Origin of the sequence: Prochlorococcus marinus XMU1404, assembly GCF_017696175.1 — a bacterium.
Taxonomy (GTDB): Bacteria; Cyanobacteriota; Cyanobacteriia; order PCC-6307; family Cyanobiaceae; genus Prochlorococcus_A; species Prochlorococcus_A marinus_X.
The window spans coordinates 341,816-455,011 of record NZ_JAAORE010000001.1; the positions used below are offsets into that span (position 1 = coordinate 341,816).

Sequence of the window (113,196 nt, forward strand, 5' to 3'; positions counted from 1 at the left end):
TAGAAATTTCCTTTAGATTTATAGGGCTACTTAATCAATGTATATTGAATGAATCAAAATTCTGTCAAAACAATTGGGATTAAAGATGAATCAAGAAAAGATTCATACATAGTATATGTAAATCAGGCTGATGGATTAAAAGACATCCTTAATAGGGATTTTGATGAATGGTCTAATTTTGATAGTTGGGAAAGTATTTCAGTTCAGCAATGGATTTTTTCTAGGGCTTTGGAGGTTTCCAGAGGTAAGAAAATTGATATTAAATGTGATTGTTGTGAACATAATGATTTTATCCCAAATGATTTTGAGAGCATTAAAAAAGAAAAATGCTTTGGTAAAAAAAGTGCATATATTATTGAAAAAGTTGTAGATGAAATTGTATTAGCTAAGGCAAGAAGAGAAAGTGATGGAACATATTCTGCATAAGATTCATAAATATCTATGGAGTTAAAAATCTTTTACTTACCAGTGAAAATTATCAGAAGAACCAATCGTTAAATTTCTAGTGGACATCTTATGGAACTTAAAGTGTACCGAATCACTGAAATCCTTTTCATCTGTGTAATTCACAAGATCTACTGGATCGATATTTTCATCGAACCATGCATCATATTCAATATGGTTTGGTTCGGCAAAAAAACTCATATCCAATTAATAGCTACCAAAAAACATATAAACGGTACATGCTATACCAAATAAAGATCCTTTTTTTGCGAATTCATATTGAAAAGGCTTAAAAATCTAAATTTAAAGATAATTTAAATGCTTTTTAAAATATGGTTTTTAAATTGAAATTACATTCATGATATTTATCTATGGCTTACTATCACGTTCATGGACTTATTCCAGACGGAATTTCTCAGTCCGAAGGTTACAAAATGTTTGAGCAGTATATTGCTTCCGGTGCACCAATGGATAATTTTGATGGATTTGAATTGATAAGTAGATTCCATGCGCCTGAAACAGGGGAGGTTTTTGTAACTTTCAAGGCTGATAATCACTTAGCAATATCTCAACATTTTGGAGTGTGGAGAGCGAAATTTGGACTTGATTGGAATATCACTGCCGTTTTAAATGATGATGAGGTTATTCAAAGAAACAAACAAGTTGCTGATGCTGTTGCCGCAATGGGATAATTGAAATGATTGATAGTCGATCTAGAATAAGGAGCAATTAGCTCCTTTTTTTATGTCTCTTGAAACTACTGTTTTTACATTCAAAATAAGCGTCCCTTATGAAGAATGGGCTGCAGTTTATGACAGCCAAGAAAATATACAAATGAATAAAGAACGTGGAATTGTTTGCTTATATAAAGGTGTTAAGAAAGATGATACAACCAGTGTAATTCTCATTGAACAGGGTGAAGAAGGTACATCAATAGCTATGTTTGAAGATCCAGCAGTGAAACCATTAATTGAGAGTGCAGGTCATATTTATGATTCAACTGTCATATCAAGTTACTTTTAAATTTCACTCATAAAATAAGTTTAGATTACTATTTATTTATGTTGTTTCTAATTTCTAATAAATTTACTGATGCAAATGCCCAAGAGAAGGGATCCAAAATGTTAAAAGAATGGTACGACAAAGGAGGGCCACAAAATAGACCAGAGGGTTATGACGTTAAATCTTGGATTTTCTTACCTCAACATGGCAATGGGTACTCTGTTATAGATGCTGATTCTTTAGAAACTATTTGGAAACAGTGGAGTCCTTGGAGAGAGATATTGGAATTCACTATTGAACCTTGTGCAGATTTACATCAAACAGTAGCTCTATATTGTTAATGAAAGGCTTACTACTTATACCTTTTAATTAATGACTAAATCTTATTGGTTGATTAACTCAAAAAGAACAGAAGTAAAAAGATTTATCAAAAATGATAAGAGTGTAGAGGGTGTTTTTGAGTACATGTTTGTAGATACTGGAAAAATAGTTGGTGTGTTTGGAAAAGAACCACCTGTAATGACAACAACAATTTCTGTAGATATAGATTTGGCTAGAGAAATTTATGAAAGGTTAATCTCTCATGGATGGAGTAAAACTGAGGAAGTTTGGAATAAAAATGGGAGATAAGCATGTTTGAGCAATTTAGCAAAGATAAAAAATGAAACGTTTACTATTGACTCCTATATTCAAAAGTTTTAAAAGAAGTGCTTTTTTCTCATCACTTAATAAGAATTCTTGTCCTGTTTATGATTCTGAAGAAATAAAAAAACAAGAACAACAAGAAGCTATTAAAAAATTGTATCCATAAAAAAAAGGGCGTTAGCTTCGCCCCAGTCAAAAAGCAGGATAATCCCCATCACCCGGCCTTTTATAAAATCCTAGCACTACATATGGTGTTTGTAAGTAATAAAAATTTACTATTGGTGGAGTTGTTTGTTTCTAATTAATTTGTCATGATGGAAATCCCCATCACCCAGGCTCGCAAGAGTCTTTTTTTTATGTCTAGTTTTGGATCAGACACTCCATTTATGCTTCTTGCAAAACTTAAAGTTAAGGAAGATAAGGTTGCAGAATACTTAGAAATTGCAGATAAGACAGATAAAGCTGTTAAAACTGAGGAACCAGGAATGCTCCATCATACTTTTGATCAAGATCCTGATGATCCTCTTCGTTTTGTATGGTCAGAAGTCTATAAAAATGATGATGCTTTACTGGCTCATTTAGCTAATCCAGCATTAGGTGTTTATCTTGAGGCTCATGTTGAACTGGGAACTGATCTTTCGGTTGAATTTTACGGAACTGTGGGAGATAAAGTTATTGAAGCCATGAATGCAACAGGAGTTCCATATAAGATCTTTAAAACAAAATTTGGTTATAGCAGAGTTTAAGGAATAAGAGTATTTACTAATTAGTTCGACTAAATTATTAATAAGAATCTGAGTGCTAGAGGTAACCATAGACATAGAAGAATCATTAGTAAAATAGTAATAGCATGGATATTTGGAATGTAATACTCTTTTAAAATTTGTGTTTTCATAATTTATCTCGCCTTCTTAAGTTTGATTTCTCTTCTGATAAGCAACGCTATTACCACTACACACATGTTCATTAGAAATACGTCTAATCGCATTTTTTGAAAAGTCTCTACTTAATTAATAGCAAGATTATTGATCTACGAATCAAGAGATGATTACAAATTTTTGTTGGCTTAATAAAAGGAATTTAAAAATTAAATTTATGCTTAAATATCTCAGTTCTTTTAACTATTAAATGGCTTATTCAGAAACAAGAATAGTAATAGGCGGTCTAGCCCATGTACCTGTTCTTATTTTTATAGCAAATTTCATTAAAGGTAAGTTTGTAATTAAAACTGAAAAGGCAAATGATACTGTAGTTCATCAAGAGCCAGTTAAAATTATTGAGGTAAAAGATACAGTATTTAAAGAAGGAAAAGCAGAAGCTATCAGGGAACTTTCAAACAAGCTTGACAGTATTGAACAGAAGGCTGATGAGGTTTATGAAAAGGTAAAGAAGAAAAAAAAAGATAAGAAGAAGAAAAAAAAGAATAACTAAATTGAGACCCTATCAAGCATCAATACATCTTGAACTTGGATTGTATCTCTCTTATCTTCATCTTCGGGATCTTTATAAGATTCAATTTCAGCTTGAATTTTTCTCTTGTAAACTCCTTTGATATAGTCAATTTCTCTACTCTCTTTATTCAAGATTGAGAATGGTGATCTTTGTAAGTTCATAACTTTCTCCTAATAAATAAGTTTCGATCAGCTCCAGTTTTTATCAGATTCAACAAAGCTATCTAATGTTTGCTGATTCCTGATTTCTTCTTCAAGAAGTTCTTCTTCTGATCTTTCTTCAATCTCAGATTTATGATCTTCTTTTAGGGTGGATTTGGTAGACATTTGCTCATGACGACTACAACTATGTTCTAACTAGTAAGACAAGCCATTCGACTAATAAATATGTACGGTTTGAGGTACTAACTTATACGGATAAAGGATCAACAATTGAATTTGAATATGGTTAAAATGTTAAGAATTTAGTTCAATTTTTCCCTTTAAGAATCATCAGCATTGGCAGACCAATAAGCATCAGACTCCCATCGATTAATAAGAAGATATTTAGATTCATTTTTCCATTTCTTCGTCGATATTCCAATTAAGAGTTATCCCTTTTTTAAGGGGGTCTTTTTCATATCATCCATCTCTTTTCTGATTTTGTTGTAGTATGCCTGCTCTTCTGGATCATCAGAACCAAGACCATAATTCATGGTTGCCGCAAGATATATTCTGTGCATCTTGTATGACGATAATGCCATTTCTTAAGACAATGTTTTAAATTCTAAAATATATAAATGTTATTTAAGACTAATTAGTTTTATTGGGCTATAACCTCGCCTAGACATGAACTTAGGGCCTCTCCCTTACCAAGGGAGTGCTCTACCGCTGAGCTACAAGGGCAATTTTAAAGTGGGCCGGGTTGGACCAATCAAGACTACCTGCAGCACAATGATTCTGAAGTGTGCAGAATAAATTTAGAAGGCCTTTCTGTGGCTGTCAAATTATTTCTAGGGAGTGCTGTAACTTATCTTCAGTCCACTTTTTTGCCTTTGCACTTACTGTAATGGGATAATTTTATTGATTGACAGTCGATCTAACATAGAGGGATAAAACCCTCTTTTTTTATTTTTTTTTTTGATGGGAGCAGAAGCTTATCAGATAAAAGATTACTTTCATGATGAGGCAGTAGCTTTTGCTGGAGCGATGAATCCCAAAGGTAGCCTGGCTCACAATTCAGATGAGATGTATTCATCTGACCGATATAAGTTAGAGAGTTGGAATCCTGAAGATACAATTCCAGTGGCAACTTTTTTTTATGAAAAGTACTCCCCAAAAAAAACATATTTTTATGTCGCATCTTTTACAGAAACACAATGGAAAGAATCTCATATGGAAGTTTATTCACTCTTTTCTATCTGGTGGAATAAAGAATGGAGTCACTGGGAAAAAATACCTGAGTACTGTTGTTCCGTAATATCTGAAAAACCTCAACCACCTTTACATAAAGAAGCAGCAAATTGGATGTTGAAAAGAATGTCTACCAAAGGCTCTGGTTTCGCAGAGGTAGACTATTTTATAGAAGGCAAATTAGAACTAATAATTTGAATATTTTTCATAGACTTCAACTTTTCTTTTAAGTATTTTTTTTATTTGATATCAGAACTAAAATAAGAGTCATGAAACATTCTTATTTAAGTTTAATTTTTGATTAATGGGAGAAGAAACTTATCGAATAGAAGAATATTGGCATGACGAGGTAACCGCTTTTGGTACGGCGTTCGGCATTTTAGGTGAGAGAGAAACACCAAAAGAAGATTTCTGTGAATCAACTGACTTTAATAATCTAGAGAGTTCCTTGCCTCCGGATACCATTAAAGTTGCAACTTTTGTGTACAAAGAATACTCCACAAAAAAAATAAATTTTTATGTTTGCTCATTCCCGGAACCACATCCACATTATTCATATTCTCTCTTCTCAATAATGTGGAGTAGAGATAATCTCTGGGAATTAAATCCTTGGTACTGTTGTTCTGTAAAATCTGAACAACCTCAACCATGTTTACATAAAGAAGCAGCAAATTGGATGTTTAAAGAAATGACTACTAAAGGTTGTGCTATTGCTCCATTAGATGTCTTCAACAATGGAAAACTTGAGATACTAATTTGAATTAAAAGTCATGATAGATCTGAAAAGGAATAGTAAAAAGGAACCTGTAAGAGCAACTGGATTAAGAACGAGAGCATCTTCCTCTTACTCTCCTAATCAGAAAGAGGATTTCAAAATAAGTAGAGGAAGGTTTTCCAATTTTTTAACCTGTAAAAGATGTTTTTACTTGGATAGAGTAAAAGGTTTAGACCCACCTGGAACACCTGGATGGACTTTAAATGAAACTACTGATTTACTGTTAAAAAAAGAATTTGATTATTGCCGAGAAAGACAAATTCCACATAGATTATTTATCGATAATGATTTAAGTCATCTAGTTCCTTTTGATCATCCTGAGATAGATGATTGGCGTAATTCACTCCACAAAGGATTGATGCTTCGTCATAAGGAAACAAACATAATCTTGACTGGAGGAGTTGATGATATTTGGCAGCATAAGATTACAAAGGAATTAATAGTTGTTGATTACAAATCTCAGGCAAAACTTGGGAGAGTAGATAAACAAGATTATCTTGATGATCCATATCATGAAGGATATAAAATCCAAATGGATTTCTATGCATATCTTCTAAAAGGAATGGGATTTGATGTCCATAAAACATCCTATTTTTTAGTTTGTAATGCAAAAAGAGATGATGAAGAATTTAATAAAAGAATGAATTTTGACGAATATTTAGTTCCTTATGATTGGAATATTGATTGGATTGAAGAAGAAATAGATTCAATGGTTTCTTTGATGAATAATGACCAGATTCCTGAACCAAATTTATCCTGTAAAAACTGCGCTTATTCCGAGCAATATGCCAAGTTGGTATGTAATTCTGTGAAAGATGATAGTGAAGAAATTCAAGGAAATCTTTTTTAAGACAAAGTAGTTCTTTAATTAATTTTTATTTTCATCAATCCTTATTTTTATTGCCCAAATATTCTCTTTGTAGTTGGTTTAGTTGCCGGATAGTTTTAGTCTTAAATGCTTTTTGCAATGCTTCTTCGCCATTGCCACCATGCTCCCATACTTTATTTCTTAACCTTGCTGCCTGTTGGCTTTGAATTACAAAATCCCCTTGCTTCCATTTTCTGCCATTGAAATATGATGAGTCATCTATTGGCGGCATTATCTCTGCATCTTTTCTCATATAAACTTCTAAACCGCACCTCTTTTTACTACACACATATTTAGGCTCTGGGCAATGATAAATATTGCCATCTTTATACTCAACAACTTCTACAAAAGGAGGTAGACAACATCCTCTACAGTCATACCTCCCAGTATCATCCCAGACCTTTTGAGTTGGCATGCCATAAACAACAATTAAAAAATTCCTATTACCGCACTCAGGGCAAACAGCAGGTTTACCGCTCCTAATGATTCTTTTTGGCTTGCCTCTTTTCACCATCACATGAAATCGTTCAACATACGATTCCAGTCAACTACTCCACCATCTTTTTTTGTCTCTTGATCTAGCTTGCGTAATTCTTTTCTTACTTCTTGCATCTCTTTGGAGTATTTATGATCATTTTTTGCGTAAGGATCACTCGTGTAATTACCAATAGTTTCTCTTGTAAATAGTTCCATAGTTTTGCTGGTCAATATTGTCTATTTTGAATGCTTTGTTTAGTTCTAAATAACTTTTCTCATAATACAAATATACTTCTTGCGAACAATTATTTCATTTGGCAATATAAGAAACCGACTCCAAAATTGGCACATCAACATAAGATGTTTCCATTAATGGCCAGATAGAACTGAAGGAATAAAAGTCAGGGATTTTTATAATATTTTTCTTTCGGTTCAGCTGTTAAAAAGCTCCTACACACATACTGATAAACAATGAAAATTATTAATAGACTCAGGTCGCTGCCAGGCGATTCTCTGGGCGTTATACGCCGCACTCCGCCACTTGTTTTCGCAATGGCTGTCTTATCTCTTGGAGGATTTATAGGCGCCTCCACGGTCCTTGTGAGAGGGTTCAGAACGGTTGAGAATACTATCACTGTTACCGGTGCAAGTACTGAAAGTTTTGAGAGTGATATTGCAAAATGGTCTGTACAGGTAAAGACCTCAGGGAAAACACAAATTGACTCATTTACCAAGCATAAGCAGTCCATTAATAAGACAATGGAATTCCTTAAAGCCAATGGAATTGAGGACAGTGTAAAGCAGGATGTTTATCTTGGACCTGCGAGTATCAGTGAATATAAAACCAGAAATCCCAAAACTAATGAAATCATTAGAACTGAATGGATTACTTATCAGAATATTGAGATTGAAAGTAGGGATGTTTATAACATCCAGAAGACTCATAGTCAGATAACAGAATTGCTTGGAAAAGGGGTTAGGGTTAAACCAAGCCGTCCTGAATTCACCTATTCAAAGCTGGCTGATAAACGCGTTGACATGCTTGCTAAGGCAGCAAAGGATGCAAGAGTTAGGGCTGAAGCTATCGCTCTACAGGCAGGATCCGAAGTGGGTGGTCTGAAGAAAGTGAATACCGGTGTTTTCCAGATCACAGTTCCAAATTCCACTAGGGTCAGCAGCTGGGGCTCTTATGATACAACTACTATCAAGAAAGACATAACTGCCGTTATGGGGGTGACTTTCGCAGTTAAGTAGATACTCAGGGAGTCTGTTTTTTGCCTTTTAGAATCATCAGCAAAGGTAGACCAATAAGCATTAGGCTCCCATCAATTAATAAAAAAGTATTCAGATTCATTAATCCATTCCATCGGGAATATCCCAAGTAAGAGGTATTCCTTTTTTAACGGCATCTTTCTCTATCTCATCCATTTCTTTTCTTAGCTTGTTGTAATAGGCCAACTCTTCTGGATCATCAGAGCCAAGACCATAATTCATGATCGCTGCAAGATAAATTTTATGCATGCGGTGTGACGATAGTGGCATGAATAAAGACAACCTCTATTTAATATATCTGAATTCAAGGCAAAATGCTGACCTTTGAAATCCATGTTATAGCAATGGATTACGAAACCCCACCATAATACACGGGAAGAAGGGGTAAAAGATAATAAATGAATATTAAATTCTAGAAAACTTTATAGATAATGGAAAAATCAAGGAATGAACTTTGCAATTATTTTTAAACAAGATATATCAAGTTAACTATTATATAAATTTCATGAAATGATTATTTGCTATTAGTATTAATAAAGAAATTAAAAAATATTGTCCTGCACTAATTCCAAAATGAACATAATTTTTTTTAGCTTTCACTCTCCAATCTTTTAAGCCATTCCAACCAATATTTGCTCGCTTCGCTTGGTGTAAATATTGCATCAGCATCAGGGATCTCTCCATCAACAGCAGCTTTTGCAATATCTTTTTTTGATCTAATCCTCTCCATTTTATTTTGACACCAACTCCAATTATCACCATTTGGCAAATCTATATTAGTAAGAGGTAGATAAACACTTATTGATTCATATTCTGTCCCATCTCTATCTAATCTTCCTATAGACTGTTCAAACTCTGTAGAGGTCCAAGGTAACTGGAAAAATACAGCTTTATTACATACAGATTGAAGACCATCAACACCTGTACCAGCACATTGCACAGATGCTACCAACACTTCTACATCTCCTCTTATAAATTCATCAAGAGAGTCATTAAAGCCGTCATCAGTAGCATCTTTATCATTTCCTGTATAAACACAGTAAGTAAAATTATTTTTAATAAGCCAATTTGTTATCGGAATTAATGTTCCTTTTATAAGAGTTATAAAAATAATTGTTTTTTCACCTCTTTTAATACAATCTCTTAGCACACTTAATTTAGGTTTTACTAAAAGTCTCTCCACTTCGTGGTACAAACCTCTTCTTGTAAATGCAATTATTTCAGGAAGCAATGAAGAAGCATCAACATTTTTAGGTATGATTTCAGTCCTAGACAAGTTTCCAGGATTCATTCTTATTCCATTAATGATGAAGTGTTGATAAAGATTCATACACGAATTAAGTTCATCATTAGCTTTTACATCAAAAAGTGTTTCCTGAGTTACAAGTTCAACTAAAGATCTGCCCTCATAAATATTATTAATCACAGGAGTTGCTGATAGACCTAAAACTCTAATCTCTGGATTTAAATTGAGGGATATACGAATGAATTGATTTATAAGACTTCTTCTCTGACTTGATTCTGTTTCTTTTCTTTTTTTTGATTGATGTATCTCGTCAATTACGATCATATCTGGAGAAAAGTTTGAACAGAATTGCAAAAGATTATCGGAGAATCTATTTTGAAATCTTTCATGATTAACTATGACTACATTAATTTTGTTTTGTAGTGGTTCAATAATCCAATTTTCAGGTTTTATATGTAAAACAGCTTCTGGATAACCTGTTTTAAATGTTCTTATCCAACTATCTATAACCCCATTTGGACACGAAATAAAAATCCTTTGACATTTGCATATTTGAGAGGCAAATATTGCTGACAGTGTTTTACCCGTGCCAGTTCCACTTAAATTAAGAATTCGCTTATCTTTTAATAATCTATAAGAAACAAGTCTTTGCATTAATTTAGGTTCTCTATTTCTACCTTTCAAATCTTTAAATTGATATGAATGAGGTATAGATAATTTTTTGGCGCCATAATATTCACTGAGAAATTTTGTTCTAACTTCGTCGCTATAAGTATCTTTTTCAGAAATGTTTGCTTCTAATTTTTTTATAAGAAGCTCTTCATTAGCGAAACAACTATCCCATAATTTAGATGAAGCTTTCGCCTTAAGGAATTCAATTTTTGAAGCATCAGTTCCAGAACTTTCAATCACCCCTGCAGCTTTATCAAGTGCTTTAAGAGTTTTACCGGGATCCAGATTAGGAAGATCATCAACAGTAATTTCATTTAATTTTATAGGTTTGGAGTCTTGATATTCTCTTTTTAAAATATTAGCTTTTCTTTTAAGAAGTCTTAATTCTTTTTCTTCTTTAGAGTACTTATGTTTTACCTCACCTCCAAGATTTAATAATTCTTTAATAGATGGGACCTCAAGATTATTCGACCAATCCTCGAGATCTTTCTTATTAACAACGCCAGTTTGAACAGCATCAATTAAAACATCAAAAGTCCTGCTAAATTTCTCTTGTTCTTTCCTATTTATTCCTTGAGCCTGAAAAAGTACATATAATTCTGAAGGACTTAAAACTGCTAGATGTTCTCCAAGATCTCGAACGAAAGCTTTAATAAACTGAACAGTAACTTTCTGCGATATACCGGAGAAATGATGCTTATTAAATCTCTGGGCGACCTCTAGCCAAGCTAAATTCCCCATTTTTGTTAATGCTGCCACAGCTGAATTTGGTTTCTTATTTTTGTATTCTTCTATCTCAGTATTCCTAAAAAAATCAATTATTTGTGAATAACTAGGCATTATTTCGATTTTTTGACTTGAAAAAATATTTACGTCATCAAGTAATTTTAATAACCGCTTATCTGTCCAATAAATTCTGCTCCCATCTGTATTTACAAGTTGTCCTTGATACTTAAGACCTATCTTATTCGCCACTACACTTTGGCCACCAAACCTTTGAACGACTCCTTTTATCCTATAAGGAGTAGTGGTTTGTTTAGGCATTAGTTTAGGTTCTCCCAAGAATTCTGCATGCCTGTAGAGATATTCCTTTAGATTTTTGATTTCTTTCCAATAACCATTTCCCACATCAGCCAGCTCATTCTTCTTATTTAATAAGAGATAATGATAATCATATTCTTTTTTGGGGATATCAATTTTAAATTTTTTATAAGTCTCTATTCTCTCAAAAAAATTATATTGAATTATTGAATCCCATAACTTTTTATAATTAAAATTTGTGGGAATTTGATCTTCTTTAATTGGTAATTTGCCGAATTCACTTATTAAACTTTTTATTATTTTTTCTTCCTCTCTTAAATTTATACTCTCAATTTCTATTAAATAGTCTTCATAAAATTTTCTTGCCAAATCAACCTCCATTGATTTAAACATTTTAGATTCGATTTGCCTAACTCTTTCTCTACATAAATTAAAATTATTTGATATTTCTTGTAATGTTTTGCCTTTTAATCTTTCCAATATGACAAATACTGATTTTCCATTATCTCTAATTATAGTTTTAAATATTTTTCTTATTAATTTTTGACCCTCCTCTTCTTCGAATTCAGATATGAATAATTTGAAGATTTCTAATTTTAGATATTTATATTCATTTTTATATTCGACTCCAAACTCATCTAAGGAATCGCTTATTTTGTAAAATAAAGATTTTAAAGTTCTAGAAGTTTCATTTGTAGAAAGTAGAAAAAATTCTTCTAAGTTCTTATCGATATTTTCAATATTTAACTTTTTTTTAGAATATTGATTTTTAATATTATTCCAATTTTCCAGTTCTTTATTAAGTAATTTTGTTCCAAATTTAAATTGGTGAGGCTCTTTATTGTTTAAAAAAACATCTCGATTCGACTTTATTATCGACAATTCATTATAAAAATCTTCACCCTTAACTTTTAAGGATTCGAGGAAAGATTTTTCCTTATTTTGAAGAAAATTATAGCTAATACCAAGCTCATTTGCTATTGCTGACTTGTCCTCATTGAAAAGAATTTTTGCAATGATGATAATGTTAATACCCATTTGTCTAGTTAAATTTCGGTAGAATTTTGATAGCCATATAGACGCATCTTCGTAATTAAAATGGGATATTAAGAATTTAAATATTGTTAATTTGAGATATTTTATTTCTATGCCACTATTTTTATTTTTCTCATATATGTAAAACTCAATTTTTTTAAGAAGATTAAAAAATTGTTTTTGTAAAATTATTTCATAGTCTCTGATATTAATATTAAAAAAATCATTTAATTTTGAATCTAAATTTTCTATATTGATATTGGAATTAGCGAATTTATTAGTAACTTCCTGCCAAAATTCCTTTTTTAAATCTTTACCTGAAATGTTGGAAATATTATTTATTTTTCCAAAGGAATCTTTATTTAATTCCAAAATAAAATCTAGATCCACTTTAATCTTTTGAAGACCAAGTTTTAAGTCTGCATAAGATGAAGAACCAAAATTCTTACCTAAAAGTAATTTTGATTTTTTAATTCCAATTAAATCTGACAATTTCTCATAATGATTTCTTCGCAAAGAATTAATAGTTTTTAAAGAGACATTTTCTAATTCATGTATAGGTTTACTGTATATGGGATTTGTATTTATATCCTCTAATTTATCTTTTGTATCTAGATCAATATTTGTATAAATATTACTACTATTAATAGTATTTTTTGAATGAGATTTTTTTAACTCATCATTATTTAAGTTATCTGCATCAGAATAAGTTGATTTGGATATTCCTTCATTTGATTTCTTCTTATTATTACCATTTAAAACCTCTAAAAAGGCACTTTCGTCAAATTCGGTAAATGACTTTTCTAATTTAAATTCATTGGTTTGAAAATAGAAATTATCAGGTCTACTTGATTCTGCATTAGATACATTTAAATTTTTAAGATTTTCGTTTTTTTTCTCAATTTCTATTTTTGGTTTATCTTTAATTATTTGTGGTTTTATAGCAATATTTTCTTTTTTTATCAAAAAAGAAAGAAAGGAAAATGCTTGTATGGTTTCAAAATCGTCTTGACCGTTAACTTCGCCTGAAGAGACTATTTTTTCAAGATTATTTATTAAAGAAGGTTTATTAGAGCATTTTATAAGCCATTCTGAGATTTCAGATTTAAAAGTATCATCTAAAGATCCAATGGCTTTTTTAAAATCTTCCCCACTTAAATAACAATCAGTTTTATGACCTTCCTCTTCCCAAGCCCAACAAAATAATTTAAAGGCCCTATCTATTGGTATTTCTATAGATTTTGGGATTTCTTTCTGAGAATTATCGTCTATTAACTTTCTTTCAGTTTCCTGAATATTTCCATAATTATTTGACTCAAAATTTATATCTTCATCATTATTATTAGACTGATCAATAAACCATTTACCAATCTTCTTTAGCCAATCCTTTTTGCTCACCATAATCAAAGATTTTCTTAAAAAGTTTTTATTTAAAGAACTTTATTAATTATTCTTAATTTACATTATTTATTTATTTTGTGATTAAATTATCATAAAAATAATACTAATTTGATTTAGTAAATTGTAACCATGGGAAATAATATTAATGAATTAGAGCAATGTGCTTTATATCTTATTCAAGATACAATTAGTGGAGATTTTAAGATCGGTATTAGTAATAATCCTGCTGAAAGAAAAAAAGAAATTAGAAATCAATATAACGTTGGTGATTTAAGAGGAATATCAATAACATGGTTCTTAACAAGAAATGAAGCTTTGTTTTGGGAAAGAAAATTTCATCAAAAATTTAGATTTTGGCATTCGCCCGAAAGAGGAGGGAAAGAATGGTTTAGCCTATCATCTAAACAAGTTAATGATTTCATAAAGTGGATGAGAGCCAGTACAAAAAAGAGAAATGAAAATATTGATACTCTCAGAGAACTTCTAGATTCTTAATTGGCCCTTTAAATGTTTATTTTTATTTATTAGATTGCTTTATGTAAAATCTAATAAAAAGTTATGACACCAGCTGAAGTACTTCAATTATCTAAAAAGTTTCCTAAGAATAAGTCTTTATCAAAATTGATTTCTAGAGCTTTGAAAGAAATCATAGTTGAGGATAGAAAACATTTTGAGGAGATTTTTGAAGGTCTTTATATAGATCCTGTTTCTGATGATTTTGACTTGCCAAAAAAATATTTTTGAGAATACAAATAAATCCATCAATCCAATGAATAAAATCAGTAATCAGAGATCAAGAAATATGTCTGCAATAAAATCAAAGAATACAAAGCCTGAAATCGCTGTAAGAAAACTTTTATATTCAATGGGATATAGATTCAGATTACATAGAAAAGATTTACCAGGTTCTCCTGATATTGTCCTCCCAAAATATAAAACAGTTATCTTTGTGCATGGATGTTTCTGGCATAGGCATGAGAATTGTAAATATACTTCTACTCCAAAAACAAGACAGGAATTCTGGGAAAATAAATTTAACTCTAATAAAAAAAGAGATCAAAAAATACAAAAAGAAATTATAGATTTAGGATGGAAATTTATTATTATCTGGGAGTGCGAAACTCACAATATCCAACCTTTGGAGGAAAAAATTAAAAGGTTACTTAATTAGTTTTTGATCTATTCAATAAAATTTTGCTTAATTCGAAAATATTTTCAATTATTTTTTCAGGTTCACTTCTTAAAACTAAGCCGACATCATGAACTAGGGACGCTGTGAAAAGTTTTGCTAATTCATTACTAAAATCAGTTGGACTTAGAGAACATTTCTCATGCATTTTCGAAATTATCAACCTGTAGAAGGCCTCTAAAAAACAGGTTCTATATACAACGTCACATCCCCATCTCCTTTCTTGAACGTCAAACCATAATTGCTGAGAACCCAGCATTATTTTTGTAAATTTATATTTGTCATTTGATTGAAGAAATAATAATTTTGTATCTTTTTCCCAAGGTGAAACAGTTAAAAATGTACCCCACCATAATCTTGAAATAGCATTTCTTCTAAATGCCCGCCTATCATCCTTATCAAAAAAGAAATGTGAATTAATTAAACCTCTATCTTGCTCTTTGTTTTTTAATGGCCAACGCTTGATCGTATATTCTTTAAATTCTCTATGGGTTAAAGTGGCCCATAAACACTTATTAGAAGCAGCTATTGGGGTTAAATTTTTTAATGCTTCATAAATTATAATGCCGCTTTTAGAATCACCTTTTACATCTGAATCTAATTGGCTGGTTATCAAATTTATATCAATATCTAATCTTGTGGGGGTTAAAGACTTTTCCTCAAATAAAAAATTTTCATCTTCATTATATTTGGAAAATAATTCGTTTATTTCAGTTTTTTGAACTTGATAAAAAAGGTCATTGTATTTTGTATTTTTAATTATATTTATTGCGGTCATTAATCTTCTTCCTCTGAATTTTTTCTTGCGTTTGCGTTGTTGGAAAGATATGCAATACCTCTATTGATTGGATCCTTAAGAAGTTTTGAAGCAATTTTAAGTTCTTCTTCATTAGATAAATTTTTAACTTCAATCATTTGCAATAATTTTGAATACCAATCTTCATTAATGAAAGTATCATTTTTCTTATCTTTGATAAATCCAATTGCTTGGGTTAAGACTGGTAGAACAATTGAGCTATGAAGAATAGGTCCGGTTGTCGGATCAAGATTTCCATATTGCTCATAAGTCTCATTAGGCAGTCTAATAATTATTTCATCGTTTTCAAAACTTACTAAAGTTTCTGGCTCATCAAAGTTAGTAACTTGAATGAAACTAGTAGGTTTACTTAAATAAGGATCAAATTTATGGTCAATAAGGTCATTCCATTCAGGGGTCTTAGCTAAGATATCATTCATCGAAATAAAAAAAGGATCATCATAATCTTCAGATACTAATTCTGTTTTAATAAGTTTTTCAACATTACTTTTAAGAAAGAATTGATAAGTAACATCACCATTCAATTTCCCAAATTCAAAAAATATATTAAATTCATTATCTTTAAAATCATCAAAATAAATATTAGAAGTTTGTTGAAAATAGCTTCTTGCACTATTAATTATCAAAGTAAGATGAGCCTCACCATCTCTGAAAAGATTTAATAGAACATCATCATTGATTTCAGGTTTAGGAAAAGAAAAAGTAACACCTAAATTATTTTCATGTAAAGTCCATTTAATTTTAGAAAAAGTAAAAATAGCTTTGTCTTGATAGTCCTCGTTATTTCCTAAAACGGGATTTGTGTAGGATATTTTTTTAACCATTAATAAGCACCTACAGCAAAATTAAATTCTGATGAGAATTTTATTTCAAATTCAAAGGAATCATTTTTATAAAGTTCAATATTTTCAAATGCTAAAAGATTTTTATCTTTGATGATTTTATCTGAATTTATTAACTTAAATTGATTAATAGGAATAAATTGATTTCCTTTTTCATCTAGTGCAAATCCTAATCTAAGCTTTCCTTTTATTTTCTTTAGAGCTTTGATTTTGAATTTTGATACTTCTTTATCATATTTACTTCTTGTTCTGATAATTTGGACAAGTTCAGAAGGTATAAGTGATTGGTTTTCTCCTTCCGGGTTTTCTTGAGCATTTCCTTTTCCTTCTCCTGCTCCATGACCTTTACCATCATTAGCAATCCCATCCCCTCCATGATCTCCTTCGTTCCCTCCAGAATCTCCTTTAGATGAGGGTGTCTTCTGTATGACAATAGAAGGCTTTTTTCTCTTCTTATAAGAAGGAACCGATTCTATAATTTTTGGATCAATTATCAGATCTAAAGTTTCTAGGTCATCTTGATTATTTGATGAATTATTGTCCCCTCCTATTGAGTTACCGTCAAAATTATGAATAGGATCTCCCCAGAGTAACTCTGATAAACCTGGAATATCAGTTGAATCTTTGATTTTAGGAGTTAATTCATCAATTTTTTCATGAATAGCTCTTTTAAGAGTTCTTAGAGCATACGTGCATTTATGTATATCTTTTGGGCTACCTTTGACATGTTTCGCATGGAGATCTGTATGAGTTACATCTTCTAATCTGGATAATAGAATATTTCCTGCATCATCATTTATCTCGCATACAGCTTGATAAGGGAAACCTGATTCTCCTCTAGAAAAACTTTGTATTGTCATAAGAGGTTTTCTCATTATGCAATATTGATTTTTTAGAGATTTATCTTCTTTATCCGCATAGATCGTTAGGTCTACATCTCCAAAATCTTTTGTTTTTAGAGAGATTTGCTTTTTGTTTGATTTATGTTCATCACTGCATTTTAAATATCCTTTAACTAGCGATGCATCGCTTCTCTCCCAATATTCTTGACCAAGTTTTTCAATACAATTTTGCTCAACAATCTCTCGGAACTCATTTAAATTTTCATAGTTGAACTTATAAAGTAATTGATCTTCATCAAATATTTCGAATTCAATTTTTTTTCTTCTAACTGCTTTAAAAAATGCATACATCAATCCCATAGCTAGTCTTATATCCCAAAACTTTAGGTTGTCTAAATCATTAAATCCCCAAACATAAATGTCCGTTCCATATTCATTTCTTTTAATAGGAACAATAGAGTAATCAATTTCATTACCTCTATATGAACTCCAGCCGTCACCATTAGGGTTTGTAACGGCATAATACCCAACTTTCTGAGTTTCCTTAGTGTCGGAAGGATCAAGGTGAGAACATAATTTTGATCTGCCAACATAAAGGTCTTCTTTCCCATTTATTGGCTGAATGTGTTTTGAATAGACAGTTATTGCTCTAAGTGTAGAGAAATTTATAAAAGCGTTTTTACCCTCTCCGTATGTTCCGGCACTCATTTCACTATAAGTACTGAGATTTTGTGACTTGAAAAATTTGAAATAAGGATCAATTTCTGAATCCTCTTCACCATAAAGTCCAGTGGTATTAAAATCACTTATCACTAAAACTCGAATTTTATCTTGTTTTATTGTGTCAATAGCCTTATCAATTTTTCTTAATTCATCCCCTGTCCATTTATCTGATGAAGAATAAAAATTTCGAGCAGCAATAAGTCTTTTTAAATAATTTTCTCTTCCAGGGAATAGATTTGTATCAACTGTCTTTAGTGTATATTTCATCGAGACTGTCTTACATCCATCTCTAAGAGCGCCAATACTATTTTGTGCACTTTCTCTCCCTAAATTATCTGTTGTTTTAAAGTTATCTGTGCTTGAGTCACTAAAACCTTGGAATTCACCTCCATTTAAAGGAGGGAAGAACCAATTCTTTGCATTTTCAGTTTGAGACATTATTTGAGTTTGAATGAAGAATCGCTGTTAGTACCGGAATCAAATTTTCTACAAATCTCGTTAACTTTATCTTTAAGAGCTTTTTTAATTTGTTGCGATTGTTGCTCTGTGTAGGAATAGTTGCTTTTGTTTGCAAGATTTCCAACTAGGTCTAAATATTTGAGAGCTTTTGGAACTCTCTTATTAGCCAATTCAATAAAGTGTTCAGAGTTATTTTTTGTAGCCAATTACTTTTCCTGTTTATAAGAATTTAATTATTGCATTAAAAATTAAATGCAATATATGAGATTTAGGCTTTCAAAACAAAAGTCTTTTTTGCCGTCTCATTCGCAGGGGTAAAAGCTGCAAGTGCTTTATCAAGTTCAGATTGAAGGAATTTTTTGATATTTTTAATATCTTCCTCTGTATAGTCTGACCTTCTTGATGAAAGTTTTGAGAGGATATCCAGAGCATAGGCGACTTTTTCTACGCGGCTGGTGGCCAATCTACAGAAAATATCTCTTCTGGATTCGACCGAATTTAAGTCTTGAGGAATAGATTTAGAAGTCATAATTGAAAAATAGAATGAATAAATGAGAGTAAATCTGGTGCTCACCCAGGAAAAAACAATAAAACCTGCCCTGCTTTACCCCATATCAAGGGTGCTATAGCTCTCAGACTGCGTATAGAAGTCATCAGGACACCAGATAAACTTACTATGTACTATATATATATCGAAAATATTTGTCAAGTTATTCATTTAAACCGTACATATGTAATATGTACGGATTTAATTATTGTCAGGCAGCTTTATTATTGCTTCCCTTAAGAAATCCCTTTAATTTATTTTTGATAATTGCTTCTGTATCTTCTTGCTTCGATAGAGCTAGCAATGAGCAATAGCCTGTTCCTTCCTTATCTGTCTCAAGTAAATGACCTATATGTATATCTCTATTCATATTGCTGAATTTTAAAATTTCATGATCAATATCCATGATCTGAGAAATAATTCTGCTAATAAATATTGATTGTTTTATTTCTGTGGTTAATCCAACTGTAGCTAATGCGCCTCTCACTGAATTCCTGGAAAACAAATCATATTCTTTTCTTGTGATTTCACTCCAGTCAATTTCATCTTTTATAAGTTCTTCAGCAATCAGTTCTAAAGAAGGGATATATTTTTCAAGACTAAAACTTTTAATTTTCATTTTTCTAGCTTTATCTTGCAGAAAAATCTCAGGAGCAGGCCAAAAGTTTTTTAATCTTTGATAGGTATCTTTTTTTCTTTTTTCAAGATCTTTATCTCCAAGGATTGCTGGTTTATTTTTTTCTTTATTATTTTTTTTGAAAGTCTCTGGAAGTAAATTTCCAAGACAAGCGTTCCATGCCCTTATATTGCTTGGAATTATTTTTCTACCTTCCCTTTTTTTTGTCCAGATAAGTTCAACTTCTTTTTTATTTGATTCATACCAGTTAATAAGATTTTCTCTAAGTTTGGGCACTACATCGGGTTGAGTAAATTCTTTCTCATTTTTAATCGATTTCATGAAAGATTTGCCGAGTTCAAAAGCAACAATCGGTGCAACGGCTTCTCCAATTTGGTGGAATCTATTTGATGGTCCTCCATAAAAATTGAAACCATCTGGGAAAGACTGAACTCTTGCCGCTTCTCTTACTGATAGGGTTCTATTCTGGTAAGGGTGAATATACCAATAACCATCTTTTGACATATGCGCAGTTATTGTCAGACAAGGTTCATTAGGTTTGAGAATATTGTATTTATCACCAAAACTCATTTTCTGATTTTGCTTTACTTGCTTACCTTCTCTGAAAGCTTTGCTCGTAACTGAATATCTTCTTTGCTCTTCAGATAATTGGGAATATTTGATCCCAGTTGATCGCATTAATTTAAATGTCTCAAGATCATCTTCCCTTACTTTTCTTATCAGATGATCATGAATCATCTCGTCATCAATATCCAACCAATCCCTCATTAATTTCTGATAATCGTTTTTTGGTCCTTCATAGCTATATTTTTCATCCCACTTTTCATCCCATCCTCCTTTAAGTGGAGGGAGATCTGAAATCGCCTCGTCTAATGTGACTGCCTCTTCGACATAATCATATTTTGGCTTTGGCCATTTCAAAGGGGCGCATTCATTTATTTTTGTTCCGGAAATAAATAATCTTGGCCTTAGTTGAGGTACTCCATATTGCCATGCATAAATTAATTTAGGATTTATGCGATAGCCAGCTTTCTCAGCTCTATTAATTATTGATCTATATATTTCCTGCTCACCTGTCTGCGCAATATCAGTAACATTCTCCATCAGGAAAGCTTTTGGTTTAACCTGCTCCACTATCGAAATAAATGATTCCCATAATTCTCTTCTATCTTCATTCAGTTCCTGATGTTGAGCAGAAACTTCTTCGTTATGTTTTCTCCATTTGATATTTCGGGAGAAAGGCTGACATGGCGGTCCACCTGCAATAAGTGATATTTCTCCACACTTATTAAGTTGTTCTGAAATTTCATTAATAACTTTTCTTTTGCTTAAATCACATGCATATGAACATCCACCAAAGTGATGTCTGTGAGTCATTATTGAATCGTTTCTGATATCGCAGGCCAGTATTACATCGAAATTTGCACGATGCAGTCCAAGGCTTAAACCACCGGCACCTGAAAAAAGGTCAACAGCAAAATAAGGTTCTTTTTTTATTGATCGAACTTTTGCTGCATATTCAGGAAGTTCATCAAAACTGCAGGAATCTATATGTGCCTCAAGTTCTGATGAAGGACCTCTTACCGGACTTAATCTATGTGGATCAGTTTTCCCAACTGCATTTTTATGAATCATGCAACCTCTTCACTCTGAGTATCAATTAACTGCTGGAGTTGCTCTTCACTTAAAAGGTCAAGGCATATTGAACCTCCAAGGGAGTTGAGTTTTCTTATTGCAATTCTTACTTTGCTGTCTGGTAATTCAACTAGCTTTTCAGTGAGTATTCTATTTATCTTTGGGATCAGGCCAAATTCTCGATCACTTAAACCAAGATGAAGTTCCTGACTGGTAAATAATTTTTTGACTAGAGAATAGTCAGAATGATCATTCTCCATCATCCTGTCAGCGGCAAAAAATAGTCTTGAGAAAGTATTCCTGCCATGTCCATTTATTGATGATGTCCCAAGAAATCTAAGTGATGGAACATGTTTCTTCCCTGTTCCAACGGTAAATCCATCTTCAGGATCAACGGGAATATTACCTCTCCATCTAAGCCACGGAATATTTGGATATCTTATTACGCATAGCCAGTGCCACATCCTCATATCAGTAAGAATATGAGAAGGCAGAGATTTGAATGTTGTATGAACACACTCAACTAATCTTGCATCCAGGTTTGCACCAATTATTTTTTCGAGAATAAGTTGATCTATAAGTTTTGAGAGATTCGTAAGGTCAACCGTGCAGTTCACTTCCTCTACACTTACAGAATCCGGATTCCTTAAAGCAGAGATAAGTCCATTACTTATCAGAGGTGATTTCAATCTGAAGAGTTTTTCGCTCATGCAACCTCCTCTTTTTCCAAGTCAGTTGGAATCTCTGATTCAAAACTGCATCCTCTAGCCATTATTTCGGCCAATTCCAGAATCTTTGTTTCCTGCTGGATTATTGAACTCATTTTTAGAATAAACTTCTGAAAAGATTCGGGTGATCTAAGTTCATTAGCAAGAGCAACAACCGCCTCATGTGGAGAAATATTTGTTTCAAGAAGATTCTTGGAAAATAGAGATAGAGTCTGAAGTTGTGATGGCGGCAATTGCTCAACAATTTCTTCACTGCTCAGGTCACTGTTTGTATTCAACATATGCTGGATGGAGTTCATCGAAATCGAAATAAGCATCGTCCAAACAGTGGAACAAATTGCGGTGAAGATGATATCTCTCTGAAGGGAATTGATATCTTTCCTCAAGGCCTTACTCATCAGAAGTTTTTTCAATGATGCAGTCACATCTGCATTCATTTCAATTACTGGAGGTTCACTTGGGATTAATCTCCATAACTGATCTTTAATTTCAGGAGGAAAGGATTGCCACTTTATGTTGAAGATAGAGTCATTATTAGCTTCGGCGGTAGCAAAACGAATTGTATGAATCAGACTTCTTCCAATTATCTGACCCATTTCTGTGGCATAGCCGCTCCTTGATTTTTCTCCAGCAAATTGTTCTGTTCTTACAAGAAGTGCTTCTGCCCTGACTTCTTCTCCATTTAAAAAAGGTATATAAGAAGTCTCGGAAAAAAAGAATCCACCACCACCATCCTCTAAATCAATTATTTCTCTTCTACCTGTTGATCTGCTTATAAGACGGCATATGAATTTAACAGGAGGATTTTCCCTCTCTGTGGGATGAAGAGTTTCTTCCCATTCAAATGGTGCAGTTAGCAATATTTCAAGTTTTGTCTTTTCAAGTTTGCCATTGAACTTGAAAGTAATTCCATTGCTTACTTCCTGAATTACCTCTTCAGAAATGCTGTCTGGAGCTGTTATTCGAAATGCTCCATCAAGATCTATTGTTTTCCAGGGGACAAAATGCATAATTAACCTACCTTCCTAAAGCCTGCAATTTCAGGGTTTACTCCAGATGGAGGTTTGACTATGCACTCAAAAGGAACTGATGAAAATTGGTTTTCAGCAGAGAATACAAATCTCCTTGAATCAGAGTCGTCATATGAAATATATTGTTCACTCCCCATAAGTCGCATATCACTTATTCCCCACATTTCTCCCTGGCCACTGTCTGCAATGCTCTGGAAAGATAAATGTACTTTTGCAGTTCTGTTTGATTCACCTGATCGTACTAATTCGCCGGCTATTCTCCATCCATTGGCTTTTTTAATGAAGGAGCATTGATCTCTATCTATAACAACTTCAAGTGCTGAACTTTTTGTCTTGGATAGACTTTTCTTTTCTTTAATTCCTCTTCCAAGATTAATCATTCTTTTAAGCATTTCTGGTCCTTCATCTGGAGGAGCAATAAATGAAGTCAGTAAGTTCTGAATAAGGATCTGCCTTAGCTCATATCTGATTCCTCTAAGTCTGTTGGCATGACCTCTCCATGTATAACTTTCTCTCAGTCTTCTTGTTGTAGGCAGCCAGTCATCATGAGTCACTGGTTCACCTGCACGGAAATATTCTTCAGCGAATGCGTTATTTTCCTTGCTCAACTTTGTCTTGTCAGATTCGGCAATCTCATTCAATGATGTACCTACAAATGCAGCTGCACAATAGGAACCTCCATCACTTAACTTTGTGCCTTCGGCATAATCTATAACCATTCCAGAACCCCTTATAAGTGCAATGTTTGAACGGCATGGCAGACATTCCTCTTTCGAAGAGACTCTTGTAACTCCAAGTCTGACAGTACTTTTGAGCTCATCATGAAGAAGTTCAGGATTGTCTGAGGGTTCCACTCTTCTAGGTATGGGAAACTCAACATCAATTGAGGAACTGTCGCCAGGGAATAATGATTTTGCACCTTCGAAAGGTTCGACTCTTCCGCACTCAACGAATGGAGACCATATTTCATCAGCACGCGCTTCAGATATATATTCAGCTGATTTCCCCTCTTCCCGAAATACTCTTGCTTTGAAATCAAGTCTTTCCCAGCTGATTGCAGGCCAGAACCATTTTGATGCAGCTTTTGTGAAATCTCTGCAGAGCTCCTCGGGATTTCTTATCCCTGATGAACCGGTGTCATCGCGATCAGGTTCATGAAAAGTTGGGATGAGGATAGTTGTTCCGCACTCAGTTTCATTGTCACGATTGAGAAGAATTTTTTCTGCATCTCTTTCTTTCATCCAGGTGGATTGTGCAATGGGAATTCCATCTTTTTCACTTTCAGATCCCATGTAGGCTCCATCAAGCCATGATTTCCCGTCCATTTCATGAGCGGGAATTTCGCTTCTTCCGAAAATTCTTAATTTCTTTCTGCCTTCAATTCTTGATGAGAAAAGAACAGTGAATATTCTTGAATGCATCCAGCTGACTGCCTTTCCGAGTCCAAAGCTTCCTCCTAATCCAGACTCTTTTCCGGTTGAAAAATTCTGCACACATAGCTTACGGAAATTTCCTTTCTCGTCCCAGTCATCACCTGTCAGACCATCAGTTCCGTAATCACTGATTTTCAGACACACCAGATCAGATGATTTCATGGATTCAAGTCCGGCCTTCAGGGTGAGGGCAGTTCCACTTGAACCTTTCACTGATGAAAGATGAGGGATAAGAGTTTCACTGTTAATTGATTTAAGAAATTTCTCTTTTTTCTCTCCCTTGAGCACTATCAGATCAAAAAATATTTTCACCTTTTTATCCTTTCTCTGATCGAGACTGTTCTGACAGATTTCTCTAACAAGTGTTTCCAGCAGTGATCGTTTTCTCTGTGATCCGCCTGCTTCAAAAATTTCACTTGCGGCATTACCACCACTGGATCTACCCTGTCCAAGTGATGGTGTTCCAATCCATTTCAGTTGTGTCTTTGCTGTTTTCAAATCCCCTTCAGACACTATATAAAGCGTTAATAAATGATAGATGACTTGTTCAGATTGTCATCTCAACGCTAGAGAATTGCAACATTTAAAAGACGAAATCTCACAATTAACTAGAGATTATATGTTTGAGAAATAATTTTGGAATCATTCAAAAAATCCAGAATTATATGTATTTGTGATGAGCAAAATGCTCAACTACAAAAATAAATTTATGGCAAACTCAACTTTAGATTTGATCCCCAATGATATTTCTTGGTTGAAAAACTCAACTAAGTTAATTGAATCTAAATTTATAAAATATCAATCTATACAAATTTATCATCCTAAAAATTCTTCAAATTTTGGTGACTCAGATCAAAGACTTTTAGATTTCAAGGATTTTTACAAGTTTGATAATAAAAAATGTTTTGATGCAGTATTGTTTTATTCCGAATGTCTCAGAAATATTATTCCATCTAATAAGAAAATCTATCTATGTTGCGTTCCCTCTAGCAAAGCTTATACTAAAAATACTTTGGCTTATCTAATTGGAAAATTGTCAGCCGGTACAATAATTGATGGCTCTGAATTACTTGTAACAATAAAGAACAGACCTGAAAAGAAAAAAAATTATAAATTTACTAATGAAGAATTAGCTTCAACCATAAATGTTAAAGGGAAATACATTCCAAAAGATTATCAAATACTTCTTTTAGATGATGTTGTAACGACTGGCCAAAGCTTTGATGTCTGCAAAAAAATGATTGTTGAAGCAGGATTTAATAATCAAATAACATGTCTAGCTCTGGGTTATACCGCTAGGAATTGGCATCCAAAAACTTTGGCAGATGAAGTTCAAGTAACAAATTCTTCTATTGAACCTATTAATAAATCTGATTATCAAAGAACACCCCCTAAAGTAACAAGTGGCAGATTTGATGATCTAAAACCTAATAAATTAGAAATTCATAAAGATGATATGTCTAATAAGTTAAAAGGTAAGGCTTTGCTCGAAAAAATTAGCGGGCATTCAAGCTCGAATATTGATGAAATTGTTATCACATGTGGCTATATAAAAAGGAAAGATAATTATGGAAATGCATATCCAGACTTTAAAAAATTTAATGAAGCTTTAAGGACTGCAAAAGAAAAACGTTATAAATATGAAGAAGAAAGCGAAAAGACTTTCGAAGTGAAAAGTAAAAAATTACCTAAGAAAGTTGATGATTTTAAAAACTATATTAAGAAAAAGCAAATAAAGGAAAATGTTAAGAAGAAAGTCAAGTCATTTTTAAGCAAGATTATTAATTTTTTAATAAATGATTGATTTAACTTCAAATATTTTAACTTTGCTCTCATTAGACGGCTTTGGATTAGTCAATTCTTATAAATTGCTCTCATCATTAGAGAGTGTCAGAACTGACAATATTATTGAGGCCCTTAATAAAAGGGAAAATTTCTCAATCAGTAGTGCTGAATGGTGCGCAAAAAAAAATAAATTTCTTGAAATGCTAAATAAATCACAAGACCAAAATATTTCAGCAATCCCTTTTACTTCAAATGATTTTCCAAAGGCTCTTAAAGAATTAAATGATTTTCCTTTAGTAATTTTTATCAAAGGTAAATCAGAGGCTTTAAATTTTCAAAATACATTAGCGATTGTTGGCACAAGAAATCCAACAAAATATACTTGTGATTATGCTCCTGAAATTTGCAATATTTTCTCTTCTAAATCTCAAAGCATAATAAGTGGTTTGGCAATTGGTTGCGATACAATTGCTCATAAGGCAGCTATCAAGATGAGTGTTCCAACTGTTGCAGTTCTCCCGAATGGTTTAGATCAAATATATCCGAAAGAAAATGCCAACTTAGCTTCTGAGATCATTGATTCTGGAGGGTGTCTTGTATCAGAATATCCCATAGGTATAAACCCTCATAGATATCAATTTGTGGCAAGAGATAGAATCCAGGCTGGGCTCTCGAAAGCTGGCTTGCTATTAGAAAGTTCAGCAAAAGGAGGGTCTATGCATTGTATAAGGAAGTTAGAAAAATTAAGAAGAAAAATTAGTTATTTAAGTCCTCAAAACGAATCAAAATATGATGAATATTGGTCAGGTAACAAATCACTAAAATCTTCAGGAAAGTTTACTGAGATATTTCCGCTTGCATCAGCGGAGGCAGTTATCACACAAATCAATGATTTATTTATCAATACTCCCTTTAAAAATTATGATCAGACCACACTTTTCTAAACAAGATTAGTTAATTAAAAAAATAAAATAAATGCTTTTTTGCGGGTTTATCTAAGTCGCCCAATCACATTGAAAAGAGTATTTCCTATAAATTTTCGCAAATCCATTTTTAACCATAAGTTTTTGGATATTTGTCCCTTCTAGAAATATTTCTGCAATTGTTCTTCCATATCTGTCAGTATCAATTCTTTTAATTGTGACTTTTTTATTTGATAGTAAATTATTTATAAATTCTTTAGAGGCTTTAGCTTTTAATGGGTCTGCATTCTTGCCTTGAAGTTCGGGAGCGTCTATGCAGGCAAGCCTTATTTTCTCGCCACTTTCAGTTGTGCAAGTATCACCGTCATAGCAATTTTTTATTTTTACCATATTCAAAGTAGCTTTTGTGTTTAATAAATAAATTAATGAGACTACTGAAAAAAGTAAAAAAGATACCAGAAGAATGGTACCTTTTGAAAATCTTCTTCGTAAATATTTTCTAAACATATAAATTATAAATATTTATAAGCTTTGTTAATAGCTTTTACGCCATCTTTTTTACCTAATCTGCATTCAGAATTTAAATGTCCTTTTAAGATAGAGACGGCTTTTTCTCCATTTGATGTGTTTAACCAAGCATACATATGTCCATAACCATTTTGATATAGGACATCTTTTGTATATCTATTAACTTCGTAATTATTTATATAACCCTGATCTGCATAACATTTTGCTGCTGCATTAACACCTATTGCATAACTTTTATCAAGAAGGTCTGATTTGGCAAATGCAGGGCCAGAAAGAAGAGTAAAAGATGCTGCTAAAGGAGCTACTACTCTTTTAGATAAAGTTGATAATTTCATTGAATTAATAATTTCTTGTACATTTTCTATTTGTTCTCAGTTTTTAAGATGATTCCAAATTGATAGTCTTTAGAAATATCTTTTTTTACCTGTACTTCCTATTGTGTAGCGGCCCCCTCTTGGCCCCGTATAAACGGGACTTAATCCTCCTGAGTTGTTGTAAATTATTTCTCCAATTGATGGCCTTATTAAGTTTCTAGTTGTTGTTAATGAACTATATGATCCACCATTATTTTGATGACTATATTGCCAATTGCTACTTATATAACTTGTTACCATCCCTGAGGCAATTTTAGCTGCGCGTCTATTTCTTGTGAAGTACCAGGCTAATCCTCCAGCGACAAGGGCTGTTCCTCCAATTATTAAGGCCAACTCACTTTTAGAAACTGTTTTGCTTCTCTCAATAACGCTGTTTTTTTGATTTGTATTTTTTTGAGGTTCGGCTAAATAATTTATTAATAAGAGACTTTCTTTTTTATTAAAAAAACCACCATTACATAATTTTAGATTTGAAATTGCCTCCTTTACAGCTTCTTTACTTTTGCCAGCTATCGATGCAATCTCTTCTTCTGAAAAAAGATAATCTTCTCGCACATATTTGATTGGTTGAGATTTACTTAGTTCTATAGCGTTCGTGGTTTTTTTGTTATTTAAGGTAATATTTTCTTCTTTTAGTTTGTTATTAGGTTGAACTTGCTTTTCAGAGATGAAATTTTTTATTTTAATCATTTCTTTTTCGCTATACAAGCTGTCAATCTTTAGATCTAGTTCAAGAATAACTTCTTCTAAAGCTTTGATATCAGTTTCAGTAATGTAAGAAATCTCTTGAATCGAAAAGAATTCATCATGAGTTTTAAACCCAAATGTATTATTATTTAATTCACTTAAATCAATAGCTTCAGGGATTTTTTTTATGTCGTTATTTTTTTTTGGTTTTAAATTATTTTCCCTGTAAATATTATAGGAATATTCAATTTTCTCTTCAAACCTTCTTGATAAATGAACAAGAGTTTTGTCACTTATATAATCACTTTTAAGTAAGCAATGATCATATCTAAAACAAATTAAAAAAGGACTGTTTGAATCTTTTCTTTCAAGAATTTTAGATTTTATTAAAAGTAATTTATTGTTAAAGTTGCTAATTAACACCTTTACTTCCTCTTCTGATAATTCTTTAGGAAGAGAACATTCATGATAAAAACTGATTATTTCTAGATCGTCAAATGCTTTAATTAGGATTTCTAATTCACCTTTAATAGAACACCAGTCTTTATCTACTAATTTTGCATCTAGGTAGGCTTTATTAAAAATATTTTCTATATTTGACCCGGATAGTTGATGAAGTTTAAAATCCATTTTTTTTTCATTGTGGGATTTTTCCCTTTACATTTCTCTTTTGTTCCTATTCTTTTTTATTGATTCCAAAACCTCCAGATTTATAAATATAGTTATCCAAAAAAAAATCTCCTTTATTAAAAGGAGATGCTTTGTTTGTCGGGGGATGGATCGTCACAATCAGACGCCTTGTCTTCCTCTTTTGAGTATTTTATAACTTTCAACTTAAGAAAGTTTCAGGCTCCCCGACAAAGTTTTAATTAATTTTTATCTTTTTAGAAAGATCTCATCGTAAATTTGATTTGTGAAGAGAAGATGTCTTTCAACCATCCTTGTTAATTTAACCAATGTCTTTCCACTTATTGATTCGTGTTCAAGAATTACATGATTATATTTAATAGCTAAGCATATTTCTCCATCTTCTGTATTTGAAACATAAGCTTTAAGCATAATCATTTTCTCATTAATTTCTTTTGCAAAACGATTAGCATCTTCTTCTGTAAAATCTTTACTAAAGTAAATCCAGTTTTGATACTGGAGGATATTTTGCTCGCTATGTGCAATTAAAAGCATATTCCTTTCGCCATTTATTGCGCAGAATTCAGTGTCCTTTACGGTTTCTGCTTCAATGTATGCATTATTAAAGATGCTTGTTAGGTTTGAACCAGATAATTGATGAAGTTTAAAATCCATTTTTTTTAATGATTGTGGGGTCGTTCCCCGTTACATATTCTTTTAGTTCTGATTAAAAAAAGTGATTCCATTTTTGGATTTTTTATTTTTATTTGATCTTCAATTTTCAAAAAAAATAAATAAAAGGAATCCAAAAATATGGATTCCTCTTAAAACTTCTAGGGTATTAAATTAATTTGAATTTTTTCAGTAGTTTTGTGATGATAAAAGACTATTTATGCTCTCTTTAACATTTCCAGCATTACTGCATTCATTAGCTTTTTTATTTGCATTCTTATATCCAAGATCAGAAGCCTTTATCCAGTCCTGGCAAGCCTGATTATAATTTCCTTCGAGATTGTTATAGATTGCTCTTCCAAAGAATGCAAATCCATCATCCGAATTAATTTCAATGGCGTTTGAAAAATCATTTATTGCCCCATTATTGTCTCCGATCTGACCTTTTGAATATGCTCTTCCTATAAATGAATAATCATCTTCAGGATCAATTTTTATCGCTTTTGAATAATCTGATATAGCTGCATAATAATCTCCTGCTTTTTCTTTTACATAGCCCCTAGCACTATATGCATATGCATCTTCAGGATTAATCTCAATGGCAGAAGTTAAATCTTTAATTGCTCCTTTATGGTCACCAATGTCAGACTTTGCATAGCCTCTATTTATAAATGCTTTCTGATGCTGATCATCAATTTCAATTGCTTTGTTGTAATCAGATATGGCACCGTAGAAATCTTTTAATTTATCTTTAGATAATCCACGATTATAAAAAGCTGAAGCTTTTTCAGGGTTTATTTGAATAGCTCTTGTATAGTCCTGAATCGCACCTTCATGATCATTCAGATAACTTTTTGAAAGAGCTCTTTGAAAAAGTGCATAATAATCATTTGGATTATTTAAAAGAATTTTTGAATAATCAGTGATTGCTCCTCTATAGTCTTTTGAGGAATATTTTTTATCTCCACTTTCTATAAGAGATTCATTATGGTTGTTGTGGCTGATATTTTTAGCGATAACAGTTTCAGTATTTTTGTTAAAAGTCTGATTCTGTTGAGCGAATAAATTACCGACTGGAATTAAAGATAAACTTGCAGCGATAATAAGAAGTTGTTTTTTCATGATTTTGTAAACTTTATTTGAACTGTTTTCTTTTAGTTCTCTTTTCTTTTCTTTGATTCCTTCAACATATTATTAATGAAGATTTGTCCTGCTTCAGCCATATCAAAATTTCCGAAGATATCTCTGATAATTGTTGCTGCTATAGCATTTATGTGAACAGCATTCTTAAGATCAAGTACTTCATTAAATTCCTTAACATGGGCGTATCCCACATGGTCAACCGTGTACCAACAGGAACAACCTTTTACTGATTCAAGATCATCAGGATCGCCGTCAACATAACTGAAATTTGCAGTCTTATCATCATTAATGCTCATTAACATTGTTGGAACTTTATGCTCATCTTTAAATGGTGTGCATTCCCAATAAAGTAAAAATATATTATTAAAAGCCTTAGTCAGATGTTCTGGATTTACGCCCTGGTAAACATTAAATCTTTCGTCTGGTCTGTAAACAGCGCTATTTGAAGTTTTGGTTTTGAAAAATAAGTTTTGCATGATTTGTAAATTAATCTATTAATTCTTTGTTCTGAATTATCTAGACTGATTCCAAAAACTTCATAAAAAAACCACCATAAGTGGGCTTTTTTTATCTGAAAAAAATAAAATTAGATTGAAAAATTTTTATTATTTATATTGGATTCAAATTGCGTTTTTGACTGTATTTCACTAGTTGACCAAGTGGTCGAATTTCTAATTGAACGAACTAAGTATTTAGTTGTAAATGCAGAAGCAAAGGCAACTGTATAATTCTAAATTTGGATAAATTGGCATTAATAAAACCAATACTAAAGTTAAATTTCTTATTTTCTTATTAAATGGCTCCAAATTAAAATTTACTCACATTTAATATTTTCAATAATTTCCTTTCGGGCTTTATCTATTACTTTAGAATCTGGCGCCTTTTCTGATAGAAGTAAAGAAAGAGAGGTATTCCTATTATCCTCTAAATTTTTATCTATAAACTTAATCCAGGATCTTTTTGATTTGCCTAGTTTATTTTCTATATCACTGGTTTTTAAGAAAGTTTTCTTATCATCTATTTTTAGATTAATGATTACATTAGATCCCATTCCAGATGTTGATGGTCTCATTGATATCTGATAATTATTATCTTTACTAATTTCTTTAATAGGCCAATTTATTGGTCCTTCAATTTTATTTTTTGATGATGCTGTCTTACTCCAAACAATATTTCCATTTTCAGAAATTTTTATTTCATTAAGAGGTTTCAATGGATAAATTATAGGTTTATCAATATTGATTAATGATTCAAGTTGATCATTTGCATTTGTTTTAGCAATAGGAGTAAGAAGGCATACTTTATTTTTTTGGCTTGTAAAGCTTCTTGTAAATGAAGTGACTTCATAAGATACAGGAGATAATGTTGCTATCCCTCCAATCAACTTTGGCCTAAATATTTGAGGACCAAATAATGCAACTACAACAGTACCAGTAATAACGGAACTTGAAACTTTTAGTCTGTTTTTGATTGTATTAAAATTAATTAAAGATGATTCTTTTTCTATGAAAGTTCGCTCAATGGAATCAGAATTTAAAAGTCGCACAAATCTAAATAGCCTATCAATCCCACCTTTGAAATCATCTGTTAAAAGAGTTATTTCATTATTATTTATTTTTTTGTTCTTTATTAATTTCATAAATTCGTCACTCTTTAAAACCCCTTTAAAATGAACAATATTTAATTCATCTTCAACTTGTACTGCTAAAAATAATTGTGGACCTTTTTTCTGAATTCTAGAGTTTTTTAATGGAATAGATATTTCCTCAGAAATCATTCCTGTTGATACTATCTGTATATCAAATTTATTAAGAATTATTGATCGCTCAGGATTATCTAAATCTAATGATGGTCCAAGAGGTAAATCTAATTTTTTTTCTTTAAGAACTTTTTGTAGACCTTTTATGATTAGCTCTCTATTAGAAAGTTTAAATTCTTGGTCTAAATATATTGAGTCCTCGGGAATTGGAAAAGCTTGTGGAATATTATTCATATTTGATTGATTCATTTATTTATTTCCTCTTTAATAATTTTCCTTAGAATAGATCCCTCTTCTCTTAGTTCCGTATTTAATAAATGATTCCTTAATCCATCTACAAATCTTTCTATTCCATCAGGATCATTTCTTAGTGATGCAAAATCATTGATTCTTAGAAGTTCAAATGCAGCATCTTGGGCAATTTCTTCTGAAATTTTCTTTTCAGGAATCAACTTACTTACCCATGCCTGTTTATGGTCGCATCTGCTTGCAATATCTCTTTGACTAAAACCATCTCCATATAATTTCCAAGCTTCTTTTCTTGATATATCTTTTTCCCATTTCTTTTTATCATTTTCAATAAGATTCTTAATTGTTTTTGAACAATAAATATTTAATATTTGATCTACTTTTTTTACAATTTCCTTACCTGAAAATTCATCATTATTCTCCTGAAAATTCTCTAATTGTGATTCTTCATTATTCTCAAAATTTCGCGCATTTTCAGTACCAGCAATATATTGTCTTAAGGCCTTATCTATAAGAAGTAAATTCTTAATGTTTTCTTGAGGAGGATCTAGTGAAAGCAGGAAATCTTCGTCTGGATACCATCCTGAGATTTTACCCGTCCGATTTCTGTAATTCTCTTTTTCTTTTTTGTATATCTTTATATAAGATTCATATATCTTTTCAACCTCTTTTAATTTTAATTCACCCTCTCCGCACCTATTCCATGAATTAATAATTCTGGTTTTTGAACTATCTGCAATCAATGCCCAGGGACTAATTAAGAGAAGTCCACAACTTTTTAAATAAGATTTAAGTTCGTAATTTCCTTGTACTTTATTTTTTGTCCATGTAGATAAATTGGATAATTTAGGATTGAATTCTGAGATTATTTCGGCACTGAATGGTTTTATGAATTTTCTTTCTTGCATATTCTTCACTGTATTCCAACAGAAAACTTTTTTTAGAAACCTCCTTGGATTATTTGAGTCTGATGGCAAGCGAAGAAAATTTTCTCCATAGTCATCGAGCAAGATTATCAACATTTCATTTAAATTAATCTTTTCATATCCATTTGAAAACTGTTTATATATCAAATTAATTTTTTCATAAATTGGAAAACTAACCCTACATCTCAGTGCTAGAAGCGGATCTTTTGAATCCGGTTCTTTTTTAGTTATTTTTAAAAGTTCCTTATCAAAAGTATCAGAATATTTTTTTGATAAAAGTTCATGGTCTTTCTCAAAATTTGGATCAAAAAATAATTCCTTTCTCTTCACTTTCGAGGAAAAAGAATCAAGGAAATATATGTTGCAGTAATCCTTTGACAAAACGAGATTAAACTACTTGTAATATCTTAAGCTAAATTGCAAGATTTCTAAATCTTGTATATTGAGGTTCAAATAATAATTTGACTGTACCAACTGGCCCATTACTCTGTTTGGTAACAATGATTTCTGTTATACCTCTATCCTCAGTTTCTGGGTTATAGTATTCGTCCCTATAAATAAAAGCTATCAAATCAGCTTTATTTTCAATTACTTCTGAGTCTCTAATATCACTGAGCATAGGCCTTTTGTTTAGTCTTTTTTCTAATTCTCTGTTTAATTGAGATGTAATTATTACCGGTACTTCAAGATTTATAGATAAAATTTTTAAATCGTTCAGGATTTTTGAAAGCTCATCTTCTCTAGAAATATTTTGACCTAAAGTCTTATCTTCTAATAGTTGAAGAAAATCAATAACTATTACACCAAGATTTTTTTTATGATTATTTTTTACCTCCTCACAAAATTGGTAAATTTCTGAAACTTGTATCGTTGATTTATCAATTAGATATATTGGGCTCTTACTATATGAATTTATTGCCTCTCCTAAAAATGGCCATTCATCCTGAGTTAATCTTCCTGTTCTAAGTCGACCAGATTCTATGCCAGTGTCCATTGAAAGTAATCTATAAGAAAGCATTTTTTTGCTTGTCTCCAGGGAGAAAAAACATACTGGTAAATTATGAAATTGGCCTATATTTTTTGCGATATTTAGTACAAATGAGGTCTTACCCATTGAAGGACGTCCTCCAATAATATAAAGATTTCCTGGAGATATTCCTTGAGTCATCGCATCTAAATCATAAAAATTCATCGCTTTGCCAGCTTCTGAATTGCCAAGTGATCTTGATTCAATTTCTTCAAATACTTTGTTTAATAAACCATCTATTTTTGATTCATCAGTATTGAGTGATTGTTTGTTTTTCATCTTTAAAGTGCAAATTTTAAATTAATTTTTATCCAAGCCATTCTCTAAACGAATAAAGAGTTGCTGGTATCCAAAATAAAAATAAATGTGGAATAAAAAAGCAAGGAATTAATCCAATAATTAAACCAAAAGTAATTGAAAAAAAGTTATTTTTTTTGGAAGAGGTCTTTCTTTTTGAATATTCCTTTAAATACTCGTTAAATTCTTTTTTCATGATTTTTATATATGAATTTTATTTTTAGGCTCCATTATTGGAGCCTTTAAAATATCTAATTAAGAGGTCGCTTGAAATTGTAATAGTGAAAAGTAACACCATTTGAAGAAACATCTTGATTAACTACATGACTTACTAATTCCCATCCTGCAGCACCAAGCTGATTAAGTATTTCGTGAAGAGTTGGAACAATCACGTCATCACCAAAATTATTTCTCCAGGAGCGTATTCTTTCTCCATCAATGTCTAAGAGATTTATTTCTTGAGTTATTCCTCTACCTTTGTAGTCAAGACGAATATGTTTATATTCATAAGTAGTTAAACCTTGAATATTCTTTTGATCATTAGGGATCAAATCTAAAGTTGAGTTTGTCATGATTTAATTTGATTGTTGAGCATTTTGCTCTTTACAAATTAATATAATTCTCAAATTTTTTAATGATTCCAAATTACCAATTAATTGGTCTCCAATCTCCATTTAATTGAAATGCAGCCCATACATTTGGATGTTGCCAAGCTTGAATAGGGTGCTCTCTAAATTCTTTTTGAGTATTTGATAATGCTTTTGATCTGCTCTCTCCTGATTTAAGTTTTAAATAAAAACTTTCCATAAATTCTGCTGTTGCCTTATCATCCACTTCCCAAAGCGAAAGTAGGCTTGATCGTGCACCTGCAACTGCAATTGCTCTTTTTAGTCCGTAAACTCCTTCCCCAGATTGCAGATCACCCTGACCTGATTCACAACCAGAAACGACTACTAATTCTGTGCCATTCCAATTTAATTTACTTACCTCTAGAGCAGTAAGATATCCATCGTCCTTTAAATTTTTATCAGGATAATTTGCTCCTGCTAAAACTATTCCACTTCTTAATAAAGGATTTTCGATTCTTTTATTGTTGGTTATGGAATTTGAAAATATATTTTCTGAAAATAAATTTTCATTTTTATTATCACCTATGTAAAAAGAATGGGTAGCAATATGAAGGATTTTTGGAGACTCTTCCATTTGAATATTTAAAGCAGATGCTTCATCCTCTAGAAATAATTTGGCATTAGTAATTTTTGATATGATATCTGCTTCTTTTTTTGTTCCAGGTAAAGAACCCCATAATCGGTTTCTTTGATCAAATGATCTTTTTTGCTCATTAAAGTTTTTTGGTGATAAGTTTTTTCTGCTATTGCTTGAGTTTTTTCCAGATAAGTTGAAATTTGGATTCGCAAAAACTATTGATTGTTTATTAATTAAATTCTTTTCTTTATTTAAAGTTATTAGTTCTCTTCCAGTAGTTAATAATCTAAGTTGAAAAATATCTCCCAATAAATCTGTTTTATTAAAGCTTCCAACTGCAGCAAAAGGGACCTTATTTAATTCACTATCAGGGGAAATAAATAAGGTTTTTTTATTTTTAATATATTTCTCTAGGGGCTTGATAATTTTTGAACCTAATTCATGCCAGATATCTTGTGCATCAATTAAAGACTGTTCAGAGGAAACTAAGCCAAGGGATATTAACTGATCGATTTCAGCTGCGCTTCCTAAATCTATACTTTCAACATTATTATTTGGGAATAAAATTAGAGCTTGATACTTTGCATCTCCCCAAGTATTTTCGTCCATACTCTGATCAGGATCGATAGAAACAAAAGGTCTATATTTCTGAAATTCAATCAGTACTGCATCGTCAGGTATTTTTTTTGATATATCGCTCAAACTAAATATTTTTGATTTTAATTGTGGAAGTGATTTATATAATTCCAACTCTAATTTTTCTTTCTGAATCTTCAATTGATCAATAGATTTTTTATTACCCTGATTTGTTGAAGAAAGCTGATTTGTTAAATCTTTAATCTTTTCCATTAGGTCTTTTTCAGAACCTTTTAAGCTCGCTAATGTGATTTGCTTCTTTTCGATCTCCTCTAGTAATCCATGTCTATTTAATCTTGCAAATAATGCAAGATTCTTCCCTAGTGGATGAATATCCGTAGCTGTAAAAATTGCTTGATATGAAATTCCTAATGTCTTAATAAACTGTTCCCTTTTTGAGATTGGTAAAAATGGAATTTGATCTTGAATATATTTAAATTGGATAGCTAAACTTCTTCTTAAATAATAGTCAGTTTTTTCATAATCTTTTTCTTTAAAATAAACCATCGCTACATTTAGTAGAGGTTGTATCAAATAGTGGCTTTCTTTCCCAAAGACTTCTTCATATAAATTTAATGCCTGATTATGATAGATTTTTGCTTTATTATTTTCTCCGTCCCACCAATAAGCGTAGCCAAGTAATTCTGATAAAGATAAGTCAGGCTTGTCTTGTTTGCTGTTTTTAATTTGTAAATCATAAAGCCTTTTTAATATCCTTTGGGCCTTATTAAAATTCTTTTCTTTGAATGCTATGTTTGAACGAATTAATTGTCCTTCTAATGATCTGAATTTAAAAAGTTTTTTGGCATCCTCATAATTATTGTCTGAAAAAATATAAATGTCCGCTAGATATTTCTTACAATCGTTTGTTTTAAGAGAATTTTCTAATTTTATTTTTTCAGATTCCTTAAGACATTTTTTAAGGCTTTGTTTAGCTCTATCATTATCCCCAATGGTTCCATAATATATAGCCTCTTTATAAAATAGATCTAAATAATCTTCATTTTTTTCTTTAACATTCTTCGATAAACTTTTTCCCTTATTTATTAGAGGTAGTACTTCTTGATAAATACCATTTGATATATAAGTGTTTGTTAAATAATTAATTGCGAAAAGGATTTCTTCTGGCTCCCCAAAATCTATAATTGCTTCATAATCTGCTATCGCACCTTCTAAATCTCCAAGTTGATATTTACCGAACGCTCTGTCTAAGTAGCTTTTTGTATAAGTTGGGTCAAGCTTTATTGCATTTGTATTATCTATTATTGATCCTTTTATATCATCTATCTGAAGTTTTAAATAGGCTCTCCAATTTAGGAAATAACTATTCGGATTGATATTAATTGCTTCTGTAAAATCTTTAATTGCGGAATCAAAATCCTTTAATTGATTTTTAGATGCACCTCTACCAGAATACGCATCTTCATTATTGGGATTAAGTTCTATAACTTTGGAATAGTCTTCAATAGATCCTTCATAATCTTCCAATATATATCTTAAATATCCTCGGAAGAAATAAGCTTCTTCATATTCGGGATTTATTTTTATTGCAGATGAATAATCTGAAATAGCTCTCTCGTAATTTTCATTTTTTTCATGAAGATAACCTCTCCAGAAAAAAGATTTTTCCCAGGGATTTGGATTTAATTCAATTGCTTTTGAATAATCTGCAATCGCTCCTAAAAAGTCTCCAAGAAATTCTTTACTTATCGCCCTGTAGTGATAACCTCTCCAGTTATCTGGATTTGATTTTATATATTTATTAAAATCATCCAAAGCATCTGAATATTTTTTCTTAGAGATATTTTCTTTGCCGCTTTCAAAAAAAGATTCCTTGGTTTCCGCTTCAAGAGCTTTGAAACTAAAAATATTTGCAGGACTGGAAAAAAATAAAAATAATAATAAAAGATACTTAATCATTTATTTCAGAATTTGAATCTTGTATCAACTTTTGAGGTTTTTAGATTTATGCCCAGAAGACCTGAAGCATCTTTTTTGTATGGTGAGGATTCAAGATCGACTGATTTACCAGATCCCCTTGTTCTTGTGAATGCTTTATAAAGAGGATCATCTATATCTCCCTTAACTAATTTTTCTATGGAAGCGTAGGAACAATCAGCATCAACTCTCCCCATCCCTGATAAAAGTGCATAGGTTCTTTGAGCTCCCGATCCATGAGTTTTATCTCCTATTGAATAAGCAACAGATGACATTTCCAGAATATTTTCTCGGGTGACTCCTAATTCTTTATTTCCTTTCTGAATAAAATAACCTGCAAGACAATCAGCCTGAAGTTCATGATTGGGATCTTTTAATCTTATCTCCAGAGCATTTTGCAAGGCATGGGCGAATTCATGAGCAACTACATATGCAACGCTGGAGTTTCCGAACGCCTTTATAAAAGTTTTAAGTTGAACGGGGTCAAGAACTATTGTGTGATCGGGTGGGCAATAATAAGATCCGGCGACGTCAAACCCCTCATTTGATCCTTTACATCCTCCTCCAAATAATCTCGTTCCACTTGGCACCGTAATTACCTGAGGAGGAAACCATTTCTTCAGATTCTCATCATCATTCCATGTCTTAATTAAATAAACTGTTGTTTTTTCAATTAAATCTGGAATGTTGGAAGCTTTTGCTTCATAAGGAAAAATTAAAATAAATATTGCTAAAAGAACCTTCATCAAGGAGGAAAAGTATTGTTCTATATATTAGTTAATTTATTTATTGAGTTATAAGAAATTAAGAAATCATAATAATATATAAGATCTATTATCTACCTTTAAAACAGAAAAAATGGACCCGAAAACGGACGTCCAATTCTGAATAATTTCTTTGTGCGATAGTGGTAATCTCTTTGATACCAAGCTATCCCGCGAGTGCCCTCGTCGGGACTTGAACCCGAGACCTCTCCCTTACCAAGGGAGTGCTCTACCGCTGAGCTACAAGGGCAATTTTAAAGTGGGCCGGGTTGGATTTGAACCAACGTAGGCAGAGCCAGCGGATTTACAGTCCGCCCCCTTTAACCACTCGGGCACCGACCCCCACTATTTGAACTTATCAGTTAATGGACACTTTGTGTGAAATTGTTTTGGTTTTTTTGCTTCTTTCTAGATAGCATTTGTAAAGAAATGACTTTATTGATGATGAATATTTTATTGATAAATGGACCAAATTTAAATTTATTGGGGACTAGAGAACCTGAAATATATGGTAATAAAACATTGAGCGATATAGAAAAAGATCTAACAAAAGTTGCTAAAGAAAAGAGTATTAATCTTGAATGTTTTCAAAGTAATCACGAAGGAGAAATAGTAGATAAAATACAAGAGTCTGTAAAAAGTATCCAAGCTATTCTTATAAATGCTGGCGCTTTTACTCATACCTCGATTTCCATTAGAGATGCTTTAATTGGATCAAAAATTCCGTTTGTAGAGTTACATATTTCAAATATTTTCAGTAGAGAAGATTTTCGTAAAGAATCTTTTCTTACAGATAAAGCTATAGGAATTATTAGTGGATTCGGAATAACAAGTTATTCCTTAGCTCTTGAAGGAATTATTGGATATTTAAGTAGTAAAGATTAAATGCTAGTCGATTTTAAAAGGCCTTCTTCTCATATTAAATATTTATCCTCATTAACCTCAGATGAGTGGATCAAACTCGCTTTATCTAATCCAATAGATATTCTTATTGACCATGCTCATTGTGAAAGAAAAGCAGCAGGAGTGGCTATTCAATTGATGTTTAGATATCCATCAGAACCAAATCTGGCAGAAGTTCTAAGTCCAATAGCGAGAGAGGAATTAGAGCATTTTGAAAAAATACTTTATTTTTTAAAGGATCTTGGACATTCGCTTGAGTCCTTAAAACCGCCTCCATATGGAGCTGAATTGTCCAAGAATATAAGAAAGGAAGAGCCCTATAGAATGCTTGATAGTTTTTTGATCGCAGGACTTATTGAAGCAAGAAGTCATGAAAGATTAGCCTTGCTTGCGCTGAATTCTGAAAAAGAATCTTTTAAAGCCCTTTATGAGTCTTTGCTTGAGAGTGAAGCAAGACACTTTGGGATTTATTGGAAACTTGCGCAAAAAAAATTCTCTAAAAATCAAACTTTCAAAAGGTTAGAGGAATTGTCTGAAATTGAGTCAGAAATCCTTGCTGAGACTTTTATGATGCCAAGGGTCCACAGCTAGAAATAATTAAATTAAGAATGTTAATAAAACAATTTTTAACAGTATTTAAAGGTTATAAAAGAGATTCAGCATCATTGACCGTCGTTGGGGTTGGGCCTGGAGATCCATCACTTTTAACAATTGCTGCTGTAGATGCAATAAAAAAAGCTAAAGTTATAGTTTTTCCAATATCAGATGATAATAAAAAGAGTTTTGCTGCAGAAATAGTCAAGAAATATACCAAATTTAAAAAAAATGTACCTATCATCTTTCCAATGGCCCGAGAGGGTTTTGATCCTGATGAAATATGGTCAAATGCTGTGGGGAAAATTGTGAAATTCATAAAAAATGGTGAATCAGTTGTTTTACTTTGTCTTGGCGATACTTCGCTATTTGCAAGCTCTTCGAATATTTTGAGGATAATAAAAAAAACTTATCCCGAAATTATCACCAAAACTATACCCGGGATTTCTTCTCTGTCAGCAACAGCAGCATTGAATGATTTTGATTTAGTCAAAAAAGGAGAGACCTTGATAATAAAAGAATGCCCTTCTTTAAATTCAGAATTAACATCCCTTATCACGGAAAGTAGAGGAAGTAAAACTGTTTTGGCAATTATGAAAGTTGGGAAAAGATGGAATTTAGTAAGAGAAATCTTAAAAAAAGAGGACATTATTAATAAATCACTTATAGCTTTAAGTGTTGGTATGCCTAATCAAATTATTCAATATGCATCTCAATATAAAAAGGACTTCATGCCTTATTTCTCTTTAATTTTGATAAGGTTTGATTAATGAATAAAAAGGAAAATTTCGCAGGAAAACAATTTACATGGCCAATATCTAGGAAACTATTATTTCTCGTTCTTGAAGATAAAGTAAGTGATGTTTTTGTTTGTGAATTGGTCTGGGAAAGACTTTTTTACATTAGAGAAAAAAATACGAATGATTGGATTTCTAGTGAATTAACTTCTGCTTATTGGTCAGGAAAATTCGTAAAAGCTCCTCAAATCATTTCAGAGCGAATAGCCTCAGTACATTTGACCCGATCAATTCCAAAGGATTATAAGCAGGGATTGAAAAATTTTCTTAATTTTAAAGGCTATAAAATTAACGAACTTTATCCAAGAAGGACTAGAAGAGCTACTGCAGTAAATTGGTTAATTTGTTGGTCTATTGAAAATAATTGTTTTTCAAATGAGAATAGCGTAATCCCAATTCCGAGTTCGACACCTGTTGATCCAGCTAAAGGACATTTTGGTGATCCAGAAATTAAATAAATTTTTTTGAGTAAGGTAAATGATTCTAATAAAGGTATAGTTGTAATGGATATACTTTTTTTGGAGAGAAAAATTGATTCTCCCTACAATAGCAATCATAGGAAGACCTAACGTAGGGAAATCTACTTTGGTTAATCGTCTTTGCCAAAGTAATGATGCAATTGTTTTTGATAAACCTGGTGTCACAAGAGATAGAACTTATCAGAATGCGTCATGGGGAGGAAAGGAATTTCAAATAGTTGATACTGGGGGATTAGTTTTTGATGATGATAGTGAATTTCTTCCAGAGATAAGAACTCAAGTTTTCTTAGCTCTAGAAGAGGCTTCAATCGCCTTACTTGTGGTAGATGGAAATCAAGGTGTTACTGATGGTGATTTATCAATAGCAAAATGGCTAAGAAACTCAAGCTGTAAAACAATTGTTGCTGTTAATAAATGTGAATCGACTACTCTTGGAATCTCCTTGGCTTCAGAGTTCTGGAAATTAGGATTGGGCGAACCTTATCCCGTTTCAGCTATTCATGGTTCAGGTACTGGGGATCTTTTAGATCTCGTTATTGGCGAACTTCCTGAAAATAACATTCAGGATGAAGAAGAAAAGATAATGATGTCAATTATTGGCAGGCCAAACGTTGGTAAATCTAGTTTGTTAAATTCAATCTCCGGAGAAAAAAGAGCAATAGTTAGTGATATTAGTGGAACGACAACTGATTCAATAGATACTCTTATTAAAAAAGGTGATTATCAATGGAAAATTGTTGATACTGCAGGGATTAGAAGAAAGAAAAATGTCAAATATGGTACTGAATTCTTTGGTATTAATAGGGCTTTTAAATCTATTGATAGAAGTGATGTTTGTGTTTTAGTTATAGATGCTATAGATGGAGTAACTGATCAAGACCAGAAGTTGGCAGGGCGAATAGAGGAGCAAGGGAGAGCTTGCATAATTGTTGTTAATAAATGGGATCTTGTAGACAAAAATAGTTCAACAATTTATCAAGTAGAGAAAGAACTAAGATCTAAACTGTATTTTTTACACTGGTCAAAAATGATTTTTATATCTGCTCTAACTGGCCAAAGAGTTGAAAATATTTTTGAACATGCTCTTAATGCTGTTAATCAACATAGGAGAAGAGTTACAACGTCTGTTGTTAATGAAGTGCTTAAAGAATCAATTAGTTGGAAAAGTCCTCCAACGAAAAGAAGTGGCAAGCAAGGTAGGCTTTATTACGGTACTCAAGTAAAGAACAAACCTCCCACTTTTACTCTTTTTGTAAATGACCCTAAATTATTCGGAATAACTTATCGAAGATATATTGAAAAACAAATTAGATTCAATTTAGGCTTTGAAGGTACACCTCTAATTTTACTTTGGAGAGGAAAACAGCAAAGAGCATTAAATAGAGAAGTCGAAAGGGAAAATATTGAGTTAATTCAAAAAGATTGATGAATATACTTACCAAATTTTCTGTTGGACAATACGTTTATGGCAATAGAAGTTGGCTAAGAATTATAGATAGTAGATTAAAAATAATTATAGTAATGATATTTCTAATTACTCCAATTTGGGCAGGTCCAATATATAGGTTGAGTCTAGTAGGTTGTTTACTTTTAATTACTTTTTTAAGTTTGTTGCCATCTAGAGTATGGTGGCGATCATTATTTTTGCTCACATTCTTATCATTATTAATTGGATTTATATCAATACTCGCTTCTTCTGATATTCAATCTCTTGAAAGCTACTTAAGAAATCCCGATGAGTTGCAAGAAGTAATAGAAAACTATAAAAAATGGAATATATTGGAAATTCCTTCACAGAAGATATGGTTTATAAATTTTGGTCCATATAACTTATCAAGAAAAGCCCTTGAATTAGGAATTAAAACCTCCACTTTGATATTTACTGTTATTCATAGTGTTAATTTGATGCTTTTGACTACATTACAAGAAGATATTGTGTGGGCATTAAGTTGGTTCATGTATCCATTAAGAAAGATTGGATTGCCAATTAGTAAGTGGCTTTTTCAATTATTAATTGCATTACGTTTTATTCCTCTAGTACAGGAAGAATTTCAAAATATAATTAAATCAGTGTCAGTGAGATCAATAAATTTTAGAAATTTAGGGTTTAAGAAATCATTTAATGTCTTATTATTTTTAGTGGAAAGGTTATTTCAAAATATATTTCTGAGAATTGATCAAGGGGCAGAATCATTGCTCTCCAAGAAAGAAATTATTATAAAAACTGATAGATTCAGAACCTCCTATCCTTCGAGATCCTTCAATGTAATTTTAAATACATTATCGATATGTTTTATTTCGATAGCAATTTTTCTTAGAAAACTGTATGGTGCATTATAAAGAACACCATATTTAAGTTTGAGTTCCGAGCGTTATTTAAACCATCCAACATTTGGCATGTTGTACCAAGTCTCTCCTGGAAATGATGGAAGAGATATTTATGCGACTTTGTATGCCCAAAAAATGTTTTTTTTAGTAGAAATTAAACAAAGAGAAGTTTTTTTTGAAGTTATACCTTATTTAGATGCTCGTAATCAAGCTGAATTAAATCTTCAAAAAGCAAGGAGGAAAGGATCTGAAGAGCTGCAAAAATGGGAGAATTTATTTACGCAAACTTTTTTATAAAAGGTGGATCTTTCAAATTATTTTAAAATTAAGAATGAAATCCCTTCAAATGTAAATATACTTGCTGTAAGCAAAGGATTTAAAAGTCAAGAAATCAAGACTATTCAAAATATGGGTCAGAATGATTTTGGTGAGAGTAAGTTCCAAGAGGCATTTGAAAAGCAATTGATCTTAAAAGACTTTAAACAAATTAAATGGCACTTTATCGGGAGAATACAGAGTAATAAAATAAGAAAGATAGTTCAAAATTTTAAATATATTCATTCAGTTGATTCATTTGAGAAGTTGCAAAAGATTTCTATGATTTCATTTGAGGAGAAGAAAAATCCATCAATAATGTTGCAGGTCAAGTTAAGTGATGATCCTACTAAAGGTGGTTTTAATCCTGAACTTTTAGTGACTCAATGGAGAGAAATTAAACAATTGAAAAATATTACATTAAAAGGATTGATGACTATTAATCCTAAAGAACTAAGCTCTAAGGAAAATTTAAACTTGTTTAAAAAATGCCGCGCTCTCTCTGATTCGCTTCAACTTCCAGATTGTTCAATGGGAATGTCAGGGGATTGGGAAGAAGCTATTGAAGCTGGATCAACATGGTTAAGATTAGGTTCGATAATATTTGGCGATAGGGGATAATTTAGTTATTTTTTATAAAAATCTTATCTATTAACTTGCAGTTAAGTGCAAGTAACGTTATTTAAGTATAGGTAGTTTATTCATTTAAGAAATGAATCTATTGCTTGAGGTTTTTATACCTTAGTAATCAATTTCAAGAGGATTTAAAAGGTGTCACTTATTTCTAGATTAAAGGCTGTTGTTGCAGGTGATGAGTATCTCGATGATGATTTTGATGACTTTGATTATGCATCAGAAGATGATTTAAATGATATTAATGATTTAAAGCAAAGTCAGAAAAACTCTAAAGCTCTTGCCAATACAAATCCATTTGAATTTATGAACAACAATAGATCATCAAAAGTTGTTGGAATGCCTGGAATCTCAAATTCATCTTCAGAAGTAAGTTTAATGGAACCAAGAAGTTTCGATGAGATGCCTCAAGCTATTCAAGCATTAAGAGAGAGAAAAACTGTAATTCTTAATCTAACTATGATGGATCCTGATCAAGCCCAAAGAGCGGTAGACTTTATTGCTGGAGGGACATACGCAATCGATGGACATCAAGAGAGAGTTGGTGAAAGTATATTTCTTTTTGCTCCAAGTTGCGTAAACGTAACTAGTTCTTTCACTGAAGAAGCTTCTCCCTCAAATATGACTACAAAAAGCGCACCACAATATAGTTTTCAAAAAAACACAGCTCCAGAACCAGCATGGGGAGATTCTAAATTAAGTGCTTTTTCATGATTAATCTGTGACTGATAAAATTGCGATTATTGGTTTCGGAAATATTGCAAATGCTATAATAACTCCATTATTAGATAAAAAATTAATTCAGCCAGAGAATGTTTATTGTGTTGTAAACACAGAAAAAAGTTTAGAAAATATAAAAGAAACATACAAACATAATATAAACGTCTATAAATCTAGTTCTAAAGATGCAAAGATAATTTGGGATTGTCAGGTTAAACTTCTCTCTATAAAACCTCAACATCTTAAAGATATAAGTGAGGCTAAAAATATACAAACTAAGGATAATTTATTAGTCTCAATTCTTGCTGGAGTTTCAATAGATAGACTTAATCAAAAATTTCCCAACCATAAATGTGTGAGAGTAGTTACAAATATTCCAATCACTGTTGGAAAGGGCTTAACAGGAATTGCTTGGGGTGAGAGAATTACTGAAGATCAGAAACAATTTACAAAAAAATTATTTGAAAATACTAGTAAAATTTACGAATTTACTGAAGATTACCTAGACATATTTTTAGCTTTAACTTCTTCAGCACCTGCCATTATTGCTTTGATAATAGAATCTTTAAGTGATGGCGGTTTGAGTGGTGGATTACCAAAAATACTTTCAGAAGAACTCGTTATGGAGATGATATTAGGTACTGTAAGTCTAATCAAAGAAAAAAAAATAACTACTTCTGAGCTTAAGAATTTAGTGACCTCTCCAGGCGGAACAACTATTTCTGCATTAAGGGTTTTAGAAAAAAAAAGTATAAGGTCTGCTTTAATTGAATCAATAGTTTCGGCTAGTAATAGAAGTAAGGAGTTTCGCTAGTTCTTGAAATTGTCTTTTAAGTTCATATAAACTTTCTCAAGAGAATTTATATTTTTAGTAATTGTATACCTCTCGAGTACTCTTTCTCTAGCTTTTTGGCCAAGATCCTTGGTAAATGAGGGGTGTTCGACAAGAATTGGGATTATAGTTTTTAGTTGTGCAGCCACATTATCAGTTGAAATTATTATTCCTGCCCCGTTATCTAAAACTTCACCATCAGCCCCAGCATCTGTTGCTACACATGCAGTTCCGGTAGACATTGCCTCTAAAAGTGATAATGATAAACCTTCTACTAAGCTTGGTAAGAAAAATACTTCTGCTATTTGCATTATTGCTACTCTAGCTTCTAAATCTAATTCGGCACCCCACCAAATTAATTTCTCTTTACTAAGGTTAGAAAAACTATTTTCAAGTGTTGGCTTCATTGGTCCATCTCCAACTATAACTAATTTGCAATTATTGTTTTTTATTTGGCGCCAAGAACGTAAAAGTGCTTCGATATTTTTCTCATTTGCAATTCTTCCCATATATAAAAAGATTCTTTTATTTCCTAGTTTATTTTTTATCTGATCATATTTTGTATTTTTTTTGTAAAAAGGTTTCCAAATATTTTCATTAACTCCGTTTGGAATAATTATTTGTTTTTCATTAGGTACTCCTAATTTCTTAAGAACATTTTTTTGAGGTTCAGAAAAAACGATTATTTTATCAAACTTTGCTAGTGACGGAGCATAAAGTTGATACGTTAATTGTTGAGTACTTGCCGTTAAATTTCTATTTTTAGCATCAAATGGTGGGTGAAATGTTCCTATAAGTGGAACATTAATTTCATTACAAAGCTCTGGTAGTCTAAAGTCTAAAGGGGATAAAGTTAGACTGGCATGGACGATATCGGGTTTTAATCTTTCTAGTGATAGCCTTAGCTCTTTTTCTGCTCTTGGGGAGGGTATTGTATAAACCTGTGACTTAATTAAGTATGGGAGACTTACTTCAGGATCATTTGCCAGAAATAATGGTTTTGATGAATTTGAACTAGAGGGATTGTCGAAATGAATAAAACTAATTTTATGCCCTCTAGCCTTCAATTCCTCAGTAGTTGAATTACCATAAGTTACATTTCCACAAAAAGGAGATTTTTTACCCAACCAAGCAATATGAACCACATTAATTGAATTAACTACTTATTAAGTTAACAGTAAGAGCCCCAAAGAACATAATTTTGAAATTTGTTAATGGTCCATCAATATGCTAAGAATATAATTCTTTCAACATTTTTAGTGAAGATATATCTTTCTCTAGTTGAGTAGAGATCCAAGTTTCAATAATAAATAATATTTTAAGCCAAACTTTTTTTGGACCCAATAACTCTCCATTTGATTTTATTGGTAATTCGGGGAAGAGCAGTCTCTGTATTAAAGCAACTTCAGATGCATTAATTTTTAGATTACTTTGGGGATCTTCGATGGTTGAAAATCCTTCACTTGGCAAATAATAACAATTCCATTTCCAATTTCCTAAAGGGGGAATAATAGGCGCTCCCGTTTTACAACAATGATGAATTGGTAAATTAATCCCCCCGATTGCTAAAAGATGGATTAAAGATTGCATACTAATTGAAAGGATTTTAAAATCTTCTTCTTTAGAAACTTCATATAAATAAATTCTATCTAAATGAGCAAGAACACAAGTTAAATAGTTTTGCTGTTGGTCATTATTCCCTATTAATAAGAATGTTAATTCAGTTATTGCTTGTGCGGCTGCAAGACATTCAATATTTTTTCCTAAACCAGAATAACTTTTTAATATTTTAATTTGACGTACAGATTTAAGATTTCTTTTGCCAAAAATCTGCAAACTTAAATATGTTAAGGGAGTGGCTGCCGCAAGACTACTTTTTGGACGTCTAGCCCCAGGCACTGCTAATCTAACAATCCCTTGCTCATCTGTAAGGATAGTAATTATTCTATCATTCTCACCTAATGGAGTAGCTTTAATACATAAACCTTCTAATCTAAACTCACCAGAACCAGACATTCAAATACCTTTTATTTCTTGAAAAATCTCACAAAAATTGGAAGTACCTACGCAATTAATTCCTGCATCGAACAAATCAATAACTTGGACAAGTTTTTTTATACCACCTACAATTTTAATCTGATTTTGGTTCCCTATCAATTTTAATATGTCTGCCACATCATTCGATGAAATAGGAGACCCAAAACCGTCTCCGAATTGAAAATTCTTTATTCCTAGTTCTAAAGATATTTCTATCGCATTGTACAAAATTTCTTCTTGTAATTTTAATTTATTTATAATTATTGTAACTGGTAAACCTGATAGCTTAACTTGCTCAATTTCAGCAGCAAAAGTTTCTAAATTCCTTTTGGATAAACTGATGAAGTTTGGGATATATTCAATTCCATTTGCACCTTTATCTTTTGCAAAATAAACAAATTCTTCAATAAATGAAACCGGTAAATCTGCTAAAGGATAAGAAATGAGTGCGTTTATATTTGCGTCGTAATTACCCAAATAGTGCTTGAAATAAGCAAGATAATTAAGTGAAGTAGAAATATTCTTGAGATTATATTTTTTTATTAAGTCGCAATTTGTGCAGAAATCATCCCAGGTTAGGTATGGGTTAATAATAATTGCATGAATTTTTTCGTTTAATTCATATTCAATATTTGGCATTGAAAAGTTATTTAGATTGAATCAGTCCATAACCTCCATGATTCCTCTTATAAATAACTTGAAGTTCATTATTTTTCTTATTTCGGAAAACATAAAAATCATGATCAATTAGTTCTAATTGTTTTCTTGCTTCTTCTGATGAAATTGGATTCATTTCAAAGTATTTATTTTTTATCGATGGCTCAGGCAGACTTGCTTTTATTCCTTCTTTAAGGAAATTTTCATCTAAAAATCTTGATTCCATATTTTCAATTCGGAAAGACTCTTTATTTTTAAATTGATTATTATGGATTGTTTTATTGTTTCTTTCTTTGTATTTACGTAATTTTCTACAAAGTTTATTTGAAACTAAATCAATGCTTGAGTACAGATTTTCAGTTTTTTCTTCAGCTCTAATTACAATACCATTCGCAAAAATTGTAACTTCTGCAGTTTGGAACGAGACTCTTGGATTCTTTTCTATTGAAAGGTGTATATCTGCTTCTTTAACGATATCCTTATAGTGATGTGTTGCTTTTTCTATCTTTGCCTCAGTATATTCTTTTAATGCTCCAGTGAGCTCAAGATTTTTCCCATGGATTAAAATTTTCATAACAAATCTAAAAATATTTACTTACTTTCTAAATCTACTTAAATATGCTTAATAGAACAGCAATAATTAAACAACCTGATAAGATTTCTTCTTTTAATGATGTTTATAAATTACAAAAAGAATATCAGGAGGCATTGATTTTAGATAACTCTAACCCTGATTTTATTTGGATAGGGGAGCATCAACTCTGTTATACGTTGGGTAGAGGATCTAATTATGATAATTTATTATTTTCTCTGAATGATGATAAATATGATGTTTTTAAGATTGATAGAGGTGGTGAGGTTACTTGCCATATGCCAGGACAATTAGTAACGTATTTGGTTGTAGATTTGAAAAATTTTAATAAAGATTTAAATTGGTATTTAAGAAAAATTGAAGAAATTATTATAAAAATTCTTGGAGTTTTTAATATAAATTGTCACTCTAGAAAAGGATTTACTGGTGTTTGGATAGGAAATAAGAAAATTGCTTCAATTGGCATTGGTTGTAAAAGATGGATTACAATAAATGGATTTTCAATCAATATTGACTGCGAATTAGAAAACTTTAATAAAATTGTTCCTTGTGGAATAGAAAATTGTCTTATGGCAAATATGATTGATTACAACAAAAATTTAAATATTCATGAAGTCAAGAGAATTGTTAAAAAAATCATTAAGGAAGAATTTAATTTTGATTTTGTATCAAAATAGAAATTAAAATTTCAAAATCAATTTAGTATGGGTGATTTAGCGTATTGGCCTTCAGCCAAACCTCTCTCTAAAAAAGATAAATTTGCTAAAAATAGAGATTTTATTAAGAACCTTAATCATATAGATCAAATTTGGGAAAAATTAAAATTTAAATGTGGTGATACCTTAGCTGTTTGCGATTTAAGAGGAAAATACAAAGAAAAAATTTCTTATTCTGAGCTGGCTGATTTAATAACAAAAGTCTCTTTTTCTTTTAAAAATTATGGTTTAGCAAAGGGGGATGTAGTTACTGTAATATCTGAAAATTCTCCAAGATGGCTAGTAGTAGATCAAGGCTTAATGCGTTTAGGAGCTATAAATGCAGTGAGAGGTATTAATTCTCCTTCAGTAGAATTAGATTATATTATTGAACACTCTAATTCAGTAGGTCTAATAGTTCAATCTAAGGAGATTTGGCTAAAGTTAAAAAACAAAGAAGAATTAAAAAAAAGACTGAAATTTGTAATTAATTTAGAAGATGAACAATTTGAAAGTTTAATAAGTTGGAATCAATTTATAAGTGCATCAGAAAAAGAAAATTCACAAAGTAATAATCTTGAAAAATTTAATCCAAAAATTGATGATGTCGCTACTATTCTTTACACTTCTGGGACGACAGGAAAACCTAAAGGTGTCCCGTTGACTCATGCAAATTTTTTACATCAAATAATCAATTTAGCCTATATCGCTGATCCAGAACCTGGGACCGCTGTATTAAGCGTATTGCCTATATGGCATTCTTATGAGAGGAGTGCTGAATACTTCTTTTTTTCATGTGGTTGTTCTCAATACTATACAATTCCTAAATTCCTTAAAGATGATATTACACAAATAAAACCTGTTGTCATGGCTACTGTACCAAGACTATGGGAGGCAATACATGATGGTTTTTTTCAGGCGTTGAAAAAAATGCCTTCCAAAAAGCAAAAACTTATTAAGTTGTTGATAAGTAATAGTTCAGTTTTTAAAAGAAGTCTAAGAAAGATAAGAAATTTAGATATCAATCAAATAACCTTTAAATCAAAAATCCCCTTAATGGTTTCTGTTATTAGCCGATATCCTTTACATAAATTGTCTACTATTTTTTTATGGCCGAATATTCTTAGACAACTATGCGGAGAAAAACTGAAATTTCCCATTAACGGCGGAGGTGCATTGCCAGAACATGTGGATCTTTTTTTTGAATCTTTAGGTGTAGATGTTTTGGTGGGATATGGACTCACAGAAACTAGTCCAGTATTAACTTGTAGGAGAAGAGAATTAAATGTTAGAGGATCATCCGGTCAGCCTTTAGCATTTACTGAAATCAAAATAGTGAATGATGAGAAAAAAAAGATTCTGAATTTCAGAGAAGTCGGAAAAATTCTTGTTAAGGGGCCACAAGTAATGAAAGGTTATCTTAATAATGAATTAGCTACAAAAGATGTTTTATCCAAGGATGGTTGGTTTGATACTGGTGATTTAGGTTTTCTAATACCAAATGGTTCCCTTTTTATAACAGGAAGAGCCAAGGATACAATAGTGCTATCAAGTGGTGAAAATATAGAACCGAATCCGCTGGAGACCGAAATCCTTAGTTCTGAATTTATTAATCAAATTCAACTAGTAGGACAAGATAAGAAATGTTTAACAGCCCTTGTAGTGCCTAATGTCGAATTGGTTAAAAACAAGTTTTTGGAAGGAGACCTTTCAAAATTAAACCTAAATAAGAATATTGGAACATTTTTTAAATCACAAATTAATAATTTGCTTAAAAGTCGATTAGGAGCAAGATCAGAAGAACAAATATTAGATTGTTATTTTGTTGATGCCTTTACTTTAGAAAATGGCTTGTTGACGCAAACTCTTAAACAAAAAAGAAAAGAAATAGAAAAAAAGTATTTATTACAAATAGAAAATATGTATGAACAGAAATTTAGTAAGAAAAATTGATTTGTTCTTTCTATATTGAAAAGGTAATTTAACTTTTTATGGAAACAAAAAACTCAATATCTATAAAGCGCTCAATAGCTATTAAAGCTATAGTTACTCCAACTTGGAAGGAAGATGCTGAAAAAGAATTAAGTAAAGCAATTTCAAACATTGACCAGCAATTATCTCAACTTGAGCAAGAGGGGCAGCAAATAGTAAATAACATTAGATCTCAATCGGTTAACCCTCTAGATCCAAGAGTTCAAGAACAGGTTAGTCAGGTGCAACAACAAGTCGCAGCAAAACGAAATGAAATTGAAGAACAAAAAAGAAATCTACTTCAACAACAGAGTCAAGTTCGCGAATTAAAAATGGACGAAATTGTTGATCAAGGGCAAGTGGATAGTTTCTGTGATGTCACTGTGGGCGACAATCTTATTGAAAAAATGCAAGTCTCGATTACCGTTAAAGATGGAGTTATTCAATCTATAGATAATAATTAAAGGAAAGATTTAGTATTTTTTATAAAAATAAGTAAATTTTAATTGCAAAAGTTTTAAATTCTTATCGATCTAAATTATTACTTTCTTAAGTTTTAAGAGTTCCCACTGTGAGCATGATTTCGTATAATTAGATCAAGAGTTAAAAGGGTTCTTAATCATAAAAACTTTTGAAAGTTTGGTAAAAATCCCTTAAAACTTATGCAATAACAATTTTCTTATGTCTCACGAAATATTCATGCCTGCCTTGAGTTCTACTATGACGGAGGGCAAGATTGTGGAATGGTTGAAAAATCCGGGAGATAAGGTTGAAAGAGGCGAATCTGTCCTGGTTGTTGAATCTGACAAGGCAGATATGGATGTTGAATCTTTTCAAGATGGATATCTTGCAGCAGTTTTAATGCCTGCCGGCAGCACTGCACCTGTTGGAGAAACTATTGGACTCATTGTAGAAAATGAGGATGAGATAGCTTCTGTTCAAGAACAAAATAAAGGGAATCAACCCGAAGTCTCTAGTTCTGACCAACTTGAATTGGTAAGCAATAAAACCAAAGAAAAACCAGTAGTCCAGACTGAAAATATTAATAAAGAAGCTGAAGAAGTCGTCTTAAAGAGTGAAAAGCCTTTACCATCTTTTAATACTGATCAAATTAATGCCGCTACAAGTAATGTTTCTTCGAGGATAATTGCATCTCCAAGAGCTAAAAAACTAGCCTCTCAAATGGGTGTTGATTTAGCAAAGGTTCATGGATCTGGCCCTCACGGAAGGATTCAAGCCGATGATATTTTAAAAGCTAATGGCCAACCTGTCTCTATACCATGGATAGGCGAAGGTGATTCTCCTGCAAGTATTCCTGGTGCAAATTTGGGAGTTGAAAGTAAACTAGAAACTTCAGGACATAGTTTTGGTAATCCTGGAGAAACAGTTCAATTTAATACTCTTCAAAAAGCGGTAAATAAAAATATGGAATCTAGTTTAGATGTTCCATGTTTTAGGGTGGGTTACTCTATTAATACAGATAAATTAGATAATTTCTACAAAAAGGTAAAAGAGAACGGAGTGACTATGACTGCTTTACTTGTAAAGGCAGTTGCGAAGACATTAAAGAAACACCCTCAAGTTAACTCAAGCTTTTCAGAAAATGGAATTTCTTATCCAGAAAATATAAATATTGCTGTTGCTGTTGCGATGGAAGATGGGGGACTAATAACTCCAGTATTAAAAGAACCATGCAATACTGATTTATTTGAATTATCTAGGGAATGGAAAGATCTCGTAAAAAGATCGAGATCAAAACAATTAGAACCAGATGAATACTCAACGGGAACATTTACCTTATCTAACCTTGGTATGTTTGGTGTTGATAGATTTGACGCAATACTACCCCCAGGAACCGGTGCGATCTTAGCGATAGCGTCATCGAAACCAACTGTTGCAGCTAATAGTGATGGTTCAATATCTGTTAAAAAAATAATGCAGGTAAATCTTACAGCTGATCACAGAGTTATCTATGGAGCTGATGGTGCTTCATTCTTGAAAGACTTGGCCTACCTGATTGAAAATGAGCCAGAGACACTTGTATCTTAAATTTAATTGATTTCTCAAATTAATAATGAAGGAAGAGATTATAAGCTTGAAGCTTATGATTACTTTCTAGATCCTTCATTAATTGCTAGTAAACCTTCTGCAATAAGGCATGAATCAAGATTGATGATAGTTAGAAATAGTGTTTTAGAAGAGAATTGCTTAACTAATAAATTTACCAAGAATCTTTTAGATGAATTTAGAAAAGGCGATCTTGTGGTTGTAAATAATACTAAAGTAATGAAGGCAAGGTTAAAGGTTGAATTAGAAAATAGGACTTTAGTCGAATTACTAGTCTTAGAAAGATCCCATGAATGTGTTTGGTTATGTTTGGCAAAGCCAGCGAAAAAGTTAAAAATAAATAGAAAAATAATTTTAAAATTTCCTTCTGCACAAGATATTAATTTGATGGTTGATGGGGTTGATGAAGAAACTGGAGGGAGATTTATTAAATTTCCTGAAAATATAATTGATCTCAATTCAATGAATGACCTTCTTGATAAATACGGGGAAATACCTCTACCGCCTTATATAAAAAATTCCGAAGAAGAATCTTTTCATGAGAATAGTTATCAAACTGAGTATGCAACTAATCCAGGGGCCGTTGCCGCGCCAACTGCTGGTTTACACTTAAGCAAAAGTCTTCTTTCCAATTTAAAAAAAAAAGGAGTAATAATTTTACCGATAACTTTGCACGTGGGCTATGGAACATTCAAACCAATTGATCAAGAAGATCTAAGTGACTTAAAACTTCATAAAGAATGGGTAAGTGTTAATAAGGAAGTAGTGGAGGAAATTAAAAGAATAAAAAAAACAGATAGAAGAATTATTGCTATTGGGACAACTAGCGTAAGAGCTCTTGAAAGTTGTTATTCTCACGAAATTAATGACTTTATTCCCATAGCGAAATACGTGGATTTAGTAATTAAGCCTGGTTATGAATTTAAGGTAGTTGATGGGTTATTAACTAATTTTCATCTTCCTAAAAGTTCATTATTACTATTAGTAAGTGCAATGATTGGTAGAGAAAGATTATTAAATTTGTATAAAAAAGCCATAAAAGAAAAATTTAGATTTTTCTCTTATGGCGATGCTATGTATATTTCACCAGATTCATTACTGGAGAAAAATAGATTTAGGCTTTGACTGGTTCTTGAATGATTCCGCTTGGAACTTCAGTAAACATAATTGATGATAAATACCTCTCTGCTAAATCAGGTAGAACAACTACGATAGTTTTACCCGCATATTCATCTTGTTCAGCTAATCTAACAGCAGCAGCAGCAGCAGCTCCGCAAGATATTCCAACTAGTAGACCTTCCTCTTTAGCTAATCTAAGAGCCATCTCGATTGACTCGTCATTTGTTACCTGTTCGACTTTATCAACAATTGATAAGTCAAGGTTCTTAGGAATAAATCCTGCTCCAATACCTTGAATTTTATGTGGCCCAGATTTAACCTCTTCCCCATTCATTGTCTGAGTAATAACAGGACTATGAGAGGGTTCTACAGCTACAGAAGTAATATTTTTACCCTTTTCTTGCTTAATGTATCTTGAAACTCCTGTAATTGTGCCACCAGTTCCAACCCCTGCCACTAAAACATCAATTTCACCATCGCAATCATCCCAGATTTCTGGTCCAGTAGTTTTGAAGTGAATTTCAGGGTTTGCTGGATTATCAAATTGACCTGGCATGAAATATCGAGAAGGATTACTTTCTGCAATTTCTTTAGCCTTAGCTATTGCTCCAGGCATACCTTTAGATGCCTCTGTTAATACAATTTCAGCACCCAATACTGCCATTACCCTTCTTCTTTCAATTGACATGGATTCTGGCATTGTAAGGATTAGTTTATAACCTCTTGCTGAAGCAGTAAAAGCTAGAGCAATTCCTGTATTTCCAGAAGTTGGCTCAACAATAGTTTTGTCTTTTGTAAGCTTCCCACTTTTCTCTGCATCCCAGATCATGTTTGCGCCAATCCTACATTTGACACTATAAGCAGGGTTTCTACCTTCAATTTTTGCAAGTACTGTAGCTTTCGCGTTTTTAGTAACTGATTTTAATTTTACTAATGGAGTGTTTCCAATAGCAAAACTGTTGTCCTCATAAATTTTTGCCATTTATATATTGAGAAAATATATATTAATACTAACTATTATTCAGAAAAAGAGTATATAAGTTTCTATACGGTAAATACTAGGAATTTAGAAATTATTTAGTGCTTCAGAAAAGCTTTTCCATAATTGATCTTGGTCTTCTAATCCAACTGATACTCTAATAAGGTGCGAAGGTATACCAAAACTTTCAGCCCAATCCAACTCGTCATAATGAGCTAGTAAAACATAAGGACAAACTAGAGTAAATTTTGTACCTAAACTAGGTCCTTTAGATACTTGTAGAGAATCATAAAATTTCTTAGCTTTGTTCAATCCTCCATTTAATTCAAACGATAATAAGCAGCCATATCCTCCATCAGAAGTGAGCAAAGAATTAAAATTTGGACAATTTTCAGGATGGAAAATATTTTTAATCTCGCTATGGGTCTCTAATCTTTTTTTTAATTCTAAACATGATTTATTTTGTTCAAAAACTCTTTGATTTACATCTCTACTAACTTTCTCTAGATAAACTGTATCTCCATCGGAAAGTGTTGGAAGATTAATCTCGTTTAATGCATTTCTAAATTGATCAATCCATTTGCTTTTTGGATTTAGTATTAATGATCCGGCAAGAATATCACCACTACCTGAAAAAATTTTTGTAAGTGAAGTAAAAACTATATCTGCATGTTCTAGGGAATTTATATTTAAATTTGAACCAATTGTATCGTCAACAATTAAGGGAATATTTAACTTTTTTGCTATTTTTGAAATTTTTTTAATGTTTACACATTTGAGCATTGGATTACTCGGTAGTTCAATAATTAATGCTGATGGATTTATTCTTTTGATTTCTAATTCAATATCCTCGCAATTTTCTTCTGTAATTAACTTGGCTCCATGAAAGATATTCATTGGTAATTTAAGTACATCTACATATGGAAAACCAATTTGGAGTGTTGGTTTAGCTGGAAATAATTTATATATGATTTCCAATGATGTATGCAATGCAGACATTCCAGATGAAGTTAAGTGAATATCATTAGAGTTAATTTTTGTAGATTTAGAAATTCTATTTTTTATTCTTTGAGAACATTCATTTACGTAAGATTTTGGAGGACAATCTTCAAGACCTAGTTCTATAGCAGCAGCCCTTGAAGATATGCCAAGACCAGTATGTTGCCAAAAAGATTTTGCATAAATACTTCCTTCTTTTTCAGTTATTAAGAGAGCTAAATTATCTCTTTTTTCTATTAATGAGAATTGTTCAGAAGTATTTCTATCAATGTATTTTTTGGCTTTAAAAGCTATGCTTTCATTAGGATATGGCCAGATACTTTTATTGTTGTAGTAATTTTCCTTTTTTACTTTTTCGCATAATCTTTTCACTATGGGGTTTAGCCCGAATCTTGGGTAAATGGACTTCAATAAATTCATACATTCTTGATTTTTTTCCTCGTAATTTATTACATCATTCCAAGTTGGTAATGCTACAGAAACAGCATGAATACTATCAGGAATAGAATATCCCAACTCTAAATTTTTCCATATAGGGTTTTTAAGTAAATCTCTCAATTTTCAGAATTTATTTAAAGCAAATAATATGTCTGAGATTAAATCGTTTGTTTCTTCACATCCAATCGATAATCTGACAAGAGCATCATCTATCCCTAAAAGATTTTTTGTTTCATCATCAACAGAAGCATGAGTCATTGTTGCGGGGTGACAAATTAAACTTTCAACTCCTCCAAGGCTTTCTGCTAGAGAGAAATATTTGAGAGATTTGCAAAATTTAAAAGTATCCTCTTTTTTAAGATTTAATTTTATGGTGATCATCGAACCTCCAGATCTCATTTGCGATTTTGCTAAATTAAATTGCGGATGTTTTTCATTAAAAGGATAAATTACTTTACTAATTATTTTATGATTCTCTAATTCTTCAGAAATTAATTTTGCACTTTGCGTTTGTTGTTCGATTCTTAAAGGAAGAGTTTTTACTCCTCTCGTAATGAGCCAACTATCAAAAGGAGATGGTTGAAGCCCTAGAGCTTTTTGAGAGAAAAGCATCTTACTATTCCATACCTCATTATTTGTCAGTACTGCTCCACCAAGCGCATCACTATGTCCATTAATGAATTTTGTTGTACTTACGAGTGATAGTGTCGCCCCAAGGTCCAATGGTTTTTGAATAAGTGCCGTAGAAAAGGTGTTGTCCACAACTACTGGGATTTGTAGTTTATTCGCTTCATCACAAATCGCCTTAATATCAAGTACCTTCAAAAGTGGATTAGTTGGACTTTCTAGCCATATCAAGGTTGGCTCGAAGTATGAAATCTTTTCGATATTATTTTCGTTTGTAAAATCTGTGTATAAAACTTCTAGTCCAAATTTCTTGAAAACTTTTTCGAACATCCTCACTGTACAACCATAGAGATTTGACTCGCAGAGTATCCTGTCACCTGATTTTAGTGTTGATGAAATTGCAGTTACCGCGCTAATTCCAGATCCAAAAACTGTACAGTATTTAGAATCTTCTATTGATTTAAGGACGCTTTCTAGAATTCTAAAGTTTGGATTGCCTGATCTTGTGTAGTCGAAATTATCTTTATTTCCATGTTTGAAAGTAGATGTAGAAAAAATAGGAGGCATAACGCATCCAGTTTCTTCTGCAAATGTTTCCCCATGGTGAATAGATAAGGTCTTAAAACCTGGCTTTTTTATATTATTTTCCTTATTTCCCATTATTTTAAAAATAAGAATTAAATTAAAACTCTCTTTTAAAAATTGAGAGATTTAATAATCCAAAGAAAAGCAGTATTAAACTTTTCTTGAATAATATTCAACAACTAGTAGTTCGTTTATTTCAAGAGCCACCCACTCTCTATCGCATTTCCCATTGATTTTTCCCGATAATTTAGGTTTGTCTAAATCAAGATGAGGTGGGACATTTGCTAAACCAGGGAATTCTATATTACCTTCTACAAGTTTTTTGCTTGCTTTTTTTTCTTTAATTCCGATTACATCGCCTGATTTGCATTGATAACCGGCAATATCAAGAACCTTTCCATTAACGGTTACATGGCCATGATTTACTAACTGTCTTGAGCCTGGAATGGTACCTCCAAAACCTAATCTAAAACAAATATTATCAAGTCTGTTTTCTAAAAGTCTTAGTAGGTTAGTTCCTGTAGATCCTTCTTGAGCTCTAGCTTTTTTTACATAACGTACTAGTTGTTTTTCAGAAACTCCGTAATTAAACCTAAGTTTCTGCTTTTCTTCTAGACGAATTGCATATTCTGATCGCTTGCGACGGGCTTGGCCGTGCTGACCTGGAGGATTAGACTTCTTTGAAGCTTTCCTGGTGAGACCTGGTAGTTCTCCCAAGCGACGCGTAACCCTTAATCTGGGGCCGCGGTATCTTGACATAATTTTTAATTAAATAGAAATTTGCAATAAATTGGATAATTGATTAAATTCAATTAAACTAAATTATTACTAGAATTATTATTTTACATCATTAAAGTGTTCAAAACTATTAATAAATCAATTACTTCTATACTTCTTTTTATGATTTCATTTTATCAAAAGTGTTTTTCTCCTTTTTTCGGACCAAGATGCAGATTTATTCCAAGTTGCAGCTCTTATGGATATGAGGCAATTACTAGACATGGTCCTTGGAAGGGAGGGTGGTTAACTTTAAGAAGATTAAGCAGATGTCATCCTTTAACCCCCTGCGGATGTGACCCTGTGCCTGACTAAATGAATGAAAATATTTATTTTTGTTAGGCAGGGATGTTGCCTTTGTGATTCATTAAAAAACAAACTGGCAAAAATAAATCTTAATGAGTTATTCCCTAATCTAGAGGAGCTTAAAGAAATTGATATTGATAGGGTCGATTTATATAAAGATAAATATAAAAAATATGATTATGAAGTACCCGTTATTGCTCTTGAAGGAATTAGGTCCGAGGAGTTTATAGAATTGCCTCGTATTTCTCCAAGATTAAAAGATGATCAATTAAAGAATTGGTTTCAAAAAAATATTAGTACCATTCTGGAGAAATAATTTTTTTATATGAGATCTATAAAATTACATAAACTTTTAGATTTGGTAGGAATTATCCCTTCATTAGATTTAATCGATCATGAAATTAATAATATTTCTTTTAACTCTAAAGAAGTACAAAAGGGAACTTTATTTTTAGGTATGCCAGGTTTAAATGTTGATGGAGGGAAATATTGTATTGAGGCAATTGAAAATGGCGCGGAGGCTGCCATTATTGGGCCTGTTGCAAAAGAGAAAATTGGATGTTTTGATCAAGAAAAGATTTTGGTTATAGAGAAAAATTTAGATTATATTTTTGGTCAAATAGTCGCTGAGTTTTGGAATAGGCCTTCAAGAAAAATAAAACTTATTGGTGTTACGGGTACAAATGGAAAAACGACAATTACTTTTTTACTGGAATATCTTTTAAAAAAATTAGGAAAAAAGACTGCATTATTTGGGACCTTGTTCAATAGATGGCCTGGCTTCTCTGAGGTAGCTTCTCATACAACTGATTTCGCGGATAAACTTCAAAAGAAATTAAATGCTGCTGTTGAGGCAGAATCTGAATTCGCGATATTAGAAGTAAGTTCTCATTCTATTGCTCAAAACAGGATATCAGGCTGCGAATTTGAAGCCGCTATTTTTACTAATTTAACTCAAGATCATCTTGATTATCACTTAGATATGGAATCATATTTTCAAACAAAAAGAAAATTATTTTTCCCACCTTATTTAAAAGAAAAAGATGGAATTTGTGTATTAAATCATGATGACCCTTGGATATCTAAATTATCATCTGATCTTGAAAAAGTATCTTCATTAGTCTCGACAAAGATTACTGACAGTGAATTTGAAAATGATGATTTTTTTTTCGTAACAGAGAAAAAATTTACTTCTAGTGGTTCCACCTGTATTTTTCATACACCTAGAGAAAAAATTAAACTTTTTGTTCCACTTGTCGGTGAATTTAATTTAATGAATGCGATTCAAGCAATAACAATTTTGTATAAACTTAATTTTTCTTTAAAAGATCTATCAAAGTTAATACATTCTTTCCCAGGTGCTCCTGGGAGAATGGAGAAAATACAAATTGATAATGATGTTGTTTTAAGATCACTTCCAACAGTAATTGTTGATTATGCCCACACTCCTGATGGATTAAAAAAAGTTTTGCAATCAGTTAAAAAACTTTGTGAAGGAAAACTCATAACTGTTTTTGGCTGTGGCGGAGATCGAGACCGTAGTAAAAGGCCTTTAATGGGATCAATAGCTGAAGAGTTTTCTGATCAACTTTTTATAACTTCAGATAATCCAAGATCAGAAGAACCTCAAAAGATAGTAAATGATATTTTGATGGGTATAAAAAGAAGAGAAAAAATAACAATTGAGATTGATAGATTTAAAGCAATAAATGAATCTATTAAATTTGCCAATAAAGAAGATATTGTTTTAATTGCAGGAAAAGGGCATGAAGACTACCAAATTCTCAATGATAAAGTTATTAATTTTGATGATAGAAAAATAGCTTATAAATTATTAAAAGAAAAAAGTAAATCTCAATAAAATTTCCTAATCAAATTTAAAGATCTTTACGCAAATCACAAGAAAAGTTTCTTAAAATCAATGGAGTTATTTTTAATGAAATGAAAGGCTTAGCCTTAGTTGTAGGCGCAGGTGGAATTGGAACACAAATAGCTAAAGATCTGAATGAAAGTGAAAAAGGCTTAGATGTCGTTTTGTGTGGAAGAAAGAGTGAATTTAATTCTTTTTGGGAATTAGATATAGAGGATTCTCAATCCCTTTTGCAGTTGAAAAATAAAATATCAAATCATCCTTCAAAATTAAGGCTAGTTGTTAATGCTACAGGTAGACTTCATAGTGATTCGCTTCAACCAGAAAAAAGATTACAACATCTTGATAAAAAAAATATGATGGAAAGTTTTTCAATAAATGCCTTTTCTCCTATTTTATTAGCTAAAGCGATTGAAGAATTTATACCAAAAGATTTTGATTTTAATTTTGCAAGTATAAGTGCAAGAGTGGGCAGCATTGGAGATAATCAAACTGGAGGTTGGTATTCATATAGAGCTGCAAAATCTGCGCAAAATCAGTTTTTTAAATCTTTAAGTATTGAATGGGCTAGACGTTTCCCAAAGGCTACTATCACATTGCTTCATCCAGGGACAGTAGATACTGATCTATCTAGACCTTTTCATAAATTTGTTCCAGAACATAAATTATTTAGTAAAGAAAAATCTTCCCAATTCTTGATCAATATTATTAAAAATCAAACTCCAGCATCTAGTGGAAAATTTGTTGCATGGGACAGCTCAGAAATTCCCTGGTAAATCAAATTTTATCTTCATAATAAATAAAGCTTATTGATACAGATTATTGAGTTAAGAAGTTATTAAGAAAAAAATAAATTTATTTCTTAAAGATAACCTTTCTTAAATTATTTAGTTATTTAATTTCTAACTTCTCGGCCTTCCTCAATATTTGATTCTTTAAAAAAAAAAGCGCATCTAATTTTTCTTCTTTTTCTTCAATATTTTTAAATTTCATTTCTGCAATTTCAATAATTGCTTTATTAACATTTTTAAGCTGTTTCTTAATAATTCTTTTTGGGGTTTTAATTGATTCCATTTGAATCGCCATTTTCTTTGTATTCTCTTTATATTCTCTTTATTTTCTTGAAATGCAAGTACCTTTCATCAAAAAATTTCTAATTATTTAATTTATAATTTTTTTAATTTCCTTAGAAAGTAAATCAATCTCAGCTTCTGTAGTCATTTGATGTACGCATGCTCTAAACCATTTTGGATCTTCTAAAACTCTTATCCAAATTTTCTTTTCTCCAAGTTTCTTCACAAATTCATCCTTATCTTCAATATTTTCGAGATTAAAACTAACAATCCCATTTAAATATTTTTTTTCTAAAACTAATTCAACTCCCTTTAATTGATTTAATTCATCCCAAAGTTTTTCACTTAATTTTTTAATATGTTTGTTTTTTTCTTTTTCATTGCAGTCTTTATTCAAAAGATCTAAAGAATTACGCAGCCCTGCAAGTAAAGGAATACAAGAGGTAGCTACTTCAAACTTCCTTGCATCATCATGAAAAAGATTATCTGAAGGCTCATAGATGCCTTGTTCTTCTTTTAATGATTTCCAACCAATTATTGTTGGATCTGTTTCATGAATAAATCTATCTGAGACATAAATAGCTCCAAGTCCTTCTGGACCACATGCCCATTTATGAGAAGTTATTGAGTATAAATCAGAATAAAAAACTTCTTCTTCAATTTTTATGTGCCCAAAGGTTTGAGCACCATCAACAAGTAGATAAGAATTCTCTCGATTATTTTTTAATTCGATGGAAATTTGTTTTAATGGAACTTTATATCCAAAGTTCCATAAGATATGAGAAATAATTAGGATCTTAGTCTTACTATTTAGATTTTTTAAAATCTCTAAAATTACATTTTCGTCGTTTAGATTTTTAATTTTTTGGATTGGCAAAACTTTGAATATTAATTTATTTCTTCTGCAAAATTCTCGACTTGCAGCTACTACGCCAGGATGTTCACAGTCACTTATTAACAACTCTTCTCCCTCTTCTACTTTTATTCCCCAAAAAGGCAAAATCATTCCAGAAGAGATATTCTCGGTTAGAGCTATATTCTTTGAATTCACACCTAATTTTTGCGCAATGATTCTTTTTGTGGTCAATATTTCTTTATAAATAAAAGGCCACATATCATTGGTAAATGGTCCTAAATCTTGGATAATTTCCCAAGTTTTAACAATTGCTTCTAAAGAAGATTTTGGTAATGGTCCTTGTCCACCATAGTTGAAATAATACTTATTTTTTAATGCTGGTATTTGATCTCTTAGATTATTTCTCATGGAAAATTTAAATTATATTTTTTAACTCTTGAATTTTTTTAAATATTGCCTACTAAAGTTACTGTTCTAAATTCAATATCCTCAATTACTTTCCAAGGTTCAGCACTCCTTTCTGCAAATTCTAAATTTTTAAAACCAATTTCTTTAAAATCACTTATAAACTCTGGCTCATACCATGCTCCACTAATACATCCTGTCCATAGATCATGATCATTTTGCAATCTTAAAGGAACTTTTTTGTTAGAGACAATATCGCTAATTGCAATTCTTCCATTATCTTTTAAAACTCTTTTTATATTTCTTAGAAGGTTATTTCTAGATTCTGGACTTACCAAGTTTAAAACGCAATTACTTAAAATAATATCAACTGATTTGTCGGCGATTAATGGATTTAAATCTTTATCTAATTCATCAAGTTTTTCAATTGATCCTTCAAGAAATTCTGTATTGTTGAAACCTATATTTTTTGAAACTTCTTTAGAGGCTGATCTAGATAAAGAAAGCATGTCAGGATTCTGATCAACACCAATAACTTTCCCTTCTTTCTCAACAATTTGGGCACAAATAAAAGCATTTTTGCCGCTACCACTTCCAAGATCTAAGACAATATCATTTTTTTGAACATATTTTGTTGGATCACCACATCCATAGTCTCTTTCTATAACCTCTTGAGGAATTGCTTCAAGTAAAACTGGATTAAACCCAACTGGTGTACAAAGACAACTTTCTTTTTCTAGTGCGGCTGACCCATATCTTTCTTGAATCGCATCTTTATGATCGAATTGATTAGATGCTTTATTCGATGTGTTTGTATTACAGCAACTTTCAGACATATTTTTTAAAGATCTCTTGATAAATATAGCCAAAAAAAAAGCCCCTGAAAAAGGGGTTTTTTAAAAAAATTAAATTATTTAGTGTAATTAACACCTCTGTAATTTAATTCTGCTTTTTCATTACTTGAAGAAGCGTCATCCATTCTGTTGGTGTATACGTTTCTTCTGTAGGTAAGTTCAACAAGTTGCTTTTTAGCAGCTTCTTTGTTTTGAACGTAGTTTTTACCTCTGTAAGTTAAAGTAGTCATGTTTCGATGTGACAACACGGCCATCCCCCGTTCCATGGTATGACTCGAACTGCGCCCTCAAGTGAGGGTGAACGAAAAAGTAGCAATAGCTACCAAATTATTATAAGCGTATTTTCCTAAGGATGTCTAGCTTTTACAAATAGAAACGAAGATTTAATATTTTTTTAATTATTATCTTAGGTAAATTTTTTTATAAATAGTCTCTAAAAAGGATTATGTTTATATTTGGTTTAATCTTCATGTAACTATTTATTTATGACAGGTTTTTTATATTTCTTGGGAAATACTTTAAGGTGGCCAGTTCTAAAGCCAAAAGAATTCTTTTCACTACATGCATATTTTTCAATTATTTATTTGATAACTTTTACTTTGAGTAAATATGATGTAAACCAATCAAATTTAGTTTTTACTCTAGGAATTCTTGCGCCTCTTTTAATCGCTATTGGGCAAGGACTTCCAATTGATTGCCTTGATATGGAATCATCTTTGTTGAAGGAATTAAAAACTAAGTAATATATTTTTCAGTTAAAAATTTTTATAAAACCTGTACAACTTCGCTAATTTCAGGAATCATTTCTTTTAACTTTCTTTCAATACCCATTTTGAGAGTCATAGTACTACTTGGGCAACTACCACATGCCCCTTGAAGTCTGACTTTGACAATTGGACCATCTATTTCTGCAATCTCTACATTACCTCCATCAGATATTAAAAAAGGTCTTAGCTCGTCAAGGACTTTTTCTACATTTTCGTTTGTCAGCGAGAGTGTTTCAGTACTCATAATTTTGTATTAACTTTATAATAAGCCTAGAAAGAAATTTGATTAATTGCAAAAAAGATAATTTTCTGTTGTGACTTCATTTAAAAATCCCACCAATGACAATAGCTACTTTGATGCAGTGTTAGTAGGAGCAGGGATAATGAGCAGTACTTTAGCCCTCCTAATTTCAGAAGTTTTACCAGATACAAAGTTACTTATTATAGAAAAATTAAATGCTCCGGGAAGTGAAAGTACTGGCGCTTTTAATAATGCAGGTACAGGACATGCTGCTAATTGCGAATTAAACTATACCCCTTTAGATGAAAAAGGAAATATAAAAATAGATAAAGCGCTCTCAATAAATCGTTCTTTTGAAAGATCTATGTCTTTATGGGCCTCATTGTATGAAGCAGGGAAAATTGATATTAAAAAGTTTTTGAAATTTATTCCTCACATTAGCTTTGTGTCTGGTCAGGATAATATTTCTTTTTTAAAAAAAAGATTTCAGAAAATGACCGAAAATCCTGAATTTATTGATATGGAATTTTCTACATCTTTTGATGAAATTTCATCATGGGCTCCTCTGATAACAAAAGATAGGAATCCATTTACTAAAATTGCTGCTACCAAAATAGGTAGAGGAACAGATATTAATTTTGAGGCCCTCACAAAAGAGTATTTGTCATTAGTTTCCATAAATAAAAATATTGAAATCAGATATAAAACAGAATTAGTAGATTTAAAGAAAATTGATAAAAAAAAATGGGAACTAGAAATTAGTTCAGAGGGTAGAAAAACTTCAATTAGAACTGGCTATGTTTTTCTTGGTGCTGGTGGAAAAACAATTAATTATTTGCAAAAATCGAAAATTCCAGAAGCAAAGAGTTATGGTGGATTTCCTGTTAGTGGGAAATGGCTTATTTGCGAGAAAAAAGATCTAACAGAAAAACATAACTCAAAAGTTTATGGTAAAGCTGATATTGGATCGCCACCAATGTCTGTGCCTCATTTAGACACCAGATGGATTGATAATAAAAAACTTCTTTTATATGGACCTTTTGCTGGATTTACAACAAAATTTCTAAAGCAAAGTTCATACTTTGACTTATTTAGTTCAATTAAAAAGAATAATATTTTTTCTATGTTAGACGTTGGTTTCAAGAACAACGATTTAATTAATTACCTAATATCACAATCATTAAAGAACCATAACTCAAGAGTTGAGAATTTAAAGAACATGATGCCATCAGCTAATCCTTCTGATTGGTATTTAAAGAATGCTGGTCAAAGAGTCCAAATAATTAAAAAAACTGAAGGTGGTGGTTCTTTGAAATTTGGAACAGAGATAGTAAATTCATCTGATGGATCATTATCTGCTTTGCTAGGAGCTTCTCCAGGAGCAAGTACTGCGGTTTCAATTATGGTTGAGGTTCTACAAAAATCTGTTTTATTTTTAAACGATAAGCATAATCTTCAGAAAAAAATAAATGACTTAATTTATCCAGAAATATCATTCTCTGAAAATTACAGTACCACCATAAAAGACATCAAAAAAAGAAATAATTCCATTTTTGGTTTCCATCCATAATTCTAATTAGCTAGTATTAATCAAGATGTAATAAGAGGAGAATTTTTCTTTCTATATGACTGATATATCGGTTTCAAAAATTAGAAATTTCTGCATAATCGCTCATATTGATCATGGTAAATCTACTCTTGCAGATAGGTTGCTCCAAGATACTGGTACTGTGCAGCAAAGGGATATGCAAGAACAATATTTAGACAGTATGGATCTTGAAAGAGAGAGAGGAATTACTATCAAGTTACAGGCCGCTAGGATGAAATATAAAGCTGACGATTCTGAAGAATATGTTTTGAACTTAATAGATACTCCAGGGCATGTTGATTTCTCTTATGAGGTTAGTAGATCTCTTCAAGCTTGTGAAGGTGCTTTACTAGTTGTTGATGCGAGTCAAGGAGTAGAAGCTCAAACCTTAGCTAATGTTTATCTTGCCTTAGAAAATAATCTTGAAATAATTCCTGTCTTAAATAAAGTTGATTTACCAGGTGCTGATGCAGAAAAAATAAAGCAAGAAATAGAGGAAATTATTGGACTTGATACATCTAATGCAATAAATTGTTCAGCAAAAACTGGAGTTGGTATTAAAGATATTTTGGAAGCAATCGTAAGAAGAGTACCTCCTCCTCAAGACGAAATTAAACTACCTACAAAGGCACTCATTTTTGATTCTTATTATGATCCGTACAGAGGAGTCATTGTTTATTTCAGGGTGATATCTGGGTCTCTTAATAAGAGAGAAAAGATATTATTAATGGCGAGTAATAAAAATTATGAACTTGATGAGATAGGAATAATGGCACCTGATCAGCAGCAAGTTGATGAATTACATGCAGGAGAAGTTGGTTATTTAGCTGCTTCTATAAAATCAGTTGCTGATGCGAGAGTGGGAGATACAATTACTCTTTTAAATTCACCTGCCAATGACCCTTTGCCTGGTTATAAGACAGCAAATCCCATGGTTTTTTGTGGCTTATTCCCGACTGATGCTGATCAATTCCCAGATTTAAGAGTATCACTAGAAAAATTACAATTATCTGATGCTGCATTAAAATATGAGCCCGAAACCAGTAGCGCAATGGGCTTCGGATTTAGGTGCGGATTCCTAGGACTTCTTCATATGGAGATTGTTCAAGAAAGATTAGAAAGAGAATATGACTTGGATCTAATCGTAACGGCACCATCAGTTATCTATAAGGTTAATTTAAATCAGCAGGAATATATCTTTATTGATAATCCTTCTACAATTCCTGATCCACAACTTAGAGAATCAATAGAAGAGCCTTACGTGAAAATGGAAATTTATGCTCCCAATGAATTTAATGGAACACTAATGGGTTTATGTCAGGAAAGAAGGGGAGTATTTATAGATATGAAATACATAACAACAGATCGAGTTACTTTGATTTATGAAATTCCATTAGCAGAAGTAGTTACAGATTTCTTTGATCAAATGAAAAGTAGAACCCAAGGTTATGCATCAATGGAATATCATTTGATTGGCTACAGAAAGAATGACCTTGTTAGATTAGATGTTCTAATAAATTCAGAAAGAGCAGATCCATTAACTTCTATTGTTCATAAAGATAAGGCTTATGGAATTGGCAGAAGTTTAGTTGAGAAATTAAAAGAACTAATTCCAAAACAACAATTTAAAATACCTATTCAAGCATCAATCGGTAGCAGGATTATTGCAAGTGAAAGTATCAGTGCATTGCGAAAAGATGTTTTATCTAAATGTTACGGAGGAGATATTTCTAGGAAAAAGAAACTTTTAAAGAAACAAGCCAAAGGTAAAAAGAGGATGAAGGCAATGGGAAAAGTTGAAGTTCCTCAAGAAGCTTTTATGGCAGTCCTAAAATTAAACCAGTAATTTTTTTTAATTTAAAATTTATAGCTATTTATTTTTAAAAGAATTAGGTATATTTCAGTCATATCTGTAAAAAAAAGATTTTGGATATTTACTCATTTAATCGTGTCGGCGCAAATATCAGAAAAGCTGGATTTCTAATTGTACTTTTTTATCTTCTTGTTGTTTTAATAATGAAATTTTTAGAGGCCAATAATTTTTTTGGTTATTCATTTTCAATGTTAAGCAATGATATCTTTGCCCCTCCTTCGCTTAGTCATTTCTGTGGCACAGATAGATTAGGAAGAGATGTTTGCTTAAGAACTTTGCAAGGATCATCCTTAGCGATAGAAGTTGTATTCTTAGCTATTCTTTTCTCATTAAGTTTGGGTTTACCATTGGGTTTATTAAGTGGATATTTTGGTGGTTTTTTTGATAAATGCTTATCACTTATAATGGATACTATTTTTTCAATACCTGTAATTTTGCTCTCAGTTGTTGTGGCTTTTGTATTGGGTAAGGGTATCTTTAACGCGTCTTTGGCGTTGTGTATTGTTTACTCTCCTCAATATTTTAGATTAATCAGAAATCAGACAATATTGGTTAAATCCGAAACTTATGTGGAAGCAGCTCAAGTTTCAGGAGCTGATGTTAAAACAATTATTTTTAAATATATTCTTCCAAATGTAATAACACCTTTGCCTATTCTGCTTACCCTAAATGCGGCAGATGCTGTTTTGGTATTAGGAAGTTTAGGATTTTTAGGTCTTGGTGTTCCTGCAGATGTCCCAGAGTGGGGAAGTGATTTAAATCTTGCTCTTGCCGCCTTACCTACTGGCATATGGTGGACAGCGTTGTTCCCAGGGTTGGCAATGTTTTTTTTAGTTTTAGGTCTTTCTTTTATAGGAGAGGATCTTGAAGAAATTTTTGATAATCAAAATTCTAAATAAATTTAGTTATCTGGAATAGGATCAAGTTCTCCTTGTTCATTCAACTTTGGATATTCTTTGGCTGATTTTTTATACACCGCAGCTAATTCTGGGTAACACCATTCAAAAAGTGCTTTTTGATATTCATCTATATTTAAACCTTCTCCATTAGTGGGCAATATACCTTTATCTTTTCTTTGGCGAATAGCTTCAAATAATAATATGGAAGCAGCAACTGAAACATTCAGGGATTGAACCATACCTCTCATAGGTATGAAAATTGATTGATCAACCATTGATATAAGTTCATTACTTAGTCCCCATTTTTCTGCTCCTAAAACAAAACATGTATTTTGAGAATAATCAAAATTTCTATAATCTACAGATTCACTATTAAGAGTCGTTCCATATAATTTAAAACCCTTATTCTTTAAATCAGATATTGCCGTGATAGTGTTTTCATGATTATTTAGTTTTACCCATTTTTGACTTCCTTGAGCAGTACTATTAAAAGTCTTAACGGCATTCGTTTTGCTAATAAAATTTGCTTCGAAAACTCCTGCTGCATCACATGTCCTTAATATCGCGGATAGATTATGTGGTTTATTGACATCCTCAACTAAAACAGTCAAGTTTTTCATTCTGCAATCTAAAACACTTTTGATTCGTTCGAATCTTCTTGGCAAAATTGACATTTATAATTTTTTCACACTTTTAAATTATATTCAAAAAATATTGATTACCTATTAAATCTCTTGGTTTATAATATTCTAGTAGTTTGAATTACCTTAATGGCATACATAGAATGGGACTATACAGTAATAACCAGTATGGTAGAAAAACAAGGGTGGGATTTGCCTGATCGTGAATCGGAAGAATGGAATAAATTTAACGATGAATTGGGAGAAAAAATGAGAGGTGTTGGACTTGTCTTTGAAAAATATTGTAAATTTACTCCTGACGTTGGAGAAGGAATGCATCTTTTAGATGACTGATTATAAATAGTTTAAAACCATTGATGTATCCCTTAATCAATGGCTTATTAATTTATAAGATAATATAATTTCACTAAATTAGAACTGGCAATTATTAAGGCTTTATAAAGCTTGTACTAAAAAACAATTTTTTTATCCCACAAAAAAGTTATTTAATTTCTATATTTGAATAAAAAATATGAAAAATAAATTAACCTTTTTATTCGATGGTGCTTGTCCACTTTGTTTGCGAGAAACAAATTTTCTAAAAAAGAGAGATATCTCAAATCAAATTGCATTTATTGATATTAATCGTAAGGATTATGATCAAAGACTTTTTAATGACATCTCATATTCAGAAGCCATGTCAAACCTGCATGGGATTATGGAAAATGGTGAAATTATTAGGGGACTAGATGTACTTGCATATTCTTATGAATTAGTTGGTTTAGGTTGGGTTTATTATCCCTTGAAGATTAAATTCTTATCCCCCATATTAAGAATGGTATACAGATATTGGGCAAAATATAGACTTCAAATTACAGGTAGATCCGATATTGAAAAACTTTGTACCTCCCAATGTGAACAATAATTATGGAAAATGTTGAAATAGACAGAATTATAGAAATGTGTTGGGAAGATAGAACACCCTTTGAAGCTATCGAGTATCAATTTGGTTTAAAAGAGGAGGATGCGATAAAAATTATGCGTCAAAATCTTAAGCCTAAATCATTCAAAGTCTGGAGAAAGAGAGTTTCGGGAAGAAATACAAAACATATGGCGCTTAAAGATTCAACTAGATTTAAATCTAATCACAAAAGAAAATTATAAATTTTGAAAAATCTTTCTACTAAAATTTGTCCTGTTTGCAATAGGCCTTTTGAGTGGCGTAAAAAATGGAAAAAATGTTGGAATGATGTTATCTACTGTTCAAAAAGATGTAGTAATAGGAAGTCGCAAAGATGAAACAAGTATCAATTATTTTCCCGAATCAACTTTTTAGAGAAAGCCCAATCTTAAAAATAAATTGCGAGATTTTGATTTTGGAAGACTCATTATTTTTTGGAAATGATAAATTTCATAAATTAATTAACCATAAAAACAAGTTAGTTTTTCATAGAGCATCTATGCTCGCTTATAAAAAATATTTAGAAATATCTGGCTTTAAAGTTTTATACATCGAAAACAAGAATAATATTTCTACAGTTGACTATTTATCGGAATTTATTAAAGATAAATATCAGCAAATAAATCTAATTGAACCTCATGATTTTTTAATAACGAAGAGGATTAATAATTTTGTTGAAAGTAATAATTTAGCTTTAAATATTTTGCCTTCTCCTATGTTTATTAGCAGTGAAGATTTAAAAGAGTTATTTGCATCAAATTCAAAAAAACCGCTTATGGGGAGATTTTATGAGAATCAAAGAAAAAGCCAAAAGATATTAGTTAATCCTGATCATACTCCTGAAGGTGGTAAATGGAGTTTCGATGAAATGAACAGAAAAAAATTACCAAAAAAAATAAACATACCTGATATACCTAAATTACAAAAAAATAAATTTGTAGTTAATGCAGAAAGTTCATTAGCCAATTTTGATATTGATTTTATTGGAGAAAGTAATAACTTTTTATATCCAACTAATTTTGATGAGGCAGATGAATGGTTAAATGATTTTTTTAAACATAGATTTTTCTTATTTGGAGATTATGAGGATGCTATTTCTAGAGAAAATTCTTTTTTATGGCATAGTTTACTTTCTCCTCTTTTAAATAGCGGCTTATTAACCCCAGATGTAGTAGTAAATAAAGCATTACTTTTTGCAAAAAATAATAATGTTCCTATTAACTCTTTAGAGGGTTTTATTCGTCAAATTATTGGATGGAGAGAATTTATTTGTCTCGTCTATAAAAAGTATGGAACAAAGATGAGAAACAGTAATTTTTGGAATTTTGAAGATAAGCCAATTCCAGAATCTTTTTATCAAGGAAATACAGGAATTGAACCTGTAGATGTTGTTATAAAAAATATTATTAAATATGGTTATTGTCACCATATTGAGAGGTTAATGATTATTGGTAACTTTATGCTTCTATGTAGAATTCACCCCAATCAAGTTTATAAATGGTTTATGGAAATGTTTATTGATTCCTATGATTGGGTTATGGTCCCGAATGTGTACGGAATGAGTCAGTTTAGTGATGGAGGTATTTTTTCAACAAAACCGTATATATCAAGCTCTAATTATGTAAAAAAAATGTCTAATTTTAAAAGTGGTCCATGGTGTGAAATATGGGATGGTTTATTTTGGAAATTTATTAAAGATAATGAAAGCTTTTTTAGGAAGCAATATCGTCTGGCAATGTTAACGAGAAATCTCGATAAAATGTCAGAGGAAAAATTAAATAATCACTTCAAAACGGCCGATAAATTTTTAAGCGATATTCAATAAATTAAGAGTTTTAACCTATATTTGGTTTTGAAAAATTAAAAGAATATAATATTATTACGAAATATTACAAGCCGATGTTAAATTAAAAAATAATTAATCATTAAATGGAACTGGGAATACTTTTTTTGAAAATTAATATTACCGGTATTATCACTCTTTCTGAATTAGATTGGATAACTACCCATCAATCTAATTTTACAAGGCTGGAGGAATCTATAGCCATAAAGTTAGGAAGATTACTTGATGCAGGATCCATAAACATAGGTTGTCGTTTAAATTCCTAATTAAGTTTTTATTTTATTAATGAAGTATCAAAAAGAGAAAAAATTATTTTTTCGAGAAAGAATTCATTCTTTAAATATTTTTCTATTTTTAGGATTTAATCTGACACTAATCTCTATCTTAGGTTTTATTTGGTTCAGTTCTTCAATTGATAAAGTAGTTTAAATTTATAAAATTTTTGTATATTAAAGTTATCTCTAAAAATAAATTATATTTTGAGCATAGGATATTTACAAAGAAAAGCAGCTTGGGAAATTTTATTAAAAGTTAGTTATGGTGATTTTTCTGAACATGCCCTTGAAAAGGTTTTGAGAAATTATCGATTTAATCCTCTTGATATAGCTTTTATTACTGAATTATCTTTTGGATGTATAAGGTATAGAAAATTTCTTGATCTTTGGACGGATCATACTTCAAAAATTACTCATAAAAAACAGCCTCCAAAATTAAGATGGCTTTTACATATAGGTTTATATCAACTTTTGAAAATGGATAAAGTTCCATTTCCTGCCGCTATCTCTACCACTGTAGAAGTAGCTAAAAAAACAGATTTAAATGGTTTATCAGGAACTGTAAATGCGATATTGAGAAATGCGTCAAGAAAATTAGAACAAGAAACTTTTCCGGAAATACCCTCTGATAGAAAAGAAAGAATTTCATACCTTGAATCATTACCATTATGGCTTGTGAATGATCTTTATAAATGGGTAGGTAATAGCGTGGGAGAAAATATCGTTAAGGCATTTAATAAAAAACCTTCAATTGATTTGAGAATTAACCAACTGAAAACTAATTCAGAAGAATTTTTGGAAATACTGCATGAAAATAAATTTGATGCCGAAATTATAGAAAATTTAAATAACGCTATTACTTTAAAATCTAATCCGAGATCTATTCAAAACTTACCAGGCTATATTGATGGACTTTGGACAATTCAAGATAGATCTTCTCAGTGGGTAGCACCTCTTTTAAATCCAAAAGAAGGTGAAAAGATTTTAGATGCATGTGCAGCGCCAGGTAGTAAGTCTACCCACCTAGCAGAATTATCAAATGATAGTGCTGAGATATTGGCTGTAGATAGATCAGAAAAAAGATTGAAAATACTTCAATCAAATTTAAAGAGGTTAAATCTTAAATCTGTAAAAACCCTAAAGGCTGATGCATCGAGTTTGATTGAATTGAATCCTAATTTTGTGTCTTATTTTGATAAGATCCTTTTAGATGCTCCTTGTTCTGGTATTGGAACTCTGTCAAGAAATCCAGATTCTAGATGGTCTTTAAGTAAAGAAAAAATAAAATCATTAACTTTATTGCAGGAAAAACTTTTAGAGAGTATTTTTCCTCTTTTGAAAAAAGATGGAACTTTAGTTTATTCAACTTGTACTATCTGTCCTGATGAAAATAATTTATTAATTGAACGATTTATTGAAAAAAATAAAGCTTTAGAATTGGTTAGCCAAAAGCAAATTTTACCTAGTTTAGACTATTCTGGTGATGGATTTTATTCTGCAATCATTTCTTACAAATCTTAAAAATAAAATTTATTTTTTAATTGGGATTTTATAAATTTCAGCTATAAATATCTTCCATAAATAAGCCGCATTTCCACTAGATAATTCTGATTCTTTGTTATCGTCGTAACCTATCCAGATACCTGTTGTAAGGTTATCAAGTGAACCAATAAACCAAAGATCTTTATTCCCATCGGATGTTCCTGTTTTTCCATAAATTTTCTTCCCTTTTATAGAGGCTGCTTTTGAAGTTCCTTCTTTTACAGATTTTTCAAGAAGTTTATTTATTTTTTTGTTTACTTTTAAATCTAATATTTTCTTGGAAATAAATTTGTTTTTCCAAATAGATTTATTATTAAGTGATTCTATATTTTCTATTATGCTAGGGCTTTGAATCTTCCCACCATTATTTATTGCAGAATATGCATTTGTAATATTTAAAAGATTATCTCCGTAGGAACCAATAGCTAATGATGGGAATTGCTTTAACTCTTGTTTATAACCCAGACCAAATGAATTCGCTAAATTAATAATATTTTTAGAGCCGATTTTTTTTGTTATTGATATTGGTACTATATTGGATGAACTTTTAAATGATTCAATCAAAGATACTGAACCTTTATATTTTTCTGAAAAATTTTTTGGGCAATAATCATCCCAGCATCTTGGTAAGTCTTCAAATTTATCAGTTAATTTTATCCCTTCTATTAATGCTGCAGCATAAGGAATAATTTTAAAAGTAGAACCTAAAGGTCTCACAGATGAAATCACTCTGTTATATTCATTAATTAATGGATCTCTGCTCGTTACCATTGTCCTGATTAGTCCTGTGTTTGATTCGATTGATAACAGAGCAAACTCAAGTTCTTTAGGTCCAACATATCTTGAAATTTTTTGGCCTTTTTCTTGCCAATCCTTATTGATAGAAGATTTAATCCTTAAAAACTTATAATCATTTTTATTTTCAATTCTTTTATCGGTTTCTTCAAGAATAAAATTTATTAGTAATTTATCATCTAAAAATTTATTAGCTGTTTGATGATTTAAGTTTATTTTCTCTTTAATAGCTTTATTTTTATTCGCAAGAGAAATATATCCATCAATATACATTGATTCAAGAACTTTATTTCTATTTTTGATAGCTATTTCTATATTTTGATAAGGTGAATAAATTGATGGAGCTGGAGCTAATCCTGCAATTAATGCGGACTCTGATAATGTCAATTCTTCTAAAAGTTTTCCAAAATAAACTTGAGAAGCCTCGTTAACCCCGTATGCTCCTGATCCCAAATAAATATTATTTAAATATAATTTTAAAATTTGATTTTTGTCATATCTGAATTCAAGTATTAGTGATATGAATATTTCTTTGATTTTTCTTTGAAAACTTAAATCATTATTTAGAAAAATTAATCTGGCAACTTGTTGAGTAATCGTACTTCCTCCCTCTTTAACATAACCACTTCTAATATTTTGAAAAAGGGCACGTGAAATACTTTTTAAATCTATTCCATTATGTTGATAAAATCTTTTATCCTCTGAAGATATAAAAGAATGTTTAAGAAAAGATGGAATTTTATGATTACTGTTATCTATTTCAAATTTACGGCTTAATTTGCTTAATACCTTATTGTCAGCGGATGATATTACGTAAGAATATTTGGTTGTGCGAGATCTTTTATTTTTTGATATGTCAAATTTTAATGTAGTAAATATTAGACTATAAATATAAAAAGATATTCCAGAAAAAATCAATATTGGAATTATTAAAACAAAAGATTTGGATTTAATCTTTTGCACCTTAAGCAACTAAAAAACTATGTCCTATAGCTAAAGCTGTAACTAACATTCCAGTTATCAGAAACGGTTGGGCACTTGCTTGATATTTAACATCAAACTTTAGAGGATCTCTTAGCAACCACATATCTTGAAATGTGATTTGTGGAATTACCAATAAAACCAAAATTACAGAGGCTAAATGTTGACCAATAATGACTAATACTACAACCATTGCTAATTGAAAAATGTCAATCAGTCCAGCACTTATTCTACTTGCATTTTTAATTCCAAATACTACCGGTAAAGAGTTCAAGCCAAGCTTTGAGTCTCCTTCAACGCTTTTGAAATCATTAATAACAGCAATACCAAGTCCAGATAGGCTATAGGCTAGTGTTAGTAATGCCGTCACAATAGTTAATTTCCCAAACAAGGCTTGTCCTGCCCACCAAGGTAAAGCTATATATGATGCGCCTAATGCATAATTTCCAAGCCAACCATTTTGCTTTAATTTAAGAGGTGGAGCGGAATATATATAACTAACAAAAGAACCTCCTAATGCTAAAAGTAAGACGGAGGGAAAGTTATGTTTAGCATATAAATCTAAAAGAAAAGCAACTATTAGGCCTGCAATAAGTAATACCCAGATTTGAATTTTTACATCTTTAATTGAAATTTTTCCAGAAGGAATTGGTCTGTTTGGTTCGTTAATTGCGTCAATTTCTTTATCAAAAAAATCATTTATGGTTTGTGTATAACCTGCCAGAAGTGGACCACTCATTAACATGCATGCTAATGAAGCTAAAACATTACTAAATGTCCATTCAAAATTTCCACTTGCGGCCGCTCCACAAATAACACCCCATATCAAAGGGATCCACGTAATTGGCTTCATTAACTGTATACGAAGTTTCCATATACTTGATGTTTCAGAAGCACCCTTAATTCCTAATAGTTGTTTTGGATCATTCACTGTACTCTTTAACCTTTCTCAATTTCTTCTGGGAAAAACCAGTTTTGCTCACCATTCTGAAATTTTGCCGTGATTCCAATACTCCTGCCGTCTGTCATTTTATAGCCTGTTATTACGGCTTTAGGATTAGATGATATTTGATCAATTAATTTACCTGGTAGTCTATCTTTTACTTTGTTAATGTTAATTTTAATTTTACTACCGATTTTGGGTAATAATTTTGTTTCAGCCATAAGAGGTAAAATAGAAGCTATTATGCAAGATTAACAGCATTTGGACAATTTTTACTAAAATGGTAGCTCTTCGTTTAATTCCTTGTTTAGATGTAGCCAATGGAAGAGTGGTTAAAGGTGTAAATTTTGTTAACTTGAGAGACTCTGGTGATCCTGTTGAATTGGCTTGTAGGTATTCTGATGAAGGTGCAGATGAATTAGTATTTTTAGATATTAGAGCTAGTGTGGAAAATAGGAATACATTAATTGACCTTGTTTCTAGGACAGCAGAATCAGTAAAAATCCCTTTTACGGTGGGTGGAGGTATAGATTCTGTTTCTTCTATTAATGATCTTTTAAGAGCAGGGGCGGACAAAGTTAGTTTGAATTCCTCAGCCGTTAAAAATCCTGATTTAATTTCTAAAAGTTCTAGAGAATTTGGTACACAATGCATCGTGATTGCAATTGATGCAAGAAGGAAAGTTAATAAGGTTGACGAATGGGAGGTATATGTAAAAGGAGGGCGAGAAAATACTGGTATAGATGTATTAAGTTGGGCAAAGAAAGTTGAGGAATTAGGTGCGGGGGAAATATTGCTAACTTCAATGGATGGCGATGGAACGCAGAATGGTTATGATTTAGATCTGACTGAATCTGTCACCAAAATTGTTAACATCCCAGTAATCGCTTCTGGAGGAGCAGGCTCTTTAGAAGATATATATGATGTTTTCAAAGAAGGCAGGGCATCAGCAGCACTTTTAGCATCATTACTTCATGATAGGAAACTTACTTTACAAGAAATAAAAACTTTCCTCCTTGAAAAAAAACTTCCAATTAGACCATATGAATAAAGTTTAAATTTATCCCAGAAAGAAAGTACTTTAAAAATGAAATTCACAAAAACTATCGAAGTCAAAAATATATTTAATAGAATTTCTTATAAATATGACTTTTTAAATAATCTACTAAGTTTTGGACTCCACAAATTATGGAAAAGGAAATTAGTTGATTTATTAGAACCCTTAAATGGTGAAGATTGGGCTGATTTATGCTGTGGAACTGGAGATTTGGCATTCTTAATTTCTGAGAGAGTAAGTCCAAGGGGCTCAATTACTGGGATTGACAGTGCCAAGCAAATTTTAAATATTGCAAAGAAAAAATCAAAGATTAAAAAAAATAAATTCATTAAATGGGTAATTAAAGATGTTTTAGAAATTAATGATTATTCGAAAAATTTTGATGGGATTTGTATGTCATATGGATTAAGAAACTTGAATAATGTTGAAGAAGGAATGAAAAAAGTTTTTTATCTTTTGAAGGATAAAGGAAGGGCAGGATTCTTGGATTTTAATCATTCAACAAAAAATTCTATATCTAATATTTTTCAGACAATATATTTGAGGCTTGTAGTTGTGACCATTTCGCGTCTTTTTAGTTTAAGTCCAGAGTACGCATATATTGAAAAAAGCATTAGTAATTTTCCAAAGAAAAATGAGCTCATAAAAATTGCTAAGGATATTGGATTTAAAAAAGCTGAATATAGAACTGTTTTTTTTGGTCAGATGGGAATATTAATTTTAGCTAAATAAAGAATTTAGTTGTTAACTTTTCTCCAACAAAAAGAACACTTTCCCCAACGTTTGATTTCACCCTGGGGAGTTGGGGAATTACAGACAGTACAAATGCACATATTATTTTGATAGATTCTGCTTGGATGCTTAGCCCAAACTGTCTTTGCATTAGTTGCTTGAAAATTTTTATTTTTAAGTTCATAATTTTGTATTATTTTTATTTCATTTAAAGTTATTCCAATGTTCTCGATTCTTTCTATTAATTTATGCTTGTTGTAGATTAGAGCTTGACGCCACTGAGGATGATTTACTGCAATAGTAAGTATTTTTTTTTCAATATTTAATGGTTTGCATTCTTGAAATAGTCCTATACCGATTAAGTCCTTCCAGTTTTCGTTGATTTTAGAAAGTTTATTTAAGTCCCCCCATGATTTTTTGAAATTTTCAAGACAATTTTTTAATGGGTGTGGATTCCTTCTATTCAATATTGGCAAATACTTTTTGTCCAATTTGTAAAATTTACTTATTAAGACTAAAGTTAATCTAATCTTTTAAAAGATGCTCGTTGTTTTAATAAAGAATTTGTGAAAGTTATTGGATCTGCAGCTAAGACAGTTTTTTATTTAAAAAAAATTCAGGGTCAACATCCAAATTGGAGTCTTCATTACAAAATAAAATGCAAAAGTACAGAAAATGAGCTAACCAACTTGCTTAGATATGCTGAAATAAAGAGAAACCAGCCAGTAGCGATAATTGCAAGAGAACAGTTCTCAGGTTTTGGCCAAAATTCAAAAACTTGGGTTTCTCCAAAAGGAGGGATTTGGTTAAGTGCAGCTTACCCAATATTTTCAAAAGAATTTAAAAGCCAAATTTTTAATTTGTCTTTAGGAATTAAGATATGTGAAATGCTTAAACAAGAAAATATAAATGTTTGTTTGAAATGGCCAAATGATATTTTTATTGGATCAAAAAAGTTGATTGGATTTTTACCGAAGGTGATAACAAGAGGTAATGAAATTACCTACGTAAGAGTAGGACTTGGCATGAATGTTTTAAATTACACTCCATCAGAAGGAACTTCATTATCAAAAGTACTACAAACTAAGAATATAAATCAATATTATTGGACAGCAAAAGTTCTTAAAGCTTTTCATGATTCAGTTGAATGTAATAGTAATAAAGATTATGTGATCAATTCGGCAAATAAGTTCCTCACTAAAAGATTTTTACCTAGTGGTTTTTGTTCTAATACATGGAAAATTAGAGATATTGACTCTAATGGTAATTTAAGGATTGAAAATCAAACTCAACTGAAGGTAATTACAAGATTCTGAATTTAATTAACTTTTAATTCAACTATTCTTCCATCCTTGAATTTGGCAACTTTTTTTGCGCGATTTGCAACTTCATTTTCATGCGTAACTAAAACAATAGTTATTCCGGATTCATGCAGTTTGTCAAAAAGATCTAGTACATCTTCAGTTGTTTTTGAATCTAGTGCGCCAGTAGGTTCGTCTGCCAATAATATTGCAGGGTTATTGATAATAGCCCTAGCAATAGCTACTCGTTGTTGTTGACCTCCTGATAATTGGTTAGGGCGATTATTCATTCTTTCAGAAAGGCCAACTTTCTCTAAAGCACTTTTACCTTGCTCTAATCTTTGCTCAGGCTCAATACCAGCATAAATCATCGGTAAAATTACGTTTTCAAGTGCTGTTGCATCTGAAAGAAGATGAAATTGTTGAAAAACAAAGCCTAATTTTTGGTTTCTTACCTCCGCTAGCTCATCATCAGATAATTTCTCAACAGGGATACCATTTAATTTATAAACACCTTCAGATGGTCTATCTAGACATCCAATAATATTCATTGCTGTACTTTTACCTGAGCCACTTGCTCCCATTACAGCTAAATAGTCACCTTTAAAAATTTCTAAATTAATGCTGTCTAAGGCTTTAACAGTTAGATCATCTTTCCCGTATGTTTTAGATATTCTTTCTAAACTTGCGATTTTCTTAGACATTTCTTGAACTATTCTTCTAAGTAATATTGTTTGTTATGGCCAGAATATCTTGTAAAAAAGGAGTTTCTGAAACTGCTGTGTTAGCTAATTTAAAAAGAGGATTAGAAAGGATTCCTCCAAGAGCTGTTACCGCCACGCAAGTATAAAGCGCAATTCTCAATGGAGGTAAACCTACAATTCCCCAATTAATTTCAGGATATGATTTGACTATTTCTGAAGCTTCCTGTGGTTCTTTAACTACCATCATTTTTATCACTGAAATGTAGTAATAAATAGAAATTACTGAAGTTACAAGTCCAACTATTACTAATAGGTATTGATGATTCGCCCAACCAGCAAAGAATAAATATATCTTTCCAAAAAATCCCAACATTGGAGGTAAACCTCCAAGAGAAAGAAGACATAGGCTTAATCCTAGGGTAATGAGAGGATCTTTTTGGTAAAGTCCTGAGTAATCAAGAATTCTGTCAGAACCGGTTCTTAGAGAGAAAAGTATTACACAAGAAAAAGCACCTAAATTCATAAACAAATATGCAGCTAAATATAAAACAGCCGCCGATAAACCATCTTGAGTCCCAGATACTATTCCAATCATTACAAATCCAGCTTGTCCAATAGAACTGTAAGCTAACATCCTTTTCATTGAGGTTTGAGCAAGGGCTACAACATTTCCAAGAGCCATGCTCAATATGGCTAATATAGTAAATAAAAGTTTCCATTCATCATCGAAAGAAGAGAAGGTAGTGCTCAATATTCTTATCGCAAATGCAAACCCAGCTGTTTTTGACCCAACAGACAAAAAAGCCACTACAGGTGTAGGTGATCCCTCATACACATCTGGAGTCCATTGATGAAAAGGAACTGCAGCGATTTTAAAAGCAACGGTTGATAAGACAAATACGAGAGATAGAGAGGTAATGAATGAGGGTTTGTTTATAATCTCGGAACCAATTATTGCTAAGTTTGTAGAACCACTTAAACCATAAAGGAAAGAGGCGCCATACAAGTAGACAGCAGCAGCCGCCGAACCAACAAGTAAATATTTTAAAGCAGCCTCTGAACTCCGTGGGTCTCTCTTGAGGTAACCAGATAGCAAATAGCTCGCAACCGATAAAGTCTCAAGAGATATAAATAAACTAATAAGGTCAGTAGATCCACACAAAAGCATTGCACCAAGAGTTGCGGAAAGAACTATCGCTGCGAATTCGCCAATAGGACTTCCACTTTGTTCTGTATAGCGCCAACTTATAAGTAAAGAGATTAAAGTTGATAAAGATATTATTGCTCTAAATGCGATTGCTAAATTATCTGAATTAAAGGATCCAAGAAAGGCACTTTCCACTGGATTACTCCATTGCAAGGCCAAACTAACAAGAGAGCTGCCAATTGATAAATAGCAGATTATTGGTGCCCATTTTGATGCAGTTTTTTCTCCAGCTAAATCTACAAGAAGTGTCCCAACAATACCTAGTAAAATAAAAGCCTCTGGAATTATGGCTTGGGCGTTTAAATTAATTGTAAAGATTTCGTTGGGCACTTTATTAAATTGGATTAAATTAGATGTTTGATTGTAAGAGTCTAAGAGTTAATCTTAACTTGATTATAATTTGTAGGTATGATTTTTGAAATTTTAAGTAGAAATTACTTGAATAACCTTCAATTAATCATAATATGCCCTTACTAAACAAATAAACCAATTTTTGAAATAAACCTTGGATCACACACTTGTTATTGTTGAAAGTCCCACCAAAGCAAAAACTATAAGAAAGTTTTTGCCTTCTAATTATGAAGTTCTTGCTTCAATGGGGCACGTAAGAGATCTTCCAAAAGGAGCTGCCGAAATCCCTGCTGCAGTTAAAAAAGAAAAATGGTCAAGGATAGGAGTTAATACAGGAGAAGATTTTGAACCACTTTACATAGTCCCAAAAGATAAGAAAAAGGTTGTTAAAGAACTGAAAGATGCATTGAAAAATGCGACCCAACTATTATTGGCAACTGATGAAGATAGAGAGGGAGAGAGTATTAGCTGGCATCTTCTACAAATACTTAAGCCTAAAATACCAACTAAGAGAATGGTTTTTCATGAAATTACAAAAAAGGCAATTAATAAGGCTTTAGATCGAACAAGAGAAATTGATATGGAACTTGTTCAGGCTCAAGAAACCAGGAGAATCTTGGACAGGCTTTTTGGATATGAATTATCACCTTTACTTTGGAAGAAAGTAGCTCCCCGATTATCTGCTGGCCGTGTTCAATCAGTTTCTGTAAGACTTCTTGTTAGAAGAGAGAGAGAAAGAAGATCCTTTAAAAAAGCTAACTACTGGGGTATGAAAGCTTCCCTATTAAAAGATAATGTTACTTTCGAAACTAAATTATTTAGCTTAAACGGTCAAAGAATTTCTAATGGTTCTGATTTCGATGAACAGACTGGCAAATTAAAAAAAGGAAATAAATCTTTAATAATTGGAGAAGAAAAAGTAAATGAATTATTGAAGACTTTTTCCTCTGAAGATTGGGTTGTCTCAAATATTGAAAAAAAACCATCCACGCGAAAGCCAGTTCCTCCATTTACAACTAGTACATTGCAACAAGAAGCAAACAGAAAGCTTCGTTTGTCTGCAAGAGAAACTATGAGATGTGCACAAGGCCTATATGAGAGAGGTTTTATAACATATATGAGGACTGATTCAGTTCATCTTTCCGAACAAGCAACAAGAGCTGCTAGAGAATGCGTCAGTTCTATGTATGGAAAAGAATATTTATCTAACTCACCAAGAAAATTTAATTCAACTGCTAGGAATGCTCAAGAAGCCCATGAAGCTATTAGGCCGGCAGGTGAGGTATTTAAAACACCAAAAGAAACCAAACTAACTGGTAGAGACTTATCTCTTTACGATTTAATTTGGAAAAGAACTGTAGCGAGTCAAATGGCTGAAGCTAGGCTAACAATGATTAATGCTGAAATTAGTGTGGGGAATGGGTTATTTAAATCGAGCGGCAAAAGTATTGATTTCGCAGGATTCTTCAGAGCTTATGTTGAAGGAAGTGATGACCCAAGTTCATCCCTCGAACAACAAGAAATTATTCTCCCAAAATTAACAATTGGAACATGTCTTGAAGTTACTAAAAAAGAATCTACTTTTCATGAAACCAAACCACCTGCAAGATATACAGAGGCTGCATTAGTTAAAGTTCTTGAAAAAGAAGGGATTGGAAGACCTTCTACCTACGCAAGCATTATTGGGACAATTGTTGATAGAGGTTATGCAAATATATCTTCCAATACTTTGGCTCCAACGTTCACAGCTTTTGCTGTAACCGCTCTATTAGAAGAACATTTTCCTGATCTAGTTGATACTACTTTTACTGCAAAAATGGAATCTTCATTGGATGAAATATCTTCAGGTAATCTTGAGTGGCTACCATATCTCGAGACTTTTTATAAAGGTAAAAATGGTTTGGAGGTGAAAGTTCAGAAAACAGAGGGTGATATTGATGGTAAAGCTTATAGACAAGTTGATTTCGAAGACCTTCCTTGCGTAGTCAGAATAGGCTCTAACGGACCTTGGCTAGAGGGTATAAAAATTGATGAATCTGGTAATGAAATACAAGCGAAAGGTAATCTTCCAATGGATATTACTCCTGGGGATTTAGATATAAAGCAAGTTGATCAGATTTTAAGTGGTCCATCAGATCTTGGAACGGATCCAAAAACTGGGGAAAAAGTTTTTTTAAGATTTGGCCCTTACGGACCTTACGTACAATTGGGAAATAATGATCAAGCTAAAGCTAAACCAAGAAGAGCTTCATTACCCAAAGAGTTGAAAACTGATGATTTAACTTTAGATGAGGCTCTTATACTTTTAAGTCTGCCTAGATTATTAGGAGCTCATCCTGAAGGAGGTGTTGTTGAGGCTGACAGAGGAAGATTTGGCCCTTATATTAAATGGATTAAAAATGAAAATGAATCTGAAAACAGATCATTAAAAAAAGAAGATGATGTTTTTACCGTTGAACTCAAACGAGCATTAGAAATCCTTGCGATGCCGAAAATGGGTAGAGGAGGTCAAGAGGTACTTAAAGACTTTGGAAAACCAAAAGAATTCAAAGAAAAAATTCAAATATTAAATGGAAGATATGGGGTCTATTTAAAATGTGGCAAAACTAACGTTTCGCTTGCTAAAGATACTGATTTAGAAAAATTTTCAGTAGATGATGCAGTAGTTCTTCTGGAAGAAAAACTAAAAGATCAAAAAGTATCTACTTCGAAAAAAACTAAAGTAAGTAATAAAAAAAATATAAGGAAAAGGAAAAGTTAGAAAAAATATGATTTTTAAAAAAAAAGAATTTTTTTTATTAATTTTTTTAATCTTATTGCAATCATGTTCTGGAGGGAGAATTGGAAATTTTCTTGAGAGTAGTTTTAATGATTTAGAAAAAATAAGCCAAGATAAAGATTTACAAAAGAATTTAGAAAATAAAAAAATTGTAGAAAAAGAAAATAATGAAATTAATAATAAAGAGATAAAAAAAGTAGAAAAGCCAAAAAATGTTCTAGAAAATGAAAAGAATATTAATTTAGAGAAAATACCAAAACAAAAAAAAGACAAAATAAAGAATTCTTCAAAAAAAAGAAAAATTGAGCTTCAATCTTACAAAATTATATTGATCTTAAAAAATGTAGATCCAAAAGATCCTACTGAAAAGTTAAGTTCCATATTAAGTAATTCTGAGGTAAATTTTGAAATAGAAAAGATTGAACGTATCGGAGATTAAAAAAAATAAAATTATGAAAAAAATTAATTAAATTATCCAACAAAAAATGAAAATAGAAACAAAAACTGAAGCTTTAAATATTGTTGAGACCTCATATTTAGCATCTCTTTCGTCTTTATTATGGATTGCCCTTTATTATTTACCAGTGGGGGGAGCTTTATTAAGGTTAATTTTACCACTTCCAATAATCCTTTTGCACTTGAGAAGAGGAACTAAAACCGCATTTGAAGGACTCTTAATACAATTTCTACTGCTATTCATAATTATGGGTCCTTTTAGAGGAACCTTATTTTTATTCCCTTATGGAATTTTGGCTTTTTGGTTGGGCTGGTGTTGGTTAAAAGAAAAAAGTTGGAAACTAAGTTTAACAATGGGAGTTATTATTGGAACATTCGGTTTCTTTATTAGAGTAGTAGCATTATCGACGTTGGTTGGAGATAACCTATGGTTGTTAATCACAAGAGCAAGTTATGGTCTAATAGAAAAGTTCATTGGATTATTTAATTTATCCTTTTCTCCCTCTATTTTAAGTATCCAATTAGTTGCAATTTTATTAATAATTTTTCAAGAAATAGTTTATGTTTTAACAGTACATGTAGTTGCATATTCTCTTTTCCCAAGATTTAAATTAACTATCCCAGATCCTCCAAGATTATTAAATAACTTAGTGGATTTAAATAATTCATAAAAAGATAAGAATGTATAGCAAAGAACTAGGGATAAATTTTTTTGGTATTGAATCCAATAAAAAAAGACAATTTAATAGAATAGAGATATTGAAAAAGAATATAAATAATTTCAAAATTTTTCTTGTAATTGCAGGTACTAATACATCTCAAATTCCTGGCATTTCAGCTGCAGGTATTAATCCAAAATCTAGGCGAATAACTGCTCTTGCAGATGCCGAGTTTTTGCTTAGGGGTGCTTCAAAAGATCACAAATATAAATTACCTCTCCTCAATGCAGGAGTGACTCCGGCTCTAATAAGTCATGTTTGTTCAAAGCTTATAAATGTTCATCCCGTTATTGTTCCTTTGGGAATAGGAGTAAAGCCCAACTTTAATCATTTGGTTGTAGAGGATAAAGATTTAGGGCCATCAAATTGTCTTACTTCCGGAAAATCTATGCCCAAAGAGAGAGTTTTAAATCTCTATGAGAGAGGTCTTGCGATAGGAAATTCATCAAAACAACCCATCTTAATTTCTGAATCAGTACCGGGGGGTACTACAACTGCTCAGGCGGTAATGGAAGCTTTTGGTTTGCAAGTGTCTAATTTAGTGGGAAGTAGTTTATATAGAGCTCCAAGAGAATTGAGAAGAAAAGTAGTTCAAAAAGGAATTATGAATGCAAATCTCAAGACTGATTTTGACTCTTTTGATGTTGTAGCATCAGTAGGAGATCCATTTCAAGCTTTCTCAATGGGGTTATTAATTGGTGCTAGGTCAGCAAACCAGCCTGTAATATTATCTGGTGGGAGTCAAATGTTGGCTGTCATTATGCTTGTATTAGAATTCTTAGGTGCAAAAAATAAAGATGACTTTATTGAAGATGTTTTTATTGCAACAACGGGCTGGCTAGTAAAAGATAATTCTCTAATCGATTTATTAAACCTAATTAATGAGAAATATGATGTCAACTTATTAGGTTTAGCAAGCCCTTTAAATTTTAAATCTTCCATATATAAAGAATTGAAGGATTATGAAATAGGTCATGTAAAAGAAGGGGTAGGTGCGGGTGGAATATCAATTCTTGCTTTTTTAAATGGGTTTAAAAATCACGAAATAGTTTCATTGTGTCAACAAAATCTGGAAAAAATGAAGCGTCTAGGTCAAATTTCTTTAGAGAAGGATTGCTGAATGTTTTCAAAATTTGCAACAAGACGAGAATTTTTAAATTGTGGTAAGCTTTCCCTTTTATTTTTATTAAACTCATGCAGTAATCTTCCTGGTGAAGTAAAAATTGCATTACAAAATTCTTTTTATCCACAATCCTTTAAAGATACGATTCCAAATGATTGGAAAAAGGAAAAAATTAATTTTGAAGGTATCCAACTAAAAAAAAATAGAAATATAATTCTCAGCTCTGACTTTACTTTAATAAACGATGGATGGATAACTAGTATAGATTTTGAGATATTTGAAAAAATAAATGAATATCCATTGATCGAAAATTTGGATAAGAGATCTATAGATTTTTTAGAAAGTTTTAATGAAAATCAAAGAACAAAATTATTTCCTATTGGCGTAGTACCTTACACAATTATTATTAAAAATAATAAAGAACTAATAAATTCAGCAAGAACTTCTTGGGATTTTCTTCTATCTAAAAAATTAACAGGGAAAATTATTTTTCCACAAAGTCCCAGAATAATATTGTCAATTGCTAAAAAAATTAATTCATCTAACTCTTTAAAAAAACTCAAAAGTCAAGCAATGTTGTTTGATGATAAAAATATGCTCAATTGGTTGATTAATTCTGATGCTTGCGTAGCCATAGTTCCTTATAGTCTCTGCTCAAAATATTTAAAAATAGATCCAAGGCTTTCTTTAGTTTTCCCAAGCCAAGGAGTACCTTTAATGTGGCATTTTCTCCTTAGTCGATCAAATCTAAATAATGCAATATTAATTAAATGGATTAAATCTCTTGAGAATAAATCAATAGTAGATGAATTGGTAAGTCAAGGTTGGTATCTACCATTTAATAATGATTATTTACAAAGCAAATATGAATCTGAGATCTTTCCAATATCAGGCCCTTCTAAGAAATGTTGGGATAATAGTTGGTCTTTCCCTGTTTTAACAAATGAACAAAAAATTAATCTTAAAAATTCATGGAATCAATTTTTAATCCCATAATCTTTTTGTAGGAGTTTCAATTAATAAGTTGTGTGTTTGCTTTAATAAATTTGGAATATCTAATTGATTAGGACATTTAGGAACACATTCATTACATTCTTGACAAAATGAGGAATTTTTTTCTTCCCACCAGTGACCAGCTCTTCCAATTAAATTGTATCTTTCTTTTGAAAATTCTAATTGGCCATAACCAATAGATATATTCCTTAAGCGAAGTATTTCTGGAATAGGTATTTCAATTGGGCATGGAAGACAACATTTGCATTGTTCACATTTGGTTGAGTTTAATCTTTCATTAGCAACTTCCTCAATTTTATTTAGGCTGCTTTTTTCAAGTTTAGTAAGCTTCTCGAAGGAGTTTCTAAGTTTATAAGCAAATTCAAAATCTTTTTTCTTTGTCGCCCCTAGGGACAAAGTTGTAATACCTTTTGCCAACAGAAATCGATACGCTAACTCTAATGGATGAAAAGGCTTAGATGCCTCTAACAAAATATCACTTGGAGAATATAATCTCCCGCCTTTATCAGCAGGCGATATTGCTAATACTCCCATACCTTTTTTTATAGCTTCCTCTGCCAAGGTAATTTTAGATTGATCTAAATAATGTAAATGTAGACTACAAAAACTAAAAATTTCACAGTTAATTGCATCTTTAATTAGTGAATAACTTCCGTGTGAACTAAAACCAACTTGATCAACTAGTTCCTTCTCTAGTATCCAAGATATGAATTTATTACCTTCTCCAGTTAGAACCCAGTCTAGATGTTTTTTTAAGTTCAATCCATGAATTGCAAGATTATTAATTTTCTCACGATTAAGATTTTTAAGTGAATTTTTAAAATTATTTTTTAGAAAGTTAAAATCACCCTTTGGTAAAACTTTAGTAGTAATCACCCAGTTTTTTTCGGGGATGTTGTCTTCTAATGCTAGTTTTTTTAATGAATTTCCAATAAGTAATTCTGCATCACCATAAGAAGGTGCTGTTTCTATGTGGTTAATTCCTACATAATATGCATTTTTTATTATGCTATACATTTTTTCGAGACTTTCAGTTGCTCGCATTGTCCCTAAAGTGAATAAGCTCACTTTCGCCCCTCGTCCAAATGATCTTTTTTGTGAATGAATAATCATCTAAATATGATCAATTTCTTTTTATTTACTCTTTAATTTATTTATAGTTGAAAATCATTTAAAGTAAATTAAAGTAAATACAAAATTTTGCAAAAATATTTTTCTTAAAACTATGTTCACAGGAATAATTCAATCAATTGGGAAACTAAAACAAGAAAAAAATATTTTAGAAATTGAAATTCTAGATAATTTATTTGATATTACAATCGGTGACAGCATAGCTGTTGATGGAATTTGTTTGACAGTTAAAGAGATCTTTCAAAACAAATTTACTGTTGATGTTAGTGAGGAAACATTAAAAAAAACAACTTTAGGAGTAAAGTCGAACCTTAATCAGATTGTTAATTTGGAGCCTGCTCTTAGAGTGTCTGACCGTCTAGGAGGGCATATAGTCAGTGGACATGTTGATGGCCTTGGAACAGTTGAGAATATAGAAAAATTAGAGAAATCCTGGCTTTTATCTATAAAGTGGAAAAATAATAATTTTTCGAAATATGTAGTTAATAAAGGCAGTATTTGTGTGAATGGAATAAGTCTTACAATTGCGAAATATGAGCAAGAAGGAGAAATATTTACTATCGCGATAATTCCTCATACTTGGCATAACACAAATCTGAATAAATTAAATGTCGGTGACAGCGTCAACCTTGAGGCAGATGCACTAATTAAATATGTAGAGAAATTACTTTTATTTAATAAAAATAGTAATCAAGATTTATCTTCAAATAATATTTCTTCGGAATGGCTTAAAGAAAACGGTTGGTAAAATTTATTTTTTAATTTAATGGAATCAGATAAATTGTTTTTGACTCTTTTTTAAGATCGATTTTAAATTCCTGACCAGGTTCTAAACCTAATTTTTTGGTGTAAGCATGTCCAATTAATAGGTTCCCATTGCCATGAACTTTTGTTTTGAATTCTGTCTGTCTGCCTCTTGAAGCTCTATTACCATTTTTCCCTTGACGACCATTTCCTATTTTGTAACCCTTAGCTTCGGTAAGCGCCCTATAAAAACTTTTTCTTAAGATTCTTCCGCTAGGACCGACGTACCCACACCCTTTTGCTATCTCATCTTCAGATTTTTTACTTAATAATTTTGCTTTTTCAAGAAGTTCTTTTCCTTCAAGCATTATCTGACAAATTTCTAATTATATATTCTTACTAAAAAGGAGAAATGTGGCAATATAAATTAATAAAAAATATATTTAATTTTTAAAATTTAATTTTTATAAAAGATACAAGATAATAAATAAAATAACCCATATTCCATCTACAAAATGCCAGTACAATTCAACAGCTTCTAATGGAAACATATTTTGACTAGTTAATCTTCCACCATTGATTCTCGATTGCCAAGCAATAATTAAAATCATTAAAGTGCCTAAAGTGACATGTAATCCATGAAAACCAGTAAGAGCATAAAAAGTACTTGCAAATAAATTATCTGTTAATCCAAAAGGTAAATGAAAATATTCAAATAATTGACATATTAAAAATATAATTCCAAGAAAAGCAGTAATAAGTAACCATTTTTGGGAATCAGAGTTTTCATCTTTTAAAAGTGCTTTGCCTGCTTTATGGAAAGTTGCACTACTAACAAGTAACAAAATTGTATTGAGTGTAGGTATTGGTAGTTCTAATTCATAAATAGCGCCTTCAGGTAATGGATTTACTGCTTTATAAGTTAAATAAGCAGCAAAGAATCCAGCAAAAGTCATTCCGTCCGCAATTAGGAAAGTTATAAGACCAAACATTCTGAAGTCTTCATGTGTTTCATTAACTTCAGAATTATTCTTTTGAATTTCTTTTGAGCTATCTAGAGATGTCATATGTTTTTATTTTTGTTCAGAAATTTCTTTACCATAACCATAAGGTTCTTCAACTAATGGAGCCTCTCCTTCCCAATTTTCAACTGGAGGTGGAGAAGATGTTAACCATTCAGGTGTAAGAGCGTTCCAAGGGTTATCACCAGCATCTTTTCCATTTCTCACGCTAAGGAATACATTAATTAAAAAAGGAATTGTACTTATAGCCATCAAAAGAGCCCCAAGGCTACTAATTTGATTAACGAACTGGAATTGGGGATCATATTCTGCAACTCTTCTTGGCATTCCATTTAAACCAAGCCAATGTTGAGGAGCAAAGCACAAGTTAAATCCAATAAAGGTAATGATAAAATGTAAAATTCCTAATTTTTCATTGAGCATTTTTCCAGTTACTTTGGGGAACCAATGATAAATTGAAGAGAAAATAATAAAAACAGTTCCGCCATAAACAATGTAGTGAAAATGGGCTACAACGAAATAAGTATCATGTACGTGAATATCGAAAGGTACCTGTGCCAAAGCAACTCCTGTAATACCTCCAAACACAAAATTTATAATAAATCCGCAAGAGAATAGCATTGCACTATTGATGGAAATTTTACCTCCCCATAATGTTGCAACCCAATTAAAAAATTTTATACCTGTTGGAACAGCAATAAATGCTGTGGCGATAGTAAAGAACAATCTCATCCAAGGGGGAGTTCCACTCGTAAACATGTGATGCGCCCAAACAACTAAACCTAAAACTACTATCCCCATTATTGAAAAAACCATTGTTGTATATCCAAAAAGTGGTTTTCTAGAATGTATAGGAAGTATTTCACTAACTAAACCAAAGGCAGGAAGGACCATAATGTATACAGCTGGATGAGAATAAAACCAAAATAAATGCTGATAAACTACGACATTGCCACCTAAAACAGGATTGAAAAAACCTGTTTTAGCTATGATATCGAAGCTAAGTAAAATTAAAGTGCCTGCTAAAACAGGAGTTGACAAAACAACTAATAGACTTGTCCCAAGCATTGCCCAACAATACATTGGCAATTGCATAAGTTTTAATCCTGGCCTTCTTAATTTGATAATAGTCGCGATAAAGTTTATGCCACCAAATATAGAACTGCCTCCAAGTAATAGAACGCTAAGAATCCAAATAATTTGCCCCGATTGAGGGGTGGTTATGCTCAAAGGAGGATAAGCCGTCCATCCAGCCTGAGCAGCACCCTCAACAAAATAGCTTGCTACCAGCATCAAGCCTGAAGGAGGAATTAACCAAAAAGCTACGGCATTTAATCTTGGGAATGCCATATCTCTCGCACCTACATAAAATGGAATTAAATAATTTCCAAAAGCACCGTTTACTACAGGCACTATCCAAAGGAATATCATTATTGTTCCGTGTAAAGTTAAAACTTGGTTATAAACATCTCTTGGCATAAAATCAGACATTGGACTAGCTAGTTCAATTCTTATAGCGCTCGCTAAGGTTCCTCCTATCAAATAGAAAAGAAAACCGCAAACTAAGTATTGTATCCCAATTACTTTATGATCAAGGCTAAAACTAAAGTATCTAAGCCAGCCTTTAGGCTGAAGGCTTTCATTATTAGTTTTTTGTGGATCAATTGATATTGTCATAAATTTAACTCTGGTTTTTTGTTTTTGTTAAACCATTCTTTGTAATCAGATTCTTCTTCAACAATTATGGAGGCTCTCATTCCTCCATGATATGGGCCACATAATTCTGCGCAAATTATCGGATATTTTCCTACTTTTGTAGGAGTGAAATTTAAAATAGTAGGTTGTCCAGGAATAATATCCTGTTTAATTCTGAACTCTGGTACCCAAAAAGCATGAATAACATCTTTGGATTCCATTTTCATTGATACTTTTTGATCAACAGGAACGTGTAGTTCTCCCGATATGAAATTGCCCTTGGGATAATTGAATAGAAATGCAAATTGCATAGCTGAAACTTCAATTGATAAATTATTTATTGCTATTTCATTATCAGAAGTTTGACTTATTCCAGCCCATATCTTTTCCGTGTTAGAACTCATCATTTCGTGGTTATGATTTAGTTCTTTCATCCCTCCCATTCGATCGTAAATGTTGTAGCTATATAAACCTATTAATAAAACAATTATTGAAGGGATAATTGTCCATACAATTTCTAAGCTTAAATTTCCCTCTAAAGCTATACCATCGCCTATTTGATCATTTCTTTTCCTGAACTTAAATAAGCTATAAATAACTGCTATTGTCATTCCTATAAAAATAATTAACCCAATGATGAAAAGAATTTTAAAAAGTTCATCGTAAATTGGTGCATTAATACTTGCTTCAGCTGGGAGCAAATTTACATTAAAACCAATCCAAAAAGATATAGCAAAAACGAGAGAAATAATTAATATTAAATAAATGTTTTTATTTAACAATTGATTTCAAAAATTTGAATTTATATTCTCAAGATATTCAATTTTTTTAATCCTGCATCCTTTGTTAAAAGAAAAACCTTTAAATTTACAACTTCTTAAGATTTATGAAATAAAAGGCGTATTTTTAATAACTTTTTAGAGTTAATTGTCAGGGAAAAAAGATTAAATTAGTAAATTATTTTTTAAATTAAACATATTAATTTTTAATTAATGTTTGGTTTTTGAATCTAATTTATTATGCAAAATATATAGGTTTTATCCATTTGCTTAATAACCAATTATATAAATCAAAATATCTGACAATTTTTAAAAGGTTGGGAAGTCATAGTGTACTCGCACTCATCACACTAATCGTAATTGGAGGTGCTACGAGGGTCATGGAGGCGGGACTCGCATGTCCAGATTGGCCATTATGTTATGGATCTTTTTTGCCTTTTAATCATATGAACCTAAGAGTATTTCTAGAGTGGTTCCATCGTCTAGATGCTTTTCTGGTTGGAATATTAATTCTTTTTAAATTTGCCCTTTCAATTATTTGGAAAAATGAAATTCCAAATTGGTTACCTAAAACTTATTCATTATTACTTTTTCTCGTTATTGTCCAAGGATCTTTTGGAGCTTTAACAGTAATAAACCTGCTTGATTCATATACTGTTACTGGCCATCTTTTAATAGCTTTTCTACTTCTCATCACAACAATTTCAATAAATCAAAATTTAGAAAATGACGACATAGAAGAGCCATTAATTTGGTGGAGATTATTATTGTTTATTCCTCTTTTACTTACTCTGATTCAATCTTTTATTGGAGTAAGGCTTTCATCAACCTGGTCAGCACATATTTGCTTGTCTTTTAATAAACAGTGTCTAGTTCTAAATACTCATAAATTATTTGCTTTTCCAATTGCTTTTTCAATTTTATTGATTATTGCTACTGCAATTTATAAGAGAAGTTTGCTTAATGAAAATTGGAAATATCTCTCAGCACTTATTTTTCTCTTGTTTTCTCAAATTGCTTTGGGTGTTTTAAGTCTTAAAACAAATTTGAATGAACCTATTTTTATTATTGGTCATCAACTTAACGCCTCTTTATTTATTGCGATATTAACAACATTAATATTTAGGCATCCTTTTACCAAAAAAGTTCTAAACCACTCCCTAAATTCTCAAATAGCTGGTATCAATTCATGAACAGTAGTAACTTAGAAAACTTGAACTATAAATCTCCACTTAGGGATGAAGTTGTACCTTCAAGAAAAAGATTAACTTTGCCGCCTTGGCTTGAAGTGGCAAAACCTAGATTAATCCCACTTTTATTGGCAACAACTTTGGGAGGAATGGCATTAACAGAAGAATGGCCTTTATCCTCGCCGAAACTTATCTGTACTTTAGGAGGAGGCGCTTTGGCAGCAGCAGCGGCAGGAGCTCTTAATTGCTTGTGGGAAATGGAATTAGATAAAAGGATGACAAGAACCAGCAAAAGAGCCTTGCCAGCAGGAAAGTTGTCATCTGAGACTGTATTTTTAGCTGCCGTATCATGTACTTTGGCAGCTTCGATGCTTTTAGTAAGTGGTGTAAATTATTTGGCTGCGGGTTTAACTCTTCTTGGTTTATTTAGCTACGTAATTTTATATACAGTTATTTTGAAACCTCGAACAACAAAAAATATTGTTTTTGGAGGAGTTGCTGGTGCGATACCACCCTTAGTTGGAGCATCTGCTGCAACAGGGCATGTAGGACTTAGTGGTTGGTGGTTGTTTGGTTTAGTAATGTTATGGACACCAGCTCATTTTTGGGCACTTGCAATTTTGTTGAAGGATGATTACGCATCTGTTGGTATTCCTATGCTCCCTTCTGTCAAAGGATCTGTTTTTACTGCTAAAGCGATTTCTCGTTACGGATGGGCAACAGTTTTAATGAGTATTATGGGAGTCTTTGCTTTACCTGAAGGGGGTCTCTTATACGGAATTATGTTATTGCCATTTAATGGAAGACTTTTGCAATTAATAAATGAATTAAAGAAATCTCCTGATGATCTTTCAAGAGCGAAGTCTCTTTTTAGGTGGTCTATTCTCTATATGTTTGGCATTTGTCTTTTGTTATTAATTTCTAGAACCCAACTATCCGTAGAATTTGAGCAGCAATCTATTCAAATATTTTTATCTATAGTATCCCTGCTTAGTAATTAAATTAGATGTAAAATGTTTTTTAAGTAAATAGTAAGTTTGATGAATTATATAAAAGTTAAAGGGCTCTCAAAATCTTATTCAGATATCAATGCATTAAAAAATTTATCGTTGGAAATTGAAACTGGTACATTATTCGGAATACTAGGTCCAAATGGTGCTGGCAAATCAACACTAATAAAAATACTTGCTACTTTAATAGAGCCTGATAGTGGAGATGTTTTTATAAATAATATAAATTTAATAAAAAATTCAAGGAAAATTAGAGAATTAATTGGTTATGTTGCCCAAGACATTGCACTTGATAAAATTTTAACTGGACGAGAGCTTTTGGATTTCCAATCAGATTTATATCACATCAACAAAAACAAAAAATTTGAAAGGATAAAGAAATTAATAGATCAATTAGAAATGAATGATTGGATTGATCGTAAGTGCGGAACTTATTCAGGAGGAATGAAAAGAAGAATCGATCTGGCAGCTGGACTTTTGCATTTGCCCCAAGTATTAATTTTGGATGAACCTACAGTTGGTTTAGATATTGAAAGTAGAAACATTATATGGCAACTTTTGAAAGATTTGAGAAATAATGGAATGACCATTATTTTAAGCAGTCACTATCTTGATGAAATTGATAAATTGTCAGACAGATTAGTGATAATTGATGATGGAAGAGTTATAGCACAAGGGACTCCTTCAGAGCTCAAAAATAAATTAGGAGGAGATAGAGTAACTTTGAAAGTAAGAGAATTTAGTAATCAGGAAGAAGCAAAAAATATATGTCAAATTTTATCTTCAATAGATGGAATTAGTCAGATCATCATAAATGAAGCTCAAGGTTTCTCGATAAACTTTGTAGCAGATAAGGAAAAAGATTTACTTACGAAACTCAAAGTTGAATTAGCCTTTTCAAAGTTTGAAATTTTTTCTCTAACACAAAGTCAGCCAAGTTTGGATGATGTATATCTTCAGGCAACTGGGAAAACATTATTGGATGCGGAAATTTCTATGGCAGGGAAAAGAGACCTTAAAAAAGAATCAAAGCAATCAATGCGATAAAAAAAACTTTTGTTTAACTAACTATAATGAACACTAAATACTGCTAATTATGGAATTACAACAGTATAATTTATTTTTTTTATATCAAGAAACATTTGCCTTAACAAAGAGGTTATTTATTCAATTAAAAAGAAGACCATCAACTCTTTTGGCAGGAATATTACAACCCATAATTTGGCTTTTTTTATTTGGGGCACTATTCTCTAAAGCTCCTGAAGGTTTTTTACCAGGAGTTGATTCTTATGGGAACTTTTTAGGGGCGGGACTTATTGTTTTTACTGCTTTTAGCGGAGCCTTAAACTCTGGTCTTCCTTTAATGTTTGATAGAGAGTTTGGATTTCTTAATAGATTACTTGTGGCTCCTTTAACCAGTAGATTATCCATAGTTTTATCTTCTTTTATTTACATAACAATCCTAAGCTTTGTTCAGAGTATTGTAATAATGGTTGTTTCATACATTTTAGGTTATGGATGGCCTAACTTATATGGTTTAGGAATTGTTTTTACAACACTGATTCTATTGGTTCTTTTTGTGACATCAATAAGTTTATGTTTAGCGTTTGTCTTGCCTGGACATATTGAATTAATCGCTCTTATATTTGTGATAAACTTACCTCTTCTTTTCGCAAGCACTGCTTTAGCTCCAATCTCTTTTATGCCAAATTGGCTTGGGTGGTTGGCCTCATTAAATCCATTAACTTTTGCGATTGAACCTATTAGGACTGCTTATACAGAAACTATGAATTTAGAACTAGTGGCTTTACATGCCCCATATGGTGATTTAACTTGTAAGAGTTGTATATCAATTTTATTTTCTTTAACAGTTTTTTCTTTAATTATCATAAGGCCTCTGTTAAATAGAAAGTTAAATTAATAAATTTATGCTTTTAAAAAAATCATCTAATAGAAGTTTTTAAAAAAGCCTCTTCAGAAAATAATATTTTGCTTAAAGAAAATATTGTCCTTAAGTGGGTTCATAGATTTGGGATTGATTCTTTAAATGATTTATTAATTCATACCTCAGCTCTAAGGGAATGTAAGCTTAAAGAAGAAAATCAAGAACAAATTAAACTTGAATTATCAAAAACTGTTGAAAATATAGAAGAAACAAAATGTGAATCAAAATGTCTAGAAACTTCTAGCAGTAATGGAATGTTTAGCCAAGATCAAAATTCTAATAATATGAAAGAACTTTCTGATAACCAGAAATTACCACTGCCTAATATTAATAATTTAAGAAAGTGGATTAATAACTATAAAAAAGCAAGTTAAATTTTTACATCATCCCTGGCATACCCATGCCACCCATCCCTGGCATACCCATGCCACCCATTCCTGGCATACCCATGCCACCCATTCCTGGCATACCCATGCCACCCATTCCTGGCATACCCATGCCACCCATTCCTCCCATTGGATCTCCACCTGGCCCTCCAGGAACTGCGGCTTCAGGCTCTGGAATGTCGGCTATAGCAACTTCTGTTGTAAGGAGCATAGCTGCAATAGATACTGAATCTTGAAGAGCTAATCTTATTACTTTGGTTGGATCTAATATTCCTGAATCTTTTAAATCCTCATATTTTCCTGAATTAGCATTAAAGCCTTTATTAAGTCTTTTAATTTCAGCGACAACTACATCACCATTAAAACCAGCATTTTTTGCTATTTGTTTGGTGGGTTCCAAAAGGGCTTCTTTAATTATATTTATCCCTGTTCTTAAATCATCGGAAGATGTTTGACTTAAATTTAAAAGGTCATCTGATATTTCAATTAAAGTCTGTCCTCCTCCAGAAACAACACCTTCTTCAATAGCAGCTTTCGTAGCATTAAGGGAATCTTCGATTCTCAATTTTTTATACTTCATCTCTGTTTCTGTAGCAGCTCCTACTTTGATAAGAGCTACTCCTCCAGCTAGTTTGGCTATCCTTTCATTGATTTTATCTTGATCATACTCTGATTCAGTTATATTAACTTCTCTCTTTAATTTCTCTACTCGTGCTTTAACTAAATTTTTAGTGTCTTCGAAGGCAACAATTGTAGTTTTATCCTTTGTGATAGTTATTTTTTTTGCTTTTCCTAAATCATTAATCGATACTTTATCAAGTGTCATCGATTTATCTTCGCTAATTAACTTCGCCCCTGTAAGAATTGCAATATCTTCAAGGGCAGCTTTTCTTCTCTCACCAAATAACGGAGCTCTTACGGAAGCAACATTTAAAACCCCACTATTCTTATTTAAAACCAGAGTGGTTAAAGCCTCTCCTTCGATATCTTCAGCAAGAATTAGAAAAGGTGAGCCTGACTTCTGAATTTCTTCAAGTATTGGAACTAGATCAACTAAAGTTGAGATTTTTTGATCAGTTATTAATATTTTAGGGTTTGCAAGTTCACAAACTTGTCTTTCTTGGTCTGTTACGAAATATGGAGAACTATAACCTCTATCAAAAGACATTCCTTCAGTTATGTCTAATTCTGTTTCTAGTGATTGAGATTCTTCAACAGTTATTACACCATCTGAAGTGACAATATCCATTGCTTTCGAAATTATAGATCCAATTTCTTCATCACCTCCAGCACTGACTGTTGCAACTTTTTGGATATCAGAACCACTTAATGAAATACTTCTGGAACTTAATTTTTCTAAGACAAAAGCTAGGCCTGCCTCCATACCTTTTTTTAACTCCATAGGGTTGGCGCCAGAAGCAATATTTTTTAATCCTTCCTGAACCATCTTCTGAGTCAGAATGGTTGCTGTTGTTGTTCCATCACCTGCAGTCTCTTTTGTCTTGGATGCGACTTGTTCTATTAATTTCGCGCCTAAATTGGAAATAGGGTTTTCAATCTCGATCTCTTTAGCAACTGTAGATCCATCTCTTACTATATCTGGCGAACCAAATTTCTTCTCTATTACAACGTTTTTTGCTTTTGGCCCAATAGTAACCTTTACTGCATTAGCTACGATATTTACACCTTTTTCTAGAGCTTCTCTTGATTCATTAGAAAAACTTAACTGTTTGGCCATGTTTATTTAATCTTTAATCTTATTCTAATCTCCCATAGAATCATTTTTAATGGATATTTAATTAAGTGGGGAAAGCCGAATTTCTTTTAATGAGACATACAAATTAACTCAAATAAGAGTATCTTTAAGTTATGGAAGAAACAAATAATCTTATTTTTACTCTTACCGCAATCCTAGCGATTGCTATGACTCTGATATACTTTCCTTTAAGAATTTTCTTGACTTTAACTGCTAGAAGTCGAAGACTAAAACTTTTACAAAAAATCAGAAGATTAAGAGATGAATTGGGCCAGCCTTATCAAAGTACATAATTAAATACTCATACCCCCGTCAATACTAATTGTTTGCCCTGTAATATAACTTCCTGCATCACTTGAAACTAAAAATGACACTAAGTTCGCAATTTGAGTACAACTTCCTAATTTCCCTAAAGGTATAACTTTAAGAATATCTTCAGTATTCAGTTTTTCAGTCATCTCTGTTTCTATAAAGCCTGGAGCTATTGCATTTACATTTATACCTCTTGAAGCAAATTCTTTAGCGCAAGTTTTGGTAAATCCAATAACTCCAGCTTTGGCGGCAGAGTAATTTGCTTGCCCTGGATTACCAATTATTCCAACAACAGATGAAATATTTACAATGCTGCCACTTCTTTTTTTCATCATAAATTTTGAAGCATATTTGGTACAAAGAAAAACTCCTTTTAAGTTCGTATTTAATACGTCATCCCATTGTTCCGATTTCATTCTCATCAATAGTCCATCTCTCGTAATGCCAGCATTGTTAATGAGGATATCAATTGTGCCATTAATTTTGATTATTTCTTCAAAAGCTAAAATGACAGAATCCTCTTTTGAAACATCAAATTTTAATTTATGAGCTTTACCTCCCGAATTTTTTATTGAATTTACAACTTCTTCAGCTTTTTCATCAGAAGAAGAGTAATTAATAAAAACTTCTGCTCCTTGGTGGCTTAGTTCTAAAGCAATTTCTTTACCAATTCCTCTGCTAGCTCCAGTAATTAAAGCAACTTTGCCTGATAATGAATCTGTATTGGACATTATGAAATTTTATAATGTTCAATCGTAGTACTATTTGTGTAAAGATATTGCTTTTATTTATAATTGTCTAGAAAATATTAAGACCTTCTATTGTGCACTTTTTAATACCAGCTGCAGGGAGCGGTAGCAGAATGAAAGCTGGAAAAAATAAATTACTTATTGATTTAGAGGGAGAGTCTTTGATTTTTTGGACACTTAAATCTGTATTTTCTGCAAGCTCAACAAATTGGGTTGGAATAATTGGGCAACCGAAAGATAAAAATTTATTATTAAATTCAGCAAAGGATTTTGCCCATAGAGTCCATTGGATTAATGGTGGTGACACCAGACAAAAGTCAGTTTTTAATGGTTTAAATGCGCTACCAAAAGATGCTAAAAAAGTTTTAATACATGATGGTGCTAGATGTCTAATTAATCCTGAATTGATAGACCTTTGTGCCAAGCAATTAGATGAAAATGAAGCTGTAATTTTGGCTACTAAGGTAACTGACACAATAAAGATTGTTGATAATGAAGGTTTTATTAAAGAAACACCTGATAGAAATTATTTATGGGCAGCGCAAACTCCTCAGGGCTTTTTAGTAGATAGATTAAAAAAAGCTCATAAGATGGCAATTGATAAAAACTGGAAAGTCACAGATGATGCATCACTATTCGAAATTCTTAATTGGAAAGTGAAGATTATTGAAGGAACTTATTCAAATATAAAAATTACATCCCCTTTAGATTTGAAAATAGCAAAACTTTTTGTGAAGAAAGCTTAGTTAAAAAGGTGTATCGATACTAAGAATGCCATCATCACCATTTAAGGTGGCTTCGTATCCTAAAGGAATGCAGGCATTTCCAGATATGTGGCCTATTGGGAGGTCAAAAAGAATAGGAAAATCAAACTCTTTGAGTCTTTCAAAAATGCAGTTTTTTAGTAAATCTTTCCATTCAAGATCGTAGGAATCATTAGAAAAACTTCCGAATCCAATGCCAGCAATTTCAGTAAATGTTTTAGTCATTCTGAGGTAAGTTAACATGCGATCAATTTTATAAATATCTTCATTAATATCTTCAAAAATTATTATTTTTCCTTTGCAATCCGGAAAGTGATTAGTACCAATTAAAAAAGTAGCAATAGTTAAGTTAGAAACAATAATTTCTCCTTTAGCTTTCCCACCTCTTAAAGGAATTCCTCCTATGTCCTCAACATATCCCTCAAAAAGTAAATTTCTTAATCTCTCGAGACTCCACTCTGGCTCTTTGAAAAGGCCAGTGACCATAGGGCCATGAATAGAACCTATAAATCCTTGAGAATATTTAGATAGTAGTAAAGAACATGTATCTGAGAATCCAAGCATTAAACCATGCTGCCAAGAAGGATCTTTTTCTAATAGTCTTGCTGAACCCCAGCCTCCTTTTGCAAAAATGATTAGCTTACTATTTTGTGCTTTTTCTAGTTCTTCAAATCTAGTTTGATCATCACCTGCAAAATAACCAAATTTTTTTAATAGAGAATTATTATCATTAATTTCCAAGCCCCAGTTTTTTAAGATTTCTATGCCTTTTTGAAAATTTTCGTCTTCATCAATAAAGGAGCCTGGAGCTAAAATATCTATTAGATCACCTTTTTTTAATCTAAAAACCATATTAAGAATTTATGAGGCAATAATAATTCCTAATAAAAGGGCTCCTCCATATATTGACTGATTTTTGAAGTGATTCCCAATATTTTTTATTGATTGCTTTTCCTCAGGAAATACTTTTAGTATATCTCTCTGCATTAAGATTGAGGTTGTAAGCCAAATTGGCCAAAAAATAAAATCCATTTGATTAATAAATCCGCATAATGCGAGAAAACTAGAAGTTAAAAAATAGCAAATTTGAATAGTTATTCTTGTATTGTTCTGGAGGTTAACAGCGGAACTATTTATTCCAATTTTGATATCATATTTTTTATCTGCTAAAGCATAAATCGTGTCAAAGCCAAAAGTCCAAAAAATGGTAGCTAGCCAGCAAAATAATAAAACAATACTATTTAAATTGCCTTCATTTGCGGCCCAGGGAATTAAGACAGCAAAACCCCAGCATATGGATAAGATTAATTGAGGATATTTAAACCATCTTTTGGCAGAAGGATAAATTAAAATAATAGGTAAAGCTAAGAAAGCAAGTGAAATGGAAAGGATTCTTCCAGGTTGGGGTAGTGACAAAGTTAAAAAGAAGCTACATAAAATTAAAAAGAAAAGAATTGAATAAGCCGTTTTAAGACCGATTTTATTTGCAGCTAGAGGTCTATTTTTTGTCCTAAAAACTCTTTGATCAATTTTTTTGTCCCAAATATCATTAGCCACGCAGCCTAATCCACTTACTAGTAGTCCTCCCAGAATAATTCTTAGCAACATTAAAAATGTTGGATTAGCATCCGGGGTTAAATATAAACTCCATCCAGCAGGAATAAGTAAGATCATTCTTCCAGTCGGCTTATTCCACCTTAATAATTCAAAAAAAGTACTTAATTTTATTTGTCGATTTTTATTTTGCATATAACCTATTTTATATTTCATAACTTTAAATAATTTTACTAGGATTAAGTGATTTCTATTATTTAATAATCAATCTTGGGTATATTTATTAATGGGTTAAAGATATCTACATCTTATAAAAAGAAATGATAAATGAATCAGATTTAAGATATTTTCAAGAAAAGCAAACTTTAGTAGCTTCGATAGATATTGGAACTAACTCTACTCATCTATTGATAGCAGAAATTAATCTGGAATTAAAATCATTTTCAATAAAATTCACTGATAAATCAACCACTCGTCTTGGAGAGAGAGATGAGGATGGTAATCTTACTGATGAAGCAATCCAAAGAGCATTAGTTACTCTTAAGAGATTTAAGGAATATTGTAAAAGTAATGGAGTAAAACAAATAGTAACAGCAGCAACAAGTGCAGTTAGGGAAGCTCCAAACGGTCAAGATTTTATTAGAAGAGTTCTTGATGAAACTGCTATTCAAATAGAAATGATAAGTGGTTCTGAGGAAGCCAGATTAATTTACCTTGGTGTTCTTTCTGGTATGGCTTTTGAAGATCAGTCTTTTGTAATCATAGATATTGGAGGAGGATCTACAGAATTAATACTTGCAGATAAAAAAGATGCAATAGCTCTCACCAGTTCGAGGATTGGTGCTGTAAGACTAAAGAACGATTTTTTAAATAAAGAGTCTTTAAATTCAGAAAGATCGAGTTTTCTAACAACTTTTATTCAAGGATCTTTAGAGCCATCCATTCGAAAAATAAAGAGTAGATCTAAGGGAAATAACCCTTTATCTATGATTGCAACAAGTGGCACCGCAACCTCATTAGGAAATTTGATTTCAGATGATTTAGGAGAATCTAAACAAAAGTTGCATGGTTATAAATTTAAAAGGGAAAATTTACAGAATGTATTGGAAAAACTAATTAAATTGCCAGTTTCGGAAATCAAGAAAATACCTTCATTAAGTGAGAGAAGAGCAGAAATAATTATTCCAGGCGCATTGATATTAAACACCGCAATGGAGATGTTGAACTTTAATGAATTAATAATAAGTGAGAGGGCGCTTCGAGAGGGTTTAGTTGTTGATTGGATGCTGCGTAAAGGGATAATAAAAAACGAGTTAAATATTCAAAGCAATATTAGAAAAACGACTATAGTTCATCAGGCAAAAAAGTTCGGAGTAGATAATACAAGAGCTGAGAAAGTTATCGATATTGCCTTTCAAATCTATGATCAGACTAAAAATATCTTTCATACCGATAATGACCCTAAAGCTAAAGAACTTCTTTGGGCAGCCTCTAATCTTTATAATTGTGGGAAATACGTAAATGTTAGTTCATATCACAAACACTCTTGGTACTTAATAAAAAATTGCGATTTATTGGGATATTCTGAAGCAGAAACAAATATTATTGCTTCGATCGCTAGATACCATAGAAAGACTTTACCCAAGAAAAGACATGAGTCTTGGCAAAGTCTAATATCCAAAGAAGATAAAACATTAGTTCTTGAAATGTCATTAATCCTGAGATTAGCAGCATCTCTTGATCAAAGACCTGACAAGGTAATCTCCTCAGTTCAAATAAAATTACGGGAAAATATTCTTAAATTTGAACTTGTTCCTATAAATAAAGGCCATGATCTTCTCCTTGAAAAATGGAACTTAGGATTATGCTGTAATGTTATAAAAGAGCTAAAGAATTTGGATTTAAAAGTTATTTAGTTTTTTTAATAAGTTCTTGTTTTGGAGTTTGATTCTGAAAAGACTCTGAAAATAAATTAAAAATTAAGGATGAGGCGACTAATCCAAGAAAGCCTGAAATTAAAATAAATATCCAGAACCCTAGTGGACTTGGATCCTTAGATTTTCTAGTTTTTTTAGCCACTTCTTCAACTATTTCTTCTATTTTTATCTCTTGCCTCTCTGTCTTTAATTCATTCATTATAAATTCTGTATCAAGTTTCAGCTTCTGAGAAATTCTACGAACCATTGCTTTGATAAATACTTTTTCAGGGAGCTCTTCTTCATTGCCTTCTTCTATGGCTTTTAGTTGATGAGATCCAATTTTTAAATCAGAAGCCAATTCTTCAACAGATTGATTTCTACTTAACCTTGCCTCTTTAATAAAATTTCCAATTCTCTTTAACGAGGATTGTGGTTTTGTATTGTCTTCTGGATTAGATTTTATTTCTTTCAAAGCAAACAAATTTTTACTAATTATAGTGATTAATATTTTTCTATCAACTTTATGATTATTTATTTCTAAAAAGATGACTATATGATGGATTATATAGATTAGACCTGTTTTGAGAATTATTAATTGCTGGGCTAATTATGTAAATAGTTGTTCTAATTAATTTTTTTTCAATAGAAAAGTTTTCCATATCTTTTAATTCTATTAATGATGTCCAACCATCATCCCAAGATACTCTGAATCCAACAATAACTTTAGTCTCTGGGCGATAAAACTCTAGTAAAGTGTCTTGAGACCTTTTTACATGCCTAGCACTTAGATAAAGGCATAAAGAGGAATTGTGTTTCGCAAGATCTTTCAGAGATTCTTTCTCGGGCATACCAGTTCTTCCTCCGGCTCTTGTTAAAATTATTGTTTGCGTTACCTCTGGGATAGTTAACTCAGCTTCATGATATGCTGCTGCCACTTGAAAAGCACTTACACCTGGAATAACTTCGATTTCAATTTTTTCTTTTTTTAAAATATCTATTTGTTCTCTAATCGCGCCAAAAAGACAAGGGTCTCCATCATGCAACCTTATAACAGTTTTTCCTTCCTGAAATTTTTTTATCATAGTTGAGGTGATTTGCTCTAAGTTGAGAGAACTTGTTTTTATATTTTCAGAACCTTCTTTAGAAAAATCTAAAATCTTTTCAGGGATAAGAGAATCAGTCCATATAATGACATCTGCACTCTTTATCTTTTTTAAAGCTTTTATTGTTAATAAATCTGGATCACCGGGACCAACACCAATAAAGGATATTTTTTTATCCATTCTTTCTACTTTTACCACTATATGTTCTTAATCTTAAAAAAAATATTCCAATTAATCCAGAAGAGAATAGAAAAATGCTTATAAATTGAGCCATTCTTATACCGCCACTACAGAAAGGCGGAAGCCCACCAATACATAGTGGGTCAGTTCTTAAACCCTCAATCCAGAATCTTCCAAAGCTGTAACTTATTAAATAAAGACAGCTAATAAAGCCAGGCCTAAGAAAATCTGTTTTACTCTGTTTATTAAAGACCAAAATAAGGAGGATGAATGTTAAAAAATTCCAAAATGACTCGTAGAGAAAAGTAGGATGAAAAAATTCGTAATTAATAAATTCTAAAGGTCTATTTTGGATAGGTATAAATAATTTCCAAGGCAAATTTGTAGGAACCCCAAATGCTTCATTATTGAAAAAATTTCCCCACCTTCCTATAGATTGTCCAAGAATAATCGAGGGTATTAATATATCTATAAAAGTTTTTAAATGAATGTTTCTCGACTTACAGAAATAGATAATAGTTAATAATCCTCCAATTAGACCTCCATGGATTGCTATGCCTCCTTCCCAAACTGCTAGAAAAGAAGGTATTTGAATGGTGTTATTGAATAGTTCTAAAGAAGTGAAAAAATTATCTCCGCTGTATTGCCTCCACTCAAAAATTACGTAATAAGCTCTAGCTCCAATTATTGAAAAGATTATTAAAGATGGAAGTATTTCACTAATGTAGTCTGGGTTAATATTCCTTGACTTTGCAAGTTTTTTTGAGACAAATAGGCCTATTAAAACTGAAATCGAAATAAGTAATCCATACCATCTAATAGTTATAAACCCTAAATTTAAAAAAGTTTCTCCTGGAGATTGTATAAAAGCTTGAAATATAAGCATTTAAAGAAAGTTAGATACCCTCTGCTGCTTGTACTTTTTCTACTTGTTTTTTCTTTAATACTAAAAGTATTTGTGTTAGACCTACACCAATAAAGAATGCAATCAATCCAATTACTCTATAAGGGCTCTGAAGTACAACCTCAGCATCTAATTGCCCAAAGCCGCCAACGTTGGGATCATTTGTAAGAGGGTCACCTGCATTAATTTTGTCTTGAGCTTTTACGATAAGTTGAGGACCAACAGGGACTGCTTCAGTAGTTATCTCACCATTCTCGTTTTCTATATTGACCTTATAACTACCATCTTCAATTGTTTCTATTGAATTAATAGTTCCTGAGGTGGAAGAGGTGAAAAGTACATTATTGCTTTTGTCTCCAGTTGGGTATACCTGACCTCTTCCTCTATTGCCTCCGATATGTAACGAGTATTTCCCATAGTGATATTCTTTATTAGTGGATGGATCAGGGGAAAGTACAGGGAAAACTATTTCTTTATTGGTATCACCAGGCAAAGGCCCGACAATGATAATATTATCCTTCTCTTCACTGTAATTAGTGAAATATACTCCCTCTGTCTCTTCTTTGATCTCTTCTGTCCATCTTTCCTGAGGAGCAAGTTTGAAGCCATCAGGCAGCATTACAACAGCTCCAACTTGTAATGGAACTTCAGAACCATCAGCTCCGATCTCTTTTAAGTCATTTTTGTAGGGTATTTTGACAACAGCTTTGAAAACACTATCAGCACCAACAGATTGTGGAACTTCTGCAATCGTAGGCATCTGAGCTAGATGACAATTTGCACAGACTATCTTTCCTGTAGCTTCTCTGGGAGATTCGTAATTTTGCTGAGCCCAAAATGGATAAGCAAAAGTAGTCTTAGGATAAAAAACAATGCTCGAAATGAAAAGCAGAGTACAGATAAATAAACTTGTTTTTTTCATGATTTGATTTTTAAGACCTTTCATTTTTTTTATGCCCACCATGGATTTTCATTAGTTCTAAAGTCAGTTTCTGACCATTGTTTGACGAGTACAGCATCATCTTCAATATCTACATGAGCCAGCGCTAAAGATAAAGGAGCAGGCCCTCTGACTACTTTCCCATTTGTATCGTACTGACTGCCATGACAAGGACATATAAATTTATTAGCACCACTATCCCATGGGACAACGCAACCTAAATGAGTACAAATTGCATTTAAACCAAATTCTCCTATTTCCCCACCCTCATTAACTATTAAATAAGTTGGATCTCCCTTTAGACCCTGCACTAGACTTCTGTCTCCCGCTTGATGGGTAGCCAACCAACCTGTCTTAGTTATTGGATTCCCTAATTCATCTTTAGCAGAAGTTCCACCGCCACCACCACCTGCTCTCAAAGGCATGAAATAATTTGCTACGGGGTAAAGTGCTCCTAAAGCCACACCTGTTGCAGTACCAAATGTAAGAAGATTCATAAATTGCCTTCGACCCATTGAAGGGACATCATTGGAACTTAATTGAGTCATTCGCTACTTGGTTCTGTTATTTATTAGTTATTATGAATCAAATTGTTCAATTTCTGTTGCAAATAGATAGGACTTTTAATAATTTAAAGTAAAAGTTTAGGAAGTCTTAATTAATTGATTTAAATGAACCCATTAATAGTAGATGAAGTTATTCATTATTTGATTCATCGTTGGGGGAAAAAATATGATTTTAGGCTCTTTAGAAGAGGAAATTTTGTCTATTTTCAAATGATGTGGGGATTTCTTGGACAGGAATCATTCCCTTTAAGTGAAGATGAATACAAAAAATCGATAGCCGAGAAAATCGAGATTTTGAATAGATGTGGATATTCAGAGGAAGTAAGGGAATGGCTAAAGAAAGTCAATGCTAAGCCAAGGTTAGGTAGAGCTGTTAGCTTGCAATTAAATGTTAATGAGAAGATGAAAGAGTTTTTGACTTAAGATTTTCTGATAAGTAAGTTAATCCAGTACCCACAAAAAATAAAAACACAATCGATATAGATAGCAACGACATTGTCAATGGGTCTGTTGAAGGGGTAATCACTGCAGATAAGATTGCTGATGAGATTACAACTATCTTCCAATTCGAAATCATTTTTTCAGTTGTAATTATTCCAAGAGAACCAAGAATAAATTGTAGTACTGGCAATTGAAAAGCTATTGCAGTGCTGGACATTAACAAGAGAACAAAATCAAAATATCTTTCTATAGACCAAGTTGGTTCAACAATATCAGCACCGAAAGTAATAAAGAAATTTATGGCTGCAGGAACTAATATCCACCATGAAAAAATTAATCCCAAGAAAAATAGAAGACCTGAACCGAAAACTGCGGGTAAGATAAGGCTTTTTTCTTGTTTTGTTAAACCAGGGGAAATGAATAATATTATTTGATAAAAAATATAAGGAATAGAAACTATTAATCCGCTGTAACCTGCAACTTTAATAGCGACAAATAAAAACTCTCCTGGAGCAAGTTGTAGTAAATGAATATCACCAGCTGGGATTTCTAAAAAAGATATTAATGGCTTTATAATAAGAAAACTAAAGAATATTGATATAAGTATTGAGTAAATTGAGTTAAGTATCCTTTGACGAAGCTCCTCTAAATGATCACTAAAAGTCATCGAATCTGATAATTT

Annotated in this window: 129 protein-coding genes, 3 tRNA genes and 1 pseudogene (1 of these 133 running past the window's edge); 65 read left to right on the plus strand and 68 right to left on the minus strand. The window is 31.7% G+C overall.

Annotation, left to right across the window (positions count from 1 at the left end):
- The first annotated feature begins 48 nt into the window (after nt 1–48).
- On the plus strand, nt 49–426 hold the full coding sequence (locus tag HA144_RS01935; protein WP_209041940.1) for a phosphoenolpyruvate carboxykinase: 378 nt from the start codon (nt 49–51) through the stop codon (nt 424–426).
- 36 nt (nt 427–462) lie between these two features.
- On the opposite strand, the gene HA144_RS01940 is transcribed toward HA144_RS01935, so the two are convergent.
- A complete protein-coding gene (locus tag HA144_RS01940) occupies nt 463–645 on the minus strand; it encodes a hypothetical protein (RefSeq protein ID WP_209041943.1) in 183 nt (60 codons plus the stop codon).
- Between the two features lie 170 nt (nt 646–815).
- On the opposite strand from HA144_RS01940, the gene HA144_RS01945 reads away from it, so the two are divergent.
- The 7 genes from HA144_RS01945 to HA144_RS01975 all read left to right on the plus strand — a co-directional run bounded on the left by HA144_RS01945 (nt 816) and on the right by HA144_RS01975 (nt 3,522).
- Nucleotides 816–1,136 carry a DUF3303 domain-containing protein gene (locus HA144_RS01945; RefSeq protein WP_075487788.1) on the plus strand — a complete coding sequence of 107 codons (321 nt, stop codon included), beginning with the start codon at nt 816–818 and terminating at the stop codon, nt 1,134–1,136.
- A gap of 52 nt (nt 1,137–1,188) precedes the next feature.
- Nucleotides 1,189–1,467: a DUF3764 family protein gene (locus HA144_RS01950; RefSeq protein ID WP_209041945.1), complete on the plus strand. Its 279-nt coding sequence runs from the start codon at nt 1,189–1,191 to the stop codon at nt 1,465–1,467.
- A gap of 38 nt (nt 1,468–1,505) precedes the next feature.
- The gene (locus HA144_RS01955; RefSeq protein ID WP_209041947.1) at nt 1,506–1,787 is read left to right on the plus strand and encodes a DUF3303 domain-containing protein; all 282 of its coding nucleotides are present in this window, start codon (nt 1,506–1,508) and stop codon (nt 1,785–1,787) included.
- A gap of 31 nt (nt 1,788–1,818) precedes the next feature.
- On the plus strand, nt 1,819–2,076 hold the full coding sequence (locus HA144_RS01960; protein ID WP_209041949.1) for a DUF1651 domain-containing protein: 258 nt from the start codon (nt 1,819–1,821) through the stop codon (nt 2,074–2,076).
- 31 nt (nt 2,077–2,107) lie between these two features.
- Nucleotides 2,108–2,257 (plus strand): hypothetical protein, encoded by a 150-nt coding sequence (locus tag HA144_RS01965; RefSeq protein ID WP_209041952.1) that lies wholly within the window; start codon nt 2,108–2,110, stop codon nt 2,255–2,257.
- Between the two features lie 190 nt (nt 2,258–2,447).
- Nucleotides 2,448–2,837, plus strand: coding sequence for a putative quinol monooxygenase (locus HA144_RS01970; RefSeq protein ID WP_209041954.1), 390 nt, complete (start codon nt 2,448–2,450; stop codon nt 2,835–2,837).
- A 382-nt stretch (nt 2,838–3,219) separates the two neighbouring features.
- Nucleotides 3,220–3,522, plus strand: coding sequence for a hypothetical protein (locus HA144_RS01975; RefSeq protein WP_209041956.1), 303 nt, complete (start codon nt 3,220–3,222; stop codon nt 3,520–3,522).
- On the opposite strand, the gene HA144_RS01980 is transcribed toward HA144_RS01975, so the two are convergent.
- The 4 genes from HA144_RS01980 to HA144_RS01995 all read right to left on the minus strand — a co-directional run bounded on the left by HA144_RS01980 (nt 3,519) and on the right by HA144_RS01995 (nt 4,427).
- Entirely contained in the window at nt 3,519–3,704 is a 186-nt protein-coding gene (locus tag HA144_RS01980; RefSeq protein ID WP_209041959.1) for a hypothetical protein, read from the minus strand. The two genes, HA144_RS01975 and HA144_RS01980, sit on opposite strands and share 4 nt — an antisense overlap.
- A 27-nt stretch (nt 3,705–3,731) precedes the next feature.
- A complete protein-coding gene (locus HA144_RS01985) occupies nt 3,732–3,869 on the minus strand; it encodes a hypothetical protein (RefSeq protein ID WP_193742620.1) in 138 nt (45 codons plus the stop codon).
- Between the two features lie 263 nt (nt 3,870–4,132).
- Nucleotides 4,133–4,264: a hypothetical protein gene (locus tag HA144_RS09545; protein WP_257470393.1), complete on the minus strand. Its 132-nt coding sequence runs from the start codon at nt 4,262–4,264 to the stop codon at nt 4,133–4,135.
- Between the two features lie 91 nt (nt 4,265–4,355).
- A tRNA-Thr gene (locus tag HA144_RS01995) sits at nt 4,356–4,427 on the minus strand.
- Between the two features lie 237 nt (nt 4,428–4,664).
- Here HA144_RS01995 and HA144_RS02000 point away from each other — a divergent pair.
- The 3 genes from HA144_RS02000 (at nt 4,665) to HA144_RS02010 (ending at nt 6,559) form a co-directional block, all read left to right on the plus strand.
- Nucleotides 4,665–5,132 carry a hypothetical protein gene (locus HA144_RS02000; protein WP_209041961.1) on the plus strand — a complete coding sequence of 156 codons (468 nt, stop codon included), beginning with the start codon at nt 4,665–4,667 and terminating at the stop codon, nt 5,130–5,132.
- A 106-nt stretch (nt 5,133–5,238) separates the two neighbouring features.
- Nucleotides 5,239–5,694 (plus strand): hypothetical protein, encoded by a 456-nt coding sequence (locus HA144_RS02005; RefSeq protein ID WP_209041963.1) that lies wholly within the window; start codon nt 5,239–5,241, stop codon nt 5,692–5,694.
- Nucleotides 5,695–5,704: 10 nt separating this feature from the next.
- The gene (locus HA144_RS02010; RefSeq protein WP_209041965.1) at nt 5,705–6,559 is read left to right on the plus strand and encodes a PD-(D/E)XK nuclease family protein; all 855 of its coding nucleotides are present in this window, start codon (nt 5,705–5,707) and stop codon (nt 6,557–6,559) included.
- A 34-nt stretch (nt 6,560–6,593) separates the two neighbouring features.
- Here HA144_RS02010 and HA144_RS02015 read toward each other — a convergent pair whose 3' ends face one another.
- Together HA144_RS02015 and HA144_RS02020 are read right to left on the minus strand one after the other, a co-directional pair.
- The gene (locus tag HA144_RS02015) at nt 6,594–7,091 is read right to left on the minus strand and encodes a hypothetical protein (protein ID WP_209042543.1); all 498 of its coding nucleotides are present in this window, start codon (nt 7,089–7,091) and stop codon (nt 6,594–6,596) included.
- Nucleotides 7,091–7,270, minus strand: coding sequence for a hypothetical protein (locus HA144_RS02020; RefSeq protein ID WP_209041967.1), 180 nt, complete (start codon nt 7,268–7,270; stop codon nt 7,091–7,093). The genes HA144_RS02015 and HA144_RS02020 overlap by 1 nt, the downstream gene beginning before the upstream one ends.
- A gap of 255 nt (nt 7,271–7,525) precedes the next feature.
- Here HA144_RS02020 and HA144_RS02025 point away from each other — a divergent pair, with 255 nt between their 5' ends.
- Nucleotides 7,526–8,308: an SIMPL domain-containing protein gene (locus HA144_RS02025; RefSeq protein WP_209041969.1), complete on the plus strand. Its 783-nt coding sequence runs from the start codon at nt 7,526–7,528 to the stop codon at nt 8,306–8,308.
- Nucleotides 8,309–8,407: 99 nt separating this feature from the next.
- Here HA144_RS02025 and HA144_RS02030 read toward each other — a convergent pair whose 3' ends face one another.
- Both HA144_RS02030 and HA144_RS02035 read right to left on the minus strand, forming a co-directional pair.
- Nucleotides 8,408–8,596: a hypothetical protein gene (locus HA144_RS02030; RefSeq protein ID WP_209041971.1), complete on the minus strand. Its 189-nt coding sequence runs from the start codon at nt 8,594–8,596 to the stop codon at nt 8,408–8,410.
- Nucleotides 8,597–8,915: 319 nt separating this feature from the next.
- Nucleotides 8,916–13,721: a DEAD/DEAH box helicase family protein gene (locus HA144_RS02035; RefSeq protein ID WP_209041973.1), complete on the minus strand. Its 4,806-nt coding sequence runs from the start codon at nt 13,719–13,721 to the stop codon at nt 8,916–8,918.
- A 129-nt stretch (nt 13,722–13,850) separates the two neighbouring features.
- Here HA144_RS02035 and HA144_RS02040 point away from each other — a divergent pair, with 129 nt between their 5' ends.
- The 3 genes from HA144_RS02040 (at nt 13,851) to HA144_RS02050 (ending at nt 14,892) form a co-directional block, all read left to right on the plus strand.
- Nucleotides 13,851–14,216, plus strand: coding sequence for a GIY-YIG nuclease family protein (locus HA144_RS02040; RefSeq protein WP_209041975.1), 366 nt, complete (start codon nt 13,851–13,853; stop codon nt 14,214–14,216).
- Nucleotides 14,217–14,279: 63 nt separating this feature from the next.
- Nucleotides 14,280–14,465, plus strand: coding sequence for a hypothetical protein (locus HA144_RS02045; protein ID WP_209041977.1), 186 nt, complete (start codon nt 14,280–14,282; stop codon nt 14,463–14,465).
- A 25-nt stretch (nt 14,466–14,490) separates the two neighbouring features.
- Entirely contained in the window at nt 14,491–14,892 is a 402-nt protein-coding gene (locus tag HA144_RS02050) for a very short patch repair endonuclease (RefSeq protein WP_209041979.1), read from the plus strand.
- On the opposite strand, the gene HA144_RS02055 is transcribed toward HA144_RS02050, so the two are convergent.
- The 9 genes from HA144_RS02055 to HA144_RS02095 all read right to left on the minus strand — a co-directional run bounded on the left by HA144_RS02055 (nt 14,885) and on the right by HA144_RS02095 (nt 25,102).
- The gene (locus HA144_RS02055) at nt 14,885–15,688 is read right to left on the minus strand and encodes a DUF6339 family protein (RefSeq protein ID WP_209041981.1); all 804 of its coding nucleotides are present in this window, start codon (nt 15,686–15,688) and stop codon (nt 14,885–14,887) included. The two genes, HA144_RS02050 and HA144_RS02055, sit on opposite strands and share 8 nt — an antisense overlap.
- Entirely contained in the window at nt 15,688–16,551 is an 864-nt protein-coding gene (locus HA144_RS02060; RefSeq protein ID WP_209041983.1) for a hypothetical protein, read from the minus strand. Before HA144_RS02060 ends, HA144_RS02055 begins: the two co-directional genes overlap by 1 nt.
- Complete coding sequence (locus HA144_RS02065; RefSeq protein WP_209041985.1) at nt 16,551–18,572, minus strand: hypothetical protein; 2,022 nt, start codon at nt 18,570–18,572, stop codon at nt 16,551–16,553. Before HA144_RS02065 ends, HA144_RS02060 begins: the two co-directional genes overlap by 1 nt.
- On the minus strand, nt 18,572–18,799 hold the full coding sequence (locus HA144_RS02070) for a hypothetical protein (RefSeq protein WP_025973737.1): 228 nt from the start codon (nt 18,797–18,799) through the stop codon (nt 18,572–18,574). Before HA144_RS02070 ends, HA144_RS02065 begins: the two co-directional genes overlap by 1 nt.
- A gap of 62 nt (nt 18,800–18,861) precedes the next feature.
- Complete coding sequence (locus HA144_RS02075) at nt 18,862–19,122, minus strand: hypothetical protein (RefSeq protein WP_025973738.1); 261 nt, start codon at nt 19,120–19,122, stop codon at nt 18,862–18,864.
- Between the two features lie 229 nt (nt 19,123–19,351).
- Nucleotides 19,352–21,412: a DNA cytosine methyltransferase gene (locus HA144_RS02080; protein ID WP_209041987.1), complete on the minus strand. Its 2,061-nt coding sequence runs from the start codon at nt 21,410–21,412 to the stop codon at nt 19,352–19,354.
- A complete protein-coding gene (locus HA144_RS02085; RefSeq protein ID WP_209041989.1) occupies nt 21,409–22,122 on the minus strand; it encodes a DUF6339 family protein in 714 nt (237 codons plus the stop codon). The genes HA144_RS02080 and HA144_RS02085 overlap by 4 nt, the downstream gene beginning before the upstream one ends.
- Nucleotides 22,119–23,150 (minus strand): hypothetical protein, encoded by a 1,032-nt coding sequence (locus HA144_RS02090; protein ID WP_209041991.1) that lies wholly within the window; start codon nt 23,148–23,150, stop codon nt 22,119–22,121. The genes HA144_RS02085 and HA144_RS02090 overlap by 4 nt, the downstream gene beginning before the upstream one ends.
- A gap of 2 nt (nt 23,151–23,152) precedes the next feature.
- A complete protein-coding gene (locus HA144_RS02095) occupies nt 23,153–25,102 on the minus strand; it encodes a hypothetical protein (RefSeq protein WP_245152796.1) in 1,950 nt (649 codons plus the stop codon).
- A gap of 211 nt (nt 25,103–25,313) precedes the next feature.
- Between HA144_RS02095 and HA144_RS02100 the strand changes: the two genes are divergently transcribed.
- A complete protein-coding gene (locus HA144_RS02100; RefSeq protein ID WP_209041995.1) occupies nt 25,314–26,408 on the plus strand; it encodes a phosphoribosyltransferase in 1,095 nt (364 codons plus the stop codon).
- Nucleotides 26,401–27,333 carry a DNA-processing protein DprA gene (locus HA144_RS02105; protein WP_209041997.1) on the plus strand — a complete coding sequence of 311 codons (933 nt, stop codon included), beginning with the start codon at nt 26,401–26,403 and terminating at the stop codon, nt 27,331–27,333. The genes HA144_RS02100 and HA144_RS02105 overlap by 8 nt, the downstream gene beginning before the upstream one ends.
- A gap of 51 nt (nt 27,334–27,384) precedes the next feature.
- On the opposite strand, the gene HA144_RS02110 is transcribed toward HA144_RS02105, so the two are convergent.
- The 15 genes and pseudogenes from HA144_RS02110 to HA144_RS02180 form a co-directional block, all read right to left on the minus strand.
- Nucleotides 27,385–27,819, minus strand: coding sequence for a thermonuclease family protein (locus HA144_RS02110; protein ID WP_245152797.1), 435 nt, complete (start codon nt 27,817–27,819; stop codon nt 27,385–27,387).
- A gap of 5 nt (nt 27,820–27,824) precedes the next feature.
- Complete coding sequence (locus HA144_RS02115; RefSeq protein WP_209041999.1) at nt 27,825–28,175, minus strand: hypothetical protein; 351 nt, start codon at nt 28,173–28,175, stop codon at nt 27,825–27,827.
- 69 nt (nt 28,176–28,244) lie between these two features.
- Nucleotides 28,245–29,531 (minus strand): hypothetical protein, encoded by a 1,287-nt coding sequence (locus HA144_RS02120; protein WP_209042001.1) that lies wholly within the window; start codon nt 29,529–29,531, stop codon nt 28,245–28,247.
- A gap of 246 nt (nt 29,532–29,777) precedes the next feature.
- Entirely contained in the window at nt 29,778–30,203 is a 426-nt protein-coding gene (locus HA144_RS02125) for a hypothetical protein (protein WP_209042003.1), read from the minus strand.
- A gap of 186 nt (nt 30,204–30,389) precedes the next feature.
- The gene (locus HA144_RS02130; protein WP_209042005.1) at nt 30,390–31,322 is read right to left on the minus strand and encodes a tetratricopeptide repeat protein; all 933 of its coding nucleotides are present in this window, start codon (nt 31,320–31,322) and stop codon (nt 30,390–30,392) included.
- 32 nt (nt 31,323–31,354) lie between these two features.
- Nucleotides 31,355–31,819 carry a hypothetical protein gene (locus HA144_RS02135; RefSeq protein WP_209042007.1) on the minus strand — a complete coding sequence of 155 codons (465 nt, stop codon included), beginning with the start codon at nt 31,817–31,819 and terminating at the stop codon, nt 31,355–31,357.
- A gap of 338 nt (nt 31,820–32,157) precedes the next feature.
- The gene (locus tag HA144_RS02140) at nt 32,158–33,351 is read right to left on the minus strand and encodes a hypothetical protein (RefSeq protein ID WP_209042009.1); all 1,194 of its coding nucleotides are present in this window, start codon (nt 33,349–33,351) and stop codon (nt 32,158–32,160) included.
- Nucleotides 33,348–34,607, minus strand: a complete 1,260-nt coding sequence (locus HA144_RS02145) for a hypothetical protein (protein WP_209042011.1) — start codon at nt 34,605–34,607, stop codon at nt 33,348–33,350. Before HA144_RS02145 ends, HA144_RS02140 begins: the two co-directional genes overlap by 4 nt.
- An 82-nt stretch (nt 34,608–34,689) precedes the next feature.
- Nucleotides 34,690–35,535, minus strand: a pseudogene (locus HA144_RS02150) (replicative DNA helicase); the annotation flags it as partial.
- Nucleotides 35,536–35,611: 76 nt separating this feature from the next.
- A complete protein-coding gene (locus tag HA144_RS02155; protein ID WP_209042015.1) occupies nt 35,612–35,797 on the minus strand; it encodes a hypothetical protein in 186 nt (61 codons plus the stop codon).
- A gap of 55 nt (nt 35,798–35,852) precedes the next feature.
- Nucleotides 35,853–36,173, minus strand: a complete 321-nt coding sequence (locus HA144_RS02160; protein ID WP_209042017.1) for a hypothetical protein — start codon at nt 36,171–36,173, stop codon at nt 35,853–35,855.
- Nucleotides 36,174–36,246: 73 nt separating this feature from the next.
- Nucleotides 36,247–39,363: a CHAT domain-containing protein gene (locus HA144_RS02165; protein ID WP_209042019.1), complete on the minus strand. Its 3,117-nt coding sequence runs from the start codon at nt 39,361–39,363 to the stop codon at nt 36,247–36,249.
- A gap of 5 nt (nt 39,364–39,368) precedes the next feature.
- Complete coding sequence (locus HA144_RS02170; protein ID WP_209042020.1) at nt 39,369–40,127, minus strand: neutral zinc metallopeptidase; 759 nt, start codon at nt 40,125–40,127, stop codon at nt 39,369–39,371.
- Nucleotides 40,128–40,323: 196 nt separating this feature from the next.
- A tRNA-Thr gene (locus HA144_RS02175) sits at nt 40,324–40,395 on the minus strand.
- Nucleotides 40,396–40,405: 10 nt separating this feature from the next.
- A tRNA-Tyr gene (locus HA144_RS02180) sits at nt 40,406–40,487 on the minus strand.
- A 102-nt stretch (nt 40,488–40,589) separates the two neighbouring features.
- On the opposite strand from HA144_RS02180, the gene aroQ reads away from it, so the two are divergent.
- The 10 genes from aroQ (at nt 40,590) to proC (ending at nt 47,728) form a co-directional block, all read left to right on the plus strand.
- On the plus strand, nt 40,590–41,030 hold the full coding sequence (aroQ, locus tag HA144_RS02185) for a type II 3-dehydroquinate dehydratase (RefSeq protein ID WP_209042547.1): 441 nt from the start codon (nt 40,590–40,592) through the stop codon (nt 41,028–41,030).
- Nucleotides 41,031–41,639: a tRNA isopentenyl-2-thiomethyl-A-37 hydroxylase MiaE gene (miaE, locus tag HA144_RS02190; RefSeq protein ID WP_209042022.1), complete on the plus strand. Its 609-nt coding sequence runs from the start codon at nt 41,031–41,033 to the stop codon at nt 41,637–41,639.
- A 17-nt stretch (nt 41,640–41,656) separates the two neighbouring features.
- Nucleotides 41,657–42,412 carry a precorrin-2 C(20)-methyltransferase gene (locus HA144_RS02195; RefSeq protein ID WP_209042024.1) on the plus strand — a complete coding sequence of 252 codons (756 nt, stop codon included), beginning with the start codon at nt 41,657–41,659 and terminating at the stop codon, nt 42,410–42,412.
- Nucleotides 42,412–42,897 (plus strand): DUF1823 family protein, encoded by a 486-nt coding sequence (locus HA144_RS02200; protein WP_209042026.1) that lies wholly within the window; start codon nt 42,412–42,414, stop codon nt 42,895–42,897. The genes HA144_RS02195 and HA144_RS02200 overlap by 1 nt, the downstream gene beginning before the upstream one ends.
- Nucleotides 42,898–42,970: 73 nt before the next feature.
- Entirely contained in the window at nt 42,971–44,344 is a 1,374-nt protein-coding gene (der, locus tag HA144_RS02205; protein ID WP_209042028.1) for a ribosome biogenesis GTPase Der, read from the plus strand.
- Nucleotides 44,344–45,258 carry an energy-coupling factor transporter transmembrane component T family protein gene (locus tag HA144_RS02210; protein ID WP_209042030.1) on the plus strand — a complete coding sequence of 305 codons (915 nt, stop codon included), beginning with the start codon at nt 44,344–44,346 and terminating at the stop codon, nt 45,256–45,258. Before der ends, HA144_RS02210 begins: the two co-directional genes overlap by 1 nt.
- 18 nt (nt 45,259–45,276) lie before the next feature.
- Nucleotides 45,277–45,543 (plus strand): PII-interacting protein PipX family protein, encoded by a 267-nt coding sequence (locus HA144_RS02215; RefSeq protein ID WP_209042032.1) that lies wholly within the window; start codon nt 45,277–45,279, stop codon nt 45,541–45,543.
- A 3-nt stretch (nt 45,544–45,546) separates the two neighbouring features.
- On the plus strand, nt 45,547–46,182 hold the full coding sequence (locus HA144_RS02220) for a YggS family pyridoxal phosphate-dependent enzyme (protein ID WP_209042034.1): 636 nt from the start codon (nt 45,547–45,549) through the stop codon (nt 46,180–46,182).
- 150 nt (nt 46,183–46,332) lie between these two features.
- Entirely contained in the window at nt 46,333–46,908 is a 576-nt protein-coding gene (locus HA144_RS02225; RefSeq protein WP_209042036.1) for a cell division protein SepF, read from the plus strand.
- 7 nt (nt 46,909–46,915) lie between these two features.
- Entirely contained in the window at nt 46,916–47,728 is an 813-nt protein-coding gene (proC, locus tag HA144_RS02230; RefSeq protein WP_209042038.1) for a pyrroline-5-carboxylate reductase, read from the plus strand.
- Here proC and HA144_RS02235 read toward each other — a convergent pair.
- From HA144_RS02235 to hpf, 4 genes are all read right to left on the minus strand, one after another.
- A complete protein-coding gene (locus HA144_RS02235) occupies nt 47,725–48,891 on the minus strand; it encodes a glycosyltransferase family 4 protein (protein WP_209042040.1) in 1,167 nt (388 codons plus the stop codon). The two genes, proC and HA144_RS02235, sit on opposite strands and share 4 nt — an antisense overlap.
- An 85-nt stretch (nt 48,892–48,976) precedes the next feature.
- Nucleotides 48,977–49,762 (minus strand): DNA repair protein RecO, encoded by a 786-nt coding sequence (gene recO / locus HA144_RS02240; protein ID WP_209042042.1) that lies wholly within the window; start codon nt 49,760–49,762, stop codon nt 48,977–48,979.
- Nucleotides 49,763–50,422: a 2-deoxyribose-5-phosphate aldolase gene (locus tag HA144_RS02245; protein ID WP_209042044.1), complete on the minus strand. Its 660-nt coding sequence runs from the start codon at nt 50,420–50,422 to the stop codon at nt 49,763–49,765.
- Nucleotides 50,423–50,429: 7 nt separating this feature from the next.
- The gene (gene hpf, locus HA144_RS02250) at nt 50,430–51,014 is read right to left on the minus strand and encodes a ribosome hibernation-promoting factor, HPF/YfiA family (protein WP_209042046.1); all 585 of its coding nucleotides are present in this window, start codon (nt 51,012–51,014) and stop codon (nt 50,430–50,432) included.
- A gap of 44 nt (nt 51,015–51,058) precedes the next feature.
- Between hpf and lipB the strand changes: the two genes are divergently transcribed.
- From lipB to queA, 5 genes are all read left to right on the plus strand, one after another.
- Nucleotides 51,059–51,709, plus strand: a complete 651-nt coding sequence (lipB, locus tag HA144_RS02255; RefSeq protein WP_209042049.1) for a lipoyl(octanoyl) transferase LipB — start codon at nt 51,059–51,061, stop codon at nt 51,707–51,709.
- A 27-nt stretch (nt 51,710–51,736) separates the two neighbouring features.
- The gene (locus HA144_RS02260) at nt 51,737–53,680 is read left to right on the plus strand and encodes an AMP-binding protein (protein ID WP_209042051.1); all 1,944 of its coding nucleotides are present in this window, start codon (nt 51,737–51,739) and stop codon (nt 53,678–53,680) included.
- Between the two features lie 38 nt (nt 53,681–53,718).
- Nucleotides 53,719–54,162 carry a YlqD family protein gene (locus HA144_RS02265; RefSeq protein WP_025922184.1) on the plus strand — a complete coding sequence of 148 codons (444 nt, stop codon included), beginning with the start codon at nt 53,719–53,721 and terminating at the stop codon, nt 54,160–54,162.
- 217 nt (nt 54,163–54,379) lie between these two features.
- Complete coding sequence (locus HA144_RS02270) at nt 54,380–55,747, plus strand: dihydrolipoamide acetyltransferase family protein (RefSeq protein WP_209042053.1); 1,368 nt, start codon at nt 54,380–54,382, stop codon at nt 55,745–55,747.
- 6 nt (nt 55,748–55,753) lie between these two features.
- Nucleotides 55,754–56,890 (plus strand): tRNA preQ1(34) S-adenosylmethionine ribosyltransferase-isomerase QueA, encoded by a 1,137-nt coding sequence (gene queA / locus HA144_RS02275; RefSeq protein WP_209042055.1) that lies wholly within the window; start codon nt 55,754–55,756, stop codon nt 56,888–56,890.
- Here queA and cysK read toward each other — a convergent pair.
- The 4 genes from cysK to rpsD all read right to left on the minus strand — a co-directional run bounded on the left by cysK (nt 56,880) and on the right by rpsD (nt 61,271).
- Nucleotides 56,880–57,866 carry a cysteine synthase A gene (cysK, locus tag HA144_RS02280; RefSeq protein ID WP_209042057.1) on the minus strand — a complete coding sequence of 329 codons (987 nt, stop codon included), beginning with the start codon at nt 57,864–57,866 and terminating at the stop codon, nt 56,880–56,882. The two genes, queA and cysK, sit on opposite strands and share 11 nt — an antisense overlap.
- Nucleotides 57,867–57,950: 84 nt before the next feature.
- Nucleotides 57,951–59,420: a PLP-dependent transferase gene (locus HA144_RS02285; protein ID WP_209042059.1), complete on the minus strand. Its 1,470-nt coding sequence runs from the start codon at nt 59,418–59,420 to the stop codon at nt 57,951–57,953.
- Between the two features lie 3 nt (nt 59,421–59,423).
- Nucleotides 59,424–60,587 carry a trans-sulfuration enzyme family protein gene (locus HA144_RS02290; protein WP_209042061.1) on the minus strand — a complete coding sequence of 388 codons (1,164 nt, stop codon included), beginning with the start codon at nt 60,585–60,587 and terminating at the stop codon, nt 59,424–59,426.
- A 75-nt stretch (nt 60,588–60,662) separates the two neighbouring features.
- Nucleotides 60,663–61,271: a 30S ribosomal protein S4 gene (gene rpsD / locus HA144_RS02295; protein WP_209042063.1), complete on the minus strand. Its 609-nt coding sequence runs from the start codon at nt 61,269–61,271 to the stop codon at nt 60,663–60,665.
- 96 nt (nt 61,272–61,367) lie between these two features.
- On the opposite strand from rpsD, the gene yidD reads away from it, so the two are divergent.
- The 4 genes from yidD (at nt 61,368) to HA144_RS02315 (ending at nt 64,241) form a co-directional block, all read left to right on the plus strand.
- Complete coding sequence (gene yidD, locus HA144_RS02300; protein ID WP_209042066.1) at nt 61,368–61,604, plus strand: membrane protein insertion efficiency factor YidD; 237 nt, start codon at nt 61,368–61,370, stop codon at nt 61,602–61,604.
- 4 nt (nt 61,605–61,608) lie between these two features.
- Nucleotides 61,609–61,911, plus strand: a complete 303-nt coding sequence (locus HA144_RS02305; protein WP_209042068.1) for a glutaredoxin family protein — start codon at nt 61,609–61,611, stop codon at nt 61,909–61,911.
- Nucleotides 61,912–61,920: 9 nt separating this feature from the next.
- Nucleotides 61,921–63,456, plus strand: a complete 1,536-nt coding sequence (locus HA144_RS02310; protein ID WP_209042070.1) for a UDP-N-acetylmuramoyl-L-alanyl-D-glutamate--2,6-diaminopimelate ligase — start codon at nt 61,921–61,923, stop codon at nt 63,454–63,456.
- An 80-nt stretch (nt 63,457–63,536) separates the two neighbouring features.
- Nucleotides 63,537–64,241: an SDR family NAD(P)-dependent oxidoreductase gene (locus HA144_RS02315; protein ID WP_209042072.1), complete on the plus strand. Its 705-nt coding sequence runs from the start codon at nt 63,537–63,539 to the stop codon at nt 64,239–64,241.
- 115 nt (nt 64,242–64,356) lie between these two features.
- Here the strand turns inward: HA144_RS02315 and HA144_RS02320 are convergent, their stop codons facing one another.
- The 4 genes from HA144_RS02320 to HA144_RS02335 form a co-directional block, all read right to left on the minus strand.
- Nucleotides 64,357–64,539: a hypothetical protein gene (locus tag HA144_RS02320; protein ID WP_209042074.1), complete on the minus strand. Its 183-nt coding sequence runs from the start codon at nt 64,537–64,539 to the stop codon at nt 64,357–64,359.
- Nucleotides 64,540–64,626: 87 nt separating this feature from the next.
- Entirely contained in the window at nt 64,627–65,802 is a 1,176-nt protein-coding gene (locus HA144_RS02325) for an aminotransferase class V-fold PLP-dependent enzyme (protein WP_209042076.1), read from the minus strand.
- A 38-nt stretch (nt 65,803–65,840) separates the two neighbouring features.
- A complete protein-coding gene (locus HA144_RS02330; RefSeq protein WP_209042549.1) occupies nt 65,841–66,635 on the minus strand; it encodes a methyltransferase domain-containing protein in 795 nt (264 codons plus the stop codon).
- Between the two features lie 74 nt (nt 66,636–66,709).
- Complete coding sequence (locus HA144_RS02335) at nt 66,710–66,883, minus strand: DUF4278 domain-containing protein (RefSeq protein WP_071813219.1); 174 nt, start codon at nt 66,881–66,883, stop codon at nt 66,710–66,712.
- Between the two features lie 255 nt (nt 66,884–67,138).
- Between HA144_RS02335 and HA144_RS02340 the strand changes: the two genes are divergently transcribed.
- Nucleotides 67,139–67,396, plus strand: coding sequence for a hypothetical protein (locus tag HA144_RS02340; protein ID WP_209042078.1), 258 nt, complete (start codon nt 67,139–67,141; stop codon nt 67,394–67,396).
- Between the two features lie 22 nt (nt 67,397–67,418).
- Here the strand turns inward: HA144_RS02340 and HA144_RS02345 are convergent, their stop codons facing one another.
- Nucleotides 67,419–67,664: a NifU family protein gene (locus HA144_RS02345; RefSeq protein WP_002805305.1), complete on the minus strand. Its 246-nt coding sequence runs from the start codon at nt 67,662–67,664 to the stop codon at nt 67,419–67,421.
- A gap of 70 nt (nt 67,665–67,734) precedes the next feature.
- On the opposite strand from HA144_RS02345, the gene HA144_RS02350 reads away from it, so the two are divergent.
- From HA144_RS02350 to HA144_RS02360, 3 genes are all read left to right on the plus strand, one after another.
- Complete coding sequence (locus HA144_RS02350; protein ID WP_209042080.1) at nt 67,735–69,231, plus strand: malate:quinone oxidoreductase; 1,497 nt, start codon at nt 67,735–67,737, stop codon at nt 69,229–69,231.
- Between the two features lie 55 nt (nt 69,232–69,286).
- Nucleotides 69,287–71,095 (plus strand): translation elongation factor 4, encoded by a 1,809-nt coding sequence (gene lepA / locus HA144_RS02355; protein ID WP_209042082.1) that lies wholly within the window; start codon nt 69,287–69,289, stop codon nt 71,093–71,095.
- Between the two features lie 170 nt (nt 71,096–71,265).
- A complete protein-coding gene (locus HA144_RS02360) occupies nt 71,266–72,021 on the plus strand; it encodes an ABC transporter permease (RefSeq protein ID WP_209042551.1) in 756 nt (251 codons plus the stop codon).
- 2 nt (nt 72,022–72,023) lie between these two features.
- Here the strand turns inward: HA144_RS02360 and trmH are convergent, their stop codons facing one another.
- A complete protein-coding gene (trmH, locus tag HA144_RS02365) occupies nt 72,024–72,695 on the minus strand; it encodes a tRNA (guanosine(18)-2'-O)-methyltransferase TrmH (protein ID WP_209042084.1) in 672 nt (223 codons plus the stop codon).
- Between the two features lie 96 nt (nt 72,696–72,791).
- On the opposite strand from trmH, the gene HA144_RS02370 reads away from it, so the two are divergent.
- The 7 genes from HA144_RS02370 (at nt 72,792) to HA144_RS02400 (ending at nt 77,241) form a co-directional block, all read left to right on the plus strand.
- The gene (locus tag HA144_RS02370) at nt 72,792–72,995 is read left to right on the plus strand and encodes a hypothetical protein (protein WP_209042086.1); all 204 of its coding nucleotides are present in this window, start codon (nt 72,792–72,794) and stop codon (nt 72,993–72,995) included.
- 178 nt (nt 72,996–73,173) lie between these two features.
- Nucleotides 73,174–73,566, plus strand: a complete 393-nt coding sequence (locus tag HA144_RS02375) for a thiol-disulfide oxidoreductase DCC family protein (protein ID WP_209042089.1) — start codon at nt 73,174–73,176, stop codon at nt 73,564–73,566.
- A gap of 2 nt (nt 73,567–73,568) precedes the next feature.
- Nucleotides 73,569–73,805: a TIGR03643 family protein gene (locus tag HA144_RS02380; RefSeq protein WP_209042091.1), complete on the plus strand. Its 237-nt coding sequence runs from the start codon at nt 73,569–73,571 to the stop codon at nt 73,803–73,805.
- Between the two features lie 3 nt (nt 73,806–73,808).
- Nucleotides 73,809–73,940: a DUF2256 domain-containing protein gene (locus tag HA144_RS02385; RefSeq protein WP_209042092.1), complete on the plus strand. Its 132-nt coding sequence runs from the start codon at nt 73,809–73,811 to the stop codon at nt 73,938–73,940.
- Nucleotides 73,937–75,427, plus strand: a complete 1,491-nt coding sequence (locus HA144_RS02390; RefSeq protein ID WP_209042094.1) for a cryptochrome/photolyase family protein — start codon at nt 73,937–73,939, stop codon at nt 75,425–75,427. Before HA144_RS02385 ends, HA144_RS02390 begins: the two co-directional genes overlap by 4 nt.
- A gap of 104 nt (nt 75,428–75,531) precedes the next feature.
- On the plus strand, nt 75,532–75,711 hold the full coding sequence (locus HA144_RS02395) for a hypothetical protein (protein ID WP_209042096.1): 180 nt from the start codon (nt 75,532–75,534) through the stop codon (nt 75,709–75,711).
- Between the two features lie 213 nt (nt 75,712–75,924).
- Nucleotides 75,925–77,241 (plus strand): 16S rRNA (cytosine(967)-C(5))-methyltransferase, encoded by a 1,317-nt coding sequence (locus HA144_RS02400; protein ID WP_209042098.1) that lies wholly within the window; start codon nt 75,925–75,927, stop codon nt 77,239–77,241.
- 9 nt (nt 77,242–77,250) lie between these two features.
- On the opposite strand, the gene HA144_RS02405 is transcribed toward HA144_RS02400, so the two are convergent.
- Genes HA144_RS02405 through petP form a run of 3 tightly spaced genes read right to left on the minus strand, consistent with a single transcriptional unit; the run spans nt 77,251 to nt 80,202 of the window.
- Nucleotides 77,251–79,020, minus strand: coding sequence for a transglycosylase domain-containing protein (locus HA144_RS02405; protein WP_209042100.1), 1,770 nt, complete (start codon nt 79,018–79,020; stop codon nt 77,251–77,253).
- A 1-nt stretch (nt 79,021) separates the two neighbouring features.
- Entirely contained in the window at nt 79,022–79,969 is a 948-nt protein-coding gene (gene chlG, locus HA144_RS02410) for a chlorophyll synthase ChlG (RefSeq protein WP_025880719.1), read from the minus strand.
- An 8-nt stretch (nt 79,970–79,977) separates the two neighbouring features.
- Nucleotides 79,978–80,202, minus strand: coding sequence for a cytochrome b6f subunit PetP (petP, locus tag HA144_RS02415; RefSeq protein ID WP_209042102.1), 225 nt, complete (start codon nt 80,200–80,202; stop codon nt 79,978–79,980).
- A 59-nt stretch (nt 80,203–80,261) separates the two neighbouring features.
- Here petP and hisF point away from each other — a divergent pair, with 59 nt between their 5' ends.
- Complete coding sequence (gene hisF / locus HA144_RS02420; RefSeq protein ID WP_209042104.1) at nt 80,262–81,032, plus strand: imidazole glycerol phosphate synthase subunit HisF; 771 nt, start codon at nt 80,262–80,264, stop codon at nt 81,030–81,032.
- Between the two features lie 36 nt (nt 81,033–81,068).
- Nucleotides 81,069–81,770, plus strand: a complete 702-nt coding sequence (gene ubiE, locus HA144_RS02425; protein ID WP_209042106.1) for a bifunctional demethylmenaquinone methyltransferase/2-methoxy-6-polyprenyl-1,4-benzoquinol methylase UbiE — start codon at nt 81,069–81,071, stop codon at nt 81,768–81,770.
- A gap of 5 nt (nt 81,771–81,775) precedes the next feature.
- Here the strand turns inward: ubiE and HA144_RS02430 are convergent, their stop codons facing one another.
- Nucleotides 81,776–82,261 carry a DUF721 domain-containing protein gene (locus HA144_RS02430; RefSeq protein ID WP_245152799.1) on the minus strand — a complete coding sequence of 162 codons (486 nt, stop codon included), beginning with the start codon at nt 82,259–82,261 and terminating at the stop codon, nt 81,776–81,778.
- A 75-nt stretch (nt 82,262–82,336) separates the two neighbouring features.
- On the opposite strand from HA144_RS02430, the gene HA144_RS02435 reads away from it, so the two are divergent.
- Complete coding sequence (locus tag HA144_RS02435) at nt 82,337–83,086, plus strand: biotin--[acetyl-CoA-carboxylase] ligase (RefSeq protein ID WP_209042108.1); 750 nt, start codon at nt 82,337–82,339, stop codon at nt 83,084–83,086.
- A gap of 2 nt (nt 83,087–83,088) precedes the next feature.
- Here the strand turns inward: HA144_RS02435 and HA144_RS02440 are convergent, their stop codons facing one another.
- Nucleotides 83,089–83,775: an ABC transporter ATP-binding protein gene (locus tag HA144_RS02440; RefSeq protein ID WP_209042110.1), complete on the minus strand. Its 687-nt coding sequence runs from the start codon at nt 83,773–83,775 to the stop codon at nt 83,089–83,091.
- A 16-nt stretch (nt 83,776–83,791) separates the two neighbouring features.
- Entirely contained in the window at nt 83,792–85,312 is a 1,521-nt protein-coding gene (locus HA144_RS02445; protein ID WP_209042112.1) for an NAD(P)H-quinone oxidoreductase subunit N, read from the minus strand.
- Between the two features lie 175 nt (nt 85,313–85,487).
- Between HA144_RS02445 and topA the strand changes: the two genes are divergently transcribed.
- Genes topA through HA144_RS02470 form a run of 5 tightly spaced genes read left to right on the plus strand, consistent with a single transcriptional unit; the run spans nt 85,488 to nt 91,406 of the window.
- Nucleotides 85,488–88,094, plus strand: a complete 2,607-nt coding sequence (gene topA / locus HA144_RS02450) for a type I DNA topoisomerase (protein ID WP_209042114.1) — start codon at nt 85,488–85,490, stop codon at nt 88,092–88,094.
- 7 nt (nt 88,095–88,101) lie between these two features.
- Nucleotides 88,102–88,551 carry a hypothetical protein gene (locus HA144_RS02455; protein ID WP_209042116.1) on the plus strand — a complete coding sequence of 150 codons (450 nt, stop codon included), beginning with the start codon at nt 88,102–88,104 and terminating at the stop codon, nt 88,549–88,551.
- Nucleotides 88,552–88,597: 46 nt separating this feature from the next.
- Entirely contained in the window at nt 88,598–89,239 is a 642-nt protein-coding gene (locus tag HA144_RS02460) for a DUF2232 domain-containing protein (RefSeq protein WP_209042118.1), read from the plus strand.
- 10 nt (nt 89,240–89,249) lie between these two features.
- Nucleotides 89,250–90,407, plus strand: coding sequence for a nicotinate mononucleotide-dependent phosphoribosyltransferase CobT (gene cobT / locus HA144_RS02465; RefSeq protein ID WP_209042120.1), 1,158 nt, complete (start codon nt 89,250–89,252; stop codon nt 90,405–90,407).
- Nucleotides 90,408–91,406: a hypothetical protein gene (locus HA144_RS02470; protein ID WP_209042122.1), complete on the plus strand. Its 999-nt coding sequence runs from the start codon at nt 90,408–90,410 to the stop codon at nt 91,404–91,406.
- Here HA144_RS02470 and HA144_RS02475 read toward each other — a convergent pair.
- Nucleotides 91,395–92,537 (minus strand): aldo/keto reductase, encoded by a 1,143-nt coding sequence (locus HA144_RS02475; protein ID WP_209042124.1) that lies wholly within the window; start codon nt 92,535–92,537, stop codon nt 91,395–91,397. The two genes, HA144_RS02470 and HA144_RS02475, sit on opposite strands and share 12 nt — an antisense overlap.
- 112 nt (nt 92,538–92,649) lie before the next feature.
- Between HA144_RS02475 and HA144_RS02480 the strand changes: the two genes are divergently transcribed.
- On the plus strand, nt 92,650–93,303 hold the full coding sequence (locus HA144_RS02480) for a riboflavin synthase (protein ID WP_209042126.1): 654 nt from the start codon (nt 92,650–92,652) through the stop codon (nt 93,301–93,303).
- Nucleotides 93,304–93,313: 10 nt separating this feature from the next.
- Here HA144_RS02480 and HA144_RS02485 read toward each other — a convergent pair whose 3' ends face one another.
- The 4 genes from HA144_RS02485 to coxB all read right to left on the minus strand — a co-directional run bounded on the left by HA144_RS02485 (nt 93,314) and on the right by coxB (nt 96,798).
- Complete coding sequence (locus HA144_RS02485; RefSeq protein ID WP_209042128.1) at nt 93,314–93,667, minus strand: AbrB family transcriptional regulator; 354 nt, start codon at nt 93,665–93,667, stop codon at nt 93,314–93,316.
- A 96-nt stretch (nt 93,668–93,763) separates the two neighbouring features.
- Nucleotides 93,764–94,366, minus strand: a complete 603-nt coding sequence (locus HA144_RS02490; protein WP_209042130.1) for a cytochrome c oxidase subunit 3 — start codon at nt 94,364–94,366, stop codon at nt 93,764–93,766.
- Between the two features lie 6 nt (nt 94,367–94,372).
- The gene (gene ctaD, locus HA144_RS02495; protein ID WP_209042132.1) at nt 94,373–95,998 is read right to left on the minus strand and encodes a cytochrome c oxidase subunit I; all 1,626 of its coding nucleotides are present in this window, start codon (nt 95,996–95,998) and stop codon (nt 94,373–94,375) included.
- Nucleotides 95,995–96,798: a cytochrome c oxidase subunit II gene (coxB, locus tag HA144_RS02500; protein ID WP_209042134.1), complete on the minus strand. Its 804-nt coding sequence runs from the start codon at nt 96,796–96,798 to the stop codon at nt 95,995–95,997. The genes ctaD and coxB overlap by 4 nt, the downstream gene beginning before the upstream one ends.
- 263 nt (nt 96,799–97,061) lie before the next feature.
- Between coxB and HA144_RS02505 the strand changes: the two genes are divergently transcribed.
- From HA144_RS02505 to HA144_RS02525, 5 genes are all read left to right on the plus strand, one after another.
- Nucleotides 97,062–97,988, plus strand: coding sequence for a COX15/CtaA family protein (locus tag HA144_RS02505; RefSeq protein WP_209042136.1), 927 nt, complete (start codon nt 97,062–97,064; stop codon nt 97,986–97,988).
- Nucleotides 97,985–98,986 carry a heme o synthase gene (locus HA144_RS02510; protein WP_209042138.1) on the plus strand — a complete coding sequence of 334 codons (1,002 nt, stop codon included), beginning with the start codon at nt 97,985–97,987 and terminating at the stop codon, nt 98,984–98,986. Before HA144_RS02505 ends, HA144_RS02510 begins: the two co-directional genes overlap by 4 nt.
- A 39-nt stretch (nt 98,987–99,025) precedes the next feature.
- Nucleotides 99,026–100,042 (plus strand): ABC transporter ATP-binding protein, encoded by a 1,017-nt coding sequence (locus HA144_RS02515; protein WP_209042141.1) that lies wholly within the window; start codon nt 99,026–99,028, stop codon nt 100,040–100,042.
- 49 nt (nt 100,043–100,091) lie between these two features.
- Complete coding sequence (locus HA144_RS02520) at nt 100,092–100,916, plus strand: ABC transporter permease (RefSeq protein ID WP_032524162.1); 825 nt, start codon at nt 100,092–100,094, stop codon at nt 100,914–100,916.
- A 68-nt stretch (nt 100,917–100,984) separates the two neighbouring features.
- On the plus strand, nt 100,985–101,314 hold the full coding sequence (locus HA144_RS02525) for a hypothetical protein (protein WP_245152800.1): 330 nt from the start codon (nt 100,985–100,987) through the stop codon (nt 101,312–101,314).
- 4 nt (nt 101,315–101,318) lie between these two features.
- Here the strand turns inward: HA144_RS02525 and groL are convergent, their stop codons facing one another.
- Complete coding sequence (gene groL, locus HA144_RS02530; protein WP_209042143.1) at nt 101,319–103,064, minus strand: chaperonin GroEL; 1,746 nt, start codon at nt 103,062–103,064, stop codon at nt 101,319–101,321.
- 131 nt (nt 103,065–103,195) lie between these two features.
- On the opposite strand from groL, the gene HA144_RS02535 reads away from it, so the two are divergent.
- Nucleotides 103,196–103,375, plus strand: coding sequence for a hypothetical protein (locus tag HA144_RS02535; RefSeq protein WP_209042145.1), 180 nt, complete (start codon nt 103,196–103,198; stop codon nt 103,373–103,375).
- Here the strand turns inward: HA144_RS02535 and fabG are convergent, their stop codons facing one another.
- Complete coding sequence (gene fabG, locus HA144_RS02540) at nt 103,376–104,125, minus strand: 3-oxoacyl-[acyl-carrier-protein] reductase (RefSeq protein ID WP_209042147.1); 750 nt, start codon at nt 104,123–104,125, stop codon at nt 103,376–103,378.
- A gap of 92 nt (nt 104,126–104,217) precedes the next feature.
- On the opposite strand from fabG, the gene ispD reads away from it, so the two are divergent.
- Entirely contained in the window at nt 104,218–104,889 is a 672-nt protein-coding gene (gene ispD / locus HA144_RS02545; protein ID WP_209042149.1) for a 2-C-methyl-D-erythritol 4-phosphate cytidylyltransferase, read from the plus strand.
- Here the strand turns inward: ispD and HA144_RS02550 are convergent, their stop codons facing one another.
- Together HA144_RS02550 and HA144_RS02555 are read right to left on the minus strand one after the other, a co-directional pair.
- Nucleotides 104,890–105,759: a S66 peptidase family protein gene (locus HA144_RS02550; RefSeq protein ID WP_209042151.1), complete on the minus strand. Its 870-nt coding sequence runs from the start codon at nt 105,757–105,759 to the stop codon at nt 104,890–104,892.
- A 9-nt stretch (nt 105,760–105,768) separates the two neighbouring features.
- Nucleotides 105,769–106,677, minus strand: a complete 909-nt coding sequence (locus HA144_RS02555; RefSeq protein ID WP_373921938.1) for a 4-hydroxybenzoate polyprenyltransferase — start codon at nt 106,675–106,677, stop codon at nt 105,769–105,771.
- 104 nt (nt 106,678–106,781) lie between these two features.
- Here HA144_RS02555 and HA144_RS02560 point away from each other — a divergent pair, with 104 nt between their 5' ends.
- On the plus strand, nt 106,782–108,377 hold the full coding sequence (locus HA144_RS02560; RefSeq protein WP_209042153.1) for a Ppx/GppA phosphatase family protein: 1,596 nt from the start codon (nt 106,782–106,784) through the stop codon (nt 108,375–108,377).
- On the opposite strand, the gene HA144_RS02565 is transcribed toward HA144_RS02560, so the two are convergent.
- The 5 genes from HA144_RS02565 to petC are packed head-to-tail and all read right to left on the minus strand — an operon-like array spanning nt 108,370 to nt 112,055.
- Complete coding sequence (locus HA144_RS02565; protein WP_209042156.1) at nt 108,370–108,852, minus strand: helix-turn-helix domain-containing protein; 483 nt, start codon at nt 108,850–108,852, stop codon at nt 108,370–108,372. The two genes, HA144_RS02560 and HA144_RS02565, sit on opposite strands and share 8 nt — an antisense overlap.
- Nucleotides 108,853–108,907: 55 nt before the next feature.
- Nucleotides 108,908–109,663, minus strand: a complete 756-nt coding sequence (cobM, locus tag HA144_RS02570) for a precorrin-4 C(11)-methyltransferase (RefSeq protein WP_209042158.1) — start codon at nt 109,661–109,663, stop codon at nt 108,908–108,910.
- The gene (lgt, locus tag HA144_RS02575; protein ID WP_209042160.1) at nt 109,656–110,549 is read right to left on the minus strand and encodes a prolipoprotein diacylglyceryl transferase; all 894 of its coding nucleotides are present in this window, start codon (nt 110,547–110,549) and stop codon (nt 109,656–109,658) included. Before lgt ends, cobM begins: the two co-directional genes overlap by 8 nt.
- Before the next feature lie 10 nt (nt 110,550–110,559).
- Entirely contained in the window at nt 110,560–111,492 is a 933-nt protein-coding gene (gene petA / locus HA144_RS02580) for a cytochrome f (protein ID WP_373921943.1), read from the minus strand.
- Nucleotides 111,493–111,518: 26 nt separating this feature from the next.
- Complete coding sequence (gene petC / locus HA144_RS02585) at nt 111,519–112,055, minus strand: cytochrome b6-f complex iron-sulfur subunit (protein WP_011817974.1); 537 nt, start codon at nt 112,053–112,055, stop codon at nt 111,519–111,521.
- A 123-nt stretch (nt 112,056–112,178) separates the two neighbouring features.
- Here petC and HA144_RS02590 point away from each other — a divergent pair, with 123 nt between their 5' ends.
- Complete coding sequence (locus HA144_RS02590) at nt 112,179–112,496, plus strand: DUF3067 family protein (protein WP_209042164.1); 318 nt, start codon at nt 112,179–112,181, stop codon at nt 112,494–112,496.
- Here the strand turns inward: HA144_RS02590 and tatC are convergent.
- Nucleotides 112,465–113,196: the 3' portion of a twin-arginine translocase subunit TatC gene (gene tatC, locus HA144_RS02595; RefSeq protein WP_209042166.1), read on the minus strand. Its footprint extends 27 nt past the window's final position; the window shows 732 of its 759 coding nt (coding positions 28–759); the start codon falls outside the window, past its right edge; it ends in the stop codon at nt 112,465–112,467. The two genes, HA144_RS02590 and tatC, sit on opposite strands and share 32 nt — an antisense overlap.

Excerpts from the sequence above, each read along its gene's own strand:
- HA144_RS01935 (WP_209041940.1), top strand. The coding sequence starts at position 49 with ATGAATCAAAATTCTGTCAAAACAATTGGGATTAAAGATGAATCAAGA.
- HA144_RS01940 (WP_209041943.1), bottom strand. The coding sequence starts at position 645 with ATGAGTTTTTTTGCCGAACCAAACCATATTGAATATGATGCATGGTTC.
- HA144_RS01945 (WP_075487788.1), top strand. The coding sequence starts at position 816 with ATGGCTTACTATCACGTTCATGGACTTATTCCAGACGGAATTTCTCAG.
- HA144_RS01950 (WP_209041945.1), top strand. The coding sequence starts at position 1,189 with ATGTCTCTTGAAACTACTGTTTTTACATTCAAAATAAGCGTCCCTTAT.
- HA144_RS01955 (WP_209041947.1), top strand. The coding sequence starts at position 1,506 with ATGTTGTTTCTAATTTCTAATAAATTTACTGATGCAAATGCCCAAGAG.
- HA144_RS01960 (WP_209041949.1), top strand. The coding sequence starts at position 1,819 with ATGACTAAATCTTATTGGTTGATTAACTCAAAAAGAACAGAAGTAAAA.
- HA144_RS01965 (WP_209041952.1), top strand. The coding sequence starts at position 2,108 with ATGAAACGTTTACTATTGACTCCTATATTCAAAAGTTTTAAAAGAAGT.
- HA144_RS01970 (WP_209041954.1), top strand. The coding sequence starts at position 2,448 with ATGTCTAGTTTTGGATCAGACACTCCATTTATGCTTCTTGCAAAACTT.
- HA144_RS01975 (WP_209041956.1), top strand. The coding sequence starts at position 3,220 with ATGGCTTATTCAGAAACAAGAATAGTAATAGGCGGTCTAGCCCATGTA.
- HA144_RS01980 (WP_209041959.1), bottom strand. The coding sequence starts at position 3,704 with ATGAACTTACAAAGATCACCATTCTCAATCTTGAATAAAGAGAGTAGA.
- HA144_RS01985 (WP_193742620.1), bottom strand. The coding sequence starts at position 3,869 with ATGTCTACCAAATCCACCCTAAAAGAAGATCATAAATCTGAGATTGAA.
- HA144_RS09545 (WP_257470393.1), bottom strand. The coding sequence starts at position 4,264 with ATGCACAGAATATATCTTGCGGCAACCATGAATTATGGTCTTGGTTCT.
- HA144_RS02000 (WP_209041961.1), top strand. The coding sequence starts at position 4,665 with ATGGGAGCAGAAGCTTATCAGATAAAAGATTACTTTCATGATGAGGCA.
- HA144_RS02005 (WP_209041963.1), top strand. The coding sequence starts at position 5,239 with ATGGGAGAAGAAACTTATCGAATAGAAGAATATTGGCATGACGAGGTA.
- HA144_RS02010 (WP_209041965.1), top strand. The coding sequence starts at position 5,705 with ATGATAGATCTGAAAAGGAATAGTAAAAAGGAACCTGTAAGAGCAACT.
- HA144_RS02015 (WP_209042543.1), bottom strand. The coding sequence starts at position 7,091 with ATGGTGAAAAGAGGCAAGCCAAAAAGAATCATTAGGAGCGGTAAACCT.
- HA144_RS02020 (WP_209041967.1), bottom strand. The coding sequence starts at position 7,270 with ATGGAACTATTTACAAGAGAAACTATTGGTAATTACACGAGTGATCCT.
- HA144_RS02025 (WP_209041969.1), top strand. The coding sequence starts at position 7,526 with ATGAAAATTATTAATAGACTCAGGTCGCTGCCAGGCGATTCTCTGGGC.
- HA144_RS02030 (WP_209041971.1), bottom strand. The coding sequence starts at position 8,596 with ATGCCACTATCGTCACACCGCATGCATAAAATTTATCTTGCAGCGATC.
- HA144_RS02035 (WP_209041973.1), bottom strand. The coding sequence starts at position 13,721 with ATGGTGAGCAAAAAGGATTGGCTAAAGAAGATTGGTAAATGGTTTATT.
- HA144_RS02040 (WP_209041975.1), top strand. The coding sequence starts at position 13,851 with ATGGGAAATAATATTAATGAATTAGAGCAATGTGCTTTATATCTTATT.
- HA144_RS02045 (WP_209041977.1), top strand. The coding sequence starts at position 14,280 with ATGACACCAGCTGAAGTACTTCAATTATCTAAAAAGTTTCCTAAGAAT.
- HA144_RS02050 (WP_209041979.1), top strand. The coding sequence starts at position 14,491 with ATGAATAAAATCAGTAATCAGAGATCAAGAAATATGTCTGCAATAAAA.
- HA144_RS02055 (WP_209041981.1), bottom strand. The coding sequence starts at position 15,688 with ATGACCGCAATAAATATAATTAAAAATACAAAATACAATGACCTTTTT.
- HA144_RS02060 (WP_209041983.1), bottom strand. The coding sequence starts at position 16,551 with ATGGTTAAAAAAATATCCTACACAAATCCCGTTTTAGGAAATAACGAG.
- HA144_RS02065 (WP_209041985.1), bottom strand. The coding sequence starts at position 18,572 with ATGTCTCAAACTGAAAATGCAAAGAATTGGTTCTTCCCTCCTTTAAAT.
- HA144_RS02075 (WP_025973738.1), bottom strand. The coding sequence starts at position 19,122 with ATGACTTCTAAATCTATTCCTCAAGACTTAAATTCGGTCGAATCCAGA.
- HA144_RS02080 (WP_209041987.1), bottom strand. The coding sequence starts at position 21,412 with ATGATTCATAAAAATGCAGTTGGGAAAACTGATCCACATAGATTAAGT.
- HA144_RS02085 (WP_209041989.1), bottom strand. The coding sequence starts at position 22,122 with ATGAGCGAAAAACTCTTCAGATTGAAATCACCTCTGATAAGTAATGGA.
- HA144_RS02090 (WP_209041991.1), bottom strand. The coding sequence starts at position 23,150 with ATGCATTTTGTCCCCTGGAAAACAATAGATCTTGATGGAGCATTTCGA.
- HA144_RS02100 (WP_209041995.1), top strand. The coding sequence starts at position 25,314 with ATGGCAAACTCAACTTTAGATTTGATCCCCAATGATATTTCTTGGTTG.
- HA144_RS02105 (WP_209041997.1), top strand. The coding sequence starts at position 26,401 with ATGATTGATTTAACTTCAAATATTTTAACTTTGCTCTCATTAGACGGC.
- HA144_RS02110 (WP_245152797.1), bottom strand. The coding sequence starts at position 27,819 with ATGTTTAGAAAATATTTACGAAGAAGATTTTCAAAAGGTACCATTCTT.
- HA144_RS02115 (WP_209041999.1), bottom strand. The coding sequence starts at position 28,175 with ATGAAATTATCAACTTTATCTAAAAGAGTAGTAGCTCCTTTAGCAGCA.
- HA144_RS02120 (WP_209042001.1), bottom strand. The coding sequence starts at position 29,531 with ATGGATTTTAAACTTCATCAACTATCCGGGTCAAATATAGAAAATATT.
- HA144_RS02125 (WP_209042003.1), bottom strand. The coding sequence starts at position 30,203 with ATGGATTTTAAACTTCATCAATTATCTGGTTCAAACCTAACAAGCATC.
- HA144_RS02130 (WP_209042005.1), bottom strand. The coding sequence starts at position 31,322 with ATGAAAAAACAACTTCTTATTATCGCTGCAAGTTTATCTTTAATTCCA.
- HA144_RS02135 (WP_209042007.1), bottom strand. The coding sequence starts at position 31,819 with ATGCAAAACTTATTTTTCAAAACCAAAACTTCAAATAGCGCTGTTTAC.
- HA144_RS02140 (WP_209042009.1), bottom strand. The coding sequence starts at position 33,351 with ATGAATCAATCAAATATGAATAATATTCCACAAGCTTTTCCAATTCCC.
- HA144_RS02155 (WP_209042015.1), bottom strand. The coding sequence starts at position 35,797 with ATGAAAAAAGAATTTAACGAGTATTTAAAGGAATATTCAAAAAGAAAG.
- HA144_RS02160 (WP_209042017.1), bottom strand. The coding sequence starts at position 36,173 with ATGACAAACTCAACTTTAGATTTGATCCCTAATGATCAAAAGAATATT.
- HA144_RS02165 (WP_209042019.1), bottom strand. The coding sequence starts at position 39,363 with ATGATTAAGTATCTTTTATTATTATTTTTATTTTTTTCCAGTCCTGCA.
- HA144_RS02170 (WP_209042020.1), bottom strand. The coding sequence starts at position 40,127 with ATGAAGGTTCTTTTAGCAATATTTATTTTAATTTTTCCTTATGAAGCA.
- aroQ (WP_209042547.1), top strand. The coding sequence starts at position 40,590 with ATGAATATTTTATTGATAAATGGACCAAATTTAAATTTATTGGGGACT.
- miaE (WP_209042022.1), top strand. The coding sequence starts at position 41,031 with ATGCTAGTCGATTTTAAAAGGCCTTCTTCTCATATTAAATATTTATCC.
- HA144_RS02195 (WP_209042024.1), top strand. The coding sequence starts at position 41,657 with ATGTTAATAAAACAATTTTTAACAGTATTTAAAGGTTATAAAAGAGAT.
- HA144_RS02200 (WP_209042026.1), top strand. The coding sequence starts at position 42,412 with ATGAATAAAAAGGAAAATTTCGCAGGAAAACAATTTACATGGCCAATA.
- HA144_RS02210 (WP_209042030.1), top strand. The coding sequence starts at position 44,344 with ATGAATATACTTACCAAATTTTCTGTTGGACAATACGTTTATGGCAAT.
- recO (WP_209042042.1), bottom strand. The coding sequence starts at position 49,762 with ATGTCTGGTTCTGGTGAGTTTAGATTAGAAGGTTTATGTATTAAAGCT.
- HA144_RS02245 (WP_209042044.1), bottom strand. The coding sequence starts at position 50,422 with ATGCCAAATATTGAATATGAATTAAACGAAAAAATTCATGCAATTATT.
- hpf (WP_209042046.1), bottom strand. The coding sequence starts at position 51,014 with ATGAAAATTTTAATCCATGGGAAAAATCTTGAGCTCACTGGAGCATTA.
- lipB (WP_209042049.1), top strand. The coding sequence starts at position 51,059 with ATGCTTAATAGAACAGCAATAATTAAACAACCTGATAAGATTTCTTCT.
- HA144_RS02260 (WP_209042051.1), top strand. The coding sequence starts at position 51,737 with ATGGGTGATTTAGCGTATTGGCCTTCAGCCAAACCTCTCTCTAAAAAA.
- HA144_RS02265 (WP_025922184.1), top strand. The coding sequence starts at position 53,719 with ATGGAAACAAAAAACTCAATATCTATAAAGCGCTCAATAGCTATTAAA.
- HA144_RS02270 (WP_209042053.1), top strand. The coding sequence starts at position 54,380 with ATGTCTCACGAAATATTCATGCCTGCCTTGAGTTCTACTATGACGGAG.
- cysK (WP_209042057.1), bottom strand. The coding sequence starts at position 57,866 with ATGGCAAAAATTTATGAGGACAACAGTTTTGCTATTGGAAACACTCCA.
- HA144_RS02290 (WP_209042061.1), bottom strand. The coding sequence starts at position 60,587 with ATGGGAAATAAGGAAAATAATATAAAAAAGCCAGGTTTTAAGACCTTA.
- rpsD (WP_209042063.1), bottom strand. The coding sequence starts at position 61,271 with ATGTCAAGATACCGCGGCCCCAGATTAAGGGTTACGCGTCGCTTGGGA.
- HA144_RS02305 (WP_209042068.1), top strand. The coding sequence starts at position 61,609 with ATGAAAATATTTATTTTTGTTAGGCAGGGATGTTGCCTTTGTGATTCA.
- HA144_RS02310 (WP_209042070.1), top strand. The coding sequence starts at position 61,921 with ATGAGATCTATAAAATTACATAAACTTTTAGATTTGGTAGGAATTATC.
- HA144_RS02315 (WP_209042072.1), top strand. The coding sequence starts at position 63,537 with ATGAAAGGCTTAGCCTTAGTTGTAGGCGCAGGTGGAATTGGAACACAA.
- HA144_RS02320 (WP_209042074.1), bottom strand. The coding sequence starts at position 64,539 with ATGGAATCAATTAAAACCCCAAAAAGAATTATTAAGAAACAGCTTAAA.
- HA144_RS02325 (WP_209042076.1), bottom strand. The coding sequence starts at position 65,802 with ATGAGAAATAATCTAAGAGATCAAATACCAGCATTAAAAAATAAGTAT.
- HA144_RS02330 (WP_209042549.1), bottom strand. The coding sequence starts at position 66,635 with ATGTCTGAAAGTTGCTGTAATACAAACACATCGAATAAAGCATCTAAT.
- HA144_RS02335 (WP_071813219.1), bottom strand. The coding sequence starts at position 66,883 with ATGACTACTTTAACTTACAGAGGTAAAAACTACGTTCAAAACAAAGAA.
- HA144_RS02340 (WP_209042078.1), top strand. The coding sequence starts at position 67,139 with ATGACAGGTTTTTTATATTTCTTGGGAAATACTTTAAGGTGGCCAGTT.
- HA144_RS02345 (WP_002805305.1), bottom strand. The coding sequence starts at position 67,664 with ATGAGTACTGAAACACTCTCGCTGACAAACGAAAATGTAGAAAAAGTC.
- lepA (WP_209042082.1), top strand. The coding sequence starts at position 69,287 with ATGACTGATATATCGGTTTCAAAAATTAGAAATTTCTGCATAATCGCT.
- HA144_RS02360 (WP_209042551.1), top strand. The coding sequence starts at position 71,266 with ATGAAATTTTTAGAGGCCAATAATTTTTTTGGTTATTCATTTTCAATG.
- trmH (WP_209042084.1), bottom strand. The coding sequence starts at position 72,695 with ATGTCAATTTTGCCAAGAAGATTCGAACGAATCAAAAGTGTTTTAGAT.
- HA144_RS02370 (WP_209042086.1), top strand. The coding sequence starts at position 72,792 with ATGGCATACATAGAATGGGACTATACAGTAATAACCAGTATGGTAGAA.
- HA144_RS02375 (WP_209042089.1), top strand. The coding sequence starts at position 73,174 with ATGAAAAATAAATTAACCTTTTTATTCGATGGTGCTTGTCCACTTTGT.
- HA144_RS02380 (WP_209042091.1), top strand. The coding sequence starts at position 73,569 with ATGGAAAATGTTGAAATAGACAGAATTATAGAAATGTGTTGGGAAGAT.
- HA144_RS02390 (WP_209042094.1), top strand. The coding sequence starts at position 73,937 with ATGAAACAAGTATCAATTATTTTCCCGAATCAACTTTTTAGAGAAAGC.
- HA144_RS02395 (WP_209042096.1), top strand. The coding sequence starts at position 75,532 with ATGGAACTGGGAATACTTTTTTTGAAAATTAATATTACCGGTATTATC.
- petP (WP_209042102.1), bottom strand. The coding sequence starts at position 80,202 with ATGGCTGAAACAAAATTATTACCCAAAATCGGTAGTAAAATTAAAATT.
- hisF (WP_209042104.1), top strand. The coding sequence starts at position 80,262 with ATGGTAGCTCTTCGTTTAATTCCTTGTTTAGATGTAGCCAATGGAAGA.
- ubiE (WP_209042106.1), top strand. The coding sequence starts at position 81,069 with ATGAAATTCACAAAAACTATCGAAGTCAAAAATATATTTAATAGAATT.
- HA144_RS02440 (WP_209042110.1), bottom strand. The coding sequence starts at position 83,775 with ATGTCTAAGAAAATCGCAAGTTTAGAAAGAATATCTAAAACATACGGG.
- HA144_RS02455 (WP_209042116.1), top strand. The coding sequence starts at position 88,102 with ATGATTTTTAAAAAAAAAGAATTTTTTTTATTAATTTTTTTAATCTTA.
- HA144_RS02460 (WP_209042118.1), top strand. The coding sequence starts at position 88,598 with ATGAAAATAGAAACAAAAACTGAAGCTTTAAATATTGTTGAGACCTCA.
- cobT (WP_209042120.1), top strand. The coding sequence starts at position 89,250 with ATGTATAGCAAAGAACTAGGGATAAATTTTTTTGGTATTGAATCCAAT.
- HA144_RS02470 (WP_209042122.1), top strand. The coding sequence starts at position 90,408 with ATGTTTTCAAAATTTGCAACAAGACGAGAATTTTTAAATTGTGGTAAG.
- HA144_RS02475 (WP_209042124.1), bottom strand. The coding sequence starts at position 92,537 with ATGATTATTCATTCACAAAAAAGATCATTTGGACGAGGGGCGAAAGTG.
- HA144_RS02480 (WP_209042126.1), top strand. The coding sequence starts at position 92,650 with ATGTTCACAGGAATAATTCAATCAATTGGGAAACTAAAACAAGAAAAA.
- HA144_RS02485 (WP_209042128.1), bottom strand. The coding sequence starts at position 93,667 with ATGCTTGAAGGAAAAGAACTTCTTGAAAAAGCAAAATTATTAAGTAAA.
- HA144_RS02490 (WP_209042130.1), bottom strand. The coding sequence starts at position 94,366 with ATGACATCTCTAGATAGCTCAAAAGAAATTCAAAAGAATAATTCTGAA.
- ctaD (WP_209042132.1), bottom strand. The coding sequence starts at position 95,998 with ATGACAATATCAATTGATCCACAAAAAACTAATAATGAAAGCCTTCAG.
- HA144_RS02510 (WP_209042138.1), top strand. The coding sequence starts at position 97,985 with ATGAACAGTAGTAACTTAGAAAACTTGAACTATAAATCTCCACTTAGG.
- HA144_RS02515 (WP_209042141.1), top strand. The coding sequence starts at position 99,026 with ATGAATTATATAAAAGTTAAAGGGCTCTCAAAATCTTATTCAGATATC.
- HA144_RS02520 (WP_032524162.1), top strand. The coding sequence starts at position 100,092 with ATGGAATTACAACAGTATAATTTATTTTTTTTATATCAAGAAACATTT.
- groL (WP_209042143.1), bottom strand. The coding sequence starts at position 103,064 with ATGGCCAAACAGTTAAGTTTTTCTAATGAATCAAGAGAAGCTCTAGAA.
- HA144_RS02535 (WP_209042145.1), top strand. The coding sequence starts at position 103,196 with ATGGAAGAAACAAATAATCTTATTTTTACTCTTACCGCAATCCTAGCG.
- fabG (WP_209042147.1), bottom strand. The coding sequence starts at position 104,125 with ATGTCCAATACAGATTCATTATCAGGCAAAGTTGCTTTAATTACTGGA.
- HA144_RS02550 (WP_209042151.1), bottom strand. The coding sequence starts at position 105,759 with ATGGTTTTTAGATTAAAAAAAGGTGATCTAATAGATATTTTAGCTCCA.
- HA144_RS02555 (WP_373921938.1), bottom strand. The coding sequence starts at position 106,677 with ATGAAATATAAAATAGGTTATATGCAAAATAAAAATCGACAAATAAAA.
- HA144_RS02560 (WP_209042153.1), top strand. The coding sequence starts at position 106,782 with ATGATAAATGAATCAGATTTAAGATATTTTCAAGAAAAGCAAACTTTA.
- cobM (WP_209042158.1), bottom strand. The coding sequence starts at position 109,663 with ATGGATAAAAAAATATCCTTTATTGGTGTTGGTCCCGGTGATCCAGAT.
- lgt (WP_209042160.1), bottom strand. The coding sequence starts at position 110,549 with ATGCTTATATTTCAAGCTTTTATACAATCTCCAGGAGAAACTTTTTTA.
- petC (WP_011817974.1), bottom strand. The coding sequence starts at position 112,055 with ATGACTCAATTAAGTTCCAATGATGTCCCTTCAATGGGTCGAAGGCAA.
- HA144_RS02590 (WP_209042164.1), top strand. The coding sequence starts at position 112,179 with ATGAACCCATTAATAGTAGATGAAGTTATTCATTATTTGATTCATCGT.